Annotated in this window: 106 protein-coding genes, 2 tRNA genes and 6 pseudogenes (1 of these 114 cut by a window edge); 63 read left to right on the top strand and 51 right to left on the bottom strand. The window is 70.0% G+C overall.

Features of this window, described 5'->3' with window-relative positions; translation table 11 throughout:
• From ACIBK0_RS15360 to ACIBK0_RS15345, 4 genes and pseudogenes are all read right to left on the bottom strand, one after another.
• A protein-coding gene (locus tag ACIBK0_RS15360; RefSeq protein ID WP_399079695.1) for a glycoside hydrolase family 36 protein crosses the window boundary here: on the bottom strand, nt 1-358 show its start. 1,640 nt of this gene lie to the left of the window's left edge; 358 of the gene's 1,998 nt are visible here — the first part of the coding sequence; the start codon lies at nt 356-358; its stop codon lies off the left edge, out of view.
• Between the two features lie 68 nt (nt 359-426).
• Nucleotides 427-1,368 carry an alpha/beta fold hydrolase gene (locus tag ACIBK0_RS15355; protein WP_399079693.1) on the bottom strand — a complete coding sequence of 314 codons (942 nt, stop codon included), beginning with the start codon at nt 1,366-1,368 and terminating at the stop codon, nt 427-429.
• Between the two features lie 122 nt (nt 1,369-1,490).
• Nucleotides 1,491-2,459, bottom strand: coding sequence for an RNA polymerase sigma factor (locus tag ACIBK0_RS15350; RefSeq protein WP_399079691.1), 969 nt, complete (start codon nt 2,457-2,459; stop codon nt 1,491-1,493).
• Nucleotides 2,460-2,538: 79 nt separating this feature from the next.
• Nucleotides 2,539-3,220 (bottom strand): annotated as a pseudogene (locus ACIBK0_RS15345) (transglycosylase SLT domain-containing protein).
• A gap of 217 nt (nt 3,221-3,437) precedes the next feature.
• Here ACIBK0_RS15345 and ACIBK0_RS15340 point away from each other — a divergent pair.
• Entirely contained in the window at nt 3,438-4,073 is a 636-nt protein-coding gene (locus tag ACIBK0_RS15340; protein WP_399079689.1) for an acyl-CoA thioesterase, read from the top strand.
• A 58-nt stretch (nt 4,074-4,131) separates the two neighbouring features.
• Here the strand turns inward: ACIBK0_RS15340 and ACIBK0_RS15335 are convergent, their stop codons facing one another.
• Nucleotides 4,132-4,602 (bottom strand): SsgA family sporulation/cell division regulator, encoded by a 471-nt coding sequence (locus ACIBK0_RS15335; protein ID WP_399079687.1) that lies wholly within the window; start codon nt 4,600-4,602, stop codon nt 4,132-4,134.
• 336 nt (nt 4,603-4,938) lie between these two features.
• On the opposite strand from ACIBK0_RS15335, the gene ACIBK0_RS15330 reads away from it, so the two are divergent.
• Complete coding sequence (locus ACIBK0_RS15330; protein ID WP_399079684.1) at nt 4,939-5,745, top strand: alpha/beta hydrolase; 807 nt, start codon at nt 4,939-4,941, stop codon at nt 5,743-5,745.
• Nucleotides 5,746-5,826: 81 nt separating this feature from the next.
• Here ACIBK0_RS15330 and ACIBK0_RS15325 read toward each other — a convergent pair whose 3' ends face one another.
• Nucleotides 5,827-8,571 (bottom strand): AAA family ATPase, encoded by a 2,745-nt coding sequence (locus ACIBK0_RS15325; RefSeq protein WP_399079869.1) that lies wholly within the window; start codon nt 8,569-8,571, stop codon nt 5,827-5,829.
• Between the two features lie 657 nt (nt 8,572-9,228).
• On the opposite strand from ACIBK0_RS15325, the gene ACIBK0_RS15320 reads away from it, so the two are divergent.
• Complete coding sequence (locus ACIBK0_RS15320) at nt 9,229-9,459, top strand: hypothetical protein (RefSeq protein ID WP_399079682.1); 231 nt, start codon at nt 9,229-9,231, stop codon at nt 9,457-9,459.
• Between the two features lie 92 nt (nt 9,460-9,551).
• Here the strand turns inward: ACIBK0_RS15320 and ACIBK0_RS15315 are convergent, their stop codons facing one another.
• Nucleotides 9,552-10,040, bottom strand: a complete 489-nt coding sequence (locus ACIBK0_RS15315; RefSeq protein ID WP_399079867.1) for a TetR/AcrR family transcriptional regulator — start codon at nt 10,038-10,040, stop codon at nt 9,552-9,554.
• A 240-nt stretch (nt 10,041-10,280) separates the two neighbouring features.
• Here ACIBK0_RS15315 and ACIBK0_RS15310 point away from each other — a divergent pair, with 240 nt between their 5' ends.
• Nucleotides 10,281-11,819, top strand: coding sequence for an MDR family MFS transporter (locus ACIBK0_RS15310; protein ID WP_399079680.1), 1,539 nt, complete (start codon nt 10,281-10,283; stop codon nt 11,817-11,819).
• Nucleotides 11,820-11,913: 94 nt separating this feature from the next.
• Here ACIBK0_RS15310 and ACIBK0_RS15305 read toward each other — a convergent pair whose 3' ends face one another.
• Nucleotides 11,914-12,402, bottom strand: coding sequence for an SRPBCC family protein (locus ACIBK0_RS15305; RefSeq protein ID WP_399079678.1), 489 nt, complete (start codon nt 12,400-12,402; stop codon nt 11,914-11,916).
• Between the two features lie 159 nt (nt 12,403-12,561).
• Nucleotides 12,562-15,351, bottom strand: a complete 2,790-nt coding sequence (locus ACIBK0_RS15300) for an AAA family ATPase (protein ID WP_399079676.1) — start codon at nt 15,349-15,351, stop codon at nt 12,562-12,564.
• A 230-nt stretch (nt 15,352-15,581) separates the two neighbouring features.
• Between ACIBK0_RS15300 and ACIBK0_RS15295 the strand changes: the two genes are divergently transcribed.
• Both ACIBK0_RS15295 and ACIBK0_RS15290 read left to right on the top strand, forming a co-directional pair.
• Entirely contained in the window at nt 15,582-16,391 is an 810-nt protein-coding gene (locus tag ACIBK0_RS15295; protein ID WP_399079674.1) for an FAD-binding oxidoreductase, read from the top strand.
• Nucleotides 16,388-16,984: a BBE domain-containing protein gene (locus tag ACIBK0_RS15290; RefSeq protein ID WP_399079672.1), complete on the top strand. Its 597-nt coding sequence runs from the start codon at nt 16,388-16,390 to the stop codon at nt 16,982-16,984. Before ACIBK0_RS15295 ends, ACIBK0_RS15290 begins: the two co-directional genes overlap by 4 nt.
• Before the next feature lie 271 nt (nt 16,985-17,255).
• Here the strand turns inward: ACIBK0_RS15290 and ACIBK0_RS15285 are convergent.
• Nucleotides 17,256-17,396, bottom strand: a pseudogene (locus tag ACIBK0_RS15285) (ketol-acid reductoisomerase); the annotation flags it as partial.
• Nucleotides 17,397-17,511: 115 nt separating this feature from the next.
• Nucleotides 17,512-18,372: an alpha/beta fold hydrolase gene (locus ACIBK0_RS15280; protein WP_399079670.1), complete on the bottom strand. Its 861-nt coding sequence runs from the start codon at nt 18,370-18,372 to the stop codon at nt 17,512-17,514.
• A 195-nt stretch (nt 18,373-18,567) separates the two neighbouring features.
• Between ACIBK0_RS15280 and msrA the strand changes: the two genes are divergently transcribed.
• A complete protein-coding gene (gene msrA, locus ACIBK0_RS15275) occupies nt 18,568-19,083 on the top strand; it encodes a peptide-methionine (S)-S-oxide reductase MsrA (protein WP_399079668.1) in 516 nt (171 codons plus the stop codon).
• A 128-nt stretch (nt 19,084-19,211) separates the two neighbouring features.
• Here the strand turns inward: msrA and ACIBK0_RS15270 are convergent, their stop codons facing one another.
• The 3 genes from ACIBK0_RS15270 to ACIBK0_RS15260 all read right to left on the bottom strand — a co-directional run bounded on the left by ACIBK0_RS15270 (nt 19,212) and on the right by ACIBK0_RS15260 (nt 22,079).
• On the bottom strand, nt 19,212-19,970 hold the full coding sequence (locus tag ACIBK0_RS15270; RefSeq protein ID WP_399079666.1) for a creatininase family protein: 759 nt from the start codon (nt 19,968-19,970) through the stop codon (nt 19,212-19,214).
• A gap of 37 nt (nt 19,971-20,007) precedes the next feature.
• Entirely contained in the window at nt 20,008-21,075 is a 1,068-nt protein-coding gene (locus ACIBK0_RS15265; protein ID WP_399079664.1) for an alpha/beta fold hydrolase, read from the bottom strand.
• 485 nt (nt 21,076-21,560) lie between these two features.
• Complete coding sequence (locus ACIBK0_RS15260) at nt 21,561-22,079, bottom strand: TetR/AcrR family transcriptional regulator (protein ID WP_399079865.1); 519 nt, start codon at nt 22,077-22,079, stop codon at nt 21,561-21,563.
• A gap of 217 nt (nt 22,080-22,296) precedes the next feature.
• On the opposite strand from ACIBK0_RS15260, the gene ACIBK0_RS15255 reads away from it, so the two are divergent.
• A complete protein-coding gene (locus ACIBK0_RS15255) occupies nt 22,297-23,739 on the top strand; it encodes an aldehyde dehydrogenase (RefSeq protein WP_399079662.1) in 1,443 nt (480 codons plus the stop codon).
• Nucleotides 23,740-23,851: 112 nt separating this feature from the next.
• Here ACIBK0_RS15255 and ACIBK0_RS15250 read toward each other — a convergent pair whose 3' ends face one another.
• Both ACIBK0_RS15250 and ACIBK0_RS15245 read right to left on the bottom strand, forming a co-directional pair.
• Entirely contained in the window at nt 23,852-24,709 is an 858-nt protein-coding gene (locus tag ACIBK0_RS15250) for an SDR family NAD(P)-dependent oxidoreductase (RefSeq protein ID WP_399079659.1), read from the bottom strand.
• Between the two features lie 84 nt (nt 24,710-24,793).
• Nucleotides 24,794-25,627 (bottom strand): oxidoreductase, encoded by an 834-nt coding sequence (locus ACIBK0_RS15245; RefSeq protein WP_399079657.1) that lies wholly within the window; start codon nt 25,625-25,627, stop codon nt 24,794-24,796.
• 808 nt (nt 25,628-26,435) lie between these two features.
• On the opposite strand from ACIBK0_RS15245, the gene ACIBK0_RS15240 reads away from it, so the two are divergent.
• On the top strand, nt 26,436-26,936 hold the full coding sequence (locus ACIBK0_RS15240; protein ID WP_399079655.1) for a peptide deformylase: 501 nt from the start codon (nt 26,436-26,438) through the stop codon (nt 26,934-26,936).
• 21 nt (nt 26,937-26,957) lie between these two features.
• On the opposite strand, the gene ACIBK0_RS15235 is transcribed toward ACIBK0_RS15240, so the two are convergent.
• A complete protein-coding gene (locus tag ACIBK0_RS15235; protein WP_399079653.1) occupies nt 26,958-27,200 on the bottom strand; it encodes a helix-turn-helix transcriptional regulator in 243 nt (80 codons plus the stop codon).
• Between the two features lie 90 nt (nt 27,201-27,290).
• Here ACIBK0_RS15235 and ACIBK0_RS15230 point away from each other — a divergent pair, with 90 nt between their 5' ends.
• A complete protein-coding gene (locus ACIBK0_RS15230; protein ID WP_399079651.1) occupies nt 27,291-27,719 on the top strand; it encodes an organic hydroperoxide resistance protein in 429 nt (142 codons plus the stop codon).
• A gap of 389 nt (nt 27,720-28,108) precedes the next feature.
• Here the strand turns inward: ACIBK0_RS15230 and ACIBK0_RS15225 are convergent.
• Nucleotides 28,109-28,300, bottom strand: a pseudogene (locus ACIBK0_RS15225) (SGNH/GDSL hydrolase family protein); the annotation flags it as partial.
• A 219-nt stretch (nt 28,301-28,519) separates the two neighbouring features.
• Between ACIBK0_RS15225 and ACIBK0_RS15220 the strand changes: the two are divergent.
• The 3 genes from ACIBK0_RS15220 to ACIBK0_RS15210 all read left to right on the top strand — a co-directional run bounded on the left by ACIBK0_RS15220 (nt 28,520) and on the right by ACIBK0_RS15210 (nt 31,103).
• The gene (locus ACIBK0_RS15220) at nt 28,520-28,966 is read left to right on the top strand and encodes a VOC family protein (protein ID WP_399079649.1); all 447 of its coding nucleotides are present in this window, start codon (nt 28,520-28,522) and stop codon (nt 28,964-28,966) included.
• Nucleotides 28,967-29,070: 104 nt separating this feature from the next.
• Nucleotides 29,071-30,516, top strand: coding sequence for a dihydrolipoyl dehydrogenase family protein (locus ACIBK0_RS15215; protein WP_399079647.1), 1,446 nt, complete (start codon nt 29,071-29,073; stop codon nt 30,514-30,516).
• A complete protein-coding gene (locus ACIBK0_RS15210) occupies nt 30,513-31,103 on the top strand; it encodes a GPP34 family phosphoprotein (protein ID WP_399079644.1) in 591 nt (196 codons plus the stop codon). The genes ACIBK0_RS15215 and ACIBK0_RS15210 overlap by 4 nt, the downstream gene beginning before the upstream one ends.
• Before the next feature lie 411 nt (nt 31,104-31,514).
• Here ACIBK0_RS15210 and ACIBK0_RS15205 read toward each other — a convergent pair whose 3' ends face one another.
• From ACIBK0_RS15205 to abc-f, 5 genes and pseudogenes are all read right to left on the bottom strand, one after another.
• Nucleotides 31,515-32,069, bottom strand: coding sequence for a hypothetical protein (locus ACIBK0_RS15205; protein ID WP_399079642.1), 555 nt, complete (start codon nt 32,067-32,069; stop codon nt 31,515-31,517).
• A 296-nt stretch (nt 32,070-32,365) separates the two neighbouring features.
• Nucleotides 32,366-32,632, bottom strand: a pseudogene (locus tag ACIBK0_RS15200) (MBL fold metallo-hydrolase); the annotation flags it as partial.
• A gap of 958 nt (nt 32,633-33,590) precedes the next feature.
• On the bottom strand, nt 33,591-34,154 hold the full coding sequence (locus tag ACIBK0_RS15195) for a CGNR zinc finger domain-containing protein (protein ID WP_399079640.1): 564 nt from the start codon (nt 34,152-34,154) through the stop codon (nt 33,591-33,593).
• A 114-nt stretch (nt 34,155-34,268) separates the two neighbouring features.
• Complete coding sequence (locus ACIBK0_RS15190) at nt 34,269-35,963, bottom strand: ABC-F family ATP-binding cassette domain-containing protein (protein WP_399079637.1); 1,695 nt, start codon at nt 35,961-35,963, stop codon at nt 34,269-34,271.
• A 79-nt stretch (nt 35,964-36,042) separates the two neighbouring features.
• Nucleotides 36,043-37,677 carry a ribosomal protection-like ABC-F family protein gene (gene abc-f, locus ACIBK0_RS15185; RefSeq protein ID WP_399079635.1) on the bottom strand — a complete coding sequence of 545 codons (1,635 nt, stop codon included), beginning with the start codon at nt 37,675-37,677 and terminating at the stop codon, nt 36,043-36,045.
• A gap of 391 nt (nt 37,678-38,068) precedes the next feature.
• Here abc-f and ACIBK0_RS15180 point away from each other — a divergent pair, with 391 nt between their 5' ends.
• The 6 genes from ACIBK0_RS15180 (at nt 38,069) to ACIBK0_RS15155 (ending at nt 43,437) form a co-directional block, all read left to right on the top strand.
• Nucleotides 38,069-38,791, top strand: a complete 723-nt coding sequence (locus ACIBK0_RS15180) for a molybdopterin-dependent oxidoreductase (protein WP_399079633.1) — start codon at nt 38,069-38,071, stop codon at nt 38,789-38,791.
• Nucleotides 38,739-39,431, top strand: a complete 693-nt coding sequence (locus ACIBK0_RS15175) for a cytochrome b/b6 domain-containing protein (RefSeq protein WP_399079631.1) — start codon at nt 38,739-38,741, stop codon at nt 39,429-39,431. The genes ACIBK0_RS15180 and ACIBK0_RS15175 overlap by 53 nt, the downstream gene beginning before the upstream one ends.
• A 661-nt stretch (nt 39,432-40,092) precedes the next feature.
• A complete protein-coding gene (locus tag ACIBK0_RS15170) occupies nt 40,093-41,706 on the top strand; it encodes a tannase/feruloyl esterase family alpha/beta hydrolase (protein WP_399079629.1) in 1,614 nt (537 codons plus the stop codon).
• Nucleotides 41,707-41,749: 43 nt separating this feature from the next.
• Nucleotides 41,750-42,340: a DUF308 domain-containing protein gene (locus tag ACIBK0_RS15165; protein ID WP_399079627.1), complete on the top strand. Its 591-nt coding sequence runs from the start codon at nt 41,750-41,752 to the stop codon at nt 42,338-42,340.
• A 68-nt stretch (nt 42,341-42,408) separates the two neighbouring features.
• Nucleotides 42,409-42,897 (top strand): hypothetical protein, encoded by a 489-nt coding sequence (locus ACIBK0_RS15160; protein WP_399079625.1) that lies wholly within the window; start codon nt 42,409-42,411, stop codon nt 42,895-42,897.
• A 90-nt stretch (nt 42,898-42,987) separates the two neighbouring features.
• Nucleotides 42,988-43,437: a nuclear transport factor 2 family protein gene (locus ACIBK0_RS15155; RefSeq protein WP_399079623.1), complete on the top strand. Its 450-nt coding sequence runs from the start codon at nt 42,988-42,990 to the stop codon at nt 43,435-43,437.
• A gap of 720 nt (nt 43,438-44,157) precedes the next feature.
• Here the strand turns inward: ACIBK0_RS15155 and ACIBK0_RS15150 are convergent.
• The 3 genes from ACIBK0_RS15150 to ACIBK0_RS15140 all read right to left on the bottom strand — a co-directional run bounded on the left by ACIBK0_RS15150 (nt 44,158) and on the right by ACIBK0_RS15140 (nt 45,978).
• Nucleotides 44,158-44,304 (bottom strand): hypothetical protein, encoded by a 147-nt coding sequence (locus tag ACIBK0_RS15150; protein WP_399079621.1) that lies wholly within the window; start codon nt 44,302-44,304, stop codon nt 44,158-44,160.
• A gap of 169 nt (nt 44,305-44,473) precedes the next feature.
• Complete coding sequence (locus ACIBK0_RS15145; RefSeq protein WP_399079618.1) at nt 44,474-45,328, bottom strand: Bax inhibitor-1/YccA family protein; 855 nt, start codon at nt 45,326-45,328, stop codon at nt 44,474-44,476.
• Between the two features lie 182 nt (nt 45,329-45,510).
• Nucleotides 45,511-45,978 (bottom strand): SsgA family sporulation/cell division regulator, encoded by a 468-nt coding sequence (locus ACIBK0_RS15140; RefSeq protein ID WP_399079616.1) that lies wholly within the window; start codon nt 45,976-45,978, stop codon nt 45,511-45,513.
• Nucleotides 45,979-46,219: 241 nt separating this feature from the next.
• On the opposite strand from ACIBK0_RS15140, the pseudogene ACIBK0_RS15135 reads away from it, so the two are divergent.
• A pseudogene (locus ACIBK0_RS15135) lies at nt 46,220-46,456 on the top strand (alpha/beta hydrolase); the annotation flags it as partial.
• Nucleotides 46,457-46,587: 131 nt separating this feature from the next.
• Here ACIBK0_RS15135 and ACIBK0_RS15130 read toward each other — a convergent pair.
• A complete protein-coding gene (locus ACIBK0_RS15130) occupies nt 46,588-47,016 on the bottom strand; it encodes a hypothetical protein (RefSeq protein WP_399079613.1) in 429 nt (142 codons plus the stop codon).
• 278 nt (nt 47,017-47,294) lie between these two features.
• Here ACIBK0_RS15130 and ACIBK0_RS15125 point away from each other — a divergent pair, with 278 nt between their 5' ends.
• The 3 genes from ACIBK0_RS15125 to ACIBK0_RS15115 all read left to right on the top strand — a co-directional run bounded on the left by ACIBK0_RS15125 (nt 47,295) and on the right by ACIBK0_RS15115 (nt 48,629).
• Nucleotides 47,295-48,113, top strand: a complete 819-nt coding sequence (locus tag ACIBK0_RS15125; RefSeq protein WP_399079611.1) for a cytochrome P450 — start codon at nt 47,295-47,297, stop codon at nt 48,111-48,113.
• An 84-nt stretch (nt 48,114-48,197) separates the two neighbouring features.
• Nucleotides 48,198-48,392, top strand: coding sequence for a hypothetical protein (locus ACIBK0_RS15120; protein ID WP_399079609.1), 195 nt, complete (start codon nt 48,198-48,200; stop codon nt 48,390-48,392).
• Nucleotides 48,393-48,449: 57 nt separating this feature from the next.
• A complete protein-coding gene (locus ACIBK0_RS15115; protein ID WP_399079607.1) occupies nt 48,450-48,629 on the top strand; it encodes a hypothetical protein in 180 nt (59 codons plus the stop codon).
• 82 nt (nt 48,630-48,711) lie between these two features.
• Here the strand turns inward: ACIBK0_RS15115 and ACIBK0_RS15110 are convergent, their stop codons facing one another.
• Nucleotides 48,712-49,311 (bottom strand): glycoside hydrolase family 9 protein, encoded by a 600-nt coding sequence (locus ACIBK0_RS15110; RefSeq protein WP_399079605.1) that lies wholly within the window; start codon nt 49,309-49,311, stop codon nt 48,712-48,714.
• A 737-nt stretch (nt 49,312-50,048) separates the two neighbouring features.
• Here ACIBK0_RS15110 and poxB point away from each other — a divergent pair.
• Together poxB and ACIBK0_RS15100 are read left to right on the top strand one after the other, a co-directional pair.
• A complete protein-coding gene (gene poxB, locus ACIBK0_RS15105; protein WP_399079603.1) occupies nt 50,049-51,782 on the top strand; it encodes a ubiquinone-dependent pyruvate dehydrogenase in 1,734 nt (577 codons plus the stop codon).
• 27 nt (nt 51,783-51,809) lie between these two features.
• Entirely contained in the window at nt 51,810-51,971 is a 162-nt protein-coding gene (locus ACIBK0_RS15100) for a hypothetical protein (protein WP_399079601.1), read from the top strand.
• A 477-nt stretch (nt 51,972-52,448) separates the two neighbouring features.
• Here ACIBK0_RS15100 and ACIBK0_RS15095 read toward each other — a convergent pair whose 3' ends face one another.
• Both ACIBK0_RS15095 and ACIBK0_RS15090 read right to left on the bottom strand, forming a co-directional pair.
• On the bottom strand, nt 52,449-52,805 hold the full coding sequence (locus tag ACIBK0_RS15095) for a hypothetical protein (protein ID WP_399079599.1): 357 nt from the start codon (nt 52,803-52,805) through the stop codon (nt 52,449-52,451).
• Between the two features lie 415 nt (nt 52,806-53,220).
• Nucleotides 53,221-53,688, bottom strand: a complete 468-nt coding sequence (locus tag ACIBK0_RS15090; RefSeq protein ID WP_399079597.1) for a winged helix-turn-helix transcriptional regulator — start codon at nt 53,686-53,688, stop codon at nt 53,221-53,223.
• Nucleotides 53,689-53,786: 98 nt separating this feature from the next.
• Here ACIBK0_RS15090 and ACIBK0_RS15085 point away from each other — a divergent pair, with 98 nt between their 5' ends.
• The 5 genes from ACIBK0_RS15085 to ACIBK0_RS15065 all read left to right on the top strand — a co-directional run bounded on the left by ACIBK0_RS15085 (nt 53,787) and on the right by ACIBK0_RS15065 (nt 60,150).
• On the top strand, nt 53,787-54,281 hold the full coding sequence (locus ACIBK0_RS15085; protein WP_399079595.1) for a PaaI family thioesterase: 495 nt from the start codon (nt 53,787-53,789) through the stop codon (nt 54,279-54,281).
• Between the two features lie 40 nt (nt 54,282-54,321).
• Nucleotides 54,322-55,149 carry an enoyl-CoA hydratase-related protein gene (locus ACIBK0_RS15080; RefSeq protein ID WP_399079593.1) on the top strand — a complete coding sequence of 276 codons (828 nt, stop codon included), beginning with the start codon at nt 54,322-54,324 and terminating at the stop codon, nt 55,147-55,149.
• A gap of 190 nt (nt 55,150-55,339) precedes the next feature.
• A complete protein-coding gene (locus tag ACIBK0_RS15075) occupies nt 55,340-56,125 on the top strand; it encodes a cyclase family protein (RefSeq protein ID WP_399079590.1) in 786 nt (261 codons plus the stop codon).
• The gene (locus tag ACIBK0_RS15070; protein ID WP_399079588.1) at nt 56,122-57,768 is read left to right on the top strand and encodes a thiamine pyrophosphate-binding protein; all 1,647 of its coding nucleotides are present in this window, start codon (nt 56,122-56,124) and stop codon (nt 57,766-57,768) included. Before ACIBK0_RS15075 ends, ACIBK0_RS15070 begins: the two co-directional genes overlap by 4 nt.
• Nucleotides 57,769-58,335: 567 nt before the next feature.
• Nucleotides 58,336-60,150 (top strand): ABC transporter ATP-binding protein, encoded by a 1,815-nt coding sequence (locus ACIBK0_RS15065; RefSeq protein WP_399079586.1) that lies wholly within the window; start codon nt 58,336-58,338, stop codon nt 60,148-60,150.
• 122 nt (nt 60,151-60,272) lie between these two features.
• Here ACIBK0_RS15065 and ACIBK0_RS15060 read toward each other — a convergent pair whose 3' ends face one another.
• Entirely contained in the window at nt 60,273-61,565 is a 1,293-nt protein-coding gene (locus tag ACIBK0_RS15060) for a cytochrome P450 (protein ID WP_399079583.1), read from the bottom strand.
• Between the two features lie 20 nt (nt 61,566-61,585).
• Nucleotides 61,586-62,941, bottom strand: coding sequence for a glutamine synthetase family protein (locus ACIBK0_RS15055; protein ID WP_399079581.1), 1,356 nt, complete (start codon nt 62,939-62,941; stop codon nt 61,586-61,588).
• A 357-nt stretch (nt 62,942-63,298) separates the two neighbouring features.
• Here ACIBK0_RS15055 and ACIBK0_RS15050 point away from each other — a divergent pair, with 357 nt between their 5' ends.
• From ACIBK0_RS15050 to ACIBK0_RS15015, 8 genes are all read left to right on the top strand, one after another.
• Entirely contained in the window at nt 63,299-63,487 is a 189-nt protein-coding gene (locus tag ACIBK0_RS15050) for a ferredoxin (RefSeq protein WP_138044410.1), read from the top strand.
• Nucleotides 63,488-63,492: 5 nt separating this feature from the next.
• On the top strand, nt 63,493-64,701 hold the full coding sequence (locus ACIBK0_RS15045) for an NAD(P)/FAD-dependent oxidoreductase (RefSeq protein WP_399079578.1): 1,209 nt from the start codon (nt 63,493-63,495) through the stop codon (nt 64,699-64,701).
• Nucleotides 64,702-64,713: 12 nt separating this feature from the next.
• A complete protein-coding gene (locus tag ACIBK0_RS15040; protein WP_399079576.1) occupies nt 64,714-65,523 on the top strand; it encodes an acetoacetate decarboxylase family protein in 810 nt (269 codons plus the stop codon).
• A gap of 125 nt (nt 65,524-65,648) precedes the next feature.
• On the top strand, nt 65,649-67,118 hold the full coding sequence (locus tag ACIBK0_RS15035; RefSeq protein ID WP_399079574.1) for an aldehyde dehydrogenase: 1,470 nt from the start codon (nt 65,649-65,651) through the stop codon (nt 67,116-67,118).
• Entirely contained in the window at nt 67,111-68,046 is a 936-nt protein-coding gene (locus ACIBK0_RS15030; protein ID WP_399079572.1) for a 3,4-dihydroxyphenylacetate 2,3-dioxygenase, read from the top strand. Before ACIBK0_RS15035 ends, ACIBK0_RS15030 begins: the two co-directional genes overlap by 8 nt.
• A gap of 34 nt (nt 68,047-68,080) precedes the next feature.
• Nucleotides 68,081-68,926, top strand: a complete 846-nt coding sequence (locus ACIBK0_RS15025; RefSeq protein ID WP_399079570.1) for a fumarylacetoacetate hydrolase family protein — start codon at nt 68,081-68,083, stop codon at nt 68,924-68,926.
• 94 nt (nt 68,927-69,020) lie between these two features.
• Nucleotides 69,021-69,689 carry a TetR/AcrR family transcriptional regulator gene (locus tag ACIBK0_RS15020; protein WP_399079568.1) on the top strand — a complete coding sequence of 223 codons (669 nt, stop codon included), beginning with the start codon at nt 69,021-69,023 and terminating at the stop codon, nt 69,687-69,689.
• 193 nt (nt 69,690-69,882) lie between these two features.
• On the top strand, nt 69,883-71,340 hold the full coding sequence (locus ACIBK0_RS15015) for an APC family permease (RefSeq protein ID WP_399079566.1): 1,458 nt from the start codon (nt 69,883-69,885) through the stop codon (nt 71,338-71,340).
• A gap of 136 nt (nt 71,341-71,476) precedes the next feature.
• Here ACIBK0_RS15015 and ACIBK0_RS15010 read toward each other — a convergent pair whose 3' ends face one another.
• The gene (locus ACIBK0_RS15010) at nt 71,477-72,187 is read right to left on the bottom strand and encodes a type 1 glutamine amidotransferase (RefSeq protein ID WP_399079564.1); all 711 of its coding nucleotides are present in this window, start codon (nt 72,185-72,187) and stop codon (nt 71,477-71,479) included.
• A gap of 123 nt (nt 72,188-72,310) precedes the next feature.
• Here ACIBK0_RS15010 and ACIBK0_RS15005 point away from each other — a divergent pair, with 123 nt between their 5' ends.
• Complete coding sequence (locus tag ACIBK0_RS15005) at nt 72,311-73,801, top strand: aldehyde dehydrogenase (protein ID WP_399079562.1); 1,491 nt, start codon at nt 72,311-72,313, stop codon at nt 73,799-73,801.
• Nucleotides 73,798-74,517, top strand: coding sequence for a gamma-glutamyl-gamma-aminobutyrate hydrolase family protein (locus ACIBK0_RS15000; RefSeq protein WP_399079559.1), 720 nt, complete (start codon nt 73,798-73,800; stop codon nt 74,515-74,517). The genes ACIBK0_RS15005 and ACIBK0_RS15000 overlap by 4 nt, the downstream gene beginning before the upstream one ends.
• 291 nt (nt 74,518-74,808) lie before the next feature.
• Here the strand turns inward: ACIBK0_RS15000 and ACIBK0_RS14995 are convergent, their stop codons facing one another.
• Nucleotides 74,809-75,381 carry a MarR family winged helix-turn-helix transcriptional regulator gene (locus ACIBK0_RS14995; protein WP_399079557.1) on the bottom strand — a complete coding sequence of 191 codons (573 nt, stop codon included), beginning with the start codon at nt 75,379-75,381 and terminating at the stop codon, nt 74,809-74,811.
• 484 nt (nt 75,382-75,865) lie between these two features.
• A complete protein-coding gene (locus ACIBK0_RS14990; RefSeq protein WP_399079555.1) occupies nt 75,866-76,417 on the bottom strand; it encodes a YceI family protein in 552 nt (183 codons plus the stop codon).
• A 242-nt stretch (nt 76,418-76,659) separates the two neighbouring features.
• On the opposite strand from ACIBK0_RS14990, the gene ACIBK0_RS14985 reads away from it, so the two are divergent.
• The 9 genes from ACIBK0_RS14985 to ACIBK0_RS14945 all read left to right on the top strand — a co-directional run bounded on the left by ACIBK0_RS14985 (nt 76,660) and on the right by ACIBK0_RS14945 (nt 85,633).
• Nucleotides 76,660-77,190, top strand: coding sequence for a MarR family winged helix-turn-helix transcriptional regulator (locus ACIBK0_RS14985; protein ID WP_399079553.1), 531 nt, complete (start codon nt 76,660-76,662; stop codon nt 77,188-77,190).
• A gap of 525 nt (nt 77,191-77,715) precedes the next feature.
• On the top strand, nt 77,716-78,393 hold the full coding sequence (locus ACIBK0_RS14980; RefSeq protein ID WP_399079551.1) for a helix-turn-helix domain-containing protein: 678 nt from the start codon (nt 77,716-77,718) through the stop codon (nt 78,391-78,393).
• A 47-nt stretch (nt 78,394-78,440) separates the two neighbouring features.
• Complete coding sequence (locus tag ACIBK0_RS14975) at nt 78,441-79,778, top strand: M24 family metallopeptidase (protein ID WP_399079549.1); 1,338 nt, start codon at nt 78,441-78,443, stop codon at nt 79,776-79,778.
• Nucleotides 79,778-80,746, top strand: a complete 969-nt coding sequence (locus tag ACIBK0_RS14970) for a thiamine pyrophosphate-dependent dehydrogenase E1 component subunit alpha (RefSeq protein WP_399079547.1) — start codon at nt 79,778-79,780, stop codon at nt 80,744-80,746. Before ACIBK0_RS14975 ends, ACIBK0_RS14970 begins: the two co-directional genes overlap by 1 nt.
• A 17-nt stretch (nt 80,747-80,763) precedes the next feature.
• On the top strand, nt 80,764-81,744 hold the full coding sequence (locus ACIBK0_RS14965) for an alpha-ketoacid dehydrogenase subunit beta (RefSeq protein ID WP_399079863.1): 981 nt from the start codon (nt 80,764-80,766) through the stop codon (nt 81,742-81,744).
• A gap of 22 nt (nt 81,745-81,766) precedes the next feature.
• Complete coding sequence (locus ACIBK0_RS14960; RefSeq protein WP_399079544.1) at nt 81,767-83,119, top strand: amidohydrolase family protein; 1,353 nt, start codon at nt 81,767-81,769, stop codon at nt 83,117-83,119.
• Nucleotides 83,116-83,997, top strand: coding sequence for a cupin domain-containing protein (locus tag ACIBK0_RS14955; protein WP_399079542.1), 882 nt, complete (start codon nt 83,116-83,118; stop codon nt 83,995-83,997). The genes ACIBK0_RS14960 and ACIBK0_RS14955 overlap by 4 nt, the downstream gene beginning before the upstream one ends.
• Before the next feature lie 2 nt (nt 83,998-83,999).
• On the top strand, nt 84,000-84,731 hold the full coding sequence (locus tag ACIBK0_RS14950) for an SDR family NAD(P)-dependent oxidoreductase (RefSeq protein ID WP_399079540.1): 732 nt from the start codon (nt 84,000-84,002) through the stop codon (nt 84,729-84,731).
• Nucleotides 84,728-85,633, top strand: a complete 906-nt coding sequence (locus ACIBK0_RS14945; RefSeq protein ID WP_399079538.1) for an NAD(P)-dependent oxidoreductase — start codon at nt 84,728-84,730, stop codon at nt 85,631-85,633. Before ACIBK0_RS14950 ends, ACIBK0_RS14945 begins: the two co-directional genes overlap by 4 nt.
• Nucleotides 85,634-85,761: 128 nt before the next feature.
• Here the strand turns inward: ACIBK0_RS14945 and ACIBK0_RS14940 are convergent, their stop codons facing one another.
• The 3 genes from ACIBK0_RS14940 to ACIBK0_RS14930 form a co-directional block, all read right to left on the bottom strand.
• The gene (locus ACIBK0_RS14940) at nt 85,762-87,096 is read right to left on the bottom strand and encodes a S28 family serine protease (protein ID WP_399079536.1); all 1,335 of its coding nucleotides are present in this window, start codon (nt 87,094-87,096) and stop codon (nt 85,762-85,764) included.
• Between the two features lie 234 nt (nt 87,097-87,330).
• Nucleotides 87,331-88,146, bottom strand: coding sequence for an SAM-dependent methyltransferase (locus tag ACIBK0_RS14935; protein ID WP_399079534.1), 816 nt, complete (start codon nt 88,144-88,146; stop codon nt 87,331-87,333).
• 30 nt (nt 88,147-88,176) lie between these two features.
• Nucleotides 88,177-88,443, bottom strand: coding sequence for a WhiB family transcriptional regulator (locus tag ACIBK0_RS14930; RefSeq protein ID WP_399079532.1), 267 nt, complete (start codon nt 88,441-88,443; stop codon nt 88,177-88,179).
• 215 nt (nt 88,444-88,658) lie between these two features.
• Here ACIBK0_RS14930 and ACIBK0_RS14925 point away from each other — a divergent pair, with 215 nt between their 5' ends.
• The 4 genes and pseudogenes from ACIBK0_RS14925 to ACIBK0_RS14910 all read left to right on the top strand — a co-directional run bounded on the left by ACIBK0_RS14925 (nt 88,659) and on the right by ACIBK0_RS14910 (nt 93,134).
• A complete protein-coding gene (locus ACIBK0_RS14925; RefSeq protein ID WP_399079530.1) occupies nt 88,659-89,846 on the top strand; it encodes a thiolase family protein in 1,188 nt (395 codons plus the stop codon).
• Nucleotides 89,847-89,900: 54 nt separating this feature from the next.
• Nucleotides 89,901-90,662, top strand: coding sequence for a 3-oxoacyl-ACP reductase FabG (gene fabG, locus ACIBK0_RS14920; RefSeq protein WP_399079528.1), 762 nt, complete (start codon nt 89,901-89,903; stop codon nt 90,660-90,662).
• Between the two features lie 92 nt (nt 90,663-90,754).
• A pseudogene (locus tag ACIBK0_RS14915) lies at nt 90,755-92,263 on the top strand (long-chain fatty acid--CoA ligase).
• Between the two features lie 97 nt (nt 92,264-92,360).
• Nucleotides 92,361-93,134, top strand: coding sequence for a sulfite exporter TauE/SafE family protein (locus ACIBK0_RS14910; RefSeq protein WP_399079525.1), 774 nt, complete (start codon nt 92,361-92,363; stop codon nt 93,132-93,134).
• 45 nt (nt 93,135-93,179) lie between these two features.
• Here ACIBK0_RS14910 and ACIBK0_RS14905 read toward each other — a convergent pair whose 3' ends face one another.
• The gene (locus ACIBK0_RS14905) at nt 93,180-93,992 is read right to left on the bottom strand and encodes an HAD-IIA family hydrolase (protein WP_399079523.1); all 813 of its coding nucleotides are present in this window, start codon (nt 93,990-93,992) and stop codon (nt 93,180-93,182) included.
• Nucleotides 93,993-94,236: 244 nt separating this feature from the next.
• Here ACIBK0_RS14905 and ACIBK0_RS14900 point away from each other — a divergent pair, with 244 nt between their 5' ends.
• Nucleotides 94,237-94,983: a cobalt-precorrin-6A reductase gene (locus tag ACIBK0_RS14900; protein WP_399079521.1), complete on the top strand. Its 747-nt coding sequence runs from the start codon at nt 94,237-94,239 to the stop codon at nt 94,981-94,983.
• A 137-nt stretch (nt 94,984-95,120) separates the two neighbouring features.
• Here ACIBK0_RS14900 and cobF read toward each other — a convergent pair whose 3' ends face one another.
• The gene (gene cobF, locus ACIBK0_RS14895; RefSeq protein ID WP_399079519.1) at nt 95,121-95,891 is read right to left on the bottom strand and encodes a precorrin-6A synthase (deacetylating); all 771 of its coding nucleotides are present in this window, start codon (nt 95,889-95,891) and stop codon (nt 95,121-95,123) included.
• 79 nt (nt 95,892-95,970) lie between these two features.
• Nucleotides 95,971-96,495, bottom strand: coding sequence for a DUF309 domain-containing protein (locus tag ACIBK0_RS14890; RefSeq protein ID WP_399079517.1), 525 nt, complete (start codon nt 96,493-96,495; stop codon nt 95,971-95,973).
• A 100-nt stretch (nt 96,496-96,595) separates the two neighbouring features.
• Here ACIBK0_RS14890 and ACIBK0_RS14885 point away from each other — a divergent pair.
• The 3 genes from ACIBK0_RS14885 (at nt 96,596) to ACIBK0_RS14875 (ending at nt 97,725) form a co-directional block, all read left to right on the top strand.
• Nucleotides 96,596-96,669, top strand: a tRNA-Pro gene (locus ACIBK0_RS14885).
• A 265-nt stretch (nt 96,670-96,934) separates the two neighbouring features.
• Nucleotides 96,935-97,372 carry a DUF6325 family protein gene (locus ACIBK0_RS14880; protein WP_399079515.1) on the top strand — a complete coding sequence of 146 codons (438 nt, stop codon included), beginning with the start codon at nt 96,935-96,937 and terminating at the stop codon, nt 97,370-97,372.
• 83 nt (nt 97,373-97,455) lie between these two features.
• The gene (locus tag ACIBK0_RS14875; RefSeq protein WP_399079513.1) at nt 97,456-97,725 is read left to right on the top strand and encodes an SHOCT domain-containing protein; all 270 of its coding nucleotides are present in this window, start codon (nt 97,456-97,458) and stop codon (nt 97,723-97,725) included.
• Between the two features lie 116 nt (nt 97,726-97,841).
• On the opposite strand, the gene ACIBK0_RS14870 is transcribed toward ACIBK0_RS14875, so the two are convergent.
• The 3 genes from ACIBK0_RS14870 to ACIBK0_RS14860 form a co-directional block, all read right to left on the bottom strand.
• Complete coding sequence (locus ACIBK0_RS14870; protein ID WP_399079861.1) at nt 97,842-98,369, bottom strand: NUDIX hydrolase family protein; 528 nt, start codon at nt 98,367-98,369, stop codon at nt 97,842-97,844.
• A 24-nt stretch (nt 98,370-98,393) separates the two neighbouring features.
• Complete coding sequence (locus tag ACIBK0_RS14865) at nt 98,394-99,518, bottom strand: DUF2235 domain-containing protein (protein ID WP_399079511.1); 1,125 nt, start codon at nt 99,516-99,518, stop codon at nt 98,394-98,396.
• Nucleotides 99,519-100,018: 500 nt separating this feature from the next.
• Entirely contained in the window at nt 100,019-100,162 is a 144-nt protein-coding gene (locus ACIBK0_RS14860) for a hypothetical protein (protein ID WP_399079508.1), read from the bottom strand.
• Between the two features lie 138 nt (nt 100,163-100,300).
• Between ACIBK0_RS14860 and ACIBK0_RS14855 the strand changes: the two genes are divergently transcribed.
• The 3 genes from ACIBK0_RS14855 to ACIBK0_RS14845 all read left to right on the top strand — a co-directional run bounded on the left by ACIBK0_RS14855 (nt 100,301) and on the right by ACIBK0_RS14845 (nt 102,933).
• A complete protein-coding gene (locus ACIBK0_RS14855) occupies nt 100,301-100,933 on the top strand; it encodes a hypothetical protein (protein ID WP_399079506.1) in 633 nt (210 codons plus the stop codon).
• 66 nt (nt 100,934-100,999) lie between these two features.
• Entirely contained in the window at nt 101,000-101,863 is an 864-nt protein-coding gene (locus tag ACIBK0_RS14850; RefSeq protein WP_399079504.1) for an intradiol ring-cleavage dioxygenase, read from the top strand.
• A complete protein-coding gene (locus ACIBK0_RS14845) occupies nt 101,860-102,933 on the top strand; it encodes a maleylacetate reductase (protein ID WP_399079502.1) in 1,074 nt (357 codons plus the stop codon). Before ACIBK0_RS14850 ends, ACIBK0_RS14845 begins: the two co-directional genes overlap by 4 nt.
• Here ACIBK0_RS14845 and ACIBK0_RS14840 read toward each other — a convergent pair.
• Nucleotides 102,869-103,705, bottom strand: coding sequence for a hypothetical protein (locus tag ACIBK0_RS14840; RefSeq protein ID WP_399079500.1), 837 nt, complete (start codon nt 103,703-103,705; stop codon nt 102,869-102,871). The genes ACIBK0_RS14845 and ACIBK0_RS14840 overlap by 65 nt on opposite strands.
• Nucleotides 103,706-103,850: 145 nt before the next feature.
• Here ACIBK0_RS14840 and ACIBK0_RS14835 point away from each other — a divergent pair, with 145 nt between their 5' ends.
• From ACIBK0_RS14835 to ACIBK0_RS14825, 3 genes are all read left to right on the top strand, one after another.
• Nucleotides 103,851-105,293 carry a hypothetical protein gene (locus ACIBK0_RS14835; protein WP_399079859.1) on the top strand — a complete coding sequence of 481 codons (1,443 nt, stop codon included), beginning with the start codon at nt 103,851-103,853 and terminating at the stop codon, nt 105,291-105,293.
• 261 nt (nt 105,294-105,554) lie between these two features.
• On the top strand, nt 105,555-106,322 hold the full coding sequence (locus ACIBK0_RS14830) for an NPP1 family protein (RefSeq protein ID WP_399079498.1): 768 nt from the start codon (nt 105,555-105,557) through the stop codon (nt 106,320-106,322).
• A 221-nt stretch (nt 106,323-106,543) separates the two neighbouring features.
• Nucleotides 106,544-106,617, top strand: a tRNA-Pro gene (locus tag ACIBK0_RS14825).
• Between the two features lie 264 nt (nt 106,618-106,881).
• Here ACIBK0_RS14825 and ACIBK0_RS14820 read toward each other — a convergent pair.
• The 6 genes from ACIBK0_RS14820 to ligD all read right to left on the bottom strand — a co-directional run bounded on the left by ACIBK0_RS14820 (nt 106,882) and on the right by ligD (nt 110,958).
• Nucleotides 106,882-107,496: a dihydrofolate reductase family protein gene (locus ACIBK0_RS14820; protein ID WP_399079496.1), complete on the bottom strand. Its 615-nt coding sequence runs from the start codon at nt 107,494-107,496 to the stop codon at nt 106,882-106,884.
• 219 nt (nt 107,497-107,715) lie between these two features.
• Entirely contained in the window at nt 107,716-108,063 is a 348-nt protein-coding gene (locus tag ACIBK0_RS14815) for a substrate-binding domain-containing protein (RefSeq protein WP_399079494.1), read from the bottom strand.
• A gap of 63 nt (nt 108,064-108,126) precedes the next feature.
• Nucleotides 108,127-109,230 (bottom strand): hypothetical protein, encoded by a 1,104-nt coding sequence (locus tag ACIBK0_RS14810; RefSeq protein WP_399079492.1) that lies wholly within the window; start codon nt 109,228-109,230, stop codon nt 108,127-108,129.
• 55 nt (nt 109,231-109,285) lie between these two features.
• Complete coding sequence (locus tag ACIBK0_RS14805; RefSeq protein ID WP_399079490.1) at nt 109,286-109,540, bottom strand: DUF5133 domain-containing protein; 255 nt, start codon at nt 109,538-109,540, stop codon at nt 109,286-109,288.
• Between the two features lie 107 nt (nt 109,541-109,647).
• Nucleotides 109,648-109,875, bottom strand: a complete 228-nt coding sequence (locus ACIBK0_RS14800; protein WP_399079488.1) for an Hsp20/alpha crystallin family protein — start codon at nt 109,873-109,875, stop codon at nt 109,648-109,650.
• A 150-nt stretch (nt 109,876-110,025) separates the two neighbouring features.
• Nucleotides 110,026-110,958: a non-homologous end-joining DNA ligase gene (ligD, locus tag ACIBK0_RS14795; RefSeq protein WP_399079486.1), complete on the bottom strand. Its 933-nt coding sequence runs from the start codon at nt 110,956-110,958 to the stop codon at nt 110,026-110,028.
• Nucleotides 110,959-111,198: the final 240 nt, after the last annotated feature.

Here is a 111,198-nt window from a genome sequence, read left to right as displayed (position 1 = left end):
GCCGAGGACCAACGACGTGACGGACTCCAGATCCAGCGGTTCCCGGCCCGCGTTGCGCAGTTCGACCCGCCTCGCTGTCCCTTTCTCCGGCCAGTGCGTCCATCGCGTAGGGGTGTACGTAGCGGCCGTCGTTGAAGGGCTTGAACCAGTCGGCGAGTCCCATGGGCGCGATGTCCAGAGCCTCGCTGACTGGGCTGTCCTCAATGCCGTCATTGGCGTCGTCGTACAGCCACTCGTGGTCCATGTCCTCATATACGAGGTCGGCGAAGGAGTCGAGGGCCTGCTCGACGCCGTCGTCGAGCAGGTCGAAGGTCTCCAGGCAGACCTTGGCCTCGGTGAGCAGAAGGCGCAGTGCCAAAGCCACCAGGTTCACGTGTGTGTCGGCCCGAAGCGGGCCGACACACGTCGTGAGATGCCTCCGGTGACCTACGCGGCACCGTCCCACGGGGCGGTGGTCCGAAGGACGAAGTCACGGACCGCGCCTGCGAACAGCTCGGGTTCCTCGATGTGCCCCATGTGCCCGCTGTTCTCCAGCAGCAGCAGCTGCGAGTCGGGGATCAGTTCGTCGAGTTCGAGTGCCCAGCGAGGCCCGCAGATCACGTCGTGCCGACCCACGACGATCAGAGCCGGCGGCTCCAGGCCCTTGAGGGCGACGCGGTCGTCGATGACATCAGGCGTGAGGCCCTCGTCCAGGCCAGAGACGTACGTGGCCCGGATCGCGTCCCGGAACGGGGCCAGCCGCTCCTCGTTGCCCCAGTAGTCGGCGAAGTACGACGGCAGCACACCGCGTGCGACCGCCACGGTCTGCTCGTCGCTGGAGATGCTGGACATGGCGTCGAACGCGGCCAGCACATCGGGCAGTCCGGGATGGCCGGCGTGCTTCGCGACGAAGGCCTCCACCATGCGGCCCGCCTCCGCGCCGTGTTCGGGACCGGTGACGGGAGCGCCCTCGTACAGCACGACGCCCGCCAGCCGCTCGGGACGGTGCAGGGCGTGGTGGGCGGCCACGAACGCGCCGTGCGAATGCCCCAGCAGGTGCACCTTGGGTATGCCGAGCCGGTTGATCAATGTCTCCAGGAAGCGGCTGTACCTCTCCCGGGTGTAACCGTGCGGGTGCGACGGGAGACGGCTGTCCTCGGCGGTGCCGACGGGCTCGACGTAGACCATCGTCAGGTGCTCTTCGAGGGCGGGCATGCGCAGGTAGTCCCAGAAGATTCCGGGACCGCCCGAGTGGGCCACGCACACCGGGCCGCTGCCGTGGACGTGATAGCGCTGGACGATTCCGCCCAGCCGGTAGGAGTGGGTTCCGGGGGAGAGGGGACCGGTGCCGGACGCCGGGCCGTGGGGGTGTGCGGTGGGCGTGTTCAACGGGACCTCCGTGTGGTGTGCAGGTGTCTCTGACACCGACACGACGCTCCGGAGGTCGGGAAGTTCGATCGTCAGGATGTGATCTGGGTCACGGAGATGGGATCGCGGGGGAGGGCATGGACTCAGGCCGCAGCAGGAGTCGGCGCGGCCTGGGGGCGTGGTGCGTGATAGAGGGAGACCCGGTCGAAGCGGCCGCCGTCCAGCGTCATGATCCAGGCGACACCGGGTGGGCAGTGGTCCGGATTGTCCGGCGGATTGATCAATTCCATCTCCCAGACGATCAGGGACCGGCCCGCCACCACGTGCAGGGGGCGCTGGCGTACGCCCGCCGAGAGGTCCCAGTCCATGCCCGCCAGAAGGAGGTCGGTTCCACCGAGCCGTTCGCCTCCGCTCAGCAGCGAGACCTCGGGGGAGTAGCGGTCCTTTACCACCTGGCCGAACTCGCCGCGCTCGGCGGCCGCGAGTGTTTCGCGCGCCTCCTGCCAGCTGGCTTCCGTGCGGCGCAGCACGTCCTCGTGCGCGGTGGCCCCCGTCGCGGTGAGGGCCTGGGCCAGAGCGGTGCGTGCTTGGCTCAGCCGGCTGCGCACGGTACCGACGGGCACCGCGCAGGCTTCGGCTATCTGCTGGTACGAGGTGATCCCGGTCGAGAAGTAGCGCAGGACGATCGGCAGGCGCAGGGTCGGGGACAACGCCTCGACGGCCTCCCAGATCCAGTCCCGCAGCGCGTGACTCTGCAGGACCTGCTCAGGCGTGGCGCCGTCCGACGGCGGCAGCGGCACCGACTCCATGGGCTCGACACGTCGGGAGGCGCGCAGCAGCGTCCGGCAGTTGTTGCGTACGACCATGCGCAGCCACGGCCCCACGGCTTCCGGATCGCGGACGTCCACGATCCGGCGCAGCGCCACCAGCGCCGCTTCCTGCACGACGTCGTCCACGTCCGGGCCCGGTCCCAGCAGACTGAGCGCCACCGCACGCATCCCGGGCCGATGACGCTCCAGCAGCAGGGCCAGAGCCGACACGTCGCCCGCCTGCGCGGCCCGTGTCAGTGCCGCGTCCTCCGTCGGCCCGGCGTCTCCCGGCATTCCGTTCATACCTTGTCCTCCCGGCCACGGCACCTGTCTTCTCTCGACCCTAACCGCTCCGAGATACATGTGTCGGGGCGGACGGGGCTCAGTACCAGTGGTTGGCCTGCCAGAACGCCCAGGCGCCACAGGGGCTGTCGTAGGTGCTGTTCATGTAGTCGAGGCCCCACTGGATCTGGGCGGCCGGGTTGGTCTGCCGGTCGGCGCCGACGGAGGACGTCTTGATTTCGGACAGCGCCTGGAAGAGGCCGTAGGCACCGGAAGAGGCGTTGACCGCCGTGTAGTTCCAGCTGGACTCGTGGTCCACGATGTTGCTGAAGCACTGGAACTGGTCGCTCGGCACCTTCTGCGCGGCCATCGCCTCGGTCTGCGCGACGGTGCAGGAGCTCTGGACCGGGAAGCCGGCGGTGTCCTGGGACGCGGCGGCCTTGGCCTCGGTGCGCTCCTGGGCCTCCTGCTCCGCCTTCTCGGCGGCTTCCTTCTTCTCGATCGCGGACTTGGCGCCCGCCTTGCGGGCCGCTTCTCGGCGCCCTTCTTGGCGCTCGCATCGGCGGCGATGGCCTGGATGTCGGCCTGCTGCGTCAGGGACGCGGTCTGCACCTGGGACCGCCGCCCGCGGGTATGTCCGAGAGGAGCGTGGTGTCGGCTGCCGTCGCCTCGACGTCGTTGGTCTGTGCGGCGCTGCCCGAAGCAACGCCGACGACGCTTCCGACAGCGGTGACATCGGTGGCAGAGGCCACTGCGAATCCCCGGACCGAAATCGGACTCACGCGACTTCCTTACGGTTGGAATGTTGCAGGTATCTCGCCTGTCGCGCCCGGCAGTTGGAACACTCTGCCGCGCCGCAGCGGACGGTGCAATCGTGGAACAGGGGTGGATCCTCACACCTGCTGCCAGCCGGAGTGAACCCTCTGCCTTTCTCGACACGTGTACGTAGAGATTTCACCTCCGTCACTGACCGTGACGCGGAAAGGCTGGTCCTCTGAAATGTCCAAAGTGTTCAAGAAGTGTTTCGAAGTCCGTTGGGACGATGTGGACCTGAACGGCCACCTGCGCAACACGAGATACCTGGAGTACGCGGCCACGGCCAGGCTCGGCTTCCTGATCGAGTGGGGGTGGAGTCCGCGGGCCGTGCACAAGGCGGGGTTCGCCGCCGTGACACTCGGCGACGAGGTCCGCTATGTGCGTGAGGTCTTCCCCGCCGAAGTGGTCACCGTGGCGTACCGGCACGGCAACCAACCGCGCGCTCGCCCTCAAGCCGCGGCTCCACCGGCGCTTGCGCGGGGCGAACCTCATCGCCTCGCTGCCCGGGTCCGGCGACGGGCCGGCCGAGGTGGTCGGTGCCCATCTGGACAGCGTCAGCGGCAGCCCGGGCACGCAGCGACTTCCCGTCGGTTTCGAACGTCTTCCCCGAGGCGTCCGCCGCGGTTCGGGGAGGCGGTTACCTGGGTGACTTCACCGTCGCGCATCGGCGCTCCTCGGCCGGGGCCGCCGAGGTGTGGAAGCGGGCCGCGGCGGCGACCGCCGTCTCGTGGCCAGATTGCGGACGTGCAGGGTGAACGTCCACCAGCCCGTCTCCCGCTCTGCGAGAACCTGGTGGCCGTTGTGGAGGTCGTCGTGTGAGCCATGGCCGCGATCGTGGGCACCAGGGACAGGTGCTTGCGCAGCGTGTCCCTCGTGATCAGTCGGAGTGCGCCCTGGGACCCCGGAGCAGGTCCACGGTGGCGACGTCCCAGTCGATTTCGGCGAGCTCGTGACCGGCGGGAACGAACTCGTAGGTGTACTCCAGCCACTCCGCCAGCGGGGGCACGGGCAGCTCGAACAGGGCCGCCATGTCCCCGGAGGTCAGCTGAAGCCACGCGGTGGCCCGCTCCGCCGGGTGCGACGGCCAGATCTGGACGGCACCCAGGCCGCTCATCGAGTACAGCCCCTGCTGGAGGAGGTCCCGGCCGATCCGCCACAGGACCCGCGGGCCGCCCTCGATGAGGAGCTCCACGCACACGACCAAGGGGGCCTCCGGGTCGAACCGGAACTCCGCCCTGACGGCGATCCGGGCGGAGACGTCCAGCACGCGCTCGATGTCCAGGACCAGCTCAGGCCGGCCGGCCGGGGCCGTTCGGTCGGCCTGTACACCTGGTTGGTTGCCGCTCATGACGGGTTGTCCTTCCCTGTGGCGGAAGCTTGCCCGACCAACTGTCGCCCGCGCGGGAAGGCCGTACATAGGTAACTTGACGGTGCAACATCGCCGGCTTCCCCGGTGTCGCGGTGGTCGATGCCGCCAAACGGACAGTGGTCCGTCTTCGGGCGGCATGTTCGGGCGAGTTCTGCCGCAGGGCCTGCCCGGGCCTGCCCGGGCCCGCGCGGGCCGGGGGCCCGGGGGCGTGAAGATTAAGTCATTCGACTGTCGCCCCTGACCTGTGGCTGAACGATCCTGAAACTGTCGCCCGCTGCCGGTGCCGGGTGGTCGTCATGCTCGGAGGAAGCAGCCGTGAACCGTACTCCCGTCGTCTTCATCCATGGCGCGTGGCTACACGCGCTGTCCTGGGAGTCGTGGGCGGAGCGCTTCGCGAGCCGGGGGTTCCTCGCGTTCACCCCGGGCTGGCCGGGGGAGGCCGCCACCGCTTCACAGGTGCGCGAGTCCCCCGAGTCGCTCGGCGGCGCCGGTCTGGACGTTCTGATGGACCACTACGCCAGAATCGTGCGTGCATTCGATGTCTCGCCGGTGATCATCGGCCACTCGGTCGGCGGACTCATCGCGCAGCGTCTCATCGGTGCCAACGTCGGCCGGGCGGCGGTGGCCATCGCGTCCGCCCCGATCAACGATGTCCTGTTGCCCTCCTCGCCGACCCGGCTGTGGACCCCCGACCAGGTCGACGCCTCCGACCACCTCGTGTCGCTGTCCCCGCAGCAGTTCCACCACGTCATCGCGAACACCGTCGAGGCGGAGGAGTCCGACGGGCTCTTCGAGCGCTACGTGGTGCCGACACCGCGCCGTCTGCTCGCCGACCTCGGATGCGGCGGGGCACCGCGCAGCCCGCGTGCCGTGGCGGACATCGGCAACGCGGGCCGTGGACCGCTGCTGCTGATCTCCGGGCAGGAGGACCGGCTGGTACCCGACTCCGCCACCCGCGCGGTGTACAAGCAGTACGGCGACTCCACCGCCGTCACCGATCTGAAGCAGTTCGCGGACCGCGCCCACTCGCTGGTCATCGACGGCGGATGGCGGTTCGTCGCCGACTACGTGCTCGGCTGGCTGGACGAACGCGGCATCCGAGGCCTGCCCGGTGAGAGCTGAACACCTCGCGGCCGACGGGCGGGACCTGTGGGCCCCGGGCCGTCGGCCGGCGTGGTTACGTGGTGCTCACCCGAATGGTGCTCACACGTTCTGCTCGCCGGGGATCCTGCCCAGTGCGTCGCGCAGGGCGGCGCGGGAGGTGATGCCCAGCTTGGGGAAGACCCGGTACAGGTGTGAGCTGACCGTACGGGGTGAGAGGTGCATCCGTTCGCCGATCTCCTTGTTGGTCAGGCCGCCGGCGGCGAGATCGGCGATCCGGCGTTCCTGCCAGGTCAGCGCCGCCAGATGCGCGGAAGTGGCCGGGGCAGACGCGCCGGTCGCGCGCAGTTCGGCGCGGGCCCGTTCGGTCCACGTGGGGGCACCGAGCCGCTCGAATGTCTCGGCTGCGAGGGTCAGCGACGGCCGTGCCACCTTCCGGCCCTGGGTGTGCCGGAGGTGGATGCCGTGGGCGAGGTGGATGCGGGCGAGTTCGAAGGGGAAGTGGGCGGCGGTGGGGTGGGTTTCGGCGCGGTGGTACATGTGGTCGGCTTCGGTGGGGTCGGTGGTGGTCATGGCAAGGGCGCCGTAGGTGATGAGGGCGAGGCGGGGGGAGATGTCGGGCAGGCCGGCGTCTTGTGCGGCGAGGGCGTGTTGGCGTGCTTGCTGGGTGCGGCCGGTGTGGAGGGCTGCTTCGACGAGGTCGAGGAGGGTGCGGGGGGCTTGGTGGGCGTAGGGGGTGAAGGTGCCGGGAGGTGTGATGCCGATGGCGTGGAGGTAGGCGGCCTCGTAGTCGCCTTCGGTGAGAGCGGCGGTGGTGCCGGTGGCGTCGGCGATCTGGGTGAGGAAGCCGACGCCGCGGGGGCGGGCCCAGGCGTCGACGGTGGCCTGGAGTTCCCGTGCGCGTTCGACCTGGCCGCGCAGTGCGGCCAGCAGCCCCAGATACGCCCGGGTGTGATGAGCGAACAGCGTATTCCGATGAGACGTGGTCAGCTCCAGGCACCGCTGTCCGGTCCGTTCCGCCTCCTCCCACTCACCCACCGCGATCTGGTCGAGCATGATCTGGTGCAGCATGGTCATGCCGACCGACACGGCTCCCGTCTCCACTTCTCGGTCGACGGTGCGCTGGAGATGCGGCCGATAGTGGCTGAGGGTGTCCACGTGGTAGGCGGCGGCGCCCAGGCGTGTGACGTCCCACGGTTCGAGGTTGTGGAGGCGGGCGAAGGCGCGTTCCACCCGCTCCTGCACACCGGCACCGCGACGCACCACGTCGCCCCATGCGTCCTCGTAGACGCGCGAATGCGGGGGCACCAAGTCGCCGAGCGAGTCGAGGAGTTCATGCGTCCGTTGCCACGCGGCCGCGTCACTCGCGTACTGGCTGATGGCCAGCAGCAGGTTTACCAGCCGGATGAGCACCTCGTTCGGCTCTTTCACACCGCTGTCACGGATGCTCTCGATCGCCGTCAGGACCTGGCGATGCGAGGACCGTACGTCCCCGTCCTCGTACAGCGCGACATAGGCCGATGCCACCACCGAGGCCGGAGACTCGCTCTTGCCGGACGTGCTGTCGGAGCGGACCAGTTGCTGGGCCCTGTCCAGCAGGCCGGCGTGACCCGCGATGAACGCGGCGTCCCCCAGTCTGCGGGAGCGTTCCTCGCGGCTCTCGCTCAGCTCGGCGGCCCGCGTAAGCCAGGCCACGGCAGCCTGCGAGCCGCCACGCCGGGTAGCGGAGTCCGCCGCCGTCTCCAACGCGGCCGCGACCTCCTCGTCCGGGTCGACCGTCGAGGCCGCCAGGTGCATGGCCCGCCGTTCCACGTCGTCGCGGTGCACATGGGCGAGGGCGGCGTGGGCCGCGCGCCGCTCGTTGGGGGTCGCCTTCTGGACGACCGTCGAGCGCACCAAGGGGTGGCGGAAGACGAAGTCGCCGCTGAGCGGGTCGATGTCCAGCAGGCCGCAGGCCGCGGCCTCGTGGGCGTCCACCATGCGATAGCGCGTGCCCCGTGCGCGACCGGCCGCCGTGCCCGCTCCAGCGCCGTCCAGGGCGCCGCGCAGGAGCTCCGCGCGCACGGCGTCGCCGAGGGCCTCGATACGTGCGCCGTACACGTGCTGCAGGCGCAGAGGCAGCGGGACACCGGTGTACCCGAACAGTTCCTCGGGGTTGCGTCCCGCCCGGCCGCCGCGTACGTAGGGGGGCAGTTCCAGCAGGGCCAGCGGATTGCCCTGTGCCTCGTCCAGCACCAGACGGCGGATCTGGGGATCGAGCCCGGGGTGGTGCATGTCCAGGAGTTGTTCGGAGGCCTTCTCCGACAGCGTGGTCACAGGCAGCTCCGGCAGCGCGGCCGTGTCGAAGCCCGAGGGCACGCCGGAGCGCAGGCCGACGACGAGCTTCACCGAGCTGCCGGTGAGCCGGCGCCCCACGAACCCGCACACCTCGGTGCTGGAGGTGTCGAGCCACTGGCCGTCGTCGAGGACCAGCAGGAGGGGTTTCTGCGACGCCGCGAGGGAGAGCAGGTCGAGGACGGCGATGCCGAGGGTCATGACCGACGGGGGTGTGCCCTCGCTCCTGCCGAAGACGACGTCGAAGACGCCCCGGTGAGTGTCGTCCAGCCGGTCGATGTAGGAGAGCAGCGGATACAGGAACTGGTGGAGACCGGCGAACGGCAGCTCCGACTCGGCCTCGACCCCGGCCGCCCTGATCACCCTGTGCTTCTCGGCCGTCGCGAGTTCGGCGACGTGGTCCAGCAGTGCACTCTTGCCCACACCCGTGTCGCCCCGCAGAACGAGAGCCCGGCCCCCGGAGGCCCCCACGAACGCCGACAGCACCTCCTGCTCGCTCTCGCGGCCGACCATAGTCACGGCGATCGACTCCACCGTCCCCCACTCCCTTCACCCCTGAACCAACTCGGCCCGGACGCTCCCGCGTTCTGTGCGTACGGATCGCGCCAGGCACAATCGCGAGGGTACGTCGTGCTTTCTCCCACCGCTCGCCTTATGGACCTTGGAGCGGTGCGTTTCCGGGAGCCGCCCAGCAGGCGGCTGCACGTGTGACGGCACGGCCGTGGCCGGCCCCGTCACATGCTGGGCGCGGTCGCGCCTGTGACGTGCCCGATGTCCCGCCACCCCACCTCACGCAGAAGACTAAATGTGCCCGAGTTCTTTCGTCACCCGGCATGGCCTAAAAAGTTCTTGCTGTCGGCCACCCTCCGAACACTAGCCCCTCCGAACACGTACGCGTCCGGCGAGTTCGCGCTGGGTGTGTACCTTCTGCTGCGAAACATGTGTCGTAGGCCCGACGCCCCGCCCCTCAGGAGGACCATGATGAGCCACCCCGCCCGCGCGTTCTGGCCGCGTTCGCCGGGCCACTGCGAGATACGTGACGTAGCGCTCCCGGAACCCGAGAACGTGAGGTCCTGGTGGCCCCCTGCGGTCGGGTGTCAGCCCCGCACCAGACCCGGTACGTCGTCCCCGTGAGCGCGGTGACCCCGGTGTTGGACGGCTTGCCTGCGCATGGCGCTGCGCGTCAAACCCGAGCTGACCGACACGAAGACCCACCCGGACCGGATGCCGCAGGCGGGCACTCTCGCCCAGTACATCGACTGCGCGCGGGCTGCCGCCGAGGCAGGTGTGCACGAGCTGTTCGGGGACTTCGGGCAGACACCCGCCACCCTCGCCGAGCGCGTCGACCTGGCCGGCCGCTTCCTCGAAGGAGTCCGCCACAACCGACGTGGAATGAGGTGAGAGGCGGCGGGACACACCCCTACCGCCGCCGCACAGGCTGACCGGCCCTCGGGAACACCTGGACACAGGTGTTCCCGAGGGCCTTCGGTGTGTCAGGACGTTCCGAGGCCGTTCAGCAGGGTGTCGACGACGACGTCCGCCGCCTGTGCGGGGCTCAGTTCGGGCAGCTGCCGGGACACGAGGTGCATGAGCTGGGGCAGCAGCGCGCTTGGCCATCCCTCCGGGAGACCGGGGCGCAGGAGGCCTTCGTCGGTGGCGCGTTGGAGGAAGGCGTTGACCTCGGCGACAGAGAGGTCGCGGCGGGCGTGGACGCTGTCGTCGGTGAGCATGCGGGTGAGGTCGACGGGCCAGGTGCGGTTGACGGTGATGATGTTCTCGACGTAGCGGTGCAGGGCGACGGCGACGGGTGCTTCTTGCAGTCGTGCGTCCTGGATGGCGTGCTCGATGGCCGTGAGGCGGGATTCGTAGATGGCCGCGAGGAGTTCTTCGCGGGAGGCGAAGCGTCGGTAGACGGTGCGTCGGTCCACTCCTGCCTCGGCGGCGATGCTCGCGATGCTCGTGCCGGGGTCGGCGGCGAGCATGCGTGCTCCGGTGGTCAGGACGGCTTCCAGGTTGCGCGCTGCGTCAGCTCTCACCGCACCGAGTCTAGTGGCGGAATGTGAAGCCTGAGACACCTAATGCCTCTCGAGCGTGGAATCAACTCCAGTAAGTGCTACAGTGACGTGACGAATCTAGCTAGAAGTGTCAGGCCAATGGGTCTCATCGTCTGGTGGCGGACGGCACACCGTCCTCGTGCACCTATTCCAGAAAGGCAAGTTCCGATGTCGAAGGCATACAGGTCCCCCTCGCCCAAGGCGGGCGGTGTCGCCGCGATGAGTGCGCTGATCCTGGCGGTCCTACTCGCGGCCCTGGACCAGACGATCGTCTCGACCGCGCTGCCCCGGATAGCGGAGGACCTGAACGGGTTCGACAACATCGCGTGGGTCAGTGCCGCGTATCTGCTCGCGTCAACGGCCGTGACACCGCTGTGGGGCAAGCTCGGCGACATGTTCGGCCGCAAGCGGCTCTACCTGGCCTCGACCTCGATCTTCCTGATCGCCTCGGTGGCCTGCGGCCTGGCGCAGAACCTGCCCGAGCTGATCGGCGCCCGCGTACTGCAGGGTGTGGGCGGCGGCGGCATGATCGTGCTGACCTTCGCCCTGGTCGGTGACATCGTCGCCCCGAGCGAACGCGGCCGCTACCAGGGCATGTTCGGTTCGGTCTACGGCGTCGCCAGCATCGTCGGCCCCCTGCTGGGCGGCGTCTTCACCGACCAGCTGTCCTGGCGGTGGGCCTTCCTGATCAACCTGCCCGTCGGCCTCATCGCCCTGGCCATCGCAGCGCGGACGCTGCCCGTGGCCACCCGGGGCGCCAAGGCCCGAATCGACTACCTCGGCTCCACCATCCTGGCCGCCATCGCCACCGGCCTGGTCCTGATCGCCTCCTTCGGTGAGCGCTGGGGCTGGGGCTCGCCGGCCATCGTCGGCCTGATCGTCGCCACCGTCGTACTGGCCGTGGTGCTGGTGCCGGTCGAGCGCCGCGCCGCCGCCCCGGTCCTGCCGCCGGCCATGTTCGCCTCCCGGACCGTGGTCTTCTCCTCGCTGGTCGGGTTCTTCGCCAACGCCGCGATGTTCGCCGTGCTGGTCTACCTGCCGACCTACCTTCAGATCGTCCACGGGGTCTCGGCCACTCTCTCCGGCATCCACATGCTGCCCCTGGTCGCCGGTCTGGTCGTCAGCCAGTCCCTGGCCGGACGCTGGGCCGCACACGTCGACCGGCTGCGAGCGATCCTTCTCGTGGGCCTGTTCGCCAACCTCGCCGGGCTGCTCCTGCTGGGCACCATCGGAGCGGCCACCAACACCCTCGTCCTCAGCGTCTACTTCCTGATCACCGGTGTCGGCATCGGCATGGTGCCCATGGTCGTGCTGACCACCGTCCAGAACAGCGTGCCCGCCGCCGATCTCGGCGCCGCCAGCGCCGTGGTCACCTTCGCCCGCTCCATCGGCGCGGCCTTCGGTGTCGCCGTCTTCGGCACCCTCCTCAACACCGGCTTCGCCGACCACACCCGCGGCCTGCCGACCGCCGGAGGCTTCGACGCCGCCCGCCCCGACACCATCGGCCGACTGTCCGGCGCCCTGCGCGACACCGCACTGGACGCCTTCGCCCACGCCATGGCCACCGGCTACCTCTGGATCGCCCCCACCCTCGCCGTCGGCGTCCTCCTCGCCCTCTTCCTCAAGCCGGCGCGGAAGACCGCTGAGACGGCCGGAACCCCCGACCCCGCCACCGTCACCGCGAAGGACACTGTCCCGGCCGCCTGACCCACCGGACAACGCGCCCTCGACCGGCCGACGCCCTCACCGGGCGTCGGCCGGCGGCGCCGTCGGGCGCCGGCGGGGCTTCGCATGGTGCCGACTACGCGCCGCCGCCCGCCGGGGCGCTCTCCGAGAGCCTCTTGAGCTGGGCAAGCCACAGCGCGTCCAAGCGCTGCGCCCACAGCGGGGACAACGCGCCCAGGGCCTTGGCGGCGGGACCGCGGACCACGTTCTCGGTCACCACATGGGTGCCGCCCGCGACCGCTGTGAGCAGCCAGGCCTGGTACAGCTGCACACCGGCGCCGATGCCCGACCAGCCGAGCCGGCGGTGCGGCACGTGCTCTCCCACGAAGATCTCGAACCGGTGCCCGTGGAACCACACCTCGAAGGTCCGCACGAGCGGCCCGGCTCGAACCTCGGTGACGCCCGGAACCCATTCCGGCCACCGCGTCACATCGGTGAGCAGCGCGAAGGCCGTGGCGGGCGGAGCGTGTACGACGGCCTGTGCCTGACAGAAGCTGTGGGCCTGATCGGGCGAGAAGCCCGACGGCCAGTGGATGTCCGGATGGCTGTCCGAGGCACCGACCATCCGGTTCCCCTCTCGTGGTGCAGGGTGGCATCAGGTGGGGCCACCGGAGGAGGACGGCCCGGAAGGGCATCCCCGCGTCCACTGTGGGCGCAGGCTCGGGGCCCGGCATAGGTCGAATGACTGGGGCAACGGCGAAGTCGTCGCTCTTGACCCGCCGTGTCAATCGGTGTCGTTCGTCTCGAGCCCGGAGAGCGCGTCCCGCAGCGCGGCCCGCGAGGTGATGCCCAGCTTGGGATAGATCTGGTACAGGTGCGTGCCGATGGTCCGATGCGACAGGAACAGCCTCTCGGCGATCTGCTTGTTGGTCAGTCCGGTCGCCGCCAGCGTGGCGATCTGCAATTCCTGAGCGGTCAGTGCCACAGGTCCCGGCCTGGCGGCGGTCGGCGCGGACTGGCCGCCGGCCCGCAGCTCCATCGCGGTACGCGTCACCCAGGGCTTGGCACCCAGGCGCTGGAAGGCCTCCAGCGCCTGTGCCAGCTGCTCCCGGGCCTCCGTCGTGGCACGCAGCCGCCGCAGACGTTCGCCGTGGAAGAGACGCACCCGCGCGACGTCGAAGGGCCAGCGCTCCGGGCCGGGCAGGGACAGCGCCCGCTCGAAGAGGGTGACCGCTGCCTTCCCGGGCGTGGTCAGCGCCTCGCAGGCCAGAACCAGCAGCTCCAGCCGGGGCGACAACCCGGCCATCGAGGACTCGCGCATCGCGGCCGCGTGGGCCGCGGCCTCCTTCTCCCGGCCGGTCCGGATGGCCGCCTCGACCAGGTCCATCGTGCCCCACATGGCGATCGGGACATAGGGAGCCACGGTCCCGGGCGGGCTGAGCGTGCAGGCGTGCTGGTAGGCGGTCTCGAAGTCGCCGCTGCCGAGGGCGGCCAGCACCCTGGCATGGCAGGCGAAGGACCGTGCGCCGTGGGTCCCGCGGGGCATCGCCCACCGGACGATCTCCTCGGTCAGTGCGGAGCTGGTCTCCCCGTCGCCCTGCGCCGCGGCCACGACCGCCTGGATGTACTGGAAGTACCACGCGTAGAACCGGTAGTCGTGGTCCTCGCACAGGGTGAGCCCCTCGGCCGCCAGTTGAGCGGCGTCGTCCCACCGGCCCAGGTGGAAGTAGTCCAGGCCCAGGTGCATCAGCGCGCCCAAGTGTCGGCGGACGGGCGCGGCGCCGCCGCGGCCCTGCTCCACCAGCCGACGCGTGGCCCACCGGAAGTCCCCGAGCCGGTCCACGAAGACCGAGGCGGTGCCGACGCGGATCACCCGGGTGGGGTCGTCCCCCACCGTGGCGATCAGCTCCGTCAGGCGGGGCAGCACCGCGGTACCGGTGCGCGCCGGGTCACCGAAGGTCTGGGTGATCACCCAGAGCAGCTCGGGCGGCTCGGGGGTCAGCCGGTCCACGAACGCGAACAGCGGCTCCCACAGCTTGGGGTCGCCGCCGTACCAGCACAGCAGCACCAGGAGGTGCAGAGCCTCGATGAGGGCATCGTCCGAGGCGTCGTAGCCATGGTCTCCGGACTCGATCGCTCCGACCAGCAACCGGTACGCGGTGCCCATGTCGCCGTCCCGGTTGATCAGCAGGAATGCCGACGCGGCCGCCGTGTGCAGCGACTGCTGCCCGGTGGGATGGATGAGCCGGGCCCCCGCGAGCAGGCGTGAGGCGTCCTCCAGCTCACCGCCGGAGTCCACGCCGACGTAGGCCGCCTCGGCCAGCCGGCGGCCCTCGTCGGGCGCCGAAGTGCTGAGCCCCGCGGCCCGGGTCAGCGCCGCCACCGCGCCCAGCGCGTCCCCGCGCCGCAGTCGGAGGCGCGCAGCCTCCTCCAGCAGGGCCGCGACCGTGTCGTCCGGGCCCGTCGCCGCCTCTCCCAGGTGCCAGGCGCGGCGCTCCAGCTGGTCGCTGAGCGCGTCGGCGAGCGCCTGATGGGCTCTTCTGCGGTCCGCGGCGCTCACCCGCTCCACCACCGCAGAACCGATCAGCGGATGCCGGAAGGACATCCGTCGGTTGTCGGCCGAGATCGTCACCAGCCGGTTCCGCTCCGCGGGGGCGAGGTCGTCGACGTCGGCCCGGCCGGACGCGGCAGCCTCGATCGAGGCGAGGTCACCGGTTCCGTCGAGGGCCGCGATCAGCAGCAGTTCCCGGGTGGGGTCGGGCAGAACGGCGATGCGCGAGGCGAACATGGCCTGCAGCCGCTCGCTCAGAGGCAGCACGGAGGGCACCGCCGCCAGCGTCGCGCGCTGCTCGGCGGAGAGCGCCACCGGCAGCTCCACCAGGGCGAGGGGGTTGCCGCGCGCCTCGGCCGCGATGCGGCGCCGTACCGCGGGGGAGACGTCGGGATGTGCGAGAGCGAGCAGCTCGGCCGATGAAGCGTCGTCCAGCGGCTTCAGCCGGTGCTCGGTCAGGCCGCTGGACTCGAAGAAGCTCTCGGAGCCCTCACGGGAGGCCGCGAGAAAGCCGATACGGCTGCCGACGAGCCGCCGGGCCACGAAGCCGAGCACGGCGTTGGTCGCCCGGTCCAGCCACGGCAGGTCGTCGATGACGAGCAGGAGCGGCGTCCGGACGGATATCAGCCGGAGCAGCAGCAGAGCCGCGGTGGAGGTCAGGAGGCGGTCGGGCGCCGGGCCGCCGCCGATGCCGACCGCGACCCGCAGGGCGTCGCGGTGAACGGTGTCCAGGATGTCGAAGTCGTCGAAGAGCGGTACGAGGAGCTGGTTGAGACCGGCGTAGCTGATGTCCGCCTCGAACTGCACGCCGGCCGCGCGCAGGACCCGGACGCCGTTGCGCACGGCGCCGGTCGCCACCGCGTCGAGCACGGCGGTCTTGCCCACCCCCGCCTCGCCCGCGAGCAGCAGGGCCGCCCCCTGGACCTCGGAATTGCCGAAGAAGGAGTGGATGAACGCGAGGTCCCCGTCGCGTCCGACCAGCCGTGTCGAGGTCGGGCAGACGCTCGAGTCCAGGTCATTCATCGAGCCATGCAATCACTGCACTCCAAAGGACGTCCAGATTTCGCCCTTGTGCAGCGCTCAGGGTGTGCACCACCTTCCCGACGGGGCCGGACATACAGGCAGCACACGTATTTCGTTCGTGTACCGCTTTGATGTGAACGGCGGAGGGTGTGCGGCTCGTCTCAGTGGCGTCAGGGCTCGGCGCTCGTTGGCCGTGTGTGAGTGAGGTTGTGATCAGGATGAGTGCGGACATGTTTGGTATGGCGGGTGTGAACCTGCGGCTGGAGGACGCGATGGCTCTGCGGAATACCGTGGGGGGACCGGTTCTGGAGCCGGGATCGGAGGGGTGCGAGGCGGAGTGCGCCACGTACAACCTGACCTGTGGCCTTCGGCCGGCCGTCGTGGTCGGGGCGAGCAGTGAGCTCGATGTCCGTGCGGCGGTCCGGTTCGCCGTGCGCCATGGGCTGCCGGTCGCGGTGAAGTCCGCGGCCCATCAGATGGTCTCTTCGGCCCAGGGCGGGCTGCTGATCACGGCGCAGCGGATGGGGCGCATCTCCGTCGACGCGCAGGAGCGCACCGTGCGGGTCGAGGCGGGTGTGCGCTGGAGTGATGTGCTGCCTCGCACGGCGGAGTTCGGCCTGGCCCCGATCGTGGGCTCGGCGCCGAACGTCGGCGTTGTGGGGAACACGCTGGGAGGGGGTCAGAGCCCGCTGCTGGGACGCACGCTCGGCTATGCCGCCGACCATGTGCGGTGGCTGAGCGTGGTCACGGCGGACGGAGAACTGCGCCGTGTGACGCCGCAGAGCGAACGGGACCTGTTCTGGGCATTGCTGGGCGGCAAGGGCAACTTCGGTGTGGTGACCGAGATCGAGTTCGAGGTGTTCCCGGTCGAGCGCTTCTATGGCGGAGGCCTCTACTTCGCGGGTGAGTACCTGGCCCAGGTACTGGAAGCCTGGCGTGCCTGGCTGCCGACGGTGAGGGAAGACATGACCTCGTCCATGGACATTCAGCGCCTGCCGGACACCCGGCGCTGCCCGAGCCGCTGCGCGGCGCCTTCGTGATCCATCTGCGGATCGGTTACCTGGGACCGGCAGCCGACGGGGCCGAACTGATCGCTCCGCTGCGGGCGGCCGCTCCGGTGCTGATCGACCTGGTGGGGGAGAAGCCCTTCACCTCGATCGGCGAGATCCACATGGATCCGGTGGACCCGATGCCGTACTTCGACCGCAGGGTCTGCCTGGAGGAGTTCTCCGAGAAGACGGCGCAGGCGCTCGTGGAGCTGACCGGCCCGGAGTCGGGATGCACCCTGGTGAACGTCGAGATCCGCGCGCTCGGCGGCGCCTTCGACCGCGAACCGGAGTTCCCCAACTCGGTGCCCAGCCGTGGCCTTCCGTACGTCGTCTTCGGGTTCGCCGTGGGCGCTCCGGACCAGGCGGAGAAGCTCCGGGGCGATCTGGCGCGGGTCGTGGACGGGCTGGCGCTCTGGGCGGCGGGGCGGAACATGGTCAACTTCCTCTCGCCGGACGAGGCGACCGACACCGAGGGAGTGCGCGCGGTGTACGGGGCGGAGCGCTACGACCGGCTCGCCGCTGTGAAGAGGCAGTACGACCCCGCCAACGTCTTCCGCTTCAACCACAACATCCTGCCCGCCTGACCCCGCCGGGGACACGAGTGCCCCGCCACCGCGCCGTTCGGTACGAACCGCTCCCGGTGACGGGACGTTCACCCGGCAGACGCGTGAGCGACTACCGGACGGACCCAGGACCAGGCGGCCGGACGCCCGCCCGGGTACCCCCCGGTCGCCGCGGCCAGGGGAGCCGGCACGCGAAGCAACGCCGGCACGCCCTGGTGGGGACACACACGAACGCCTGGGACGTCCGACACGGAGAAGAGGATCTGGCGTGACACCGGTCGAGCAGCAGCGTTAGCTTCAGCTCGTACAGGCACTCGAAGTACGCGATCTCCGGCTGGTAGCCGGCCTGGGTCAGCGTCTCGAAGCCGGCCTTGACGAGGGCGGCCGTACCGCCGCAGAGGACGGCCTGCTCGCCGAACACGTCGCTCTCGGTGCGAACGGCACACCTGTGGGGGTGCTGAACGGCACACCTGTGGGGTGCCGGTGAGGTGTGTGGTGTCGCCCGAGGACGGCGGGACATTGAGCCCCGCCGTCCTTCGAAGGGGGAGTCAGCGGACGGTGGCGTGGGCGGCCTGCTCGATCACGTCGGCCACCAGGTGGGGGTGGGAGACGGCGACGGAGTGGGAGGCGGCGACCTCGGTGGTGTGCGCGTGGGCGCGCTCGGCCATGAAGCGCTGGACGGCGGCGGGGATGTTGAGGTCGCGGGTGGTGACGATGTCCCAGCTGGGCTTGGTCTTCCAGGCCGCGGTGGTGGCCTTCTCCTCCAGGGCGGCCTGGGCGATGGGACGCTGTTCGGCGGCCATGAGGGCGGCCTGCGTGGCGGGGACGTCGGCGGCGAACTGGTGGCGGAACTTGTCCTGCTGGATGTACAGGTCGGTGGCGGTGGAGCCGTCGGCCTGCTGGTAGGTGACCGGGTCGAGGGCGTCGGGGAGGGTGGAGCCCGGGTACTTGTTGGTGAGCTCCAGAGCGGTCTCGCCGGGGGCGGGCAAGAAGGCGGCGACGTAGACCAGGGCCTTGACCTCGGGGTCGTTGGTGGCGGCCTCGCTGATGACGTTGCCGCCGTAGGAGTGGCCGACGAGGATCTTGGGGCCCTTGACGTGGTCGAGGACCGTGCGCAGGGCGGCGGCGTCGGAGGCCGGGCCGCGCAGCGGGTTGGCGGCGGCGACGACCGGGTAGCCGTCGGCGCGCAGTTCGGCGATGACACCGTTCCAGCTCGAGCCGTCTGCGAAGGCGCCGTGCTCCAGGACGATGGTCGGCTTGGGGTGTCTGGCGGACCCGGTGACCTCGGCGGTCTTGGTCGCGCCGTCGGCGGTGCCGCTGAGGGCGAACGCTCCGAATGCGACACCCGCCGTGACCGTAGAGAGGACACCCGTCACCAACCGCTTACGACCACCCTTGATACTCACCACGACAAACCCCTCTCAGGCATTTTCTCGGTACATGGGGCGGGCCGACCCTGCCGGCTTTCGTCACCGCCCTGACTGGTGATGAATTTGTCATGCGATACGTCACCTGTCAAGGTGGTGACGGATGATGCGGGGTTTCCGGCCGACGTGCGAGCCTGGAGCTTGCGCACGCAGACACGAACAGGAAGGTGAGGTGCCATGAGCGACACCGAGGAGAAGGCGCTGCTGGCGGGTGGCTGCTTCTGGGGCATGGAGGACCTGATCAGGGCGCTGCCCGGTGTGGTGCGCACCCGGGTGGGCTACAGCGGCGACGACGACAAGCCCGATGCCACCTATCGCGACCACGGAAAACACGCGGAGTCGATCGAGATCACCTTCGATCCCGCGGTCACCGACTACCGCACGATCCTGGAGTACTTCTTCCAGATCCACGACCCGACCACGAGGAACCGGCAGGGCAACGACATCGGTCTCAGCTACCGCTCCGCCATCTTCTACCTCGACGACGAGCAGCGCCGTACAGCGCAGGACACCATCGCGGACGTCGAGGCGTCCGGGCTGTGGCCGGGACCGGTGGTGACCGAGGTGGTGCCGGCCGGCCCGTTCTGGGAGGCCGAGCCGGAGCACCAGGACTACCTCCAGCGCTACCCGGAGGGCTACACCTGCCATTTCCCGCGCCCGAACTGGCGCCTGCCCAGGCGCAGCGAGTCCTGAACACCGGCGCGGCCGGGAAGGCGATGTCGCCTCCCGGCCGCGCGTGGGGGCCCGGATGCACACTTGTGCCGCTGCGGGCCGCCCGGCCGCCGTTCACCGCTCTCACCCCGTCGGCCGGGACTGTCGCCCTACTTCGCCCACGGGTCCCGCATGATGATGTCCGCCAGCGCCGACGCGCAGCCGGAGAGCATCCGCTCACCCTTCTCCGGGCTCGCCTCCTGGGCGTCGCCCGCGACGCCGGACTCGGTGATCCGGTCGAAGGACACGGCCATGTACACCGGCTGGGTGGACTCCGCGGGCAGTGTGATCCGCGGTCCGTGCGCCTCGCCCAGGTGCTCGATACGGATCAGCTCGGGGAAGGCGGCCATCATCATGGACGTCTCGCCCTCACACGCGTGCATGAGGCCGTCCTGGGTCTCCAGGGTCTCCCGTACCACCTCCCGTCCGATACCGAAGTAGCTGGCGAACGCGATCGGTGTCGACAGCTCCGCGGTCAACTCGGTCGTGAGGGCGTTGAGGGCGGTCATGTTCCCGCCGTGCCCGTTGACGATCAGGATGCGTGAGAAACCCACCCGGATCACGGAGCGGCAGATGTCACGCAGCAGGGCGTGCAACGTGGGCAGGCTGAGTGTCAGGGTGCCGCCGAAGGCCATGTGGTGCTCCGACAGGCCCGTCGGCACGGAAGGCGTCACCACCACGCCGAAGTGCTCGGCGGCCAGCACCGCCGCCCGGCGGCACACCTCCGCGGCCAGGAAGTCGTCCACACCGGTGGGCAGATGAGGGCCGTGCTGCTCGGTGGCCCCCACGGGCAGCAGTACCACCGCGTCCCGCGCCGCGAGGGCACGCAGCTCGGCGGCGGTCAGACGGTTCCACTCGACTTCGATCATCCGGGACTCCTCCGGTCTTGGAGATGGTCGGCGTCGCTCAGAGGTGGTCGGCGTCGACCACGGCCTGCGCGAAGGCGGTGGGCGCCTCCTGCGGCAGGTTGTGGCCGATGTCCGCGATGGTGCGGTGCTCGTACGGGCCGGTGAAGTGGCCGCGGTAGGTGGAGCCGTCGCCGGCCGGGGTGAAGGGGTCGAGGGCCGCGTCGAGGGTGACCGTGGGCACGCCGATGGAGGGCTGGGCCGCGAGCAGCTTCTCATAGCGGTCGTAGCGGTGTTCACCCTCGATGAGGCCGATGCGCCAGCGGTAGTTGTAGAGCACGATGGCGGCGTAGTCGGGGTTCTTGAAGGCCTCGGCCGTCCGCTCGTAGGTGGCGTCGTCGAAGTTCCAGTTGGGGGAGACGAGGGTCCACACGTAGCGGCACAGCGCGATGCGCTCCTTTTCGTTCTCCATGGCCTTCTTGCCGCGCTCGGTGGCGAAGTACCACTGGTACCACCAGTTGTGCTCGACGGCCGGGAGAGCCGGCTCGAGCTGCGCCTTGACCTTGGTGATGAGGTAACCGCTGGTGGAGACAAGGGCCTTGATGCGCTCGGGCCACAGGGCGGAGATGATGTCGGCGGTGCGCGAGCCCCAGTCGAAGCCCGCGAGGACGGCCTTATGGATCTTGAGGGCGTCCATCAGAGCGATGATGTCCAGCGCGATGGCGGACTGCTCGGCGGTACGGGGGGTGTGGCGGGACAGGAAACGGGTGCTGCCGTGGCCGCGCAGGTAGGGCACGATGACGCGGTAGCCCAGGTCGGCGAGGAGCGGGGCGACGTCGACGTAGCTGTGGATGTCGTACGGCCATCCGTGCAGGCAAATGACAACCGGGCCGTGGGCGGGGCCGAGCTCGGCGTAACCGATGTTCAGGAGGCCCGCCTTGACCTGCTTGATCGTCTGAAACTCGGTGTGAGTGCCCGGGGTGACGGTGGGCACGGTGGGAACAGAAGCGCCGCCCGGCTGGTGCGCGGCGGTCGAGGCCGACGCGTTGGTCTGCAGGCCGGACAGCGAGACCGCGGCCGCGCCGGTGCCCAGACCGACGGCCTTGCTGAAAGTACGCCTGTTGATCATGTGAAACCCTCCGTCGTTCGTTTCAGGTGACCTGCCCGAGCCCGGAAAACCTCCCGCTCGCATCGGCGGTACGAGGTCGCTCCGGCTCTTGGCGCGACGACACTCGCACAGCGCGCGTCACCTGTCAAACAGGTGACGCATGATGGATTCCGATGAGGACGGGCGGCGATTGGTGTTCCTTTCCAGGAAGGGACCGGCGGCACATACTCTTGCCTGCAACGGGACCGGACACATCAGTCATATGACGGTGAGAGGCGGACAGCGACACCAGGTATGCGATGCACCCTGTGTGTCGTTGGAGTCCTGACGTCTTCGCTGCGAGGGTCAGCGACGGCCGTGCCACCTTCCGGCCCTGGGTGTGTCGGAGGTGGATGCTCCACTTCCTTCACCACCGACCAGCCACGTGTGTGCGTCTTTGACCCTCTGTGTGCGGAGCCCCGCTCTCGCGGCGGACCAAGCCGCAAGGCGCGCGTCGGCCCCGCACGTCAGGCGGTCGCCCGGCCTTGGGGCCGGGGGCGCGGGGTGCCGATGCCGTGCAGATACGTGTCGACCACCATGTCGGCAGCCTTCCCGGGGCTCAGGTGTGCCTGCCGGTGCGATGCCAGGTTCACCAGCTCGGGCAACAGTGGCCCCGTCCATCCCTGCGGCTGGTCCCGACGCAGCAGGCCCCCGCCGGAGGCCCGCCGCAGGAAAGCCTCGACCTCGGCGACAGAGACGTCCCGGCGCCGGCGGATGGCGTCGTCGGTGAGCATGCGGGTGAGGTCGACGGGCCAGGTGCGGTTGACGGTGATGATGTTCTCGACGTAGCGGTGCAGGGCGACGGCGACGGGTGCTTCTTGCAGTCGTGCGTCCTGGATGGCGTGCTCGATGGCCGTGAGGCGGGATTCGTAGATGGCCGCGAGGAGTTCTTCGCGGGAGGCGAAGCGGCGGTAGACGGTGCGTCGGTCCACTCCTGCCTCGGCGGCGATGCTCACGATGCTCGTGCCGGGGTCGGCGGCGAGCATGCGTGCTCCGGTGGTCAGGACGGCTTCCAGGTTGCGCGCTGCGTCAGCTCTCATTCATTAAAAGTACCTCTTGTGTGGAGGAACGTAGTGCTGTAGCCCCTCTCGTGTGAACCTAGTGAAGAGAAGTGCTACAGTAAAGTGGCAGTTGGGTGAGACGCCCGAACGAACTGAACCGAAATCCGCGAAAACCGCGAAAGCACCGGAAGAGAGAAAACACATGATCACCTACGACCGGCTTTTCATCGGGGGTTCCTGGCTCGAGCCGAGCAACCCGGAGCTGCTCGACATCGCCTCGCCGCACGACCAGTCGGTGGTCGGTCGCGCCGCGCAGGCGCAGCCGGCGGACATCGACGGAGCGGTTGCCGTGGCACGGGCGTCCTTCGAAGCGGGCGAGTGGCGTCTGACCCCGCCGGCGGAGCGGATCGCGGTTCTGCGGCGGTTCAACGCACTGCGCGAGGAGAACGCGGAGAAGGTCGCGCACCTGATCTCGCTGGAGAACGGTTCGGCCGGATGGTTCACCCGTGCCGGACAGCCCGGGCTGACCCGGCAGGCGAACGCCTACCTGAAGGCGGCGGAGGAGTTCGGCTGGGAGGAGACGCTCGTGCCCTCCGACCCCGCGTCCCTGGTGCGCAGCGTGGTGCGCCGCGAGGCGGTCGGTGTCGTGGCCGCGGTGATTCCATGGAACTCGCCCTTCTCCTCGGCCACCGCAAAGATCATCCCCGCCCTGCTCGCCGGTAACTCCGTGGTCCTCAAGGTGTCCCCGGAGAACTCCCTCAGCATGGGTTTCCTGGCCGAGCTGCTGGAGCAGTTGGGCCTGCCCGAGGGTGTGATCAGCGTCCTGCCCGCGGACCGGGAGACCAGTGAGTACCTGGTGTCGCACAAGGAGGTCGACAAGATCGCCTTCACCGGCTCGACGAGGGCTGGTCGCCGCATCGCCGCGATCGCCGGCGAGCAGCTCAAGCGGGTCAGCCTGGAGCTGGGCGGCAAGTCCGCCGCGATCATCCTCCCCGACGCCGACATCGAGAAGGCCGTCGCGGGAGTGAAGTTCGGCTCCCTGCTCAACAACGGCGAGTCGTGCATCGCCCAGACCCGGATCCTGGCCCCGCGCAGCCGGTACGAAGAGGTCGTGGCCGCGCTGAAGGAACTGGTGGAGTCGCTGAAGGTCGGTGACCCGGGCGACCCCGGCACCTTCATCGGCCCGATGATCCGCCCCGATCAGCAGGAGCGGGTACGCAACTACATCCAGCTCGGCATCGAGGAGGGCGCCCGCCTGGTCACCGGTGGCCCGCAGATCCCGGAGGGTCTGGAGAAGGGCAACTACGTCACGCCCACCGTGTTCGCCGACGTCGACAACTCCATGCGGATCGCGCAGGAGGAGATCTTCGGCCCGGTCCTGGTCGTCATCGCCTACGACGACGAGGACGACGCCGTCCGCATCGCCAACGACTCCGAGTACGGCCTCTCCGGCGGCGTCTGGTCCTCCGACGAGGGACACGCCCTGACGGTCGCCCGCCGTGTGCGCACCGGCACCATCACGGTCAACGGCGCCTCCCTCGCCTTCGACGGTCCGTTCGGCGGCTTCAAGGCCAGCGGCATCGGCCGCGAGTACGGCGCGGTCGGCCTCGGCACCTACACCGAGTACAAGACCATCACCGTCTGACCCCGCCGTACGGTATGGAACACAGCAGTACGACACGCGACGAACCGCCGACGGCGGCAGATGGCCCGACCACCTGCCGCCGTCGGCGGTTTCCTGTGTCTGTGCACTCCGCTCAGAGCACCGCGTTGTCGGCGGCCCCCGGGAAGTCCGTGCTGAACGCCAACTCCTCACCGGCCACGAAGTCGGCCCTCAGCTGGTCCAGCTTGACGCCGATGCGCCGCTGGGCGTCGCTGCCCAGGACGACCCAGTGGGGCAACTTCGGGCCAGTGACGGCCTGGTAGATCGCCTCGGCGGCCCGCTCCGGGTCACCAGGGAACATCTCCGGCGTGAGGTTGCTCATCATGGTGCGAAAGGCGCCGGCCGTGGCGGCGTAGTCCTCGATGGCCTCGCCGGACGCCCGGGTCCGGTTCTCGATGCCGGTGCGGAAGGAACCCGGCTGGATGATCATCGCGTGCAGGCCGATGGGCTCGATCTCCTGCCACAGGGCCTCGGTGAAGCCCTCCAGCGCGAACTTGCTGGCGGAGTAGTAGCCGTTGGCGGGCAGGCTGGCCAGGCCGTCCATGGAGGAGACGTTGACGATGGCGCCGCTGCGCTGGCCGCGCATCCCGGGCAGCACCGCGCGGGTGAGGGCGACCGCTCCGAAGAAGTTGACCTCGAACAGCCTGCGGTAGTCGCTCTCCTCCTGCTCCTCCAGGGCGCCGACGAAGTCGATGGCGGCGTTGTTGACGAGGAAGTCGATGCGGCCGAAGCGTTCCACGGCGGCACGCACCGCGGCCTCGCGGTCCGCGGGCTCGGTGACGTCGAGCTTGACCGCCAGCGCGGTCTCCGGGTAGCGCGCGGCCAGTTCGGTGGTGGCCTGCGTCGAGCTGGCCGTCGCCACCACCTGATCGCCGTGGGCCAGGACGTGTTCGGCGAGGGCCTTGCCCAGTCCACTGGAGGCGCCGGTGATGAGCCAGGTCTTGCGAGACATGGAGTGATCTCCTTCGGATCGAGCGAGAGGGGGAGTGGAAGTGTGTAAAAGGGGAGCGGAAGGGGGTGTCGCCCGGCCGCGTGCCTAAGCCGGGAAGTCCGCGGCGCCGCTGGCCTCGGCCCACTTCCTCGTCTCCGCGGCGCGCGCCTCGCCCGCCTCCAGGGCCATGGTCACGGCCTGGGCGCCGAGCAGGAGCCGACGCGGCGGGTCGGCGTGGTGGGCGACGTCGATGAGGACCTTGGCCGCGCGGGCCGGGTCACCGGGCTGCGAGCCGTTGTTCTCCGCCCGGTACGTGTTCATGGCGCCGACGGTCTCCTCGTAGTCGGCACCCACGGCGTGCAGCTCCATCGACGAGCCCTGCCAGTCCGTCCGAAAGGCACCCGGCTCGACGATGACGACCCTGATACCGAAGGGGGCGACCTCGTTGGCCAGCACCTCGGAGAAGCCCTCCACGGCGAACTTCGCACTCTGGTAGGCACCCATGCCCGGGGTGCCGCCCACTCGTCCGCCGAGCGAGGAGAACTGCAGGAACGTCCCCGAGCGCTGCCCGCGCAGCACCGGAAGGGCGGCCCGGGTGACGTTGACGACCCCGAAGAAGTTTGCTTCGAACTGGGCGCGGAAGTCGTCCTCCGCCATCTCCTCGATGGGGGCGCTGTTGGCGTACCCGGCGTTGTTCACGACCACGTCCAGACGCCCGAAGGCGGCGAGGGCCGTCTGGACCGCGTCCCGGGCCGCGGCGGTGTCGGTGACGTCCAGGGCCACCGCCCGCACCTGGTCGCCGTAGCGGGAGACCAGGTCCGTGAGCTGTTCCGGACGACGCGCGGTCGCCACGAGCTGGTCGCCGGCCTCCAGAACCGAATCCGCCAAGGCGCGCCCGAACCCCCGGGACGCGCCGGTGATCAACCATGTGCTGGTCATGTGTGTCCTCTGTCAGTTCTTGGCTTGAATGGGTGTAACAGGACATTCCTCAGTCTTGTCGCGTGCCCCGCGACAGACGACCGTCGTTTGACTGCCGTTCGTTCCGCCCCGATTGGCGTCACTATCCGCCGGTGTACGTCATCGGAGGCATGCACCATCGACCGACAGCGATCAGGGACCTGCGTCGCCCAATACGCCCTGGGCGCCTGGCCGGAGCTGCAGGACATCGCCGAGACCGTGCTCGTGTCCGCGTCCCCGGTGAGTTCCTCCGTCACCGGCCAGACGCTGAGCCTCGACGGAGGCCGGATGGCGACGCTGGTGCCCTGATCAGAAGGCGGCCCCGCCCTCGACGGTCTCGCCCTCGACGTCCGCCTCCTTCGCCCGCCAACGCCTGCCCCGAAAAGGCGATCGCTCCGAGGAACGTCGGCAGGAAGGAGTTCATGGACACCGGCCACGCGCCGATCCCCGCGTAGACGACCACGCCGAGGTTGGACCAGACGCACACGAAGAGGAACCTGCCCGGCCGTACCCGCGTCGTGCCCGTCGGTACGGCGCTCGCCTCCGCCAACACAGGCGCCGACACAGGGCGAGGGCGATCGGGCCGTGGCGCTGCGCCCCCGCCATGGCGCCGACGATGCTCTCCGTGTCCTCAGCATCCGCTGGACGCATGAGTGTCGCTTGGGAAGCGATCAACTCTCCGACGAGATGGCGCAACTCCTCGAGACGCCGGGGCCGTTGAGCATCGTCCAGGCCGGCGAAACCGTACTCCGGCAGAAGACCGCTTCCTACGACCGGCAACGACGACGACATGCCGCAGCGTCTGATCGTCAGGATGCGAGAGACCATGGAGCAGATCAGCGATGCTGCGGGGCTGGCCGCACCTCAGGTTGGCATTCCGCTCCGGCTCGCGGTACTGGCGACGCCCGCGGAGTTGTCCGCTCTGTTGATCGAGCGCGGGCAGCAACCCGTGCCGCTCACCGTGTTGGTCAACGCTTCCTACAGGGCTGTGGGCCGACAGCGGACGCCGGGCTTCGAAGGTTGCCTGAGCGTGGCCGGCCGGCAGGCCGTGGTGACGCGTTCCGACCGAATCAGGCTGACACGAGAGAACGGGACGGAACAGCTCCTCGTGGAAGAACATGGCCGGTTCGGGACGCGGCTCGTGCAGTACGAGGTCGACCACCCCCACGGGACGCTCTACCTCGACGGCGCCAAGCTGCGGTCCCTGTCCACGACGGAGCAGGCGAAGGAGAGGTGGGGCGCCGCCGGACTGGCGGCGACCGCCGAGCAATGGGGCTTCCAGCTGCCGTAACGGGCTGTCGCTGTAAGGCGGTTACCCGTGGTCGTCGCACAGCCGGCCGCGCCGGGCGGTCTGCCGGGCGAGCTGCATGTATGTCCCGGCCCCGGGACGTTCCATCAGAGTCTGGATGCGGCGCCGGACGGTCCTGCGGCCGAGGCCCGTCTGTGAGGCGATCGCCTTGCCAGTGACTCCCGCGACCAGCAGGCCCGTCGACTCTTCGGCCCAGGGGTCCGGTTGCGAATCACCGCCTTGACTGGTGACAGGATTGGCTGCCATGATTGCGTCACCGCCTCAACCGGTGACACGGAAACTGTCCTGGTCGGCAGGCGACTGAAGACCTTTCGATCCAGATGGGGAGCACCAGTCATGGCAGTCACCTACACCGCCGTCGTCGACGTCAACGGAGAAGGCCGGAACGGCGGTCACGTCCGCTCCTCCGACGGTCTGCTGGAGACCAGCCTCGCCCTCCCCAAGGAGCTGGGCGGCGCCGGTACCGCGACCAACCCCGAGCAGCTCCTGGCCGCTGGCTGGGCCGCCTGCTTCCTCGGCGCCCTCCGCCGCGCGGCTACCTCTCGCAAGATCCGGCTCACCAGCACCGCCATCACCACCGAGATCACCCTCACCCACGGCGACGACGGCGAGTTCTCCCTCTCCGCGGTTCTCAACCCCGTACTCGGCGGTGTCGACCAGGCCACCGCCGAGGAGCTCGCGCACGCCGCCCACCAGATCTGCCCGTACTCCAAGGCCACGCGCGACAACGTCCCGGTCACCATCAACGCCAGCGCCGCCGCCTGATCCGTCCCTCCCCTCGACCGCGGGTCCCGTGCTCCCCCTGCACGGGACCCGCCACCCCCAGCCGTACCCACACCGCCGACCGAAGAGCGAGGGCAGGACATGGCTTTCCTGACGCACACACACGTATGGACCGCCCAGCATTGCCGTTCGGAACCCGACCGTGTCTCCCGCGAGCAGCTGTCGCAAGGCGCGGCAAGCTCCGAGGACCGTGACTGGCCGACGGACACGCAGGTCTGGAACTGGGCGGAGAGTGCCGTGCTGTCCGGGTATGGACCGGCGGCTTCGGGCGTCCTCTGACGGGCGGGCTGGCGGGACGGCGCGGGCGGAGACAAGGTGACCGGCCCGGCACTGGACCGTGCCGGACCGGTCACCTCGTCACGAAAGGAACGTCAGTGGTGACGTGAGAGAACAACCTCGACGGCGGTGGCCATCGCGCTCTCACCCGTGGCGTTGGGGTGCACCGGCGCAGCCGGCGTCTCGGGGGCGAAGGTCTCGATCCACCACTCACCGGTCGGCTGGCACAGGTCGTGCCCCACGGTCGGCATGTACGTGTTCACATACGACGCCCCGCCGTGCCGCGCACACCTGATTGTGGGCGGAGCGCCCACCATGCACACGTATCTGGACCACGTCAGGTGCTGTGCCTTGGGCAACGAATCGGTCAATGCCGTCGAAGAGCCGGATGGCTTAAGGGCCCGTGGCCGGCGCCCGGCCGGAACACACCGTCAGGTGACTGAGGCGACACGTATCGATCGCGGCCGACACTCCATACCCGAACCATCGAAAGCGAGAACACAACCATGGACATGAAGCTCGAAGTCGTCATCCTGCCCGTCTCCGACGTGGACCGCGCCAAAGGCTTCTACGTGGAGCAGCTCGGCTGGCGCCTCGACGCCGACTTCCCGATCAACGACGGCTACCGGATCGTGCAGGTGACCCCGCCCGGCTCCGAGTGCTCGATCATCTTCGGGACGGGCCTCACCCAGCAGGAGCCCGGCACGCTCCACGGCCTCCAGCTGACCGTCACCGACATCGTCAAGGCCCAGGAGGAGCTGACCTCCCGCGGTGTGGAGGTCTCCGGCCCGTTCCGCGACGAGACCGGCGCTTTCCACCGCGCCGGCGGCTCCCACCGGGTGCCCGGCCTGCACCCCGAGCGGGCCAGTTACGGCACCTTCGCCGCCTTCACGGACCTCGACGGCAACGAGTGGTTCCTCCAAGAGGTCACCGAGCGCGCCCCCGGTCGCTGAGAGCCGGTCCCGGCGCGGCTGACCTCCCCCACGTCACGCCGGGACCGCCACCCCACCACGGACCACGACACCCATCCGACCGACAGCCATCCACCGGAGGACACATGACGACCGAGAACATCCGCACGTACGACGTCATAGTGATCGGCGCAGGTCCGGTCGGCGAGAACGTCGCGGACCGCACCACCGCCGCGGGCCTGAGCACCGTCATCGTCGAGAGCGAACTGGCCGGCGGAGAGTGCTCCTACTGGGCCTGCGAACCCAGCAAGGCCCTGCTGCGCCCCGTCCTGCTCCGCGCCGACGCCCTGCACGTCCCGGGTTTCGACCCTGCCGTCAAGGGCCCGCTGGACGTCGAGGCCGTCCTGGCACACCGCAATCGCATGTCCGCCGACTGGCAGGACGACGGCCAGGTCGAGTGGATCAAGTCGGTCGGCATCGACCTGCTGCGCGGGCACGGACGCCTGACGGGGGAGCGCGAGGTGTCCGTGGAGACCCGCGACGGCGACACCGTTCGCCTGCGGGCTCGGCATGCCGTCGCCGTGTGCACCGGTAGCCGTGCGGCCCTGCCCCCGCTGCCCGGGATCGAGAACCTGCGGCCCTGGACCAGCCGGGAGGCGACCAGCGCTCAGCAGCCGCCGCAGCGCCTCGTGATCGTCGGCGCCGGTGTGGTGGGCGTCGAGATGGCCACCGCCTGGCAGGCTCTGGGCAGCCGGGTGACCCTGCTCGCCCGGGAGGACGGGCTGCTGCCGCGGATGGAGCCCTTCGCGGGTGAGCTGGTCACCGAGCGCCTGCGCGAGGCCGGTGCGGACGTGCGCTTCAACATCTCCGTCGTCGGCGCGGAGCGGGTGGGCAACGGCGAGGGCGAGGTCCGCGTCATCCTGTCGGACGGCGGTGAGACCACCGCCGACGAGATCCTCTTCGCCACCGGCAGGGCCCCGCGCTCGGAGGACATCGGGCTCGTCACCGTGGGACTGAAGCCGGGGGACTGGCTCGCCACCGACGGCAGCCTGACCGTCACCGCCGTCCCCGGGAACTGGCTGTACGCGGTCGGCGATGTCAACCGCCGGGCCCTCTTCACCCACCAGGGCAAGTACCAGGCCCGCATCGCCGGTGCCGTGATCGCCCGCCGGGCCCGGGGCGAGGAACTCGACACCGGCCGTTGGGCTCCCCACAGCAGCACGGCCGATGTCGAGGCCGTCCCTGGCGTCGTCTTCACCGACCCCGAGGTCGCCTCCGTGGGCCTGACCGTCCGTGAGGCCGAGCGCACCGGCCGGGCCGTCGAGGTCGTGGACTACGACATCGGTCACCTCGCGGGGGCCGTCCAGTACCGCCCCGACTACCAGGGCCGGGCGCGGATCCTCATCGACCGGGACCGTCAGGTCGTCGTCGGCGCCACCTTCGTCGGACCTGGCGTCGCCGAGCTGCTGTACTCGGCCACCGTCGCCATCACCGGGGAGGTGCCGGTCGAGCGTCTCTGGCACGCCGTACCCGCCTTCCCCACCATCAGCGAGGTGTGGCTGCGCCTGCTGGAGACGAGGAGGGACTCATGACCACCGCACGCGATCTGGTGCTCGTCGCCCTGGGCATGCCGGCCGACCGGCCCGTGGCGCAGGGCGACCTGTCTCTCGCGCTCGCGGGGGCCGAGGCGATCGATCTTCTGGAGAGTGGGGCGCTGAGCCTGGACGGCGATCGCATGGTGCCCGGCACGCGGGTGGCGACGGGTGACGCGCTGCTGGAGCAGGCGGAGGCCTCGCTCATCCGGCGGGAGCCGTACGAGACGGTCGACGGCTGGCTGTGGCGCCGTGGCAGCGACCTCGCCGCGGTCTACGTCGATGGCGTGGAGCGGGCCGGGCTCGTCGCCCACCCACGGGGCCAGGGGTTCAGGCTGCGGTTCGGACGGACCGTGCCGGCCGACTCGCAGGCACGCCGCAGTGCGGAGGAACGCGAGCCCGTCCTCGCCGCCCTGCTGGCAGCTGTGGGGGTCGGGGAGGTCCCGTCGGAGGCCCGCGAGAATCTCATCGGGGACGCGGTCACGACGGTGCTGGCCGCCGTCCGCGACGCGGTGACGCGGCTGGAGGCCCTACGACTGCGGAGGGACATCGAGAACGCCGCGTTCGACAACGTGTGGCGAGGATAGGGCCGGTACCTTCAGCGGGCGCGCCAACGGGTGTGAGCCCGCCGAGGACACGGGGTCGGCTTTTGGCTCTCTCGTCGGCACATGGAGGACTCCGTCCAGAACGCAGACGATCCCGCAGATCGGTCGGCCGGACATGGCGACAATCGCGGGTGAACCTTTCCCCCCGGACGTTCGTGAAGGTAGGGGGAACAGAGGAGGCCCCGTCGGCCCTGTCGTGAGGAGAAGGCGCGTTCGTGAAGATCGGTATCGGGTTTCCCCACCAGACGACGGTTCGCGGATGCGGTTCTGTGAGGAGAAATCCTTGGGACACCGTCCTCGGATTCCCCACCCGTCCCGCGTGGCGGCTGTGTCGCAATGCGGTGTATGCCGGTGTACGGCTGCGGACCGGCGTCCGCGGGACGAGCGTAGGTGTCAGTCGGAGCCGGGCTTCACCAAGGTGTACATGACGGAACGCTGCTGCTTGTGACGCCTGATATGGCCCTTGGCGACCAGAGATTCGAGGGTGTTCCGCACTACCTGCGGTGTGGGGTTGCGGTCCGGGTGCTTCTCCAGCAGTTCGTCCCGCAGCTCCTTTGCCAGGCGCGGCTCGTCGTACTTGCCGAGCAGGTCCGCCAGGAGCTCACCGAGCAGAGGCCGGCGCGACTTCCCCTTCGCGCCGGCCTTCGCCGTCTTGTCGGCCGCAGGGGTCCTGACCGCCGCCGGACGCCGTGAAGCGGCTTTGGCGGGGGCCTTTTTCGCCTTTGCGACGACGGGCTCGTCCTGCAACTGCTCGGGCAGACGGGACGCGTCCGCGAAGCCCTCGTACCGCTCGGCGAGGGTGAGGATGTCCGCCAGGAGGGCCTCCTCCTGCTTCAACACCGTGATCCTCTCCGCCAGCTCCTGCTGTCGCCGGCGGTTTTCCTCCAAGTCCGATGCGGCTTGTGCTACGTACCGCGATCGGAGCGTGGCGGCTGATCGGCTGGTCACAACCGTTCACTCCCTCGATATGAATGACGTTTGCGCATGGTACCCACGCCGGGGGTCCCGTGCGGATAAGTGTCAACGCCAGATGGCTCGTCAGGCATGCCCACTCTTCACGATAGGCGCTGATGTGCCTGCGCATGTAGGAAGTGTGGCTCCTCTGCGGCCTCCCGAGTCCGACGACGTCACTCGCGCGAGGTTCCCTCCGGGCATACTGCCCGGTAGGTGTGTCGCCGAGCCGGACCATGTTGCGCCGTCCGGGGGACGAGCGCGAGTGTCGTCCGCCCCGCGGATCCGGGCCGTCAACTGGCTGCGTGCTCGCGGGCCGTCAGGGCTGCCTCCTTGACCGACCCGTGGTGCACGGGCCCGTGGCCGGGCAGGAGGAGACCAGCGTCCAGGGTCTCGATCACGGCCAGGGAGTCGAGAGCCCGGTCACGGTCGGTGTGGAACATGTCGAGCAGCAGCTGGGGTCCGCTGATCCGCGACGTGGGATGTGCGGTCACCAGTGCGTCGCCCGTGACCAGGATGCCGCTCCCGGGCAGATGGCAGGCGCAGTGGCCGTTGGCGTGTCTTCTGATCCTCTCGTTGCGGTCGGACCTCGGAGGATCCGGCACACAAACCTACCCGAGCAAAGGTCATACGTGTGATGCGAGGCGGCGTGTGTGCAGGGAAACCGGGGGCATGCCGTCACACCGAGGGTCGACCGGAGCCGCTCACCGCATCGCCCGCACGGTACCGAGAATTGAGTAGCGCACTGTCGCGTCCATCTCGCGGCCGGGCCTCGCCCTTCTCATGTGGTGCTGTTGGTCGCCCGTCGGGTCTGTCGTCACCGCGCCAGTGGGGACCGTAGCCGTCGCCTCCCCCGAGGGGCTTGCTGCCAAGACCGCGAAGTGTAGCCACGTCACGTGACATGTTTCCGCAGCCGAGGAGGGGGTCCGGGGCGGCTGCCATGCACGTTCGGCATGTGCGAGGAGGGGTCAAACATGTCGAGGACCTCACTGGACGAAGTGGGAGGCGACCGCAGCCACCGAGCCATGTATCTCTGAGGCACCTTGGTGTGCTGAACCTTTTGGCCCGTCGGTCCGTTCTCAAGATGGAAGGCTCTGCTGCCGGACGCACGGGCGGCGGAGCCGTGACGGGACGTTTCGAGTTTAGCCACGTCCTCGTGGTCCGTTCCCGTCCCCGCACTGGCGGCCGGAGTCCCCCATCGGGCCGCCAGTGCGCACACATCGTGAACCCCTGTCGTCGCCCCGTCCGTTCATACAGTGAGCGGCCCTTGGAGACGGATCCTCCAGGACAGCGGCGGTTTCAGGCCTTCATGCCAAGGGCCTGTTCCGGTACGGCCCGCTCCCGCATGCCTGCGGCGGGAGCGAGCCGTACATGTGTCGTCAGGAGGGCGCGCGCAGCACCCCCCGCCCGTGCGCTGGGCCCGGGGGGTGCTGATGAACAAGTTCTGCAAGACGCTCAAGGACCTGGCCGCCGACGGAGCCCCGTGTTCGCCGGGGCAGTGTCGCCCAGGTCGGTGGGTCAGCGCGCGGTCACGGCGGGCGCGGTCTTCTTGCGTGCGCGGTAGGCGGCGGCCTTGATCTTGTTGCCGCAGGACTCCATGCCGCACCACTGGCGCCGCATGCCCCGGGAACGGTCGATGTAGACCCGAGTGCACTCGGGGTTGCCGCACTCCTTCATCAGGGGAACGTCCGGCCCGCTGAGTAGTTCGACGGCCTGCCGGGCGACGGTCGCCAGGGCCTGCTCGGGGGTCGCGTCGGTGTGCCGGCCCGTCAGGGTGAGCTGTGGTGTCACGGGGGTCTTGCGTGCGGCGGCGTTGACCACGCCGAGCGCTTCCCGGTCGAACTCCTCGCCGAGGCGGCGGTTCGTGACGAGCCGGTAAATGGCCTCGCGCACGGTGATCGCCGTCCGGACGTCGGCGTCCTCGCCGGGAGTGATCGTGTCCACCAGCCCGGACTCCAGGTACCAGGCATTCAGTCGCTCCGGCGTCACGAACATCTCGAACCGGGTCGAGCGTCGGGCCCGGAGCGTGGCCGCGAAGTCGAGGGTCGGGTGCCCGCAAACGAATACATGGTCAAGGTTCACATCACCATTCTGACAGGTGACTCCTGTCGGACGCAAGAACCGTCACCGCTCCAGGCGGTACTTCCTCGCGGCAGGGCGATCGAGACCGTACGGCATCGCGCTCGGTCCGCACGGTCAGGACCGTGTACGAGGGCGTGTCAGGCCCCGGGCCGGGTCGGCGCCGCCTCCTCCCGACGGGTCGTGTCCCGGTCCCGGTTCCAGACGAAGCTCGCGGCCCTGCCACCGTCGGCGCAGCCAGCGGTCGTGGCTGGCGACCACGATCGCGCCCGGGCCGGTGCCCAGTGCGGCCTCCAGTTCGTCGCACAGACGCGGGGAGAGGTGGTTGGTGGGCTCGTCGAGCAACAGCAGCTGCGGCGGACGGGCCACCAGCAGTGCCAGCGCCAGCCGTCGGCGCTGGCCCACGGACAGTTGTCCGACCGGTTTGTCCAGGTCCGTTTCGTGCATCAGGCCGAGGGAGCCAAGCGGCACCTTCTCGGCCCTCTCCGGGCCCAGTGACAACTCGTAGGTGTCGCGGACCGTACGGTCGGGCCGCTCGAACTCGGTGTCCTGGGTGAGCAGTCCCACCGTCAGTTTGCGCCGCCTGTGTACCTCGCCCTCGGCCGGGAGGTGTCCGGCGAGCACGGCGAGCAGCGTGGACTTGCCCGCCCCGTTGCCACCCGTGATCAGCAGCCGGTCGGTCGCCGACACCTCCAGGCCGTCAAGCGCGAGTCGGCCGGGCACCCGCACGTCGTGCAGGGACACCAGGGGCCGCGGCCCCTCCTCGGTACGCGCGGCCAGTTCCCCGGCCGCGAACCGCAGCGGGCGCGGTGGCTCGGCGACCTTGGTGCGTTCCAGTTCCTCCAGCCGCCGGGTGGCGTTGCGGACCCGGCGGGAGATCTGGTTCTGCACCCGGCCCGCCCGGTGGCCGTACCCCATCTTCTCGTTGTCGGTGCGGCCCCGGTCCGGGGCCACCCGGTGCGCGGTCACACCCGCCGACTGGCGCAGCTCCTCCAGTTCCTTCCGTTCCTCGGCATACCGCCGCTCCCAGCGCTCCCGCTCGGCGCGCTTCTGGGACAGGTAGGTGCTGTAGTTGCCGCCGTAGCGGACCGGGCCGTCCACGGCCGGGTCGAGGTCGATCAGGTCGGTGCAGACGGCGTCGAGGAACGCCCGGTCGTGGCTGGCGACCAGCACCGTCCCGGGCAAGCCGCGGATATGTTCCTCCAGGAAGGCGGCGGCGCTGTCGTCGAGGTGGTTGGTCGGCTCGTCCAGCAGCAGCGCCGGCGGCCGCCGGACGAGCAGCGCGGTCACGGCCAGCCGGCCGCGCTGCCCGCCGGAGAGCGAACCGAGCGTGCGGTCTTGCCCGAACCCGCCGAGGCCCAGGCCGTCCAGCACCAGGGCGGCGCGGCGGTCGGCGTCCCAGGACTCCCGGTCCTGGGCCTGCTCGAGCCGCTTGCCATAGGCATCGAGGAGTTCCTGGTGGCCGGGGTCGTCCTCCGGGACACGGGCGAGTTCCGCGCCGAGCCGGTCCAGCTCGGCGAGGTCCTCGCGGGCCTCGCGCAGCGCCTCGTCCAGCACCGCGGCGATGGTGGAGCCGGCGTCGTACGGCATCTCCTGGTGGAGATAGCCGAGGTCGGCGGGGCGGGTGACGCTTCCCGAGTCGGGTGCGTCGACGCCGGCGAGCACCCGCAGCAGGGTGGACTTGCCGACGCCGTTCTCCCCGATCAGGCCGATGCGGTGACCGGGGGAGGCGGCCAGGGAGACGCCGTCGAGGACGCGGCGGCCGCCCAGGGAGCGGACGAGGTCGTGGGCGAGCAGAGCGGGCTGGGGCACAGGAAACCGTCCAACGTGATCGGTGGTCGGCCCGCCGGGCGCGGGGCCTCGGACGCGGGCCACTTCACACGTCGGCGGCTCACACCGCGGGGGCTCCTGTTTCCTTGAGCGTGCCGTCGGCCAGCCGCAGCCAGCGGTTCACCCCGATCTCGGCGAGGAACCGCTCGTCGTGGCTGACCACCATGAAGGCGCCCTGGTAGGAGTTGAGCGCGCTCTCCAGCTGGCCCGCGCTGACCAGGTCGAGATTGTTGGTGGGCTCGTCGAGCAGAAGCAGATGGGGGGCCGGCTCCGCGCACAGTACGCAGGCCAGGGTGGCGCGCAGCCGTTCGCCGCCGGAGAGCACCCCGACCGGCAGGTGCGCCCGCGTGCCCCGGAAGAGGAAGCGGGCGAGCAAATTCATCCGCTCCGCCTCGTGCCGCTCCGGGGCGGACGCGGCGAAGTTCTCCGCCACGGTGCGGTCCAGGTCCAGTAGGTCCAGGCGCTGAGAGAGGTAGGCGATACGGCCGTCGTTGCGCTTGATCTCCCCACTGTCCGGGGCGAGTTCGCCGGTGATCAGACGCATCAGGGTGGTCTTTCCGGCGCCGTTGGGCCCGGTCAGCGCGATGCGCTCGGGGCCGCGGACGGTCAGGTCCACGCCGCCCGCGGCGAACACGGCCTTGTCTCCGAGGTGGACCTGCATCCCCTCGCCGAGGAAGAGGTTGCGCCCGGCGGGCACCTGGGTGTCGGGCAGCTCCAGGGTGAGGCGCTGCTCGTCACGCAGGGCGCGTCCGGCCTCGTCGAGGCGGGCCTTGGCCTCGGTGATGCGGGACGCGTGCATCTGCCCGGCCCGGCCGGCGGACTCCTGGGCGCCCCGCTTCATGTTGCCGGCGAAGATCTTGGGCAGCCCGGCGTTCTTGAGGTTGCGGGCGGCGTTGCTCTGGCGGCGCTCGGCGCGTTCGCGGGCCTGCTGCATCTCCCGCTTCTCCCGCTTCAGCTCCTGCTCGGCGTTGCGGACGTTCTTCTCGGCGACCTCCTGCTCGGCGCGTACGGCCTCTTCGTACTCGGTGAAGTTGCCGCCGTAGAAGCGCAGTTCGTCGCTGCCGAGTTCGGCGACGCGTTCCATGCGGTCGAGCAGCGCGCGGTCGTGGCTGACCAGGAGCAGACAGCCGTTGAAGTCCGTCAGCACGTCGTAGAGCTTGTGCCGGGCCTCCAGGTCGAGGTTATTGGTGGGTTCGTCGAGCAGGAGTACGTCGGGGCGCTTGAGCAGTTGGGCGGCGAGGCCGAGCGAGACGACCTGGCCGCCGCTGAGCGTGCTGAGGCAGCGGTCCAGGGCGAGGTCGGCGAGGCCCAGGCGGTCGAGCTGGGCGCGGGTGCGCTCCTCGATGTCCCAGTCGTCGCCGATGGTGGTGAAGTGCTCCTCGCTGACGTCGCCGGACTCGACGGCGTCCAGGGCCCGGATCACCGAGGCGACGCCGAGCACCTCGGCAACGGTGAGGTTGCCGGTCAGGGGGAGGCTCTGCGGGAGGTAGCCCCATGTTCCGTTGACCGACATCGAGCCGGTGGCGGGCTTGAGTTCTCCGGCGATCAGCTTGAGCAGCGTGCTCTTGCCGGAGCCGTTGGGGGCGACCAGGCCCGTGCGGCCGGGGTTCACGGTGAAGGACAGGTCGTGGAAGACCGGGGTGTCGTCGGGCCAGGCGAAGGACAGGCTCGAGCAGACGATGGACGCGTCGGACATGGAAGTGACCTCGAACAGCTTGAGGGCAGAGATCAGAGCTCTGCCCTGGGCAGACGTGGGAAAGGGGTACGACGAGACGGACCACGTCGGCGGCGCTCCTGAGCACCGGCCGGTGGTCGTCAGATCCGGATCTCATCCGGAGATGTCGTCTTCACCCACCACGTCTGCGACTCCTCGATACACGGCTTACGTCACCCAGAGGCTAGCAGGTGTCTTCCTCCGCTCCGGCGGTGGTTGGTCGGCTCGGACTCATACGTGTGTGCGGCGTTCTGTCGCCGACCGCTTGTCGTTGACAGTGCCACGGCGCCCATGGCAGCATCGTCACCAGTTAAACCGGTGATGATGCCGTGCAAGGCTCGGCGGAGTTCACACCTGTCCGAAGGAGCACACCATGGCAGAAAAGCCGAAGCGGAGGGCCGAGGGCGCACCCGTGGGGCGGCGCGCGATGCTGGGCATGCTCGGCGCGGGCGCCGCGGGGCTCGCCGCCGCGCCCTATCTCCAGCGTGGCTGGGAGGGGTTCCTGGCCGCTGCCTCTCAGGTCGACGCCACGGGCCTGACCGGTCTGCTGCCCAATCCGGGCGGCTTCCGGTATTACAGCGTCGTCGGCTCGGTGCCGCACAAGGACGAGACGAACTACGCGCTCCGGGTCCGCGGACTGGTGGAGCGACCGAAGGCCTACACGCTCGACGAGCTGCGCGCTATGCCGCAGACCCGGGTCGTCCACGACGTCGTCTGCACGGACGGGTGGCGCGTGGACAAGACGCCTTTCGAGGGCGTGAAGCTGGCGGACATCCTCGACGACGCCGGGGTGCGTTCCCCGGGCGCGGCGATCCGGTTCACCTGCTTCGACGGCGCCTACAGCGAGAGCCTCACCCTGGAACAGGCGCGCCGTTCGGACGTCCTGGTGGCGCTGAACATGCAGGACAAGCCCATTACCCACGCACACGGCGGACCGGTCCGCCTGTACGTGGCCCCCATGTACTTCTACAAGTCGGCCAAGTGGCTGTCCGGTATCTCGGTCACCGGCAAGGTCGTTCCCGGCTACTGGGAGGAGCGCGGTTATGCGATCGACGGCTGGCTCGACGGCGCAGACCGGCACAGCGACGCGGTCTGAACACGACGGCCGCGTCCGCCGCTTCAGCACCGCCGAACGCATGGTCCACCGGGCCACCGGCTACCTGATGCTGGTGTGCCTGGTCTCCGCCGCCTGTCTGTACCTCGGGCCGCTGGCCCAGCTCGTCGGACGGCGGTACCTGATGATCACGGTCCACGAGTGGTCCGGCATCTCGCTGCCCCTGCCCTTCCTGCTGGGGCTCTTCTCTCCCGCCTTCCGCGCGGACCTGCGCCGGCTGAACCGCTTCGCGGTGTACGACCGGCAGTGGCTGCGCGCCGTTCGCAGACGTCGGACCTCGCCCGAGGCGCGCCCGGCCGGCAAGTTCAACGCGGGCCAGAAGCTCTACGCCGGCTGGATCGCCGGCGCCGTCCTGGTGATGATGTTCACCGGCCTGCTGATGTGGTTCATGGGTCTGCTGCCCGCCATCTCCCGTACCAGTGCGATCTTCGTCCACGACCTCCTGGCCTGGGCGATCACCATCGTCGTGCTCGGACACATGCGCAAGGCGTTCGAGGATCCGGAGGCGAGGCTGGGGATGCGTACCGGGTATGTCAGCCGGTCCTGGGCGCAGCGATACCACTCCCGGTGGCTGCGTGAGGAGCGCGACGGCAGCGTCGGCGAGAGAGCTGACGAGGTGTGAGGTGTCGCCGTTTCATCCACGCGGGCAGCGATGTGGGCCTTCGGCTGCGGGCGCTGGGCGACCGCGTCCGGCTGGAGGTGCGGGACTCGGACAGCGATCCGTCCGGCCGTGCTCCGCCCGTGCGCTGACCTCGTCGGTGAGCGCCTGTACCTGGTGGCCCGCGGCCTGTACTTGGTCGACGTCCTGGCGGACACCTGGAACACCGCTCCGAACGGCCAGGCAAGGCCGTCTGGCTGGAGATGGACATTCCCCGGCGGGCCGGGCCGACCGTCGAATGACCTAACACGTGCTTTACGGAGCCCGGCCGCGGCGCGCGGACGCGGACCGTCAACTGACTGTCGCCGGGGTGCGTCGCGCGCGGTCAGAGTGGGGACCGGGCCGAGGGCATGCGGTCCGCTCGGCGTGCGAATGCACCTGAACGCGATCCACCCCCTGTCCACACCCGATCCATGTCTTCCGTCACCGGCTTAACAGGTGATAAAGTCTGACTCGGTCTTCGGCGAACCCGGGGCTGCCTCGGGGGCGCATGCCGGGGTCAGGGAGATATGCCCGCGGACGGCTTCCGCGGCGAACCCGTCGGCCCGCCCACTGTCTTGCTCATGTGATGTGCACATGTGTCGCCGCAGTCAGGCGCACACCTACTTTCTTGGATGGAAAAGCAATGAGACGACTTCTGACTGTCCTCGCGGCCGGTGTGCCGCTGGCCGCGGCGGTGTACCTGCCGACCGCGTCGGCGGAATCCCAGACCTCCGCCTCCACACCGCTCAACTGCAACACAGTGTCGGTGAAGGCCCCGACCGGCACCAAGGTGGAGTCCGTGACGGCGGTCCGCCAGACGGGGGGCACCATTCACGGCTCCGGCATCCTGGGCGGCACGGTCACCGACGTCCCGGCCTACTGCGAGGTGACGGTCACCCTCGCCCACCCGGGCGACGGCGACCACGCCAAGGTGCAGACCTGGCTGCCCATCAGCGGCTGGAACGGCCGCTTCCAGGCGCTCGGCGGCGCCGCCTACGGCGCCGGGGACAACGGTGTCGGTCTGGGCACCGCGGTCAAGAACGGCTACGCGGTGACCACCACGGACGCCGGCGTCGGTGACGTCCTCGACACGAGCTGGGCGCTGGACAGCAAGGGCCAGGTCAACACCGCGTTGCTGAAGAACTTCGCCTCCCGCTCCCAGCACGAGGCGGCCGTTGTCGGCAAGGAGGTCGTCGCCGCGGCCTACGCCAAGCGCGCTTCGTACTCCTACTTCACCGGCTGCTCCACCGGCGGACGCCAGGGCTATATGGAGGCCCAGCGCTACCCCGACGACTACGACGGCATCCTCGCCGACGCGCCCGCGATCAACTGGGCAGAGTACGAGCCCGCCACCCTGTGGCCGCAGGTGGTCATGAACAACGAGAAGACTTACCCGACCGGCTGCGAGCTGGACGCCTTCACCCACGCCGCCGTCAAGGCCTGCGACTCGCTCGACGGCGTCAAGGACGGCCTGGTCAACGACGCCTCCCGCTGCGACTTCGACCCGCGCCGGCTGATCGGCACCAAGGTGGTGTGCGACGGCAAGGAGCTGACCATCACCGCGGCCGACGCCGCCGTGGTGCGCAAGATCTGGGACGGTCCGCGCACCGCCTCCGGCAAGAAGCTATGGTCCGGAGTCCCGGTCGGGGCCGACCTCAAGGGCCTGGCGGAGACCGAGGTGGCACCCGACGGCACCGTCAAGGGCAAGCCCTTCCCGGTACCCGCCCTCTGGGTCCAGCTCTGGCTGAAGAAGGACCCGTCCTTCGATGTCTCGACCATCACCTACAGCCAGTTCACGCAGCTGTTCAAGCAGTCCCGGGCTGAGTACGACAAGGTCATCGGCACGGACGACCCGGACCTGTCCGCCTTCCGCAAGTCCGGCGGCAAGCTCCTGACCTGGCACGGCGAGGCCGACCAGTTCATCCCCACCCAGGGCACGGTGGAGTACCACGAGCAGGTCGAGCGGGAGCTGGGCAGCGCCAAGAAGGTCGACGACTTCTACCGCCTCTTCCTCGCCCCGGGCACCAACCACTGCGGTCTCAACGGCACTGACGGTTCGGCCGACGGCCTCGCCGCCCTGACCGACTGGGTCGAGCAGGGCAAGGCGCCCAAGATGCTGCCCACCACGCTGATCAACGCCGACGGTCTGCAGGTCACCCGCAACCTGTGCAGCTACCCGCAGGTGTCCCGCTACAAGGGCCACGGCGACCCGGCCGTCGCCTCCAGCTTCCGCTGCGCCTTTCCGCCCCGGCACTGACCTGTCCGCATACCACCCGACGACCGAGAAAGGCCGAACCATCATGAGCACGCAGACGGCGACATCCACCGCTCCGGCGGCGACGGGCGAACGCTCCTCCCTGCTGAGGCTGTACCTGGGCCGCGGCGTCCTGGCTGTGGCGTGGGCCCTGGCGTTCGCCGGTGCCCATGAGGACCTCAATGCCCCGGCGATCACGTTGCTGGTCGTCTACCCGCTGATCGACGCGGTGTCCTCACTGATCGACTACCGGGCCCTCCCCGACGGCTCGGAGCGCCGGGTCACGGCGTTCAACGGGGTGCTGAGCACGCTCGCCGCCATCGCCGTCGGCATCGCCGGCGCCGGCGGCGTGGCTCCGGTACTCCATGTGTTCGGTGCCTGGGCCGTCGTCTCCGGGGCGGCCCAGGTGGTCGTCGGGTTCCGCCGGCGCGGCCCCGAACTGGGCAAGCAATGGCCGGTGCTGATCGCAGGCGGACTGTCCTTCCTCGTCGGCATCTCCTACAACATCCAGGCGGCGGGCGACGATCCCTCGCTCGACGTACTGTCCGTCTACGCCACGGGCGGCGGGGTCTTCTTCATTGCGCAGGCAGGCCTGCTGGCCTGGAAGACCCGCCAGCTGCGCACCCGCACCGCCTGACCTGCTCGCACACCGCATTTCGACCCGCGCCCCTTGGGGCCGCGGGTCGAAACATTTCCGGACTTCCGATGCCTCACCCTTCAGCCCTTGCCGAAGCCGGCAAGGCGAACTCCTCCGCCACGAGCGCGTACGAACGCCCACGCGCCCCGAAGTCGTGGAACAGCGTGGTGAACATCAACTCGTCCGCGTTGGTGCGCTTCTGCAGATCAGTCAGGCCCGTCCGGACCGCGTCGCGCGTTCCGTGGACGACGGCGCCCAGCCATCCGTCGACGAATTCCTGCTTCTCCGGCGTGTACGGGTTGTGCCTTGCCGGCGACCGACTGCTGTCGGAAGTACTCGCGGACGCGGGGTTCGGGAGCATCTCCGGCCTGCTCGCCCAGCTGTCGGACCTGATGGAGGCGGCCAAGGCCACCGGCATGGTCCACGCCGACGCCATGATGCTCGATCTGCGCGTGGTGCTCCGCGGCATGGCCGTCCAGCTGATCAGGACCGCCGAGCGGGACCCCGCTCTGTGGCGCCGGTACGACGAACTGGCGCTGCAGGCGTTGCGCCCCTGAGGGCTTCGCCCCTAATGCATGTGCCCCCGCACTGCGCAAAGGTGCAGGCACATGTGTGTCAGCCGGTCACTGACATGTATGGTCGAACGCGTGGGCGCAATCACGGACACAATCGCCATTGCCCACCTGATCGCCAAGTACGCCGAGCTGGTCGACACCGGAGACCTGGCCGGTGTCGGCGAACTGTTCGCCGACGCCGTGTTCATCGGCAGCGGCGAACCCGTCCCCGGCCGGGCCGGAGGGGTGGAGAGGATGCTCCGGGACAGCGTGATCCTCTACGAGGACGGCACGCCGCGCACCCACCACGTCACGATCAACATCGCCGTCGATGTCGACGAGGAGGCGGGAACCGCCGCCGCGCGTTCCTACGTCACGGTGTTCCAGGCCCTGCCCGACTTTCCGCTGCAGCCGGTGGCCGCAGGGCGCTGCAGCGACCGCTTCGAGCGCCGGGACGGGCACTGGCGATGCACGGAGCGCCAGGTCAGGATCCACCTGGTGGGCGATGTCAGCCGCCACCTGCGCGGTCAGCCGACGCGATAGTGGACCGGGAGGGACAGCACGCCTCGGACGATGCCGGAGCAGCTCGGGCCGCTCGCGTAACAGCTGTGGCTGCTCGGGGTGTTGCAGCAGGGCCGGCACGGCGTTGCCCAGCAGGTTCACGGTGCTCTCGTGGCCGGCCACGACCAGCATCATGGCCGTGCCCACCAATTCGTCCTCGGAGAGCCGGCCGTCGTCCTCGTCGCGTATCGCGACCAGGACCGACAGCAGATCGTCCCGCGGACTGCTCCGCTTGTCCGCGACCAGTTCGGCCAGCAGCCCCAGACCGGCCGGCAGCCCGTGCAGACCGGCCGACGCGGGGCGGTGTTCGGGCGAGGCCACCCGGTGCCTGTCCCGACCAGCGGCGGAAGTCGAGATGGTGCTCCTTGGGGATCCCCAGGAGTTCGGCGATGACCGTGGCGTTGAAGGCTTCGAGGAGGTCCACGTCGCCCGACGGCGGCAGCGCGTCGATCAGGTCGTGGGCGATCTGCTCGATGCGCGGCGCCAGTTCGGCCGTACGACGAGGGGCGAAGGCGGCCGAGCACAGCCGGCGCAGACGGGTGTGCTCGGGCGGGTGGGCCTCCATCATCTGCGCGCCGAGTCCGACCTTGGGCTGGTGCAGTACGTAGCCGGCGGCGGCCAGTGCCTCGGCGGCGGGGGCGGCGTCCTTGAGCAGGGCCGGGTGGCTCAGCGCCTCGGGGGCCAGGTCGTAGCCGACACCACTCAGCCCTTCAGGCCGAGATGGAACTCGGCCGGGTGGATGGGGCCGAGTTCCCGCAGCGGGGCATAGCGCGCGGGGGAGTCCGCCATGTAGGCGGGGTCGATGACCACCCTGCCGTCCTGGTACGGGCACCGCTCGTGCGGGCTCATGGTGCGTTTTTCTCCCCTTCCGGCGGTAGCGCGACGGCCTGATGTGCGGGCGGGGCGGCTGGGCCGTCGTGATGAGAACGAGTACGGCCCGGTGGAGGTTCAGGCCGGCCGCGCGCGAACACGCCTGAGGGGCACGCGCGGTGCGCGTGCCCCTCAGGCGCCGGAGAACTCAGTTGTCACTGTTGAAGATGGTCAGCACACGCAGCACCTCCAGGTAGATCCACACCAGCGTCGTGGTGAGACCGAAGGCGGCCAGCCACGCCTCCTCGCGAGGGGCGCCGTAGGCAACGGCGTCCTCGACCTGCTTGAAGTCCAGGGCGAGAAAGGCCGCGCCGAGCAGGATGCCGACGACACCGAAGAGTATGCCGAGGCCGCCGCTGTGGAAGCCGAGGCCGTCGCCCGCGCCGAAGGCCGAGAAGAGGAGGTCGGCGACCAGCAGCAGGAGGAAGCCGGTCGCGGCGGCGGCGACGAACCCGGTGAACCTCCGGGTCACGCGGATCCAGCGCATCCGGTATGCGACGAGTACACCCGCGAACACCGCGAAGGTGCCGAGCACCGCCTGTACGACCACACCCGGCGCGATGTAGGTCGAGATCGTGCTGGAGAGCACGCCGAGAAACATGCCCTCGAACGCCGCGTACCCGAGGATCAGCGCCGGGGACGGCGTCCGCTTGAAGGCCTGGAGCAACGACAGGACGAAGGCGACGAGAGCCGCGCCCATGGCGAGGCCGTAGGACCGGCCGATGTTCGCCTCGTCGACGGGCAGCAGGAGCCAGGCCAGCACTGCCGTCAGGGCCACGGTGCCGAGCGTCGTCCCGGTGCGGACGATGACGTCGTCCATCGTCACCGCGGTCCCGTCGGTCCGCGGTGACGTGTCGGCATCGCGGGCGTAGGGGTTGTTCAGGTAGTCGACCGCCGGTCGGCCTCCGACCGCGGCACCCATCGGCCGGCGCGTGTAGGCGTCGGCCGGACCGGCGTCACGGCCGACACCCCAGCGGGAAAGGATCGGGTTGCTGGTCCTCACGTCATTCCTCCTCGTCCGCCGCACACTCGCGGCCTGCGGCAAAGCGTTGTCGTCGGTGTTCCGGGACGGCATACGTGTGGCACTGGCCACGCACCGGGCCGACGACGGCAACCCCTGCGCGTCACCACTCTGACAGGTGACGAGACGAGAAGCAAGTCATCCGTGCGTGGGCCCGGTGGCGGTCAATGGGACGACGCTCCCGGGCCGTCGAGCAGCTCCATGAGGAAGTCGTCCCAGTTCAGGCCGTCCATCTCCGCCTCGGCCGAGGTGATCCGGTAGGTCGTGTCGAGCCACTCCGCGAGCGGCGCGGTGGGCACTTCGAACAGGGCCTCCACCTCCTGCGATTCGAGAAGCAGCCAGGACGAGGGCCGCTCCCCGGGCAGCGTCGGCCACATGCGTACGTCGCTGGAGCCGCTCATCGACGTCAAGCCGCGGTGAAGGAGCTCGCGGCCGATGCGCCAGATGAGACTCGGTCCTCGTTCCGCCAGGAACTCGATTGTGATCACCGCGGCCATTTCCGGGTCGAAGCGGAACTCGGCACGTATCGGCAGCGGGGTGAATTCATCGAGCATCTGGTTGAGGTCCAGGAACAGCGAAGGCACGAGCTCGGGCGCCGAACGTGCCTGCAAGGGTGACTGATCACGGTGCATGACAGGAGTTCCCCTCCGTGGGACGAAGTCTGCGTCCACAACTGTTCGTCAGGGGACGGAACCCGCACATCGGTCAGTTGACGGTCAGAGGGCAGAGGGGGCGCCGGGATGTGCCCTCGGGCTGCTGGAGACGTGACGTAAGTCAATCGTCTGCCGGTGCCGCACGGCCCTGACTGCTGTGCGTGCATCTTCAATGAGGCACGTACCTCATTCGGCGGTGTGCCACGTGTGTCTGGACGGATCATGGAACGCCTTCTTCGCCGTTCCCCTCATCGGGACCCGCCCCATCCTCCAGATCATCGGCGAGCGCGCCGTCACCGCCTGGATGGCCATCGAGGCCCACCGGCGCGCCACCGGCCCCAAGGAACTCCACTGGATCAAGGGCGCCAGCCGCGTCGATCTGTATGGCAGGAGGGAGTGCATCGATCCCGCCGTCGACAAGCTCACCGACTTCTTCATCGTCAACCTGGGCAAGTGACCGCCACCGCGCCCCGTATGCGCCCGCGTGCACGGCGACATGGCGAAGGGGCCGACAGCTCACGCTGCCGGCCCCTCATGGTGTGCGCCGTGCCGTACCAACGGCCCTGCGGATCACGGGCCGGAAGGGGGTCACTTCGCCTGCAGAGGCCCCGTGAAGGACTTGCGCAGGGACGAGGGAGCGGCCAGGGGGAGCAGTGCGGCGAGCATCTTGCCCTTGACCGTGCTCGGCTGCCGCGTCAGCTCGACATCGACCCGGGTGCCTTCGCCCTCCGGGGTCATCCGGAAGACCCAGCCGCCGCCGGCTCCGAAGAGCTTGGAGTCGAGCGTGGTGATGGTGACCGTGTCACCGGCCGGCTCCCACTCGTAGCGAGCACGCTCCCAGGCTGCGGCGGTCCCCTCGGTGACCTCGGCCCAGGTGTCGCCGAGTTCGTGGACCGTGAAGTGTTCGGCGTCGATCGTGGGCCAGGCCTCGGCGCGTGAGGGGCCGAAGTCGGTCAGCACCGCCAGCACGTCTCGCGGGCTGAGCTTGGAGACAACATCGAACCGTACGACTGTCATGGGATTCCCTCACCGAGAAGTAACTGTCCTGACCGGTGACGAGAGGTTCTCAAGGATGCTCGTCACCTGTCAAGGCGGTTACTTGGGAGGGTGTAGGGACGGGGACGGTCCCCTCGTACAGGACCGTCCCCGCGTTGCTCAGCCGCGGTTCTCGGCCTGGAACATCCAGCTCTGCTTCTCCAGGTCGGCGGTCAGGCCGATCAGCAGATCCTGCGTGACGGCGTCCGCCGGGCCGGTCTCCTCGATGCGTGCCCGCACCCGTTCGATGACGGCGGAGAATGTCTGGACCAGGGCCTGTCGCGGTGATCGCCGAACTGCTCGGCATCCCCGAGGGTGACCGCCAGGACTTCCGCCGCTGGACGTCACTCGCCTTCCAGGTGGGCCACCCCGAGTACGCCATGGCGGTGGCGAGCCTGCACGGCTTCCTGCGCCGGTTGGTCGAGGACAAGCGGCGCGCTCCCGGCGACGACCTGCTGTCTGCCCTCGTCGCGGCTCGGGACGAGGGCGACGGCCGCCTCTCCCGGGACGAACTGGCCGGCACCGCGGCCCTGCTCGTCATCGCCGGCCACGAGACCACCGTCAACCTCCTGGGCAACGCCGTGCCGGCGCTGCTCCAGCACCCCGACCAGTTTCAGATGCTGCGGGGTGGCCCCGGGCTCCTGTCCAACGCCATCGAGGAGTTCCTGCGCTACGACACCTCCGTCGAATGCACCACCAACCGGTACGCGGCCGAGGACCTGGAGTTGGGCGGGGTGGGAATCCCCCGCCGCGGCATCGTCGCGGTGGCCCTGGCCTCCGCCAGTCGCGACGCCCCCTGCCCGACGGTGGCGATCCGGACGCGCTCGACATCACCCGTTCCGCCGCCCGGCACCTCTCCCTCGGCCACGGCATCCACCACTGCCTGGGCGCCCCGCTGGCCCGCCTGGAGGCCCGCGTCGCCCTGCACGCCCTGCTCACCCGAGTCCCGCACCTGGAACTCGCGGTCCCCGCCGATTCCCTCGACTGGTTCCCGGCCGGGATGGTGCGCGGGGTGCTGTCGTTGCCGGTTCGGCACCGCCTCGGGTGAGCTCACACATAGCAAATCGTCACCGCCTTGACAGGTGATGAACAGGAAGTGCAAGCTGACAGTGGTCCCGCCGTCCGACGGGACCCGTCCACGATCGACGAAGCGGAGGCTGGTCATGAACCAGGAAGCCACGATGGACGCCGCCGCGGCGGCACGGCATGCGCGTTTCGGCAAGCTGCCCGAGCGCATCCGGTACGAGGACATGACCGAGGTGGTGGAGTCCGAGCCGAACGGCGCGGCGAACGCCTCGCCCGAGGACACGGGCGCGTGGCGCACCTTCTCGTGTCTGGCCCTCGACCTGGGGATCTAGCACTCAGGCGCAAAACGCGTCGCACGAGCGAGCACGCACTGTCGACAGGGGCAGATCATGAACGCATACGAGTACCCATTTTTCCCGGGCCGCCTGGGAAAGGAGCAGGAGGCCCTGGAGGAGCTTCTCCGCCGGGTGAACTGCAACGACCGGCGGGAGCCGGACCGGGAGCCGGAGGAGTACACGAGAAAGGCTCGCCGGCTGGCGGCCGTCACCTTCCTCAGTGCCCTGCTGTGACCGCCCCGTCAGCGGTGAGGGAAAGGGCGGGCAAGGCGGTCGCCGTGAAGTCTCCTGAGTCAACTGCCGCCTGAGGTCCCCTTCAAGTACGGTCCTGGTGTCGTCGTCCAGGCCGGGCGAGGACAGCAGATCCGCGTGGGCGAGGGCGCCGACGTCCGAGACGTCCGGAGTGCCGTGCTCCGCGGACAAGATGTGCAAGCGCGCCCCGCCGACCGCCTCCCGTGCCACCGCGAGCTCTGCTCGTCGCCCAACTTTTGCGCCGCCCACGCCAGTTCCACGCCGCCCACTCCATGTCGTCGCTCCACGAAACCTCCCGGTAGTGGCTCGTCGGGACCGTGGTGACCAGGAGCCCGCGTCGGCCGGTGTCGGCGCGCGCGTACACGTCCGCCGCCTTGTCGAGCCACCGTCGCGCCGCCTGCGGATCCTGCTCGGCGTGCGTTTGCGCGGCCGGCGCGAAGGCGGCGGCCACTCGACCCGTCAGGTTGGGACGTACGGGCTCGCCGGGGGCGGTGGCGCGGAACATGGGGCGGTACTTCACCAGGTAGTCGGGGTCGCCCGGTCGTACGGAGAGGTCGTCGTCCTCCTCCGACAGGCGCCATGCGTCGTGGTCGCCGCGCAGACGCGCGTTGCCGCTGCCGAGGCCCACCTGGGCATACAGCACACCGTCCGTGCCGTCCCACATCCTGTCCAGCCAGGCCGGCCCGTGGTCCGCCTCCGCGGGAAGCCCGGGTGCCGGAGATGTGGTCGCGCACGGCGGTCAGCATGTGTCCGACCCTGTACGGCGCGGCGTGCGTGAAGTTGAGGAAGTCACCGGGGTCGAACCAGCCCCCGGAGACGCCGACCGGCCCCCCCCGCGACCTCGGTCAGGCCCGTTGCGGCCGTCCGTTCGCCGCCGCCGTCGTAGCGCGAGGGCGCGTAGACGACGGTTCGCTCGTCTGCCAGGTGGGAAGCGACGCGGCCGGTGCATTCGGGGAGCACTTCAGCGCCGGTCCGCTGGGTGCGGAAGAAGCGCACGCTGTCCGCGCGCAGCGCGTCCGTCAGTGTCTGGCCGAGGGCACTCGGATGCGGGGCGACTGTCCGCCGAGCCCGTCAGCCGCAGCCGATACGTGTCGGTCACATATCCGGCCTGGTCGACACGTATCTCCACGGGCTCGGTGGCGTCCCCGCCGCGCAGGAGACGAGGCCGCCGGCGGTCACGATCGAGGCGACCGTGACCGTGACCGCCGGAACGAACCGGGCCAAGGGTTTCACGGCGCACAGTGTGACTCATGGGGTACGAGGGGCCGGAATCCGACCGTCGTCCGACCGCGAAGCCGAAGACACCTCCGAACCTGCGACGCAGTCATTCGACGGATGTGTGCGCAACGTCGGTTCCAGGAGACTGAACACACGCCCTCACGACCGACGAAAGGCACCCGTATGCCCACCTTCGCCGACCACGTCATCGCCTCGCTCAGGGCCTCCGGCGTGCGCCGCCTGTACGGCCTGCCCGGTGACTCGCTCAACGGTCTGACGGACGCCATACGCCGCGACGACGGCGTCGACTGGGTGCATGTGAGGCACGAGGAGAGCGCCGCCTTCGCGGCGGCGGCCGAGGCCGGGCTGACGGGAGAGCTCAACGTCTGCGTCGGCAGCTGCGGTCCGGGCAACCTGCACCTCATCAACGGGCTCTTCGACGCCCAGCGCAGCCGTGTCCCGGTCCTCGCCATCGCCGCCCAGATCCCAGGCAGCGAGATCGGCTCCGGCTACTTCCAGGAGACCCGCCCGCAGGAGCTGTTCGCCGAGTGCAGCGTCTACGCGCAGGTGGTGAACAGCCCGGAGTCCGGGCCGCGCATCCTGGAGATGGCGATGCGGGCGGCGGTCGAACGCAGGGGAGTGGCGGTCGTGGTCGTACCCGGCGAGATCTTCCTCGCCAGGACCGGCCGTGACCTGGTCCCCACCGTGGTACGCCCGGCCAGGACCGTTGTCCGCCCGGACGACGACGCTCTGCGCGAGGCCGTCGCGCTGCTGAACGAGGCACAGCGGGTGACGATCCTGGCGGGCGCGGGCGCGGCCGGTGCCCACGACGACCTGGTCCGGCTCGCCGAGACCCTCAAGGCCCCGATCGTGCACGCCCTGCGCGGCAAGGAGTTCGTGGAGTACGACAACCCGTACGACGTCGGGCTCACCGGCCTGCTCGGCTTCGCCTCCGGCTACAAGGCGATCGAGGAGGCCGACACCCTGCTCATGCTGGGCACCGACTTCCCCTACCGGCAGTTCTATCCGCGCGACGCGAAGGTCATCCAGCTCGACCTCCGCGGCGAGCAGATCGGCCGGCGCACCCATGTCGACCTGCCGCTGGTCGGCAGTGTGCGGGACACCCTGCCGGCGCTGCTGCCGCTGCTGACCGCCAAGACCCGCCGCGACCACCTCGACCGGGCTCTCGCCCACTACGCCCGCACCCGCAGGTCGCTGGACGCGCTCGCCGTCAACGACCATGAACGCACCCCGATCCACCCGCAGTTCGTGGCGCGCACCATCGACCGCCTCGCGGACCGGGACGCGGTCTTCACCGTCGACGTCGGCTCCCCGGTGGTGTGGGCGGCCCGCTATCTGACGTTCAACGGGCGCCGCCGGCTGCTGGGTTCGTTCAACCACGGCACGATGGCCTGTGCCCTGCCGCACGCCGTGGGCGCGCAGGCGGCGTATCCGCGCCGTCAGGTGGTCTCGCTGTCGGGCGACGGCGGGCTCACCATGCTCCTCGGCGAGCTGTTCACCCTCCGGCAGAACGGCCTGCCCGCCAAGATCGTCGTCTTCAACAACGGCTCGCTGAACTTCGTCGAGCTGGAGATGAAGGCGGCAGGCATCGTCAACTATGCGACCGAGCTGGACAATCCGCAGCTGGCCGAGGTCGCCGCCGCGATCGGGCTGTGGGCACGGCGGGTCGAGCGGCCCGGCGACCTGGAGGACGCGCTGAAGGGTGCCTTCGCCCATGAAGGTCCGGCGCTGGTCGAGGTCATGACGGCACGTCAGGAGCTGTCAGTGCCCCCCGCGGTCACAGTGGAGCAGGCCAAGGGCTTCACGCTCTACGCGATCCGCACCATCCTGTCCGGCCGGGGCGAGGAGCTGCTCGACCTGGTGACCACCAATGTCGCCCGCAGGATCCTGCACTGATGCTTCCCGGACCGGAATACGTATCACATGAACCGCGCACCGGGCGCGGGCACAGGTCGCGGCGCGCCGACCGCGCGGGGTCGCTTCTCCGGCCGAGACTCCGTCGGCTATGTGGGGTCGACCGCCGGGACGAGCGCCGGAAGCGGCGTCTGGGACGTCTTCATGCGGGAGACCGTCCTGTGCCGCTGAGTCCGGGCGGCCGGGCGTCATCACCCCGCAGCCCGGCGGCGACTACCAGCCCGGCCGGTTCGGACAACGAGGAGTAACCGGCCGCTGTCGTCCGACACCCCCAGCAGCACACGCCCCGGGCACCGCTCGCCGGAGCCCGGGGCGTTGTGCTGGTCCGGCGGTCGGACTGATCCCAAGGCGTCCACTGGGGCCGTCTCGTTCGTCCATCCGGCCCCGTCCGACCGGTTCATACATCCGGGCCGCCCGACCGGTTCGTACATCCGGCCCGCCCGACCGGACCCCGAAATCCTTGATGACCGCCAGGGCAATCGTGGTTCACCGGCGTGAGTCGTCCGGCCGGCGGGAGTCATGCGCTGCTCTGGCCGTGGGAGAAGCAGATCTCCGCCGCGCGTCCGGGGGCAACGGTTATCGGAACCCGGCCGAATCCCCGGTCCGGATACGGTTACTTGTCCGACCGGGACCGAGATCCGAATGCGGTCATGCGCGACTGAGCCGCGCAGAGATCCCGTGGCCGACCAGCAGATAAATCAGAGCCGGCAGACCGTAATTGAGGAGAACGCGAAGACTTTCGGTGTCCATGGTGAAAACATCCTGTGACCACCAGGCCAGCCAGTCGGCCGTTCCGTGCACGAACTCGACGAAGACATTGGCTTCGTTGGCTCCGAGCAGGTAAAGCAGGATCCACAGGCCCAGAAATACGGCGGCGATGTCGGCGATCGTGTGGACGGCCAGGGCCGTCCGCCGGGCTGTGGACCGGCTCCGTTCGTAGCGGTGTGGGCCACCCGGGGGCGGGTCGTAGGTATGGGGTCCTGGCATCGGGTCGGTATTGCTCACGGGAATCCAATCTGACGCATCACTTTGCGAGCCGAGGCAGAGACAAAACACGCTCCGGGCTGTCTCTCGGGAGAATCTCCTGCCGCGTCACGCACACAGGTCGTCGCGCGGGCCCGTGTAGGTCTGCGTCACGTAACCGCCGTCGCGTTACACGTCGATCGCGATATCCCAAATATGAGCACGTATTCGGCAACTTGCCCAAATGTGGGAGCGGGGTTTCATTTGCCGACGGATAACCGTCCGCCTGTGTGTGTATTCCGTGTTTTCCTGATGGCGCATCGAGGAGAACGCATCACGGCGCGTTCACCTTCCACTGGACGGCCGTGACACCACTCCCTGGGCGTCGAGGCCGCGGATCCGGCGGCTGACGCCTGGCTTCCAAGGTGTCGAGGCGCCCGCGGGCGCCTCGACGGCGTCAGGTCCGGGGTCGGGCCGCGGGACCCGGCAGGACCGTGACCTCGGTGGGGGAGAGGGCGGCGTGTTCTTCGGAGCACTCGACTACGACGCGTACCGGGGCGCCACAGTCGCTGTGCTGGATGTCCAGGATCGGGCCCTCGGGGTCCCCGACGTATGTCTCGCCCCACTGCCGGAGCGCCACGAGGACGGGCCACAGATCCCGGCCCTTGCGGGTCAGGCGGTACTCGTGCCGGGTCCGGCTGCCCTGCTCCTGGTACGGCACGGTCCTCAGGATCCCGGCCTCGACCAGCTTGCGGAGCCGCCCGGCGAGGACCGCCTCCGAGAGCCCCACGTGGCGGCGGAAGTCGTCGAAGCGGCGGACCCCGTTGAAGGCCTCACGCAGGATCAGCAGCGTCCACTTCTCGCCGATCAGGTCGAGGGTGCGCTGGACTGTGCAGTTCTCCGTGCTGATCTCCAGCCACTTCATGCCGTCATCGTAGGCAAGCCGCCTGGCTTTGTCATTGACAGTCAGCGCCGTCCGGAGCTAGCTTCACTGAACATAGTCAGAGGAGGTAGTACAGCCGCATGGAACGGTCTCGTACATACGACTGGGAAGATCCCACGATCTCGGCGGCCACCGTCGGGCAGGGTTCCGGGCTGGAGTTCCTCCGGGAGATCCTCGCCGGACGTGTGCCCTCGCCGCCGGTCGGCGCGACTCTGGGCTTCGCCCTCGAAGAGGTCGACCACGGACACGCGGTGTTCTCCCTGGTGCCCGGAGAGGAGCACTACAACCCCATCGGCAGCGTGCACGGCGGGATCTACGCGACGATGCTCGACTCGGCGGCCGGCTGCGCGGTCCAGTCCACCCTGCCGCAGGGCATGGCCTACACGTCGCTCGACCTCACGGTGAAGTTTCTCCGCCCGATCACGGTCGACACGGGCAAGGTCCGCGCCGTCGGCAGCGTCCTCAGCAGCGGCCGACGTACCGCACTCGCAGAGGCCCGGTTGCTGGACGGATCGGAACGCCTTCTCGCGCACGCCACCAGTACGTGCATGGTGTTCCCGTTGCCGACCGCCTGACCCCCACTCCCCAAGCGCACAGACCGAACACGGAGGCGACGTGACCCTCGACAGCACCGTTCGGTTCGTAGGGCCGTCCGCCTCCGGCCCCGCCGGGGAGATCCGCGTCGACCACGCGGGACCGCTGGTCACCCTCACCATCAACAGGCCCGAGAGGGGCAACGCCCTGACCGTGGCCATGTACCGGGCTCTGGCGGACGCCGTCGCGAAGGCGGATGCCGACCCGGGCGTGCGGGTCATTGTGCTCACCGGTGCCGGGCAGGACTTCTGCTCCGGGAACGACCTCGACGACTTCCTCGCCCACCCCGGAACAGCCCTGGCCCTCAGCTCCCCTGTCCTCGAGTTCCACAAGGCGGTGCTGCGCACCAACACCATCCTGGTCGCGGCCGTGGACGGCGCCGCCGTCGGAAGCGGCGCCACCGCGCTGCTGCACTTCGACCTCGTCTACGCGACCCGGCGCAGCCATCTGCAGTACGCGTTCGTCGACCTGGGCGTCGTACCGGACGCCGGCGCCAGCCTTCTGCTGCCGCGGCGTCTCGGACCGCAGCGTGCTGCCCAGCTTCTGCTGCTGGGCGAACGCCTCTCCGCCGCGCAGGCCGCACAACTCGGCCTGGTCACCGAGGTGTTCGAGAGCCGGGAGCACCTCGAGACCCGCGTGGCCGCGCGGGTGGCGGCCCTGCTGGCCGCGCCCGAGGCGGCGCTGAAGGCCACGCACGCACTGCTGAGGCCCACCGGGGCCGATCCGGTGCTGCGCATGTCGGCCGAAACCGCGACGTCCGCCCGACTGCTGGGCACGGCGGACACGGCCGCGCGCATCGCCTCCCGCGCAGGCGGCCCGCTGACCGCTCGCGACGGGAGCGGGTCCTAGGGCTCAGGTGGTCGAGCGTCGACAGGTGGTCGAGCGTCGACGCTCTCCGCGAAGGGATGGTGCGACAGTCCTCCATGGTGACCGTGGCGAACCGGCGCGCGCCCTGGCATGGGCTGACACTCTTGAGAGTCAAGCCGTCGTCAGCGCATCCTGCGGTGCCGACAGTTCAGCCATGTCTCAGGAGGTCGTCATGCCCCAGCCCTCCCTCCTCGCCGCCCTGGCAGCCGGACTGCGCAGTGGTGCGATCGAAGTCGTCGACCTCACCTCTCCGTTGTCGTCGTCCACTCCGGTGATCCAACTGCCCGCCGAGTTCGGTCAGACGGCGGGGTTCGAACTGGAGGAGATCAGCCGTTACGACGACCGGGGTCCGGCCTGGTACTGGAACAACTTCCGCAGCGGTGAGCACACCGGCACGCACTTCGACGCGCCCGTGCACTGGGTCACCGGGAAGGATCGCGCCGACGTGGCGTCGGTGCCGGCGCGTCGCCTCGTCGCACCCGCGGCGGTACTGGACTTCTCCGCCGCGGCCGCCGAGGATCCGGACTTCCTCGTCGAGGTGGACCACATCAAGGCCTGGGAAGCGGACAACGGACCATTGCCCGACGGCGGTTGGCTGTTGCTCCGCACCGGTTGGGACGCCCGCTCGCACTCTCAGGAGGCGTTCGTCAACGCCGACGAGAACGGCGCCCACACCCCTGGTCTGTCGCCGGAGTGTGCGCGGTGGGTGGCGGAGGAGTCGCCGGTGATCGGCCTCGGTGTCGAGACGGTGGGCACCGACGCCGGGCGTGCGCATTCCTTCGACCCGGCCTTCCCCTGCCACTCGTATCTCATGGGCAGTGACAAGTACGGGCTGACCCAGTTGCAGAATCTGGCGGCGCTGCCCCCGACCGGCGCTGTTGTCATCGCGGGCCCGTTGCCCATCGTCACGGGCTCCGGAGCTCCCGCGCGGGTGCTGGCTCTGGTGGAGCGCCCGTGAAGGTGGCGGAAGCCGTCGGCCGGGCGGTGGCCGCGGCCGGGGTCGACCACGTGTTCGGCGTGGTCGGTTCGGGCAACTTCCACCTGACCAATGCCATGGTCGCGGCGGGCTGTCGGTTCGTCGCCGCACGCCATGAGTGCGGTGCGGCGACCATGGCCGACGCCTACGCGCGGATGAGCGGCACGGTGGCCGCGCTCAGCGTGCACCAGGGCCCCGGCCTGACCAACGCCATGACCGGCATCGCCGAGGCGGCCAAGAGCCGTACACCGCTCTTGGTGCTGGCCGCCGAGGTGACCGAACCGAGGTCCAACTTCTACGTCGACCAAGAGGCGCTGGCGCAGGCGGTGGGCGCCGTCACGGCGCGTGTGACGTCGGCTCAGGACGCGGTCGTGCACGCCGGCGACGCGGTACGACGAGCCGTGCACGAGCGGCGCACCGTGGTGCTCAACCTTCCGTTGGCGGTGCAGGCCCTCGAAGTACCCCACGGCGCACCCGCCTTGATCGCTCCGCCCCCCGGACGGACCGCGGTCGAGCCGGCGGCGGCCGACGTGGCCGCGCTGGTGCGGGCGCTCGAACAGGCGCGGCAGCCCGTCTTCGTAGCCGGCCGGGGCTCCCGCACGCCCGGCTGCCGGGACGCCCTCGCGGCGCTCGCCGAGCGCTACGGCGCACTGCTGGCGACCTCGGCCGTCGCCCGCGGACTGTTCCACGGCAACCCGTGGTCGCTCGATGTGTCCGGAGGCTTCTCGTCGCCCGTGGCGGCCGAGCTGATCCGGGCGGCGGACCTGATCGTGGGCTGGGGCTGCGCGCTGAACATGTGGACGATGCGGCACGGTCGGCTGATCGGCCCCGACGCCACCGTCGTGCAGGTCGACGACGACGCGGCCGCGCTCGGTGCGCACCGGAACGTACACCTCGGCATCGTCGGCGATGCGGAACTCACGGCGCGGCACGCGCTCGACCTCACGGCGGGCGACGCATCGCGGCAGGGCTATCGGACCGCCGACATCGAGGCGGCCGTCGCCGCACGGATCCGGTGGCGGGACGTGCCGTACGACGACGCAAGCGGCCGTGAGCGGATCGACCCACGGACCCTGAGCATCGCACTCGACGACATCCTCCCCGCCGAGCGGGTGATCGGCGTGGACTCCGGCAACTTCATGGGCTACCCGAGCATGTACCTGTCGGTGCCGGACCACAACGGCCTGTGCTTCACCCAGGCGTTCCAGTCGATCGGCCTGGGGCTGGCGACCGCGATCGGAGCCGCGCTGGCACAGCCGGAACGGCTGCCGGTGGCCGCACTCGGCGACGGTGGTGCGCTGATGAGCGCCGTGGAACTCGACACCGTACGTCGGCTCGGGCTTGCGATGGTGGTCGTCGTGTACAACGACGACGCCTACGGAGCGGAGGTGCACCACTTCGGGCCGGACGGGTACCCGCTCGACACGGTCAGGTTCCCGCCGACGGACATCGCCGCCGTGGCGCGAGGGTACGGCTTCGAGGCGGTGACCGTGCGCACTCCGGCGGACCTGAAGGCCGTCGAGGACTGGGTGGGCGGGCCACGGTCCGCGCCTTTGCTCATCGATGCCAAGGTGGTCGCTGATCGTGGGGCCTGGTGGCTGGAGGAGGCCTTCCGTGGGCACTGACCTTCTCCGGCGGCGCCCACCGGGGTGCGGTCCGGGTTCGTCCCGCAGCTGACCGAGTAGGTCGAGGCCCGCACGGGGATGGTCGGCACGCTGTGCGCACGGGGCCCGCCGACCCCGACACGCTCCCCGCGTCCCGCCCGGAACAGGGTGTGCGGGCGCTTTCCGCCACGGCTTCGTCCTCGTGTTCGCCGTCCCAGGTTGCGGCGTGCGTACCGTCGCCGCCGTAGACGTGACGGGCGGGGCCAAGGAGTGTCCGGCCAAGTGGTGTTGACAGGCCGCACGCGACTTTCGCGGCCGGGGGCGCACACCTGTACGGCGCGCCGTTGGCTGAGAAAAACGCTTGGACTCCGCGGCCGCCGTAGCGGGAAACTGCGTCTTCTTACCTGCCCCTACTCGCACGGTGGCGTCGCCGCGAGGCCCGCGGCGGCTCCGTCGTCGTACCCGCCTGTCGGAGGACGACCCGAGCAAGGGCGCTCACTCGAACCGAAGCTCCGTACGGACATTGAGGCAACGGCGTCTCCCCACAGCAGCACGTGGTGGGCTGCCGCACGACAACACGGGGTTGGGATGGAATCGCCTGAATCGCGCGAGGCCCGGCCGGGCAAGGGCTCGGTGCTCCTCGCGCTTCGTTATTACGGACGGGAGTTGGCCCGCCTCCGGCGGCTGACGGTGCCCGGGATGCTGCTGCCCGCGCTGGGCAACATCTGCATCAACTACATCGCGCCGCTGGTCGTCGCGAAGCTCATCGGCCGCATCGCCGGCGACGCGGACATCGCCCTGGGCTCGACGCTGCCCTACGTGCTCGGCTTCGCAGGCGTCCTGCTGCTCGCGGAGACGCTGTGGCGTCTCGGCCTGCACTGCATGAACCGCCTGGACGCCCTCGGCATCGAGCACCTGTACGTGATCGGCATGGACGAGCTGTTCGCCAAGGACGCCGCGTTCTTCCACGACAACTTCGCCGGGTCGCTGACCAAGCGGGTCCTGAGCTTCGCCTCCCGTTTCGAGGAGTGCGTCGACACGCTGACGTTCCAGGTCGTGGGCAGCCTCGTGCCGCTGGTGTTCGGCTCGGTGGTGCTCTGGCGCTACGAACCGCTGCTCGTCGTCGGACTCTTGGCGATGATCGCCCTGACGGCCCTGTGTGTGGTGCCCCTCATCCGTCGACGCCAGGCGCTCGTCGACCGGCGCGAGGAGGCGATCGCCCGGGTGTCCGGCCATGTCGCCGACAGCCTGATGAACATGGACACGGTCCGGGCGTTCGCCGCCGAGGAACGCGAGGCCGCCGAGCACCGCTCCCGCGTCGCCGAGTCGCGGCGGCTCTCGCTGAGGTCGTGGGACTACGGCAACCTGCGCATCGACACGCTGGTCGCACCGATGTCCGTGCTGACCAACGCGCTGGGCCTGCTGCTCGCGGTCGCGCTCGGCGGGGGCACACACGGGGTGGAGGCGGTCGTGGTCGCCTTCACGTACTACAGCAACGCGACGCGGATCATGTTCGAGTTCAACCAGATCTACCGCCGCTTGGAGAGCTCCATGACGGAGGCGGCGCAGTTCACCGAACTCCTGCTGAAGCCGCCGACCGTGCTCGACCCGGCGTCGCCGGAGCCGCTGCTGTCCCGGGCCGCCGACGTCCGCTTCGAGCGGGTGACCTTCGCCCACGCGGGGGCGGAGCCACTCTTCGAGGGCCTCGACCTGGCGGTGCCCAGCGGTACGAGGATCGGTCTCGTCGGCAGGTCCGGCGGGGGCAAGACCACGCTCACCCGGCTGCTGCTGCGGCTGACCGACATCGACGCCGGCCGGATCCTGATCGGAGGTCAGGACATCAGCAGGCTGCGCCAGGCCGACCTGCGCAGTCTGATCGCCTACGTACCGCAGGACCCGGCGATGTTCCACCGCACGCTGCGGGACAACATCGCCTTCGCCCGGCCGGACGCCACCGACGCCGAGATCCGCCGCGCGGCCGAGGCGGCGCACGTCACGGAGTTCGCCGACGCGCTGCCGGACGGCTTCGACACCATGGTGGGCGAGCGCGGCATCAAGCTGTCCGGCGGACAGCGTCAGCGGGTCGCCCTCGCCAGGGCGATCCTGCGTGACGCGCCGATCCTGCTGCTCGACGAGGCGACCAGCGCCCTGGACTCGGAGAGCGAGATCCTCGTCCAGGAGGCCCTGTGGCGGCTCATGGAGGGGCGGACGGCGCTCGTGGTGGCGCACCGGCTGAGCACGGTCGCCACCATGGACCAGCTCGTCGTCCTCGACCACGGACGGATCGTCGAGCAGGGCACGCACCAGGAGCTGCTTGCCTCGGAGGGCGCCTACGCGAAGCTGTGGCAGCACCAGTCGGGCGGCTTCCTCGACGACACCCCCGCGGCGGCCGACCTGCGCTGAACGCGAGGCGCCGGGTCGCCCTCGCGTGGAGGGCGACCCGGTCACGGTGTATTTGCTCGGTGGTGCTGCCGGGCGAGGTGATGCTGTCAGGCGAAGCGGTGCTGTCGGGCGACGTGGGGCCGTCAGGCGAGGGTGACCTCGACCGGCAGCTTCTTGATGCCGTTGACGAAGTTGGAGCGGACGCGCGGTACGTCGCCGGCGAGCCGGATGGAGGCGAGGCGCGGGATCAGCTCCTCGAACATGATCCGGATCTCGGTGCGGGCCAGCAGGTTGCCCAGGCACAGGTGGGGGCTGCCCTTGCCGAAGGTGACGTGGTCGTTGTTCTGCCGGGTGACGTCGAAGTCGTACGGATTGCCGAAGACGCTCTCGTCACGGTTGCCGGAGGCGTACCACATGACGACCTTGTCGCCCTCCTTCACCTGCTTGCCGCCAAGTTCGACGTCGCGCGTCGCGGTGCGGCGGAAGTGGTAGACGGGGGAGGCCCAGCGCAGGAACTCCTCGACGGCGGTCGGGATGAGAGAGGGGTCCTCCTGGAGCCTGGCGAGCTGCTCGGGGTGCTCGATGAGGGCGAGCATGGAGTGCGAGATGGTGTGGCGGGTGGTCTCGTTGCCTGCCACCACGAGCAGCAGGAAGTAGTTGTCGAAGTCCTGGGCCGAGAGCGGGACTCCGTCGCGCGGGGTCTCGTTGACGAGCTTGGAGACCAGGTCGGTGCCGGTGCCGCCGCGCCGCTGCCGGGCCAACTCCCGGCCGTACTCGAAGACTTCGAGCGAGGCGGGGGAGCGGAAGGGCAGGTCGCGGTACTGCTCGCTCTCCGCGCTGTGCAGCAGGACGTCGGCGTAGTCCGGGTCGGTGTTGCCGATGATGCGGTTGCCCCAGTCGATGAGCTGCTGGTTGTCCTCCGGCGGTACGTCGAGGAGGCGGGCCAGCACGTTGATGGGGAAGTCGGCGGAGACGTCGGCGACGAAGTCGAAGGTGCCCTTGGCGAGGGCGGCGTCGAGTGTCCTGGCGGTCAGGCCGCGCAGGAAGTCGGTGTACTCGTTGATGACGCCCTGGCCGAACTGGCGCTGGAGCAGACTGCGCATCGCGCGGTGACGGACGCCGTCCAGCTCCAGGATCGAGGCGCGCTTCTTGATCTGGTCGTCATCGAGCTCTTCGAGGTTGACGAACTTGGTGGAGGTGAACGTCGCGGCGTCGCGGTCGACGCGGGCGATGTCCGCGTGCCGGGTCACCGCCCAGAAGCCGGAGTTGGGGGCCTCTTCCGGCTGCCAGTGCACCGGGTCCTCGTGGCGCAGGGTGTGGAACATCCGCCAGGGGGTGACCCCGTCGGTGTAGTTGTCGAGGTCGGCGAGGTCGACGTCCTCCAGGGGGAGGGGTTCGTTCGCGGCTTCGGTCACGGCGGGGAGGTGGGTGGTCATGATGTGCTGTCTCCTAGACGTCACAGGTGGTAGGCGTACTCGGTGAACTCCCAGTCGGTGACGTGCCGTTGGAAGCGTTCGACCTCGTTCCGCTTGTAGGCGAGGAACGAAGCGGTGAAGTCCTTGCCGAGGATGTCGGCGAGCGCCGTGTCCGCCTCCAGCGCGTCGAGCGCGGCGGGCAGAGTCGTGGGCAGCAGGGCGGCCTTGGCCGTGTCGTAGCCGTAGCCCTCCAGTGGGGCAGGGGGCTCCTCCTTGGCCAGGACACCGAGGAGCGCGGCGGCGACCGTGCCGGCGATCACCAGATAGGGGTTGGCGCTGGCGTCCCCGAGGCGCAGCTCGAAGCGGGCACCGGAGCCGCGCTCGGGCGGGATGCGGACCATGGCGCTGCGGTTGTCGAGACCCCAGTCGATGAGCCAGGGCGCGAGGGTGTCGGGCCCGAAGCGCTTGTACGAGTTCACGGTCGGGTTGAGCAGCGCTGCGAGGGCGGGCGCATGGGTGAGGACGCCCGCGACGGCGTGGCGCCCGGTGTCGGAGAGGCCGTACGGCGCCGAGGGATCGTCGAAGGCGTTGCGACCGTCCTTGTCCTGGCAGGACAGATGGAGGTGGAAGCCGGAGCCGCCCGCGTCGTTGAAGGGCTTGGCCATGAAGGTGGCGAGCTTGCCCTCGGCCCGGGCCAGCTCTTTGACGGCGGCCTTGAAGCGGAAGGCACGGTCGGCGGCGTCCATGGCGTCGGAGTGGGTGAGGTTGATCTCGAACTGCGCGCCGTCGAACTCGTGGTTGCCGCTGGTGACGCCGATGCCCAGGTCGCGCAGCTGACGCAGGGTGCGCAGCAGGTGATTGTCCGGGTCCGCGCGCAGGCCCGCGGTGTAGACGACACCGGCCGCCTCCGTGTAGCGGCGCCAGCCGCTCGGCGACTCGGGGTCGGCCGTACAGAGGAAGTACTCCAGCTCGGGCCCGACCACCGGGCGCAGGCCGTGCTCGTCGCATCGGGCGAGCACGGTGCGGAGCAGGTCGCGGGGCGATTCCGCGGCGGGGGAGCCGGTCGCCGGATCCGTGACGTCGCCCAGGCAGGTCGCGACGCCCGGCTCCCAGGGGAGCGTGACCAGGGTGTCGAGGTCGGGGCGTACGCAGATGTCGGGCAGGCCCGCGTCCAGGCCGCCCTCGACCGGGACGACGTCACCCTGCGGGCTGGTGTGGTAGGCGGCGCGGCAGAAGGCGAGACCGTGCTCGCAGGCCGCCGGCAGATGGTCGAGCAGGACGTCCCGGGCGCGGTCGGTACCGATGAGGTCGGGATAGGTCACGCGGACCACATCGATGCCCTCGGCGGCGAGCCGTTCCAGGTGCTGGCGGAGTTGAGAGGTGTCTTGAGCGCTCACCGATGTCTCCTCGGGCGGACGTGAAGGTGGCGGAGTGAGGACGGCGGCCGGGGTGCCGTGCGGCTGGGAGAGCAGGGCCGCGGCCAATCGTTTGAAGTCAAACGGTAAGAACCTCGCCACCTCCCCGCAAGGGGTTGCCCTCAAAAATTTATCCATCCGGATAGCTATTGACCAGGCCCCCCCGGGTTCCTATGTTGTTTGAAGCCAAACGAGTTAGGGAGTTCGGTTCCACCGACCAGTTCGGTTCCACCGACCCCTTTGGCCGGGGCCCGGCCGCAGGACCGCAGTGTTCGCAGGTCGGGCCCCTTCTTCCACCACTCCGCGCTCCGACGCCCCTCACATCCAGGAGGACCGGCCATGAAGGTCGTCGTCGACATGAACAAGTGCCAGGACCACGGACAGTGCGTCTTCGCGGCCCCCGACGTCTTCCAGCTGGACGACAACGGGCGACTGGCCTACGTATCCGACCCCGACGACGCGCTGCGCGACGAGGTCGAGGAGGCCGCGGACGTCTGTCCGCTCCAGGCCATCCGGATCGAGGCCTGAAGGCCATGACACCCCGCATCGTCGTCGCGGGCGCCTCCATGGGTGGCCTGCGCGCCGCCGAGCAGCTGCGCGCGGCGCACTGGACGGGGGCGATCACCGTCATCGGGGACGAGCCCCACATGCCGTACAACCGGCCTCCGCTGTCGAAGGAGGTACTGGCGGGCAAGGCACCGTTCGAGTCCCTGGCCTTCACTCCGAAGGCGAGCGCCGCCGATGTGGAGTGGCGGCTCGGTGCCTCGGTCACCTCCGCCCGCCTGGCCGACCGCGTCGTCGTGCTCGACAGCGGCGAGGAGCTCGCGTTCGAGGGCCTCGTCGTGGCCACCGGTATGCGGCCCCGGCGGCTGCGCGGCGAGGGACCGCTCGCCGGGCGGCACACCGTGCGCACCCTCGCCGACGCCCAGGGGCTGCGCGAGGAGCTGACCCGGCCCGGCGCCAGGGTCGTAGTGGTCGGCGCCGGGTTCATCGGCTGCGAGGTGGCCGCCACCGCCGTCGGCCTCGGCGTCACCGAGGTGACCGTCATCGATCCGCTGCCGCTGCCCATGGTGGGGCCGCTCGGCGAGCTGCTGGGCCGCGCGCTGCTCCGGCGTCACGAGGAGCGAGGGGTGCGCTTCGCGCTCGGCACGAGCGTGGCCGGATTCGAGGGCGAGGACCGCGTCACGGGCGTCGTCCTGAGCGACCGAACGGTTCTTCCGGCCGACGTGGTCGTGGAGTCCGTCGGCTCGGTAGCCAACACCGAGTGGCTGGACGGCAACGGCCTCGACCTCACCGACGGCGTCCTCACCGATGACCAGCTCCGGGTCGGCGGACTGCCGTACGTCGTCGCGGTCGGCGACGTCGCCCGCTTCCCCAACGCCCGCTACGACGGCGTACCCCGACGCGTCGAGCACTGGTCCATTCCCACCGACACCGCCAAGCACGCGGCCAAGAGCCTCATGGCGCATCTCGTCGGCGCGGAGGCGGACTTCGAGCCGTTCGCACCGCTGCCCACCTTCTGGAGCGACCAGCACGAGTTCCGGCTGCAGTCGTTCGGCGCGCCGGTGCTCGGCAAGGACGACGTACGGGTCCTGGACGGCGACCCGGACGGTGACGTCCTCGTCGGCTACCACGCCGGCGGCCGACTCGTCGGCGTCGTCGCCCTCGGCGGTCACGCGGCCACCACCGGCGCCGCCCGCTACCGCGCCCAGCTGCTCAAGCAACCCGCCCTCATCGCGTAAGGAACCAACGTCATGGCCAGCGTCCGTGGATACCTCCACCCCAAGACGGCGACCGGCTCGTCGTCGCTGATTCCCGCACCGCCCTGGAAGTACTCCGGTGACCTGCTCACCGTCGAGTACCGCACCGACCCGGCCCGGGTACGTGAACTGCTCCCCGAGCCGCTGGAGCCGGCGGACGAGGACCCGGGCGCGGTCGCGCTGATCTGGGCCGACTGGCAATCCTGCTCCTCCGGCCAGGACGAACTGCTGGACCCGGTGCTCTCCCAGTACAAGGAGGCCTTCGCCGTCGTCCGCTGCTCGTACCAGGGGCAGACGTACTCGCGGTGCGTCTACATCTGGGTGGACAAGGACTTCGCCATCGCCCGCGGGCTGCACCAGGGCTACCCGAAGAAGCTCGGGTCCATCCACCAGACGCGTCCGCACCCGTACGGGCCCGCTCCGCGGATCGAGGCGGGTGCGCGGTTCGGTGCCACCCTGGCCGCCGCCGACCGTCGCCTGGCCCAGGCCGTGGTCACTCTGCGGGAGCCCTCGCAGACCAACGGGTTCGTCAACGGACATCCCATGGCGCATCACCGCTGGCTGCCCTCCATCGAGGGCAAGGGGCTGGCACTGGACGAGTTGATCGAGACCGGCGCGGCGTCGTTCGAGGCCGGGCAGCCGTGGGTCGGTGACGCGGAGCTGGAGCTGTTCGAGGCCCCGACGGAGGAGCTGGCTCGGCTGGAGATCCGGGAGCCGATCGCCGCGTACTACCGCCAGGTCGGGGTGGTCTGGGACGGCGGGCGGCTGCTCGAGTCCGGCACGTCGGGAGCGTCCGCCCGGTAAGGCCGGCGGGCCCGTGCGGGCCGTCCGCGGCTTGTCGCGCCCACGCCGCGAAGCCGCATGGTGTCACAGCTCCGCGCCCCTGTCGGGGCGCTCCTCCTCACCCTCGTACCTAGGGAGCCCTCCACATGACTGACCACGTCACCGTCGCCGGCGTCGTCGTCGACACCCGGCACTTCATCGGTGGTGAACGTGTCGCCTCCGCCGAGACATTCACCGACACCTCACCCATCGACGGCAGCACCCTCGGTGAGATCGCCCGGGGCGGCCCTGCGGAGGCCGAGGCCGCCGTGAGCGCCGCCAAGGCCGCGTTCCCCGCGTGGGCGGCCACCTCGCGCGCCGAACGCGCCCGTATCCTGCACGCCATCGCCGACGGCGTGGAGAAGCGGATCGAAGAGCTCGCGATCGTCGAGACCCACGACAACGGCGCGCTCCTGCGCTCGCACCGCCGTGGCGTGATGCCGCGCGTGGCGCACAACTTCCGGTTCTTCGCCGACTGGCTGCTGACGCTGGACCACGAGGACTTCCAGACGCGCGGCCACACCAACCACGTGAGCTGGGACCCGGCGGGTCCGTCCGTGCTGATCACGCCGTGGAACGCGCCGCTGATGCTGGCGACGTGGAAGGTCGCCCCCGCGCTGGCCGCCGGCAACACGGTCGTCCTCAAGCCAGCCGAGTGGTCCCCGCTGACCGCGTCCCTGCTGGCCGACATCGCCGCCGAGGCCGGGCTGCCGGCCGGCGTCCTCAACGTCGTCCAGGGCCTCGGCGCCGAGATCGGGGACGCCCTCACCTCGCACCCGGACGTTCGCCGCATCAGCTTCACCGGGTCGGTTCCCACCGCCAAGCGCATCGCCGGGTCGGCGGCGGCCCAGCTCACCCCGCTCAGCCTCGAACTCGGCGGCAAGTCACCGCTGTTGGTCTTCGCCGACGCCGACCTGGACCTCGCGGTCGACCTCGCGGTGGAGCAGTACGACAACGCCGGCCAGGTGTGCCTCGCGGCGACCCGGATCCTCGTCGAGGAATCGATCGCGGACGAGTTCACCCGCCGCTTCGTCGAGAAGGCCTCGCGGCTGAAGCAGGGTGATCCGCGTGACGAGGCCACCGACCTCGGACCCAACATCCACCCCCGCCAGCTGGAGAAGATCGACGGCTTCGTGCGGCGGGCGATCGGGCAGGGGGCCCGGGCCGTGATCGGCGGCACCCCCGACGCCGGGCTCGGCGGCCTGTTCTACCGGCCGACCCTGCTGACCGATGTGGCCCAGGACTCGGAGATCGTGCAGGAAGAGGTCTTCGGCCCGGTCCTCACGCTCCAGACCTTCGCCACCGAGGAGGAAGCCGTCCGTCTCGCCAACGACACCCGCTTCGGTCTCGCGGCCACCCTGGCGACCGGCGACCACGAGCGCGCCGAGCGCGTCACGGCCCAACTCGTCGCCGGCACGGTCTGGGTCAACTGCTTCTTCGTACGCGACCTTCAGGCGCCCTTCGGCGGCTCCCGGCACTCCGGCGTCGGCCGCGAGGGCGGGACCTGGAGCTTCGACTTCTACTGCGACCTGAAGAACACCGTCATCGCCCCGAACGGATGGAAGAACCATGGGTGAGATCGTCGGGGCCGGGCTGCTCGCGCACGTCCCCACCATCGTCCTGCCGGAAGCCGATCGGCTGGAGCTGAACGAGGGCAGGGAAATCACCCTCGTCACCGGCCTCCGGCAGCTCCGCGAGGAGGTTTTCGAGCGCGACGACTACGACACCGTCGTCGTCCTGGACTCGCACTGGGCCACCACGGTCGAGTTCGTCGTCACCGCCCAGCAGCGCCGGGCCGGGCTCTTCACCTCCGAGGAGCTGCCGCGCGGCATGTGCCGGATGCCGTACGACTTCCCGGGCGACCCCGAACTCGCCCACAACATCGCCTCGTTCGCCGACAAGCAGGGCACCTGGATCACCGCGATCGAGGACGACTACCTGCCGATCTACTACGCCACGATCAACCTGTGGAAGTTCCTGGGGGAGGGGCTGCCCGACAAACGGTGGGTGACGATCGGCGTCTGTCAGACCGGTGACATGGAGGACCATCTGCGCCTGGGCCGTGCGCTCGCCGACGGGATCGCCGCCACCCCCGGCCGCCGGGTCCTCCTCATCGCCTCCGGCGCCCTCTCGCACACCTTCTGGCCGCTGCGGGAGCTGCGTGACCACGAGTCCAGCGACCCCCGCCACATCTTCACCGCGGAGGCCCGCGAGGCCGACCACGAGCGCATCGCCTGGTTCAAGGAGGGCCGCCACGACAAGGTCCTGGGGACCATGCCGGACTTCTGGAAGTACAAGCCCGAGGCCCGCTTCTTCCACTACCTGATGATGGCGGGCGCACTCGGCGAGCAGAACTGCACGGCCCCCGCCCGGCAGTACGGCGCGTACGAGAACTCCATCGGCACCGGCCAGGTCCACCTGTGGTTCGACCGCCCCGCCGAGGGCTGGACCGGCACGGGAGTGCCCACGCCCACCGCCCCGCGTACCCCGCACAGCCGCTCCTAGAAAGCGCCCGGAAAGCTTCCAGAAAGGCCCGCCCATGCCTGAGTACCGCCGCATCCTCCTCGACGGCGCCGCCGTCCAGGTCCTCCGCGACCAAGACGAACTCGTCGCCGGAGACGGCCGTCGCGTCAAGATCGAGGACGCCCGGCATCTGCCGCCGGTCGTGCCCTCGAAGGTGGTCGCGGTCCACCTCAACCACCGCAGCCGGGTGGACGAGTTCCAGATCGAGCTGACGGCGACCCCGACCTACTTCCACAAGCCGACCTCGGCCCTCAACTCCCACCAGGGGGCCGTCGTCCGTCCCGAGGGGTGCAAGTGGCTCAACTACGAGGGCGAGGTCGCGATCGTCATCGGGAAGACCGCGCGCAACATCTCGCCCGGCGAGGCGGGGGAGTACATCGCCGGATACACCGTCGCCAACGACTACGGCCTGCACGACTTCCGTGACACCGACGCCGGTTCGATGCTTCGCGTCAAGGGCTCCGACACCCTCTGCCCGCTGGGCCCGGGCCTGGTCACCGACTGGGACTTCCACGGCAAGTACCTGAAGACGTACGTCAACGGGGAGGTGGTGCAGGACGGTTCGACCGACGAGATGGAGTGGGACATGCACTATCTCGTGGCCGACATCGCCCGCACCATCACCCTCTACCCGGGTGACGTCCTGTTGTCCGGCACCCCGGCCAACTCCCGTCCCGTACAGCCCGGCGACATCGTCGAGGTCGAGGTCGAGGGCCTGGGCAGGCTCACCAACCACATCGTCACCGGGCCGACCCCGATCCGTACCGATGTCGGCGCCCAGCCCACGGAGTCGGAGGAAGTCCTGTCCACCGCGCTCGGCGGCGACTGGGAGTTCCGCGGCATCAGGCCGCCCAGGCGCTGACATGGCTCAGCCCGGAAACGGCACCCTGCCGGGCCCGACGGGAGGTCACCGGCGCGCTGCTGCCGTGCGGGGCCCGGCGGGTAGGGTCGCGACCATGACCGAATCCGCCGAGACCCCTGAAGCCCGCAGGCCGCGCAAGCGGATGAACTACGGGCAGGGCCGGGAGGCGCTCCTCAACGCGGCCGTACGGGTCGTGGCCCGAGGCGGTCTGCGCAAGCTCACCTACCGGGCGGTCGCGGAAGAGGCCGGGGCCACCCACGGTCTGGTCGTCCACCACTTCGGCTCGCGTGACGCGCTGATCGAGGAGGCGCTCGCCCACTCCGTGCGCGACAGCCTGAACAGGAGCGCGCTCGAGACGGGGACGGGCAAGGTCGCGGACTTCTCGGTCGGCCTGTCCGAGATGGTCACGTCGGACCCGGACACCCAGGCGTTCCAGTACGAGCTGCTGCTCGAGTCGCGTCGGCGCCCCGAGCTGCTGCCGCAGATCCGTGTGCTCTACGACGAGTACTTCGACGCCACCGAGCGCGAGCTGTCGCGCATGATCCCCGGTGGCGCGAGCGGCCCCCTGACCCGGCTGGTCTTCGCCGCTCTGGATGGTCTCGTCCTGCACCAGCTTGTGTTCGGCGAGCCCGAGGTCACCGACGCCGCTCTGGAGGAGCTGCGCACCTTGCTGCGACTCCTCCACGCGAACGGCGACGGCGCGGGTGACGCGGACGCCGGAGCCGGCGACGGCGCACACGTGGTGACGGATCCTCGCGACTGAAGCGCTGACCTGCGCCTTTCGAGGCCCTGGGCCGTCGCGCCCAGGGCCTCGTTTGATTCCGTACGAGTAAGGGCTGCCTGCGTGAGGGGATTTCCCCGCGCCACCTCTTGTCAAACGGATAGTTTCAGCCCACCATGAGGCAACTCGTTTGGCCTGAAACGAAAATGTCCCCCTCTCATGGCAGGTGATCCGAGTGGACAGTCAGACGGTCGTCAGAACAGCGGCCGCACAGGACGCGCCCACCGCAGGCAAGCTCAAGCCCAACTCCCTCGGCGTCCTGGGCATCCTCTTCTTCGTCCTCTCCGCCCAGGCACCGCTCACCGGTATCGCCGGAGCCGTGCCCATCGCCGTCGCCCTGGGCAACGGCACGGGTGCGCCCGCGGCGTACGCCGTGGCCGGTGTCGTCATCCTGCTGTTCTCCGTCGGCTTCGTGGCGATGGGCCGCCATGTCGTGGACGCCGGCGCCTTCTACACGTACATCGGCAAGGGGCTCGGCCGCCCGACCGGGTCCGGCAGCGCCGGTGTCGCGCTCTTCGCCTACTGTGCCGTCCAGGCCGCCATGTACGGGCTGTACGGCGCCACCGTGAGCGGCCTGGTCGAGCACTACGCCGGTGTCAGTGTCCCGTGGTGGGTCTGGGTGCTGGGCGCCATGGTCGTGGTCCAGGTACTCGGTGCCGCGGGCATCGAGATGGGTGCCAAGATCCTGGCCGTCTTCGTGCTGGCGGAGTTCAGCATCCTGTTCGTCTTCGCGCTCGTGACCCTCTTCAAGGGTGGCGGACCGGAGGGGCTCGGTTTCACGGACAGCTTCTCGCCCAAGGCCGCGTTCCAGGGCGCTCCGGGCGTCGCGCTGATGTTCGCCGTGGCGTCGATGTTCGGCTTCGAGGCCACCGCCATCTACGGCGAGGAGGCCCGCGAGCCGCGCAGGACCGTTCCTCGGGCCACCTATCTGTCGGTCGCCGTCATCACCGGTTTCTTCGCCTTCACCTCCTGGATGCTGGTGTCCGCCTACGGCGCGTCGAAGGCTCCAGAGGCCGCCGGGACGGCCCTGGCGAGCGGTGACTCCACGACGTTCGTCTTCGCGCCGATCACCGCGCAGTTCGGCGCCTGGGTGGGAGACGTGCTGCCGTTCCTGCTGGCGACCTCGCTCTTCGCCGGCATCCTCGCCTTCCACAACTCCGCCAACCGCTATCTGTTCTCGCTCGGTCGCGACGGTCTGCTGCCGCACCGGCTGACCGCGATCAACCGGCGTCACTCGCCCTGGGTGGCCGGTGGCGTGCAGACCGCGATCGCCCTGGTGCTGGTCATGCCGTTCGCGCTGCTGGGCAAGGACCCGGTGCTGACCCTCTTCTCCTGGTTCAGCGGGGTGGCGGTGCTGGGCTGCATGCTGCTCTACTTCCTGACCTCGGTCTCGGTGATCGTCTTCTTCCGCCGGGGGCGCCAGGACACGCGACCCTGGAACACGCTGATCGCGCCGGTCCTGGGTGCGCTCGGCATCGCCGGCGCGATCTGGCTGATCATCGAGAACTTCACCACGCTCATCGGCGGCGACCCGACCACTGCCCTCTGGCTCGAACTCACCGTCCCCGCGGTTCTCGTCCTGGGTGTGGTCGCCGCCCGGCTGACCCGTGGCAGGGCGGCGGCCAGGGGCTGACGCGCACCGTACGGGGCGGCCCGGCTCCTGCCGGGCCGCCCGAGGTCGCGATGCCGACCGCCGGGCCGGTTCGAGCTCGCCGACCAAGTGGCCGCACCGGTCCTGTCCGGCGCCGTCGCGGCCTGGCGGCAGCGGGTCATCTGCTCGTGTGCGCCACCAGGTCGAGGAATCCGTCGACCAGGCGACCCGCGTCGACCCGCGCCGCAGGCTCCAGGGCACGGCTCCGCGCGAACAGCTCGTCCGGGTCCACGCCGTGCCGCACGCACTGCTCCGCACCGCCGAGGTCGAGCCAGCCGCGCACCATCGCCGTGGTGATCTCCGGGTGGAACTGCACACCGAGACTGCGCCCCGCTCGAAAGGCCTGCGGGCCCACGGCATTGCGGGCCAACTCCACCGCGCCGGGCGGCAGGACGCACCGGTCGTAGTGCCACTGGAACCACGGCCCCGGCGGCACCACCGTGGGTTGGTCGGTCTCGATGTCCGTCCAGCCGATCTCGGGGCGCGGGGGCGGCTCCACCGATCCGCCGAGGGCGGTCGCGAGGGCCTGGGCGCCGAAGCAGACGCCCAGCACGGGGACACCGAGGTCGTGCGCCTTGCGCAGCAGTGTGAGCTCGCCGCCGATCCAGCTCCCGATGACCGACTCGTCGTACACGGACCAGGGGGCGCCGAGCGACACGATCAGGTCCCAGTCGGCGGGGTCGGGGAAGTCGAACGCCACGTCCGGCGCGTCGTGATGACGCTCGGGCACGACCGTGACCGTGGTGAGGTCGTATCCACGCTCGGTGAGCCGGGCTCCCACCAGCCCCGGCTCCGTGACGTGCTCGTGCCGGACGATGAGTGCTCGCACGACGGGCGCTCCCTTCCTTCCGTGTGTCGGCCGTCCCACGTGTCGGCCGAGGCCCTTGTGAAGGCCCGCGGAACATCATACCGTTTGAGCCCAAACGTATTGGGTGTTACCTGGAGGCCACGCATGTTGGATGTCACCCACGAGGAGTGGCTGCGCCGAGCCAAGGAGCTGGATCTGTCCGGCGTCCACCACATCGACGGCGCCGACGAGCCCGGCGGCGGTACCTCGTTCGCCGCTGTCGCACCCCGCAATGGCGAGGTCCTGACCGACGTGGCCGACGCGCAGCAGGCCGAGGTCGACCTCGCCGTCGCCGCGGCCCGCCGGGCCTTCGACTCCGGGCCCTGGCCGCGCCTGGCCCCTGCCGACCGCGGCCGCGTCCTGCTGCGCATCGCCGACCTGCTGGAGGAGCGGCGCGACCGCCTCGCGCTGACCGTCAGTCTGGAGATGGGCAAGCCGATCACGGACGCGTACGACATCGAACTGCGCGCCGCCATCAATTCTTTCCGCTGGTACGGACAGCTGGCCGACAAGCTCACCGACGAGTCCCCGCACACCGCTCCGGACGCGCTCGCGCTCGTCACCCGGGAGCCCGCCGGTGTCGTCGGCGCGGTCGTGCCCTGGAACTTCCCGCTGACGCTGGCGAGTTGGAAGGTCGCACCCGCGCTCGCCGCGGGCTGCACCGTCGTACTGAAGCCGTCGGAGAACTCGCCGCTGTCCGCGCTGCTGCTGGGGCGGCTGGCGACCGAGGCCGGACTGCCGCCCGGCGTTCTGAACGTCGTCACCGGCGACGGCCCGGTGGCCGGCCGCGCGATCGGCCTGCACCCGGACGTCGACGTCCTCGCCTTCACCGGATCCACCGCCGTGGGGCGGCACTTCCTGCGCTACGCAGCCGACTCCAACCTCAAGCGGGTCTGGCTGGAGCTGGGCGGCAAGTCCCCCAACATCATCCTTCCGGACGCCCCCGACCTGGAGAAGGCCGCCGCGACCGCCGCCTGGGGCATCTTCTTCAACCAGGGCGAGATGTGCACCGCACCCTCCCGCCTGCTCGTCCACTCCTCGATCGCCGAACGCGTCACCGAGGCCATCGTGGTGCGGGCCCGGGACCTTCGCGTCGGCGATCCCCTCGACCCGGCCACCGAGATGGGCGCGCTGGTCGGCGAGAGCCACCTGGAGCGGGTACTCGACCACATCGGTACGGGACTGGACGAGGGCGCCCGGCTGCTCGTCGGCGGCGCCCGCACACTGGCCGAGTCGGGCGGAAGCTTCCTGGGGCCCACCGTCTTCGACCGAGTCGAGCCCGGGATGCGGCTGGCTCGCGAGGAGATCTTCGGCCCCGTCCTGTCCGTCCTCACCTTCGACGACGTCGACGAGGCGGTCGCGCTCGCCAACGCCACCGAGTACGGCCTCGCCGCCGGCCTGTGGACGAGCGACCTGTCCACCGCACACCGGGTCTCGCGCGCGCTGAAGGCCGGCACGGTCTGGGTGAACTGTTACGAGGAGGGCGACCTTACCGTGCCCTTCGGCGGCATGAAGCAGTCGGGCAACGGACGCGACAAGTCCGCCCACGCCCTGGAGAAGTACACCGAACTCAAGACCACCTGGATCCAGCTGTGACGACGCCCGTGCGACCGCTCATCGCCGTTCCCGCCCGGTTCGCCGCCTCTACCTCGGCCCTGCGGTACGCGGCCGAGGTCAACGCCCGCGCGCTGATCGAAGCCGTGTGGCGGGCCGGCGGCGAGCCGGCGACCATCCATCCGACCGGCTCCGCGGACACCGACGTGGCGGCACGGCTCGCCCGCTTCGACGGCGTCCTGCTCCCCGGCGGTGGCGACCTCGCCCCGTACCGCTACGGCGCGACCGACACCCACGACAGCGTCTACGACGTCGACGATGTGCAGGACCACTTCGACCTCGAAGTCGCCCGGCAGGCACTCGACCTGGGCCTGCCCCTGCTCGCCGTCTGCCGCGGTCTGCAGGCCGTCAACGTCGCCCTCGGCGGCACCCTGCTCCAGGACATGGGCGGGCCGGAGCGCGAACACCGCCATGTCGTGCACCCGGTGGCCGTGCGACGCGGCACACTGCTCGAACAGGCCGTCGGCGCCGAGAAGGTGGAGGCCTCCTGCTACCACCATCAGCGAGTGGACCGCACCGGAGCCGGACTCACGGTCACCGCGCGGGCCGCCGACGACACCGTGGAAGGCCTCGAACACCCCGATGCCCAGGGCTGGTTCACCGCCGTGCAGTGGCATCCCGAGGACACCGCGCACGAGGACTCTGCCCAGCAGGGACTGTTCGACGCCCTGGTGCGCGCGGCTCAGGACCGCCTCTGACGCGACATGGCTTTCTTCGGCCGCGGACGACCGCACGGACCCCGGCTCACGCCGGAAGGCGACGACCCGCCCCCATGCGGCCGTCCGCGGCGCGTCGGCCTCCCTGCGGCACAGCCCACCTGGCAGTGGGGCCGGCCGCATGGCCACGGGCAGGACGATGCGCGCCGCGAGGCGTCCCCCGAGGCCGGCCGAGGTGCGGGGCTCTTCACAGCCGCCGAGTTCCCTCCGCAACGACCTCGTCCGTGGCCAGGTGCGTCTCGCCTGCCGTGTCGCACCTGTCGCGTCGCGCCCTCAGGCCTTGGGGCGGCGTCCGCTGCGGCGCGGGGCGGGCTGGGCTCCGTCCAGGAGGGTGAGGCGGCGCTCCTCGCCGTGCTCCTCGACCTGGAGTACGACCCTGCGCAGCCCCTCGGCGACGCTGCGGCACTCCTCGTCGCTGAGCTGCCCGGCGACGAAGGCCTCCTCCTCGTTGAACTTCGGGAACACCCGCTGCATGAGTTCCTCGCCCTCGTCGGTGAGGCTGAGCAACACCAGCCTGCCGTCGGTGGGATGGCTCGCCCGCCGGAGCAGCCCCCGTGCCTCCAGAGTCCGCGAGACCCCGGTGAGCGTGCCCTTGGAGATGCCCGCTTCCTCCGCGATGTGCCGGGTCTCCGACTCGCCCCAGATCCAGACCACCCAGAGCACGACGAACGCCGTCCACGTCAGATCGGACCCGCGCAGCACCGAGTTCTCCAAGTGCTGCCGGACCGCCGAGGCCGCGCGATAGATGTTGGCGACCACGGCCATCTGCTCGTGACGGATCGGAAAGCCGCCGAGTTTCGCCTCCGCGAGCTTCTCGGCTTCGGTGATGGATCGCTGGCCAGGCACGGGCACACTCCTTCGATGACGCGGGGGCGCGTGGTCTCGAAGATATCGTTCGGACTCAAATTGTACGAAGTGCTGGAGGGATGGGCGCCTCCAGTTCACCGCGGGCGCCGGCACAGCGTGCTGCCCCGCTCGCTGTGCCGGGAACACCTCGCCGACGGCCGCCTCGTCCTGCTTCACGGCCCGACGGAGCCCCCCTCAACACCCTCTTCCTGGTGCAGCGGCCCGGCGTCGCGAGCAACCCGGACGTCACTCGGGTCCGCGACAGCCTCGTCCGGGCCGCCCGCGCCTGGTAGGGCTTTCCCGCGACTGAGGGCGGTCCTGTGCAATTCCGAGCCGGTGGTCAGGCAGGGCCCGCAGACTCTCGTCGCCGGGCAGCAGTTCGCCGTGGGCCGCGTGCTCGTGCTCCAGGAATCTCATGCCGTCGCCTGCTCCTTGGTCCTCAGGCGTCGTCGTCGGCGGGGTCGCCGCCCGGTCGCACCCCGGGTCAGGAGGACCGACGGGTGAAGCGCGCGGTGATCGTGACGAACGTCAGCGGCTTCAGCATGTTGGCCTGGTTCCAGGTCATGCCGAACTCCTTGCGGTCGACCGGGATTTCGGCAGTGACGGTGACCGCGTCCGCCGAGACCTCGGACACCTGAGCGGTGAAGGAGAGCGCGCGGCTCACGCCGATGACGGTCAGATCGCCAGTGACCTGGGCGGCTCCGTTGCCGGCCGGGGTGACATCGGTGGCGGTGAAGACGAGCGAGGGGTGCTTGTCGACGTCGAAGAAGTCCGCGGAGCGCAGGTGCGTGTCGCGCTTGGCGTTCTTGGTGTCCAGGGAGGCGGCGTCGATCGTCACGCTGCCGTGGGCGCCGCCCCCGGCGAGCACCTCGCCGTCGCCGCTGACCTTGGTGAAGACGCCCTTGACGTTGACCAGGCCCCAGAACGTCTTGTGCTGGATACGGACTGTGGTGCCCGCCGGGTCGAGGGTCCAACGGCCGGCGGCGACATCCGCGAGCGGGCCGGGGTGGGGGGAGTTCGAGGTGGTGTTGGACATCGTCGTTGGTGCCTTTCGTGAGCGGTCTGAGGGGGAGCCGGAAGCGATCCGGGTGTTGGAGCGGGCCGTCGGTAGCGGGCGATCGGTTGAAGACTCAATACACCGCTAGCTATTACATTGGCAGCTATTAGATAGCTCGCGAGATAATAGCTGGGCGGGGTATCCTCGGCAAGTGGCCAGGACTCGGGATCGAGTGGCATCGAGCGGGCCAAGACGTGAGAACGGACGACGGGAGCCGGCGTATGGGGGAGCCCCAGCGGACAGTGGAGCGGGTCGAGTGTCCCGGTGTGGCGGACCAGTGCCCGAGCGCGGAGGAGACCGACCTGCTGCAGCGCTGGAACGCGCTGGCGACGGGATTCCGGGAGCTCACGGACGAGCTCCTCGCCGAGGCGCAGCGCGAGGTCGGCCTGCCGCCCTCGTCGCTGGAAGTGCTCTGCTTCCTGGTCGCCTCGCCGGATCGGGCCGCTCCGATGCGGCTGCTCTCCCAGACGCTCGGCTTCTCCACCGCGGGGACGACCGGAGTGGTCGACCGGCTGGCCGACGCCGGGCTCGTTGAACGCCGCCCATCGAGTTCGGACCGCAGGGTGACGTACGCCGTACTGACGCCGCTCGGCCGGGAGACCGCCACGACCGCGGCCAAGGTGTTCGCCGACGCGGTGCGCCGCCGCGTCGTGGAACCCCTCGGCGAGGAGGGCTTCGCGTCCTTCGCCCGCGCCTTCGCCACCCTGGGCATCGCGGACGAGCCCTGTCCCGGAGCTGTGGAGTCCGGCTGACGCCGGTGCCTGTACCCGGCCGCGGAGCTCGGCAGGGGCCGGCTCCGGCCTCTCGGCCGAGGTCCGGTGACGGTCTGCGCGGGGACCCCTCGACCTGTTGATCAGCGCGAGGCCGCCTGATCGGGCGCCGCAAGCCGATGCCCGGCCCGGCTGGACCCGCACCGTGACCGCATCGCCGACGAGCGCGCCCTCGGCGTTGTGCGTTCCCGATATCCGTGCACGCGCAGCGACTTCTCTCAGCTCGCGGCACGGTCGCGGCAGTTGACCGGGCCGGCCAACGCCCCCGGCGGGCGCTACCCGCAGGTCTCGACGGCGTCTGCTCGCACAGCCGGTGAGCCACATCGTCTTCACCGTGAGCCTGTCCGGGCACGGCTCGGCGCCCCGACATCCGACAGCTGATCGAGCTGCTGCGGGAGGCGGCCACCGCAGGTGCGGCACAAGGTCCTTGCCCGGTTCCGTGCACCGGGCGGACCTCGCTCCTGTTCAATGGAGCTGCACATCACCGGCCCGTGAGAGGAGCCGCCCGTGTCGCCTGAGCCACCGCCGCCCGTCGGCGCGCGCATTCGCCGGGCGCGCCTCGACCGGGGGGTGAGCCTGCGCGGTCTCGCGCGGGAGATCGGGGTCTCCGCGAGCCTCATCTCGCAGATCGAGACCGGCAAGAGCCAGCCGTCGGTAAGCACGCTGTACGCGATCACGACGGCTCTCGCCATCTCGGTGGAGTCGCTCTTCGACGCGCAGGACACGGGTGTTCGGGCCCCGCTCGCGGTGGGGTCCTTCCCGCCGGGGGCCGCGCCGCCGGGCTCCGCACCACCCGCCTCCGTGCTGCACGCCCTCGCCGCCTTCGCCGCGGACCCGGGCCGTCGCATCGGGCCGCTGGTCGGCGCCGGACAGCGCGAGACGCTGGAGCTCGACTCGGGTGTGGTGTGGGAGCGTCTCGGCCATGTTCCGGGCACCGATGTCGACTTCCTGCTGGTGACCTACCGGCCCGGCGGCACCTCGTCCAGTTCCGGTGGTCTGATGCGGCATGCGGGCACGGAGTACGGCTACCTCACCTCCGGCGGACTCGTCCTCACCCTCGGGTTCGAGGAGTACGCGCTGGGCCCCGGTGACGCGGTGTGCTTCGAGTCGACGACCCCTCATCGCTACCGCAACGACGGTGCCGAACCCGCCGTCGGGGTGTGGTTCGTGTTCAGTAGTACTTGACACTTCTCCCGCGCGGTCGTTCACTCCGGATGACGGAGGTGGTCGCCATGGCGATCCGCACATTCGGGCCGAACGCCGTCGACTGGGAAGAGCGCGTCGATCTGGACCGGCTGCGCAAGGAGCGCCTTGCCCGGCTGAACGAGGCCCTCAACGCTTCCGAGTTGGGCGCTTTGCTCAGCTTCGACTTCGCCAACATCCGCTATATGTCGTCCACCCACATCGGTACGTGGGCCATGGACAAGCTGATTCGCTTCGCGCTTCTCGTACGGGGCGGCGAACCGATGGTCTGGGACTTCGGTTCCGCCGCTCGCCACCACCAGCTCTACAACCCCTGGCTGGACTACAGCGACGGCAAGGGCGGCCCGCCCACCGGCGCCCGCGCCGGTATCTCCACCCTGCGGGGCGCATTCCACCCTCAGGCGGGGATCGCCGAGGACGTCGCCGCGAAGATCGCCACCGAACTGCGCGAACACGGCCTGTCCGGTGAGCCGTTGGGCGTCGACCTTGTCGAGATGCCCGTCCTCATGGCGCTGCGCGCGCAGGGCATCGACGTCGTCGACGGACAACAGGTCTTCCTCCGAGCCCGCCGCACCAAGACCCCCGACGAGATCTCGCTCCTCGCCCAGGCCTGCGCGATGGTCGACGCGGCATACGAGGAGCTGTACGGATACCTGCGCCCGGGCGTGCGGGAGAACGAGTGCGTCGGGCTCGTCAGCAAGGTTCTCTACGATCTGGGCAGCGAGTACGTGGAAGGCGTCAACGCCATCTCGGGAGAGCGCTGTTCACCGCATCCGCACGTCTACAGCGACCGGCTCATCCGCCCCGGCGACCCGGCCTTCTTCGACATCCTGCACAGCCACCTCGGCTACCGCACCTGCTACTACCGCACGTTCGCCGTCGGCAGCGCGTCGAGCGCGCAGCGCGACGCGTACGTGAGGTGCCGGGAATACATGGACGAGGCGATCTCCCTGGTGCGGCCGGGCGCGACCACCGCCGACATCGTCCGAGTCTGGCCGCGCGCCGAGGAGTTCGGCTTCCCCGACGAGACCGCCGCCTTCGCCCTCCAGTACGGCCACGGGGTCGGCCTGTCCATCTGGGAGAAGCCCATCTTCAGCCGCCTCGTCTCGCTCGACCACCCCGAAGTACTCGAAGAGGGCATGGTGTTCGCCCTGGAGACCTACTGGCCCGCCAAGGACGGCTGGTCGGCGGCGCGCATCGAAGAGGAACTGGTCGTCACCGCCGACGGCTGCGAGGTGATCACCAAGTTCCCGGCCGAGGAACTGCTCGTCGCGGGCCGCAAGTACTGGACCGTGGGCGGAGAGCTGAACACACGGCGCGAGGCGCAGTCCCAACTCAACACCCGCCGCGACAACGGGGCGCGCTGATGGACGCCACCGAACTCCTTCGTCTGTACGAGCGGATGGCGCTGATCCGCCGCACCGAGAAGGCGGCCCACGACCTGTTCATGTCCGGACACGTCAAGGGCACCACCCACCTCGCCGCCGGACACGAGGCGATCGCGGTCGGCGCGAGCGCGGCGCTGCGCCCCGACGACTACGTCTTCGCCACCTACCGCGGCCACCACCATGCCCTGGCCCGCGGCGCGACCCCGGAGGAGTGCCTCGCCGAACTCATGAGCCGGGCAACGGGGTTGTGCCGTGCCAAGGGCGGTTCGATGCACCTCACCAAGGCGTCCGTCGGCATGCTCGGCTCGTACGCGATCGTGGGCGCCCATCTGCCGATGGCGGTCGGCGCCGCCTGGTCGGCCCGGCTGCGCGGGACCGAGCAGATCGCGGTGGCCTTCTTCGGTGACGGTGCGACCAACATCGGCGCCTTCCACGAGGCGCTCAACCTGGCCGCCGTATGGAAGCTGCCCGTGCTCTTCGTCTGCGAGAACAACCTCTATATGGAGTACACGCCCATTGCAGAGGTCACGGCGGTGGCCCGCCCCGCGGCAGACCGGGCGTACGCGTACGGAATCCCGGGAGAGGTCGTCGACGGCAACGACGTGGTGCTCGTCCGCGAGGCGGTGGCCGGGCTGGCCGAACGAGCCCGTGCAGGGGAGGGACCCGGTGTGCTGGAGGCGCTGACCTACCGTCACTTCGGGCACAGCCGGGCCGATCCGGCGACCTACCGCCCGGCGGAGGAGGTCGAGCGCTGGCTCAAGCACGACCCGCTCGATCTCGCCCGCGCCCGGCTCGAAGCCCTCGGCGCCGATACGGCGGAGGCCGACGCGCGCGTCGAGAAGACCGTGGAGGCGGCTGTCGAGGCCGCCAAGAACGCGCCCGCACCCGATCCGGGCGAGGCGCTCACCGACGTATGGGCGGACGGGGGTGCGGCATGGCGGACATGACGGGAGAGCGGATGACCATCGGCCGCAGCATCACCTATCGCGAGGCGGTCGCCGAGGGCATCGCCCGCGAGATGCGCCGCGATCCGACGGTCGTGTGCCTGGGTGAGGACATCGGCGCGGCCGGCGGAGTGTTCAAGACAACGGCCGGACTGCACAAGGAGTTCGGGCCCGAGCGGGTCTGGGACACGCCCATCTCCGAGCAGGCGATCGTGGGTGCGGCCATGGGCGCCGCCATGACCGGAATGCGGCCGGTGGCGGAGATCATGTTCTCCGATTTCCTGGCCTGTTGCTGGGACTATCTCGCCAACGAGATTCCGAAGGTCCGGTACATGACGGGCGGTCAGGTCACGGTTCCCTTGGTCGTCCGCACGGCGAACGGGGGCGGACTCGGCTTCGGTGCCCAGCACTCGCAGGCCACCGAGAACTGGGCGTTCGCCGTTCCCGGACTGAAGATCGCGGCACCGGCCACCCCCGCCGACGTGATCGGCATGATGGCGGCGGCCATCCGCAGCGACGATCCGGTGGTCTTCTTCGAGCACAAGGGACTGCTCGCCACCAAGGGGTCGCCCGCACCCCCGAACCACGTCGTCGAGCTGGGGCGCGCGGCCGTCGTACGCGAAGGCGGCGACATCACGCTCGTGGCGCTCGCCTCGATGGTGCCCGTGGCCCTCCAGGCCGCCGAACGGCTCGCCGTGGACGGCATTTCGGCCGAGGTGATCGACCTGCGCTGCCTGGTGCCGCTGGACACCCGGACCGTTCTCGCCTCCGTCGCGAAGACCTCGCGGCTCGTCACCGTCGAGGAGAACCCGTACCAGGGCGGCTGGGGCGGCACCCTCGTCTCGGTCGTCGTCGACGAGGGCTTCGGCCTGCTGGACGCACCGGTGTGCCGGGTGGCGGGGGAGTGCGTCCCGCTGCCGTTCGCGGACGCGCTCGAAGAGCGGGTGATCCCCACGGTCGACAAGGTCGTGGCAAGGGTCAGGGACCTCGCGGCGTACTGAACACCCCATGGGAGGAAGGGCGATGACCAAACGGATGCTTCTGCGCTCGGGCCATGTCGTCTCGATGGACCCCGGCATCGGGGACCTGCCCCGGGGAGACGTCCTCATCGAGGACGGGAAGATCGCGGCGGTGGAACGCGAGATCGCCGCCGACGCCGAAGTCCTCGACATGACGGGCCGCATCGTCGTCCCGGGCTTCGTCGACACCCACCGCCACACCTGGGAGGCGCCGATCCGCGGCTGCGCGCCCGACGCCACGCTCGACGACTACTTCGTCGACGTCCTCGACACCTTCGCACCGGTCTACACCCCCGAGGACGTGTACGCCGGCAATCTCGCGGGCTCGTTGGAATGCCTCAACGCCGGCATCACCACGCTCGTCGACTGGTCGCACATCAACAACACTCCGGAGCATCCCGACGCGGCGCTGCAGGCGCTGGCCGAGACGGGCATCCGCGCGCAGTACGCGTACGGCAGCGCCAACACCTCGCTCGCCGACTACTGGTTCGACAGCAAGATCGCGATGCCGGGTGACGACGTACGACGCGTCCGGAACCGCTACTTCGCCTCCGACGACGGGCTGTTGACGATGGCGCTGGCCACGCGCGGCCCAGGCTTCTGCATCAACGACGTCGTGACCGCCGAGTGGGGCCTCGCCCGCGAGCTGGGCATCCCGATCACCGTACATGTGGCCATGGGCCGCCTGGCCGGCCGCTTCGGCATGGTCGAACAGCTCCACGACCTCGGCCTGCTCGGTCCCGACACCACCTACGTCCACTGCTGCTACTTCAGCGAGGAGGAGTGGCGCATGGTCGCCGACAGCGGCGGTACGGTCTCGATCGCGCCGCAGGTGGAGACGCAGATGGGGCACGGCTGGCCGCCCGTGATGAAGGCGATCGAGCACGGGCTGCGGCCTTCGCTCAGCATCGACGTCGTGACAACGGTCCCCGGTGACATGTTCACCCAGATCCGCGCGGCCTTCGGGGCGGAGCGGGCCCGGGTCAACGCCGCCTGCTGGAAGGCCGATGTGGGCATCCCCGAAACCATGTTGACGGCACGTCAGATGCTGAAGATCGCCACACTCAACGGGGCGCACGTCGCGGGACTCGAGGACCGGACCGGTTCCCTGACCCCGGGCAAGCGGGCGGACGTCGTCGCGATCGACGCCACGGCGCTCAATGTGACGCCGGTGCACGACGCCGCGGCCGCCGTGACGCTCAGCGCGGACGTCTCCAACGTGGACACCGTCATCGTCGACGGCGTGATCCGCAAACGGGACGGCCGGCTGCTCGCCGATGCCGAACGGGCGCGGCGGCTGGTCGAGGAGTCGCGCGACCGCCTCGTGGCGGCGAAGGCGGTGAGGGCGAAGGCATGACGAACTTCCTGGTGCGGCGGGCCGCGGACGCCCCCGAGGTGGCGTACGATCCGCGCGGCTTCCGGCGGCGCTCGGTCGTCGGCGAGGCGGACGGCAGCGTGCACACCGGCTTCGGCATCTGCGAGTTGCGGCCCGACGGTGTGGTGGGCGCCCATGTGCACTCGTACGAGGAGACCTTCCACGTACTCTCCGGGACGGTCGTCCTCGATGTGCCGGAAGGCTCCTACCTCCTCGACGAGGGGGACTACGGGCTGCTCTCGACCGGCGTGCCGCACGCCTGGCGCGGCGCCGGGGACACCGTCGGGCGCTGGACCGACATGCTCGCGCCGGTCCCGCGGGCCCGCTACGGGTACGACACCCGGGCGGTGCCCGCGCTGCCGGAGCGCAGGCCGGTCCGGATCGACGTCCGCGACCCGCGCACCCGGTCGTTCGGGCACTTCGAGCCCGACCTGATGGATCCCGGCAAGCAGTCCCAGGACCTCCTCGCCGTCTCGGCGAGCATGCGCACGGCGCTGCTGGTCTACAGCGGCATCACCGTGAAGATGATGGTGGACGGCGACCTCGGAGCGGTGGCCTCGACCATGTTCATGGTGCAGTACGCGCCCGACGGCATGGCGGGCACGCACGACCATCCCTTCGAGGAGACGTACCTGATTCTCGAAGGCACGGTGGACGCCGTCTTCGACGGCGAATGCCACCGGCTCGGCGTCGGCGACGCCGCCTGGGCGGGCGCCGGTTGCGTCCACGGATTCACCAACGCCGGCCGAGGGCCGGTGCGTTGGCTGGAGACGCAGGCTCCGCAGCCGCCGCCCCGCCACTCGTACCGCTTCACCAGGGACTGGGACTATCTGCGCGAGGCGCTGGAGGAGAAGCAGTGAACATGGCGGGAGGAGAGGCCGGGAACGTGGCCGCGGGAGGCGCCATGACGGTGGTCGTCATCGGCGGTACGTCGGGAATCGGCCGCGAGATCGCACGTTTCCGCGCGGAGCGCGGCGACGAGGTCGTGATCACCGGCCGTGACGCGCCCCGGGCCGACACGGTGGCCAAGGAGATCGGTGCCGCCCGTGGCCTTGCCGTCGACCTCTCCAGGCCACGAGAGATCGCCGACGCCCTCGCGCGCGTCGGGAGCGTCGACCACCTGGTGCTGGCGGGCATCTCCCGTGACGACAACAGCGTCGCTCAGTACGACATCGACGCGGCGCTCCACCTGGTCACGCTCAAGCTCGTCGGCTACACGGAGGTCGTGCACACGCTGCGGCCGCGACTGCACGACGGGAGCGCGATCGTGCTCTTCGGCGGTCAGGCGAAGGAGCGGCCGTACCCCGGAGCGACCACGGTGGCGACCGTGAACGCGGGGGTGACCGGTCTGGTGCACACCTTCGCCACCGAACTGGCCCCGGTCCGGGTGAACGCCGTGCACCCTGGGGTGGTCGGCGACAGTCCGTTCTGGTCGGCCAAGCCCGACGAGGTGCTCGCGAGTCTGCGCGCGCGGACCCCGACGGGTCGACTCGCCGCCATGCGCGACGTGGTGGACGCCGTGGACTTCCTGCTCCGCAACCGCTCGGTCAACGGGGTCGATCTCGCCGTCGACGGAGGATGGCTGCTGCGATGACGACGACGATGCGGCTCGCGGTGATCGGCACCGGGCGCATGGGCGGCGCGATGGTACGGCGGCTGCGGCGCGCGGGATTCGAGGTGACGGTCCACAACCGCTCGCGCGACAAGGCCGAGGCGGTGGCCGCCGGTGCGGGAGCCACCGTCGCGGCCACTGCCCGCGAGGCCGCCGCGTCCGCGGACGTCGTGCTGGTCTCGCTCGCCGACGACGCGGCTGTCGGCGCGGCGTACGGCGGAGGGGACGGGATCGCGGCCGGACTCCGCCCGGGCAACGTGGTGCTGGAGACGAGCACCCTCGCCCCGGAGACGGTCGCGGTCCTGCACGCCCTCGTCGACAAGCAGGGTGCGACATTGCTCGACACCCCCGTGTCCGGGAGCGTGAGCTTCGTCGAACAGGGCAGGCTGACCGTGCTGGCGGGTGGCTCCGGCGAGGCGCTGGAGCGGGTGCGCCCCGTGCTCGACACGCTGGGCGAGCGGGTCTTCCACGTGGGCGACAGCGGCGCGGGAGCGGCGATGAAGCTGGCGGTCAACGCCGTTGTCCACGGGCTCAATCAGGCCCTGTCCGAGGCACTGGTGCTCGCCGAGCGGGCGGGGATTCCCCGGGAGTCCGCGTACGAGGTGTTGGCGGCGAGCGCCGTGGCCGCACCCTTCGTGCGGTACAAGCGGGACGCGTATCTGCATCCGGACGAGGCGCCCGTGACCTTCACCCTCGAACTCGTCGTAAAGGACCTGGACTTGATCCTGAATCTCGCCGAGCGTGTCGGCGCGTCGATGCAACAGGCCCGCCTCCACCGCCGATTGGTCCATGCGGCCGCCGAAGGAGGCTTCGGCGGCCGGGATCTGAGCGCGATGGCGGAGTTCCTCAGAGCGGGCGGCCCTGAAATTCCGGAGCCCTGCTAGTGCCGCACAACCGGCCGCGGAACCGGGCGATCGACGGAGGGCTGACGACGACGGTGCACCCGGCCGCTGCCGAGTCGGCCTTCGTCCTCACGGTCGCCTGATGGCCCGAAGGAAACCGCCTGGAGGCTTCATGAGCCGCCGGCCCAGTGGGTGAGGGTGGCGACGGCATCGGCGCGGTCGGCGGACGAGAGGCCGGCGATGGTGGCGTGGTGGTTGGTGCCGGGAGCCCACAGGACGCGGGAGTCCGGTGAGCCCGGGTGGAAGGATTCGGCGACCGCGGGGTCCTGGGCGCCGTTGATGAACAGCAGACGGCTGCCGCGGCGGCGGACCCAGCGGTCGATGTCGGGCATGGCAGCGGAGTCGAAGCGCATGGGGATGTCGCGGGGGACGAAGGTGCGGGGCTCGATGGCGTCCGGGTAGCGCAGGAGTCCGGCCAGGTGGTCGGTGGGGACGTCGAAGTAGCCGAGCTGCGTGCCGAGTTGGTAGAAGTACGGGATGTAGTCCCGCGCGACGGCGTCGGCGTAGACGGGCAGGGCGGCCGTGTCGTCCAGCCATGCGTACAACGCGTCGGTGGTGGCATCCGGGCCGGGAATGGCGGCGCAGTCAGCGGCGGTGCCGTTCTGCCAGAACATGAGCGGTGCGCGGAGCACGGCAATCTCGAGCGCCTTGTCGGCGCTGCCGATGATGCCGAAGGCGGTGCCGGTGGAGGCTGCCCAGGCTTCGTAGCGGGCGGCCAGGTCGGCGCGCCGGAGCAGGATCTGCCGCTGCGCCGCCCTGAGGGCGTCGCGGCAGGCAGCGGTGCCCACGGTGTCCAGGAAGCGGAGGTAGGCGGAGTCCTCCCGGTCGTCGACGTTGTTCGGGGCGGAGTACGCCACGGTGCCGTCCACGTCGTGCGGGTGGAAACGGCGGTGGTAGACGCTGGCCATGCCGCCCTTGCTGCCGCCGGTGGAGATCCACGCGGCGGGATACAGCCCGCGGAAGAGGCTGACGACGCGGTGGTGATCGTCGGCGGCCTGACGGATCGTGAGGTGTGTGTAGTCGAGCTCCGCTGGGCGCGAGGTGCCGAAGAAGCGGTGCTCGACCTGAATTTGATTGCCGCCCAGTAGCACGGTGGGTTCGGCACGCCGGGGCGTGAGCGCCGCCTCGTAGCCGGTCGTGAACAGCACGGTGGGACGGTCGGCAGAGGCGTGGAGCAGGGTCAGGCGCTGCTCGAAGGTGCCGGCCGCCCGGTTCCTGTGGTCGACCGGCTGGCGCAGCCCGAGCACGAAGAAGCGGTACCCCGGCTCGGCACCCGGCCGTTCCTCGACGACCCTCAGCCCCGGCAGACTGCGCAGGCGCTCCACGACTTCGTCACGCCCGGGCCGGGCTGGGCCGGCGGCCTTCGCGGGTACGGCCGCCGTGGCGGCGAGGCCGGCCGCCGAGGCCGCCGAAAGCAACAGACGCCGTCTCGTCCAGGTACGCATGGTGAGTCCTCCCCTGTCATGGCCGCACCGGTGATGTCGTGCCCCGTCGCGGCGGTCCCTGCCGTGGATCGCTGACCGTTTCAGTACAGCTGCCGGGCGGCACGGGAAGATCCCGCGCGCGGGGGGACCGTCTCCCCCGACGGGGGGAGACAAGAACTGGTCCGGGGGGCGTCCTCGACCCGCCCTTCGGCACTCGGCGGGCACGGGACAAGAACCGGTTGCCGACGGCCGGCACTACCAGGCCTTGACGCCGACCCCGCCGTACAGGGAGACCGGCCCGTCGCCGATCGGGGTCTCGCCCTCCGCGAGGTCCGGATGCCAGTCCTTCACGGAGACGATCCCCGGCTCGACCAGGTCAAGTCCCTTGAAGAAGCGGCTCACTTCGCCGTGCGAGCGGCCCACGAGGGTCACACCGCCCTTCGCGTACGTCTCGATGCCCCGCCGCACGTTCTCCGGCTCGAAGTCGGCGGTCATCGCGGACAGGACCAGGCAGCTGCCCGGCGCCAGCGCGTCGACCAGGGTGTCCACCACTTCGTAGGCGCCGGCCTCGTCGGCGATGAAGTGCATCAGGGCGATGAGCGACAGGGCGATGGGCCGGTCGAAGTCGAGGACTCGCCCCGCCTCTTCGAGAATCTTCCGCGGCTCGCGGGCATCGGCCTGGACGTACTCCGTCACACCTTCCGGGGTCCCGCGCAACAGGGCCTCGGCATGGGCGAGGACGATCGGATCGTTGTCGACATAGACGACCCGCGCGTCCGGGGCGGTGATCTGCGCGATCTGGTGGAGGTTCGGTTCCGTGGGAATACCGGTGCCGATGTCGAGGAACTGGCGGATTCCCACCGCACGGACGAGGTGCCGCGTGGCCCGCTGCATGAACCAGCGGTTGCCGCGCGCGGCCCGCCGGGCGCCGGGGTCGATCGACATGATGTGCTGCCCGAGCTGCTCGTCGACCGGGTAGTTGTCCTTGCCGCCCAGGTACCAGTCGTACACCCGCGCCGGATGCGGCTTACCGGTGTCGATCCGGTCTCGGGCGGACTCGGCTCCGGTCATCCGACAACTCCTCTGCTCGACAAGGCCTGTTCACCCCGTCGGCCTGCCTTCGACACGGTGTGCGAGCAGTCTGCCATTCCGGATCAGCGCGGCGCGTTCCTCCTCGCAGGTGCCGCCCCACACCCCCGACGTCTGCCGGTGGCTGAGCGCCCAGGCCAGGCACTCGCTGCTCACCGGGCAGCGGGAACAGACGCGCTTGGCCGCGGCGATGTCGTCCAGCGCCGGCCCTTTCGTGCCCACGGGGAAGAACAGATCCGGGTCCGCTTCCGCGCAGGCCGCACTCCGCAACCACTCCATGCGGGCCCGGGTGCCCAGGACGGATGGGTGGAAACCGACCCGGGGGGATCTTCCCAAGGAGCTGGTGGTCGGTCTATAGTCCAAAACTAGCAGTGCTAATTAATTGTGCGCTGATCAGCCCTTCGGTGATCAATCGTTCGGTTCCCGCGATCCGGTGATCCCGCATTCGCGTGACCCGGCGATCCTGTGATCCGGTGTCCGTCAGGAGTCCTGCCGTGCGTCCCGTCCACTTCGCGGCCGCCCGCCGCACCCCCATCGGCAAGCTGCGTGGAGCCCTGTCCTCCGTGCGGCCCGACGACCTCGCCGCGACCGTCGTGCGCGCTCTGGTCGCCGAGGTGCCCACCCTCGACCCGGCCCGCATCGACGACGTCTACTGGGGCGCCGCCAACCAGGCGGGCGAGGACAACCGCAATGTGGCCCGCATGGCCGCACTGCTCGCCGGGCTGCCCGAGTCCGTACCCGGCGCCACGGTCAACCGGCTCTGCGCCTCCGGCCTCGAAGCGGTCACCACCGCGGCCCGCGCCATCGCCTGCGGCGAGGCCGACATCGTGCTCGCCGGCGGTTCCGAGTCGATGAGCCGCGCCCCCTTCGTCCTGCCCCGCCCCGACGAGGCCCTGCCGCACCGCATCGAGACCGTCGACACGCGACTCGGCTGGCGTCTGGTCAACCCCGCGATGAAGGAGCTGCACGGGCTCCTGTCGATGGGGGAGACCGCCGAGGAGGTCGCCGAGCGGTACGGCGTCTCGCGCGAACGCCAGGACGCCTTCGCGCTGCGCAGCCACCAGCGCGCCGCGGACGCCGGCAAGAACGGGCACTTCGACGCCGAACTGCTTCCCGTGGAGCGCCCCGACGGTGTCGTCGTCGACCGTGACGAATGCGTACGGGAGGACACCTCGCTCGACAAGCTGTCTCGCCTCAAGCCGGTCTTCCGCGAGGGCGGCACGGTCACCGCCGGCAATGCCTCGCCGATGAACGACGGCGCGGCCGGAGTGCTGCTCGTCAGCGAGGAAGCCCTGAACGAACTTGGGCTGGAGTCCCTCGGGCGGTATGTCGCCGGCGCCTCGGCCGGGGTCCATCCGGACGTCATGGGCATCGGCCCCGTACCCGCCACGCAGAAGGCACTCGGGCGTGTCGGCTGGAGCATCGGCGACATCGAGGAGGCCGAGTTCAACGAGGCGTTCGCGGCGCAGGCGCTCGCCAGCGTGGACCGCCTGGGCATCGACCCGGACCTCGTCAACCCGACCGGCGGCGCCATCGCCCTCGGTCATCCGCTGGGCTGCTCGGGCGCCCGCATCCTCACCACCCTGCTGCACCGCATGCGCCGCACGGGCGCCGTGCGCGGCCTGGCCACGATGTGCGTCGGTGTCGGACAGGGGAGCGCCGTCCTGGTCGAGCGCGGCTGAAGTCCCGTACTCCGTCCACTGAAAGACCGCAGTCCCCCTCGTGAAAGGGAGCCCATGACCAGCAGGTTCACCGGCCGCGTGGCCGTTGTCACCGGAGCGGCGCAGGGCATCGGCGCCGCGACGGCCCACCGGTTCGCAGAGGAGGGCGCCGCCGTCGCCGTCGTCGACCTCACCGAGGAGCGCGCCGAGCGGACGGCTGAGGAGATCCGCGCCAAGGGCGGCCGGGCGTCGGCGTACGGCTGCGACGTCACGGACCAGGACGCGGTCGACGCGCTCTTCGCCCGGATCGACGAGGAGTCGGGCGGCGTACACATCCTGGTCAACAACGCGGGCATCACCCGCGACGGCATGTTCTTCAAGATGCCGAAGGACGACTGGGACGCGGTTCTCACCGTCAACCTCACCAGCGTCTTCAACTGCAGCCAGGCCGCACAGAAGTACATGACGCGGCAGAAGTACGGCAAGATCGTCTCGCTCAGCTCCCGCTCCGCGCTCGGCAACCGCGGACAGGCCAACTACGCGGCCGCGAAGGCCGGAATCCAGGGCTTCACGGCCACCCTCGCCATCGAGCTCGGCCCCTTCGGCATCAACGTCAACGCGGTGGCCCCCGGTTACATCGCCACCGCCATGACAGCCGCCACCGCCGAACGTGTCGGAGCGAGCGCCGAGGACCACCAGCGGCTCGCGGCCGAGCGCACTCCGCTGCGACGCGTCGGACGGCCCGAGGACATCGCCGCCGTCGTGGCCTTCCTGGCGAGCGACGACGCGTCGTACGTCAGTGGACAGACGCTCTACGTGAACGGGGGCGCTCGTTAGTTGTCCGTGAGTACGTGACCGGGCTGTCGCCACGCCTTCACAGCCCCCATCCGGTTCAGAGCCGCAACAGCAAGGAAACGGAGCATCCCTCCATGGCCGCCCTGTCCCTCGCCGCGATCCTCGCCGAGAACGCCCGCCGCCGTCCGGACCGGACGGCGTTCGTCGAGGGCGAGCTGCGGCTCACCTTCGCCGAGGTGTGGCAGCGCGCCCGGGCCCAGGCCGGGGCCCTTGTCGGCCTGGGTGTGCGGCCGTAGGACCGGGTGGCGCTGATGGCGCCCAACACGGCCGAGTTCCCGCACGCCTACTACGCGATCGCGGCGGCGGGCGGCGTGGTCGTTCCGGTCCATCTGCTGCTGTCGCAGGCCGAGGTCGGGCACGTGCTGAAGGACAGTGGTGCGACCCTGCTGCTCTGCCACCCGGCGCAGGCCGACACCGGCGCCGCCGCCGCGCGGGCCCTCGGCGTCCACGTCGTCACGCTGGGCGTCGAGTTCGACAAGCTCGCGGCCGACGCCGAACCGCTGCCCTCGTACATCGCCCGCGAGGCGGACGACCCGGCCGTCGTCTTCTACACCAGCGGCACGACGGGTGTCCCCAAGGGCGCCGTACTCAGCCACTTCAACCTGGTGATGAACGCGACCGTCAACGCCTTCGACGCCAACGACATCCGTCCCGACGACATCGCGCTGGGCGCGCTGCCGCTGTTCCATGCCTTCGGGCAGACGGTGTCCATGAACTCGACCTGGCGGGCGGGGGCGACGCTCGTGTTGCTGCCGCGCTTCGACGCCGCGCGGGCCATCGAGCTGATGGTCGAAGAGCGGGTGAACACCTTTCACTGGGTGCCGACGATGTTCGTGGCTCTCGCGGCCGCGGCCGGCACGGCGGAGGCGCTTCCCGAGCTGCGGGTGTGCATCTCCGGCGGCGCCTCGCTGCCGGTCGCCGTACTGGAACGCTTCGAGGAGGCGTTCGAGGCGAAGATCTACGAGGGATACGGACTGTCGGAGACCTCGCCGACCGCGTCCGTCAACCAGCCTCTGTTCGGCACCAGGGCGGGCACCATCGGGCACCCGCTCTGGGGCGTCGACGTGGAGATCGCGCGGGCCGAGGCCGAGGGGCGCGTCGAGCTGCTGCCGCCGGGGGAGCTGGGCGAGGTCGTCATCCGCGGCCACAATGTCTTCTCCGGCTATCTGGGCCGGCCCGAGGCGACCGCGGAGGCCCTGGTCGACGGCTGGTTCCGCACCGGCGACCTGGGCACCAAGGACGACGAGGGCTTCCTCAGGATCGTCGACCGCAAGAAGGACGTCGTCATCCGCGGTGGCTACAACGTCTACCCGCGCGAGGTCGAGGAGGTGCTGATGCGTCACCCCGGCATCGCCCAGGTCGCGGTGATCGGTCTGCCGGACGAGCTGCACGGCGAGGAGGTCTGCGCGGTCGTCGTACGCACCCCGGGGACCGCGTCGGACGCGGCGGAGATCACCGAGTGGTCCAAGGAACACCTGGGCCGCCACAAGTACCCGCGCCGAGTGGAGTTCACCGACGCGCTGCCGTTGGGCCCGAGCATGAAGGTCCTCAAGCGGGAGCTGCGGGCGCGCTATTCGAGCTGACGCGGCGGGTCACCTCGCGCGAGGGCCCGGATGAAGTAGTCACCTGGCGAGACGGTCCTTACGCGAAGAGATACGTGGGCCTAGCATCGGTCCCCGCATGAACACGATGACGCTCTGGCACATATCCATCTGGGAGTTCGCCGCTCTCGCCGCCGCGGCTCTGCTCGTCGGCTTCTCGAAGACCGCGGTGAGCGGGGCCAACACGGTCAGTCTGGCGATCTTCGCCGCCGTGCTGCCCGCCCGCGCCTCGACCGGGGTCCTCCTGCCCATCCTGATCGTCGGGGACGTGCTCGCCGTGCTCACCTATCGGCGGCACGCCCACTGGCCGACGCTGTGGCGGCTGTTCCCGGCGGTCGCCGCGGGCGTCGTCTTCGGCACGCTGTTCCTGGTGTGGGCCGACGACGGGGTCGTACGGACCTCGATCGGCGCGATCCTGCTGCTGATGGCGGCGGTCACCGTGTGGCGCCGCCGGGCCACCGCCCAGGACGACGAACCCGACTCGGTGGCGACGCGCACGGGCCGGGTCAAGGCCCGTTCGTACGGTGTGCTCGGCGGCTTCACGACGATGGTCGCCAACGCGGGCGGCCCGGTGATGTCGATGTACCTCCTGTCTGCGGGCTTCAGGAAGCTGGGATTCCTCGGCACGTCTGCCTTCTTCTTCCTGATCGTCAATGTGTCCAAGGTGCCGTTCAGCGTGGGGCTCGGCCTGATCGACGGCCACTCGCTGCTGCTGGACGCCGCGTTGGCGGTCTTCGTCGTGCCGGGGGCGTTCATCGGCAAATGGGCCGTGAACCGAATCAATCAGCTGCTCTTCGAGCGGCTGGTCATCGCCGCGACAGTGGTGGGCGGTGTGCAGCTGTTGCTGCGCTGACCGCTACCGAGGAGGGGCGGAGCGCAGTTGTTGCTCCGGTGACCGCTACCCAGGCGTGGCGGAGTGCAGCAGGGCGGGGAGATCCGCGAAGGAGTCCAGGACGTGGTCGGGCTCGCCGCTCGCCGCCCGATGGCTCTCGGGCTGGTATTTGCCGGTCCTGACGAGGACACCGGTGATTCCGGTGCGCTGCGCGGCGAGCACGTCCGACTCGATGTCGTCGCCTACCATCAGCGCCTCACCGGGACCGACCCCGAGACGCGCCAGAGCCGTCTCGAAGAACGCCGGTGCCGGCTTGCCGGTGATCTCCGCCTCGGTGCGGGCCGCCCGCTCCAGGCCGAGCAGGAACGCCCCGCTGTCGAGCTGCAGCCCTCGGTCGGTGCGCCAGTAAAGGTTGCGGTGCATGGCGATCAGCCGGGCGCCGTGCTGCAGGTGACCGAAGGCCCGGTTGAGGGCGGCATAGCCGAACTCGGGTCCTGCGCCGCCCACGACGACGACATCCGGCACGGTGTCCGTGTGGCTGTCGCGCTCGCTGTCGTCGAGCAGCGTGATGCCCACGAGGTCCTCGGCGATGTCGCCGCTGTTCAGCAGGGAGCACCGGGCGCCCGGATGGCGGTCGGCGAGATACGCGGCGGTGACGGCGGGTGCGGTGAGGATGTCCTCGGCGTCCACGGGGAAACCGGCTTCGCCCAGCGTCGCGGCGATCGACGCGCGTGTACGGGACGTCGTGTTGGTGACCAGCGCGACCCCGAGCCCGGACGCACGGATCTCCCGCAGTGCCTCGACCGTGCCGGGCAGCGGTCGCCACGAGACCGTGAGCACACCGTCGATGTCGATCAGGACCGCACGTACCGACTCCATGTCCGGACGATACCGAGTAGCGCCCGCGCCCCGCATGCGGGCAGGGCTCCTGCGCGGACGGCTCACCCTGGCGGACCCCGAGGACGCCCGACGCGTCGGACGCAGGGCGCCGACCGGATCACATGACCTGGTCGGCGAGTGGGGAGACCCGCAGTATGCGCGGGCGGCCGGCTTGCCGAACTGATGCTCCCCGAGTGGGACCCGAAGCCCCGCGCCCTTCCCCCACCCTCGTACCCTCGACCCCATGTCCTCCCACGTCCTGGTCCTCGGCGGCACCACCGAGGCGCGCGAACTCGCCGCCGAGCTGGCGGCGCGTGAGGGCGTGCGGGTGACGACATCCCTGGCGGGGCGCGTTTCCCGGCCGGGGGCGCTCGCAGGGGACGTACGGATCGGGGGATTCGGCGGAGCGGAGGGGCTGGCGGAGTGGCTGCGCGAGCACGGCGTGGACGCGGTGGTGGACGCGACGCACCCGTTCGCCTCCGGCATCACCGCGAACGCCGCGCGGGCCGCGGCGGCGACCGGAGTCCCCGCGGTGGTGCTGCGCCGCCCGGGCTGGCGCCCCGGCCCCGGCGATCGGTGGCACTCGGCAGCCTCCCTCACCGAAGCCGCCGCGCTGCTCCCGGCGTTGGGCCGCCGCGTCTTCCTCACCACGGGGCGCCTGGGCCTCGCGGCCTTCGCGGACCTCGCCGAACTCCACTTCCTCGTGCGCTCGGTGGAGGCGCCCGAGCCCCCGCTGCCCCCCGACACCGAAGTACTGCTGGCACGCGGCCCGTTCACGGTGGACGGCGAGAAGGCGCTCCTGCGCGAGCACCACATCGACGTCCTGGTGACCAAGGACAGCGGAGGAGGCGCAACAGCGGCCAAACTCACCGCCGCGCGTGACCTGAGGCTTCCCGTCGTCGTCGTACGCCGCCCCCACCTCCCCGAAGGCGTGACCGCGGTACCGGACGTGGCGGCGGCCCTGACCCGGCTGGACCTCGGCCCGTGCTAGCGCCCCGGCAGGCAACGTTTGCCCGTCAAGGAGCGGCGTCCGGTGCGTGCTCTCGGTGTGCCGGCCGGAAGTGCTCGTACTGGCGGGCGCCCGTAGCCGGGGGTCACCCGCCCGGCGTCCCGCCGCCCGGGCGGGCGTTATCCGCGCGGATGCCTGCGCAGCAGATACGTGTCCATGATCCATCCTTTGCGCTCACGGGCCTCGGCCCGCAGGCGCTCGATACGGGGAGCCGCCTCGGCGAGGGGACCGGAGGCGAGGATCTCGTCGGGCGTGCCGATGTAGGCGCCCCAGTAGATGTCGATGTCCTCGTCGGCGTACTGCCGGAACGTCTGGTGGGCGTCGAGCATGACCACCACGTCGTCGACACCGTCGGGGAAGCCCTCGGCGAGGCGGCGGCCCGTGGTGATCTGGACGGGCCGAGCGACCCGGTTCAGCCCCGTGCGGTGCCGGGCGACGAGCGCGGAGACGCTGCTGATACCAGGCACGACGTCGTAGGTGAACGCCACCGCGCCCCGGTCCAGGATCTCCTCCAGGATGCCGAGCGTGCTGTCGTACAGCGTGGGGTCGCCCCACACCAGGAACGCGCCGCTCTCGTCCTCGCCCAGCTCCTCGGCGATCAGCCGCTCGTAGATGTCCGCGCGGGCGCTGCGCCAGTCTCCGACGGCCGGCGAGTACGCCGCGCCTCCCGCGGACCGGTCGCGGTCCGGGTCGCGGGCCTCGACCAGCCGGTACGCCCCCTGCGGTATGTGCGCGTCGAGGATGTCACGGCGCAGCTGGACGAGGTCCGACTTCACCTCGCCCTTGTCCAGGATGAAGAACACGTCGGTGCTCCTCAGCGCCTTGACCGCTTGCAGCGTGAGCTGGTCGGGGTCGCCCGCCCCGATCCCGATGACCTGAATCTTTCGCACACCGAGAGTCTGCCGTACGCCACTGACAGTGGACGCACCGCACCCGGGTTCGGCCCAGGCCTGCCGTGACGGTGCCCGGTCAGTCGACCCGCCCGCGCAGCCGTGGTGCCCACCCCGTCGCGCTGATCGCCTTGCCCTCCCGCTCCACGACCCCTGCCAATTCCCGTGCCCAGGCGCTCAGTTCCGCGAGATCCATCCCGTACGGCCGCCCCCGGCCGGTCTCCGACGCCCACTCCTCGACCGCGCCGGCACCGCGCCGCAGTAGCCTCGCGCCGCCCGTCGTGTTCCCCCGAGCCGCGTGGGTGAGCCCCACCGCGAGCTGGGCCAGACCCCGCCAGAGCGCGCGCTCGTCCTCGGGCCCGGACTTCCAGGCGTCCTCGAAGACCTCGTGCGCGTGGAACGGCTTTCCCGCCTCCAGCAGCGTCTGCGCCTCGGCGACGGTCTCCTCGGGGCCGCGTACGACGCCTTCGGGCTGGCGTTCCACGCCGTCCGCGCCGTACGGCAGGGGGCGTCCCAGCCCGTCGCGCGGCCGGGCGTTCCGCGCCCGCCCCGCCGTGTCCCGATCACGCCCGCCGCCCTGCCGAGCCTCAGATGTCCCACTCATACGCCGATTGTCGCGCGCGCCGCGCCCCCTTCGGAGCAGCCCACGACGTGGGGTAAAGTTCTGTTCGCACGATCACGCGGGTCACCGCGGGTGACCGCATCGGGACGTGGCGCAGCTTGGTAGCGCACTTGACTGGGGGTCAAGGGGTCGCAGGTTCAAATCCTGTCGTCCCGACTTTTGAAGTCGCAGGTCAGAGGCCGTATCGGAACATTCCGGTACGGCCTCTGACGCGCTTCTGGGGATCACGCAGTCACGTTCGCGCCCGGTGCTGATCATGCTCGGTGGCCGGGTCGCTGTGCGGACATGCGAAGCCTTCCGCAGGGTGCTGCAATGGTCACAAGGACCGTTTCGTCGCCGTCTGTCGTGGCGAGCGCGGCCGAACGCGGGCGGCGGGCGAGGCCCCGACTCCCCGAACCCGAGCCCCTCGTGAGGAGTGGCCATGAGCGACGACTTGGAACAGATGGGCCCCGTCGACTACTTGGTCGTCGAGTTTCCTGGCAACCGCATGACGGGCGAGGGCTTCCCGCTGCTGGTCGATCTGGTCGACCGCGGCATCATCCGCATCCTCGACCTCGTCTTCATCCGGAAGGAGAGCGACGGCTCGGTCGCGGCACTGGAACTGACGGATCTCGGAGACGAGGTGGACCTGACCGTCTTCGAGGGCGCCTCGTCGGGGCTGGTGGGCCAGGACGACATCGAGGAGGCCGGGAACGCGCTGGAGCCGAACAGCTCCGCCGGAATCCTGGTGTACGAGAACGTGTGGGCGGCACCCTTCGCCCGGGCCATGCGGCGCAGTGGTGCCCAGTTGGTGGCGAGCGGGCGCATTCCCGTCCAGGCCCTGCTGGCCTCGTTGGACGCGGCCGAAGCGACCCCGTGACGGACGAGGTCGCCGACTGGAGCGGCGGCTTGCGGACCGTGTCCGCGACGGTCCGCCCCCCGCATCGTGGGAGATGAGTGAACATGCCCGGACTTCTTCGTGGTGTTGCCCGTACCGCCGTTATCTCCGGAACCGCCACCGCGGTGTCCAACCGTGTGTCGCGTCGGCAGGCGGGCCGATGGGCAGAGCAGGAAGCTCAGCAGGCCCCGCCCCCGCCACCCGCACCGCCGCCGGTTCCCGGAGACGACATGACCCTCAAGATGGATCAGCTCAAGCAGCTGGGTGACCTGAAGGCCCAAGGAGTACTGACCGAAGAGGAATTCGAGGCGCAGAAGCGCAGGATCCTCGCTTGAACAGCTCGTGAGCCGGTCGTTTGAACAGCTCTGGGCAGGTCGGAGGCCGTTTTCTCGGCGATGGGAAGACGGCCTTCTCCGTGCCTCGTTCAGGGCAGGCAGCTCCCTGCCTCCGTTCAGGACAGGCAGCCGACATGTGCCAGGGCCTGCTTGAGCAGAACCCCGTGCCCGCCCGGCATCTCGTCGAGGACCAGCGGCGACGAAGCCTCCTCGGGGCTGACCCAGACCAGGTCGAGAGCATTCTGCTGGGGACGGCAGTCGCCGGTCACCGGGACGATGTAGGCGAGGGACACGGCGTGCTGGCGGGGGTCGTGGAAGGGCGTGACCCCCAGCGTCGGGAAGTACTCGGCGACGGTGAAGGGCTGCAGGGACGCCGGGACTCGGGGGAGCGCCACCGGGCCGAGGTCCTTCTCCAGGTGGCGCAGGAGGGCATCCCGGACCCGCTCGTGGTGCAGCACCCGGCCGGAGACGAGGGTCCGGCTGACCGTCCCGTCCGGACCGATGCGCAGCAGGAGTCCGATGTGGGTGACTTCGCCGCTGTCGTCGACGCGCACCGGTACCGCCTCGACGTACAGGATCGGCATCCGTGCGCGGGCCAGTTCCAGCTCGTCGGAAGTCAGCCAGCCGGGCGTGGTTTCGGTCATGTCAGACATTGGTTGATCATACTTTCAGTGTCGGCTGCCGCGTGCGTGTCGCATCAGGTCGACCATCGCCCCCGGGGCCGTCGGCGGAGGTACCTGCGGCCATCGAGGGGTGAGCCATTCGGTGTCGGACCAGCCCACCTCGGGTGGGATCCGGTTCGCGTACTCCGGATTTTCCTCCATCCGCGCCCGGATACTCGCGTGCACCTGCGCGCCCCGCGGAAGTCTCCGGCGCCGGTAGGTGAGCAGAGCCCAGATCCAGCCCATCCCGTGCACCTTCCCCAGGGCGTCCTCGGGCCCGAGGGTCACCTCGCGCGCATACGCCCCGCTCTTCAGCAGGAGGCCCTCCTCCAGGGCGCCGTCCACGATCCACTTGAGGGTGATGGTGGGGAGCCGGGGATCGTCGTCGAAGGTCCCGCCGACGTCGGAGTGCACCCCGGCGAACCACACCTGCTCGACCGTGCCGGGGGCGGCATCCTTCTTGTCGGGCGTGACCAGGTACTCGCGATAGGGCCTGCGCCTCTCGTCGATGGACACGGCATGGCGGACACGGCGGACGTTGGGGAGCTGACGGGTGTATGGCCATCGCAGGTTCCAGCGCAGCACACCGGACGCCTTCACGGAGTCCCAGATCCCCAGGTAGGCGACGGAGATGCCGACGCGCCCCTCGACCGCGTTGCTGAAGGCGCCCGCGAAATGGTGGAGTTGGTCCCAGTCCTGCCGGGTCCAGTCCTTGTTCCTGGCGTACACGGACACGGCATACGGGACGAGGTTCTCCATGCCGGGCCGCATCAGGCCGACCGCCTTCAGCATGCCCATGAGCGCGCGGGCCGTGTACGCGCCGCGGCTGAAGCCGAACACGTAGATCCGGTCGCCCGGTTGGTAACGCTCCATCAGATATGTGTACGCCTCGGCGAGGTTGGTCTTCATTCCGGAACCGAAGGCGAGACCGAGGAGTTTCGACAGGTGCCGCGCGACGGGTGTCCAGGCGCCCGCGGCGGAGAAGGTGCCGACGCCGGGGTCGTAGTAGGCGATCTGCCGGGCGGGATCGGAGAGGTCCAGCATTTCGTAGAGCCGGACGACGTTGGTGTTCCCTTTCGCCTTCAACCGATTGCCCGTGCCGTCCAGGCAGATGACGAGATTCTTGGGCATGCCGGGCCTCACGTTCGCTGACATACCATGACATATAGGTCTCGTAGAAATATAATAAGGGAAATACTGCTCGCGGGTGGTCTCCGGTCGCGAGCAGTCTCCGGCGCAGTCGGGTTCCGGAGGATCCATGGCCGGTTCCGTCATTCACCTCGAAGAGGACACCGGCCTTCCGCGCACCCACGCGCTGGTCATCGGCGTCGGGAAGTACCCACATCTCGCGGGCGGCGAGGCGCCGGTGGCAGACTCCGACGGAAGGCGGCAGCTCAGTTCGCCCCCTGTCTCCGCCTGTGACCTCGCGACCTGGCTCCTGTCCGAGTACAACGATCCCGAGCGGCCACCCGGCAGTCTGGCCGAGCGAGGAACAGCCGGCCCCGTTCGTCGACCCCCGCACCGGGATTCCGCACGACGTCGACGTCGCCACCATCGACAACATCCTCATCGTTCCTCTTCCCCTGCGGGGCTTCGGCTCCGCTGGCGCGCTGCGAGGTGGAAGCCGGCCGCTACATCGTGTCCGCCAGGCTGCCCTCCGGCGTCCTGCTCTCCAAGGACGCCGAGGCGCGGGAAGCCGCCGACACCCCCGTGACGCTGTGCACGGCACCGTCGCCGTACGAGTCGCACTCCTGGCAGTACCTGATGGGCAACATCGAGTCCTACGGGGTCTATCACGACGGCGAGGTGACACCGGTGCCCCGTTCCCGGGGATCGAGCTCCGTGGTCCGGGAGTGGTCCTCGGTCGTCGAACCCGGCCACGCCGCCTGGGTCGGCGACCCCAAGGCGGCGAGTTGGCAGTTCGCGTCCCTGCTCAAGTTCGCCGAGGAACCCCCGCGGGGACCGGTCGTGCTGGAGAAAGCGCGGAGTGTGCCAAGAACGGCCTGCTGCCGGGCCGGGACGCCGACGAACTCCCTCCGGTGGACGGCTTCGAGCACTTCGGCGTCCCGAACGTGGAGCAGCTCGCGGCGTCGCCCTTCAAGCCGGACACGTCGAAGACGAACCTCACCAGCATCGGGCTGCTCTTCGAGTTCGAGGACAAGCGCGTGGTCCTCACCGGTGACGCCGACGACCGCAGGCTCGTGGCGTCGATACGGCCCCGGGCCGAGGAGGAAGGCGGCCGCTTCCACGTCGACGTCCTCAAGGTGGCCCACCACGGCAGCGACCACAACCTCTCGAACGAGCTGCTCGACCTGATCGACTGTGACCGCTATCTGATATCCACCAGCGGCGCCCGGCACGACCATCCGAATGAGATCGCCGTCGCCCGCATCCTCAAGCACGGGGGCGACGAGAAGGAGATCGTCTTCAACTACCGTGACCGCGCGGCGATGTGGGACGTCGCCGCCCTGAGGAACCGCTTCGGCTACACCGTCACGGCGCCGGAGCGGGACGCCGAGGACGGGTTCGTCAGCTTCGAACTATGAGTTCCGACGGCCTCGTGGCTCGAGGGGCATGCCTGGCAGGATGACCAGCGTGACCAGGGGAGCGGCATGACCACGGATTTCACGACGGACATCACCGGCGCAGTCGTCGCCGGCCTCGAGGACACGGCCGATCCGCGGCTTCGTGAGCTGTTGAGCTCGCTCACCCGTCACCTCCACGACTTCGTCCGCGAGACGGAGCCGACGAAGCGGGAGTGGGAGGGCGCCATCGGCTTCCTCACGGCGACCGGGCAGACGTGCACCGACACCCGCCAGGAGTTCATCCTGTTGTCGGACGTGCTGGGCGTCTCGATGCTCGTGGAGACCCTGGGCGGCCACCGGGCTCCCGGCGCCACCGAGTCGACCGTCCTCGGCCCCTTCCACATGACCGAGTCCCCGGTACGCGAACTCGGTGCCGACATCGACCTGGTGGGCAGCGGCGAGCCGTGCGTGGTCAGCGGCCGGGTGCTGTCCCGCGACGGCACCCCGCTGCCCGGCGCGGTCCTCGACGTGTGGCAGGCCGACGCCGAGGGCTACTACGACGTCCAGCGGCCGGACGCCCAGCCACCCGGCAACGGACGCGGGCTCTTCACAGCGAACGCCGAGGGCCGCTTCTGGTTCCGCACCTGTGTGCCCAGCCCGTACCCGATCCCGACGGACGGGCCGGTCGGTGACCTCCTCCGGGCGACCGGTCGTCACCCCTATCGCCCCGCCCACATCCACTTCATCGCCTCGGCGGAGGGCCATGCCCCCGTCACCACTCACATCTTCGTGGCCGGCAGCCCCTACCTCGACTCCGACGCGGTGTTCGCCGTGAAGGAGAGCCTGGTCCACGACTTCGCCGAGACCGACGACCCGTCCCTGGCACGGGAGTTCGGCATCCCCAACCCCTTCCGGCACGCACGCTTCGACCTCGTACTGGAGCCCCGATGAGCACCCCGCTCGACTTCTCGTACGAGACCCGGCCCGCGCGAGTCGTCTTCCGCCCCGGCGCCGCGGTGTCCGCGACGCCCGGCGAGGCCGCGCGACTCGGTCTGCGCAGGGTCCTGGTGGTCTGCGGCAGCCGGGGCGAGGCCACCGCGCGGATGGTCGCGGACGCGCTCGGGGACGCGTGCGCGGGGCTGCACGCCGAGGCCCGTATGCATGTGCCCGTGGAGGTCGCCGACCGTGCCGTCGAGGTGGCGCGCGAGGTGGGCGCCGACGGGTGCGTCGCGGTCGGCGGCGGCTCCGCGATCGGCCTCGGCAAGGCGATCGCGCTGCGCACCGGCCTGCCGCTGATCGCCGTCCCGTCCACCTACTCCGGCTCCGAGATGACCCCCGTCTGGGGCCTCACCGAGCAGGGGGCCAAGCGCACCGGGCGCGACCCCGCCGTCCAGCCCCGCAGCGTCGTCTACGACCCCGAGCTCACGCTGGCGCTTCCGGTCCCCCTCTCCGTCACCAGTGGCATCAACGCCCTCGCGCACGCCGCCGAGGCCCTCTACGCGCCCGATGCCTCGCCCCTCGTCTCCCTGATGGCCGAGGAAGGCGTACGGGCGATGACCGGAGCCCTTCCCCAGGTGGCCGCCGCCCCCGGCGACCTCGATGCCCGCAGCCGCGCCCTGTACGGCGCCTGGCTGTGCGGTGCCTGCCTGGGCGCCACCACCATGGGTCTGCACCACAAGCTCTGCCATGTACTCGGCGGCACCTTCGGCCTGCCTCACGCGCAGACCCACACGGTGGTCCTCCCGTACGTCCTCGCCTACAACGCGTCCGCCGCACCCCGGGCGATAGGCGCCCTGTCACGCGCCCTGAACACCGACGACGTCCCCCGCGCCCTCCGCGAGCTGGCGGGAAGCCTCGGCGCTCCCCGCACGCTCGCCGAACTCGGCCTGAAGGAAGCCGACTTGCCGGTCGCGGCAGCACGGACCGCCGAGGAGTCCTACCCCAACCCCCGCGCGGTCACGGCGCATGGCGTACTGGGTCTGCTGACAGCGGCGTACGAGGGCTGGGAGCCCCGAACCTGAGGGCGCCCATTTCGAGTGCTGCGGTCAGCCAGGCGATACCGAACGCCCACACCGCCAGCGTTTCGCAGATGTAGACGGACGTGAATTTCCAGTGAGTGCCCCATTTTGTCAACTGCGCGATTCCGGCGATGGCCGTGAAAGCGACGATGGCCGCTCCGGCCGTCAGATAGAGGCGATTCACGTGGCGCTTGTCCGTCGGTGCCGGATCCCAGAAGGACAAGATGCAGAACATCGCCAGCATGAGGAGAAGCAGCGCGGCGCACACGAGATGAATGACACCGACGGCCTCTTGGCGTGCGGTCGGATGTTCGCCCGGTGACGTCGGCAGGAACGCGACGGCCAGGGCGAATGCGCCGGCCGCTGAGCTGAAGTGGTCGTCGCGTTTGTTGTAGCGATAGCAGATGAGGAAGACGCCCAGTGCGCACAGGCTGCCGACGAAGACATTCCGTGTGCCGGTGTAGTACGAGCCGCTGATGGAGTCGGGCATGATCGGCGTCTTGGATCCCAGCGCCCGGAGGATTTCGTTCCCCAACGGCACCGCCGGCGGAAGCATGATGCCGATGACTCCGACCCCGAGGCGTAGGCGTCCCACGGTCCTGTTGTCCTGATCGCGCTCCGGATCACGCTGCTGCCGTGAGGAGTTGTCCGCGAGCCAGTTGTGGATTCGGCTGCCCTGCGCGCTTTCACTCATGCGGCCTCCCGATGGTGCATCAGTTGTGTTGTGCCCCAAGGGAATTGGAGAAAACGGACCCCAGGTGCGCCCTTCAGTCACGCGTCTGTCGCCCGCGTGGCGCACATCACCTTCGCAGTGTGCGGAAACGTGGAGCAGAACTTCACAGGTTCATGACACGCTCACCCCTGGTTACCCGCTGGTAATCCCTTGCCACCCCCCACCCCCCTCAGGACTGACCTTGCGTATCCGCAAGCGGCCCTTGCGTGCCGTCGTGCCCGCGCTCGCCGCATCCGCCCTTTTCCTCGCCGCCGGTTGCTCCGCGGAGCCCGGGGCGCACTCTTCCTCCTCCGCCCCACGTGCTCAGGACGCCGAAGCCACCACCGGCGCCACCGCCGACGCCGGCCGACCGCTTGCCGTCGCCGCCGCCCCCGAGGCGGCAGCCACCTCGACCGCCGTCGCACGGCCGGACGCGGCGGGCGGAAAGGCCCAAAAGGCCGCGCTGAAGGTGAAGTCGTACGACATCCACACGCGACGTGCCGTCATATCTCCTACGGGTAAGGGAACTTCCGGAGATCCGGGGACCGCGTCACCGTCCCCGACCGCCGGGAACACCACGAAGCCGCACGCCACAGCCGTCGGCGACATCATCGCCAGCGCCCCCGCACCCGGCGCCCCGGACGGACTCCTCGCCAAGGTCACCAAGGTGATCGGCAAGAGTGGAGACGGCACCGAGGTTCAGACGGCGCCGACGACCCTGGACACGCTGCTCGGCGACGACGACGCGAAGGGCTCCGTCCCCGTCGATCCCGCCTCCTTCGATGTCGAGCGACTGTTGCCCGACGTGAAGGTCTCCTGGGCGAAGACGGGAGACATCCACTCCGGCCCCGAGGGCACGAAGGTCCCGCTCGGCAGCCTGCGGGTCGATGTCGGTGCGAAGGTCGGCACGGCGACGGGAGCACCCGCCTCCGCGAAGGCGTCCGTCTCCGGCTTCGTCCAGGTCGCGCCCGAGGTCGACTTCTCCTACGGCGGCGACTCGGCCGGCTCCGGCCCCGGGGCGGCGTACCTCGGCGTCTCCGGCGACTGGACCTCGCGGTGGGCGGTCAAGGGGCGCGCCGCGGCCTCGGCCGAGCCCGTGCGGGTGCCGTTCGCGAAGCTGCACGCCGACCCCGTGCTTCAGGTCGGCCCGATTCCCGTCGTGGTGAACCTCGATCTGACCTGCTTCTTCCAGATCGGCGCCGACGGCAGCGTCACCGTCGACATCGAGCAGGACCTCAAGGGTGACTTCAAGGCCGGTGGCACCTTCGGGCCGGCCAAGGGCTGGATGCCGGTCAACGAGTCGCACATGACGAGCTCACCGGTGCGCTCCGCCGTCACCGCGGTGGGAAACGTGAAGGCGTCCCTCGGCGCGGAGGCCACCGTCGGGCTGTACGGCACCGTCGGCGTCACCGCGGACCTGGCACCGTATCTCCGAGGTGAGGCGGCGGGCTCGCTCGACGCCACGTCTGCGACCGGTGCCACGGCGAAGACCGGTGTCGGAGCGTCAGGCGCCTGGGCCGTCTACGGCGGCGTCGACCTGACCGGCACCCTGCGCATCCAGCTGTCCATTTTCGGAACACCCGTGCTCCAACACAGCATCCCGCTGGGCACGTTGCACCGCGAGTGGAAGCTCGCCGACGGCAAGGTGTAGCCGTACGAGCAGATCGGCCCCCGACGGCCGTCGCCCTTCCGGGTCCGGTGGCAACCAGGCTGCCGTACCCGGGAGTTGGGCGCCGAGCGCATCCTCGACGCCCAACGGGCCGCCCCATTCTCCCCCTTGGTTGATCCTTCATCGCTCGGACACCTCCAGGCGCTGGCATTTTCAAGAACGGCCCGGAAAGCTGAGCTGGGCATGCCAACGTGACCGCCTGGCCTGCCCTGCCCCCACGCCGCGGTCGATCAGGAGGACGCAGTGAAGAAAAGCTCGCGGATCCGCAGGGTCTCGCTCATCCTCGGCAGCGCCGTCGCGCTGGTCGTCGCCTTCCCCGGCAGTGCTCTCGCCGACCCGCCGAAGGCCTTGCCCGCGAACGCGGACGGACTGGAGCAGACGTTCCAGCCCGCCTACGACTACGACACGGACGGCTGCTACCCGACTCCCGCCATCGGCCCCGACGGCACCATCAACGGCGGCCTCAAGCCGTCCGGCGCTCTCAACGGCCAGTGCCACGACTCCTGGGACCTGGACAACACCAACGGCTACTCCCGCGAGAAGTGCAACAACGGCTGGTGCGCCATCATGTACGGCCTCTACTTCGAGAAGGACCAGGCCGTCGCCGGCAGTGGCCTGGGCGGACACCGGAACGACTGGGAACACGTCGTGGTGTGGGTGCAGGACAACGAGGCCAAGTACGTGTCCACTTCGGCGCACGGAAACTTCAACGTCTACGGCCGGGACCAGATCCGCTGGGACGGCACGCACCCCAAGGTCGTCTACCACAAGGACGGCATCAGCACGCACTGCTTCCGCCCGGCCAACTCCAACGACGAACCGCCGGAGAACCACTACCACACCTGGCAGTTCCCCAGCCTGGTCGGCTGGAACGGCTACCCGGCGGGCCTGCGCGACAAGCTGAGCGCGTACGACTTCGGCAGTGCCGTCTTCGGTCTCAAGGACGGCAACTTCAACTACCACCTGGAGAAGGCCAAGCCGGCCGGTATCGCGTTCGACCCCAACGCCTGATCGGCGAGGCCGCGGGTGGGTGGCCCCTGACTCGCCACCCACCCCGGCTACGCGGCGACAAGCCGTTCCCGGTGGCGCGGCGGCCTGTCCTCCTGCCACGGTACGACACCCCGAAGGGCACGAGTTCGCCGTGCGCCGCCGCCTGCCCGTGCACGGCCATCCACCTGCGTGCGGTAGGGTTTACCTGCACGAACACGGGGAGCACCCCGGGTGAAACGCATCGGGACGTGGCGCAGCTTGGTAGCGCACTTGACTGGGGGTCAAGGGGTCGCAGGTTCAAATCCTGTCGTCCCGACGGTGCGAAGGGTCTTCGCAGGCGAGAGCCTGTGGGGGCCCTTTTCGTTTGGGCCGTTTCCGATCTTCGAGGTCGAGCATGCCGCTCATCGGCACCGCGCAGCGGCGCGGTATGCGGATCCAGGCCGGGTAACGGCACGACGCGATGTTGCTCGCGCCGTGCCGGCGCCGCGAGGACCGGCGGCTCACACCCGTTCAGGCACGGCCCAGCGGGGTGTCGACCAGAGGCTCGGGCAGGAACCATGCCTGCCGTTTGTTGGTCGGGTCACTTCACGAAGCGGTACTTCAGGTGGGTGGCGAGGGGCGTGTCGACCACCCTGACCGACTGGAGGTTCCGCCGCGCGGCGCCCAGTCCTTCGAAGAGCCGTAGCCCCTCTCCGAGGAGTGCGGGCACGACGTGCAGCTGCAGTTCGTCGATGAGCCCCTCGCTGAGGTACTGCTGCACCGTGCTCGCCCCGCCCGCGATGTCCACGTTCCGGTCCCCGGCGGCGGCCTTGGCCTGGTCGAGGGCGCTGTGGATGCCGTTGGTGACGAAGGTGAAGGTGGTGCCGCCCTCCTTGATGAGGGTCGGCCGGGGGCGGTGGGTGAGCACGAAGACCGGGGTCCGGAACGGCGGGTTGTCGCCCCAGAACTCCTCGCCCGTGTCGTACATCATCCGCCCCATGACCACCGCTCCGGTGGCGTCGAACCACTCGCGCATCAGCTCGGAGTCGCGGTTCTCCTCCCCGCCGGTCATGCCCTGGCGCTCCCGCCAGCTCGCCAGGTTGTGGATCCACTCGAAGAGCGGCTCGGCGCCGTCGCCTCCCGGGTTGTCGATGCTGACGTCGGTGCCGGCGATGTAGCCGTCGAGGGAGATGGCCATATCCGCGGTTACGGTCACGATGGGGTGCTCCTGAAATCCTGGGAAGTGCTGCCTTCACCCTCACGTCGATCGGGAACCGGTGCCTTCGACATTCCCCGCGACACGCGACGGTCCCCGCCCGCAAGAGGCGGACGGGGACTGGGGGAGCCCCTCTGTCACGGCCTTGACCATCACATCGGGTTCATCTGTGGGTCGGCAGAAACCCCACACCGTCCCGGAGAATCGCGACCAGGTCGGTCACCGTGTGCAACCAGGTAGTGCCAGTCGGCCGGCCGCCGACCGACTCACCCTCGTACGGCAGGCACTATGACCCCATCTCACACACGTCTTGCTCGGGCGGCGGAGCGGTGGTGCGGCGCGGTACGAGCGTGGGGGAGAGCCTGACCTGGACCGACGGCTTGCCGCGGTCCGCGACCCGCTCAAACGGAGACGGGCGGCGTTCCTGCCGATCTCAGGGCCCGCCTGGTCGACGCTCGTCAGGGAGATCGGGCCGAGCGCGGCGAAGGTCGTGTTGTCGTGTCCCGCTACCGAGAGGTCCCCAGGCACCGACTGCCCGGCTCCGGCGACGGCCTCCAGTACGCCCATGGCAACGATGTCCGCGCCCGCGAAGACAGCCGTACCGCTGTCGGCATCTCGGACACGCCGTGGTCAGACGAAGGGTCCGGGTTCGGCATAGCGGAGCAGAACGCCCACGCCCCCGTGCAGTCTCAGCTGCTTCACGGGTACGAGGACGAGTTCGGCCTTGGTGCCGACCAGGGCCCGAGTGAGCACTGCGTCGGCACGCTCCTCGCGGACGTCCTGGATGCCGTAGGAGCGCAGTTCCTGTGCGGTGAGGGCGAGTTGGCCGGGTTCCGGGCCGGCCCACAGGCGGAGCGGTGATTCGGGGTGGTGGTTGAGGAAGAGGGCTTTGACCCCGCCGCGTTGCAGGGCCGACACCGCTGCGGCAACGCCTTCCGCCGAAGCTCCGTCGTGAGCGCGCTGGGCGAGGAAGGCTGCCAGCAGGGACCGGTCGTGCGCGGCCATGCGTCCGCTGAAGAGACTTTCGAGCCGGTGCTCCAGCAGCGCCCGTCGCGGCTGGGACTCACCGGCGCCCTCGACGGTGATGACCTGCCCGCGCAGGGGGGTGGGAAGCCGGCGGACGAGGATGCCACGGGCCCAGACGTCCCCGGCGACGACCACCGCTTCGGCGTGGACACGCCGCGCGTGGCCCTCCAGCTCCCGGCCTTTCAGTTCGGCGGCGTTCAGCCAGTCGGTCACCGGGATCTCCTCGTGGAGTCGGTGTCCCGGCGTGACCTTGGTCAGTGGCCACACGCCGACTTCGGCGTCGATCCGCACGGTGCCGGTGGCGTCCGTGGAGTGACGGCCGCCGTAGTGGACGTGCGCCGCCACGTAAGGGATCTCGGGGGAGTGCTGGACGATCAGCGGCAGGGTGTCCGGCAGCGTCCCGAAGTGCGCGGTGTCCCGTGTGGGCGGGTCGGGAAGCTCGTCCAGCAGGGCCAGTCGCCCGTGCGCGGTGAACACGGCCTGCCCGTGGGGACCGGGGACGTCGACGTCGCTGCCCACGGCCTCCGCCACCGCGGTGAGGGAGTCCTGATCGGCTCCCTCGGACGTCAGGGCGTCCCGGAGGTGGCGCCAGCGCAGTTCTATGGACGCCTCGGGATCGTTGACGGCGCTGTCGCGGGAGGTGTCCAGATAGACCGATGCGAACGGGCCGGTCTCCTTGTACAGGGCTTCGAGGAAGGAAAGTCTCATGCTCCCCCCTGAGGACACTCTCCACGGGAGTGCCACTGGAGGTCCGGTTTCGAGGTCAGGGAAAGACGGTCTGTGCCTGCCCGGCCCGATGCGCCGCCCGGACCGGGGACCCGGTGAGCAGGCGCTCAGCCTGTGCCGCGGCGTCGGCGGCGTTGCGTTGGCCCATGAGAACGCAGAGTGTGTAGGCGGCGTCGTCGAGCCGACGGTAGCGGAGCGGGTCCGCTGGATCACGCAGCAGACCAGCCTGTGCGTACCGGTAGGCGCGCAGCGCCGCGGTGACAGACCTGACGTGGGGCACCAGCATCTTCATGTCCATTCTCCCCGCGCCGGCCGATCGGCCGGCGCACGGCAGCCGGGAGAGGAGCCGAAAGGCTCGACTGCCGCACGATGGCATCGTGGCGCACCGGACCGGACCCGTCAGGTCCCGGTGATGTCGATGTGCCGCGGCTTGGTGGCGTGCGCCCTGGGGGCGGTCACGGTCAGGACGCCTTCGCTGAGGGTTGCGCTGACCTCGTCCGACGTGACATGGGTGGGCAGGAGGGCCCGGTCCTCGACGTGGCCGGTGCGGCGGGCGCTGCAGCACGGGACGCGTTCACGCTCCCGCTCCTTGTCATCGACCGGTTCACCCCGACCGAAGGCGGGCAACGACCTCCCTGGCACGCTGCCAGGCCGGTCTCGTACAGGCAGCGTCATCGCGGTTCACCTCCGTGAGAGTGTGGAATCCGGGTCGATTTCCATAGTGCGCGTCTGCGCGGAACCGGGCGACTCAACCACAAAGGCCCGCCCGGTCCTGCCTCAGCTGAGGTCATCGAGACGCTTTGCCGCCCTCGTGAGGGAGCGCCTGCAGCGGCTGAGCCCCTTCCACGGGTCCCCGTATGTGTCGAGGCGTTCGGGCAGGGCGCGCAGCGTCCACCGCTGCGCGCTCAGCCCCGGCTCGTCGAGTTCGTCCCAGTCCAGCGGAGTCGCGACCGGGGCGTGCGGGCGGGCGCGTACGGCGTAGGGGGCGACCGAGGTCTGGGCATACGCGTTCCGCTGCGTGTCCAGGTAGAGACGGCCCCGGCGCTTGTTCTTGCGTGGCTCGGTGGTCAGCCGGTCGCTGTGGCGTGCCGCGAGCACATCGGCGACGCGCCGGGCGAAGTTCCGTGCGGTACCGAAGTCTGTGCGCCGGTCGCGCAGCACGAGCAGATGCAGGCCGCGCGATCCGGTCGTCATCAGCGCGGGGCGAAGCCCGAGTTCGGTGAGCAGGTCGCCCAACTGATGCGCGCTCCACCGTACGGTCTCGAAGGCGTCTCCGCCGCCCTCGGAAGGATCCAGGTCGAAGACCAACCGATCCGGGCAGTCCAGGCAGTTGGCGGGGCTCAGCCACGGATGGGGCGTGATGCACGCCTGGTTGGCGAGGTAGACGAGGGTGGCCGTGTCGTCGCAGACCGCCATGGTGAGGCTGCCGCCCTCCTTGGGCACGCGAACGGTATGGATCCAGTCGGGGAAGTAGCCGGGAACGTCCTTGTGGAAGAAGGACTTTCCCCGGTAACCGTCGGGATGGCGCTCCATCACCAGCGGCCGGCCCTTGAGATGGGTGAGCATGGGGCGCGCGACGGACCGGTAGTAGTCGATCAGTTCGGCCTTGGTGATCCCGTCGTCCGGGAACAGCTCCTTGTCCGGGTTGGACAACGGCACGCGCCGACTGCCGACACGCATCTCGTCCTTCGTCCTCGCCTCGGCACTCATGAGCTGTTCCTCGCCTTCTCCCCGGGCCGCTCCCGCACCACCCTCTTCGCGGGTTTGTCTCTCCGCAGCCCGATGAACCGCGGGTGGCGCGGCTTCCCGTCGTCCGTCCACTCCGCGAACCCGATCAAACGGCTGCCCGCGCGCTGTCCAATCCGGATCGGAGAAGTAGCGCTCCGTGAACGTGGCCGGCCTCGGCCTGGGGCTTTCGGGCCGAGTCGCTCGCCGCAATGCCGTCCCCTC

The organism is Streptomyces sp. NPDC050564, from assembly GCF_044457265.1.
Classification (GTDB): domain Bacteria; phylum Actinomycetota; class Actinomycetes; order Streptomycetales; family Streptomycetaceae; genus Streptomyces.
This window is presented reverse-complemented; position numbering and strand designations above follow the sequence as displayed.

Bases quoted from the DNA above. Each gene is read 5' to 3' on its own strand.
- ACIBK0_RS15350 (WP_399079691.1), bottom strand. From the start codon at position 2,459: ATGAACGGAATGCCGGGAGACGCCGGGCCGACGGAGGACGCGGCACTG.
- ACIBK0_RS15340 (WP_399079689.1), top strand. From the start codon at position 3,438: ATGTCCAAAGTGTTCAAGAAGTGTTTCGAAGTCCGTTGGGACGATGTG.
- ACIBK0_RS15335 (WP_399079687.1), bottom strand. From the start codon at position 4,602: ATGAGCGGCAACCAACCAGGTGTACAGGCCGACCGAACGGCCCCGGCC.
- ACIBK0_RS15325 (WP_399079869.1), bottom strand. From the start codon at position 8,571: ATGGTCGGCCGCGAGAGCGAGCAGGAGGTGCTGTCGGCGTTCGTGGGG.
- ACIBK0_RS15320 (WP_399079682.1), top strand. From the start codon at position 9,229: ATGGCGCTGCGCGTCAAACCCGAGCTGACCGACACGAAGACCCACCCG.
- ACIBK0_RS15315 (WP_399079867.1), bottom strand. From the start codon at position 10,040: ATGCTCGCCGCCGACCCCGGCACGAGCATCGCGAGCATCGCCGCCGAG.
- ACIBK0_RS15310 (WP_399079680.1), top strand. From the start codon at position 10,281: ATGTCGAAGGCATACAGGTCCCCCTCGCCCAAGGCGGGCGGTGTCGCC.
- ACIBK0_RS15305 (WP_399079678.1), bottom strand. From the start codon at position 12,402: ATGGTCGGTGCCTCGGACAGCCATCCGGACATCCACTGGCCGTCGGGC.
- ACIBK0_RS15300 (WP_399079676.1), bottom strand. From the start codon at position 15,351: ATGAATGACCTGGACTCGAGCGTCTGCCCGACCTCGACACGGCTGGTC.
- ACIBK0_RS15295 (WP_399079674.1), top strand. From the start codon at position 15,582: ATGTTTGGTATGGCGGGTGTGAACCTGCGGCTGGAGGACGCGATGGCT.
- msrA (WP_399079668.1), top strand. From the start codon at position 18,568: ATGAGCGACACCGAGGAGAAGGCGCTGCTGGCGGGTGGCTGCTTCTGG.
- ACIBK0_RS15270 (WP_399079666.1), bottom strand. From the start codon at position 19,970: ATGATCGAAGTCGAGTGGAACCGTCTGACCGCCGCCGAGCTGCGTGCC.
- ACIBK0_RS15265 (WP_399079664.1), bottom strand. From the start codon at position 21,075: ATGATCAACAGGCGTACTTTCAGCAAGGCCGTCGGTCTGGGCACCGGC.
- ACIBK0_RS15260 (WP_399079865.1), bottom strand. From the start codon at position 22,079: ATGCTCGCCGCCGACCCCGGCACGAGCATCGTGAGCATCGCCGCCGAG.
- ACIBK0_RS15255 (WP_399079662.1), top strand. From the start codon at position 22,297: ATGATCACCTACGACCGGCTTTTCATCGGGGGTTCCTGGCTCGAGCCG.
- ACIBK0_RS15250 (WP_399079659.1), bottom strand. From the start codon at position 24,709: ATGTCTCGCAAGACCTGGCTCATCACCGGCGCCTCCAGTGGACTGGGC.
- ACIBK0_RS15245 (WP_399079657.1), bottom strand. From the start codon at position 25,627: ATGACCAGCACATGGTTGATCACCGGCGCGTCCCGGGGGTTCGGGCGC.
- ACIBK0_RS15240 (WP_399079655.1), top strand. From the start codon at position 26,436: ATGCCGCAGCGTCTGATCGTCAGGATGCGAGAGACCATGGAGCAGATC.
- ACIBK0_RS15235 (WP_399079653.1), bottom strand. From the start codon at position 27,200: ATGGCAGCCAATCCTGTCACCAGTCAAGGCGGTGATTCGCAACCGGAC.
- ACIBK0_RS15230 (WP_399079651.1), top strand. From the start codon at position 27,291: ATGGCAGTCACCTACACCGCCGTCGTCGACGTCAACGGAGAAGGCCGG.
- ACIBK0_RS15220 (WP_399079649.1), top strand. From the start codon at position 28,520: ATGGACATGAAGCTCGAAGTCGTCATCCTGCCCGTCTCCGACGTGGAC.
- ACIBK0_RS15215 (WP_399079647.1), top strand. From the start codon at position 29,071: ATGACGACCGAGAACATCCGCACGTACGACGTCATAGTGATCGGCGCA.
- ACIBK0_RS15210 (WP_399079644.1), top strand. From the start codon at position 30,513: ATGACCACCGCACGCGATCTGGTGCTCGTCGCCCTGGGCATGCCGGCC.
- abc-f (WP_399079635.1), bottom strand. From the start codon at position 37,677: ATGTCCGACGCGTCCATCGTCTGCTCGAGCCTGTCCTTCGCCTGGCCC.
- ACIBK0_RS15180 (WP_399079633.1), top strand. From the start codon at position 38,069: ATGGCAGAAAAGCCGAAGCGGAGGGCCGAGGGCGCACCCGTGGGGCGG.
- ACIBK0_RS15175 (WP_399079631.1), top strand. From the start codon at position 38,739: ATGCGATCGACGGCTGGCTCGACGGCGCAGACCGGCACAGCGACGCGG.
- ACIBK0_RS15170 (WP_399079629.1), top strand. From the start codon at position 40,093: ATGAGACGACTTCTGACTGTCCTCGCGGCCGGTGTGCCGCTGGCCGCG.
- ACIBK0_RS15165 (WP_399079627.1), top strand. From the start codon at position 41,750: ATGAGCACGCAGACGGCGACATCCACCGCTCCGGCGGCGACGGGCGAA.
- ACIBK0_RS15160 (WP_399079625.1), top strand. From the start codon at position 42,409: ATGCCTCACCCTTCAGCCCTTGCCGAAGCCGGCAAGGCGAACTCCTCC.
- ACIBK0_RS15150 (WP_399079621.1), bottom strand. From the start codon at position 44,304: ATGAGCCCGCACGAGCGGTGCCCGTACCAGGACGGCAGGGTGGTCATC.
- ACIBK0_RS15140 (WP_399079616.1), bottom strand. From the start codon at position 45,978: ATGCACCGTGATCAGTCACCCTTGCAGGCACGTTCGGCGCCCGAGCTC.
- ACIBK0_RS15130 (WP_399079613.1), bottom strand. From the start codon at position 47,016: ATGACAGTCGTACGGTTCGATGTTGTCTCCAAGCTCAGCCCGCGAGAC.
- ACIBK0_RS15125 (WP_399079611.1), top strand. From the start codon at position 47,295: ATGTCTGGACCAGGGCCTGTCGCGGTGATCGCCGAACTGCTCGGCATC.
- ACIBK0_RS15120 (WP_399079609.1), top strand. From the start codon at position 48,198: ATGAACCAGGAAGCCACGATGGACGCCGCCGCGGCGGCACGGCATGCG.
- ACIBK0_RS15115 (WP_399079607.1), top strand. From the start codon at position 48,450: ATGAACGCATACGAGTACCCATTTTTCCCGGGCCGCCTGGGAAAGGAG.
- ACIBK0_RS15110 (WP_399079605.1), bottom strand. From the start codon at position 49,311: ATGTGGGACGGCACGGACGGTGTGCTGTATGCCCAGGTGGGCCTCGGC.
- poxB (WP_399079603.1), top strand. From the start codon at position 50,049: ATGCCCACCTTCGCCGACCACGTCATCGCCTCGCTCAGGGCCTCCGGC.
- ACIBK0_RS15100 (WP_399079601.1), top strand. From the start codon at position 51,810: ATGAACCGCGCACCGGGCGCGGGCACAGGTCGCGGCGCGCCGACCGCG.
- ACIBK0_RS15090 (WP_399079597.1), bottom strand. From the start codon at position 53,688: ATGAAGTGGCTGGAGATCAGCACGGAGAACTGCACAGTCCAGCGCACC.
- ACIBK0_RS15085 (WP_399079595.1), top strand. From the start codon at position 53,787: ATGGAACGGTCTCGTACATACGACTGGGAAGATCCCACGATCTCGGCG.
- ACIBK0_RS15075 (WP_399079590.1), top strand. From the start codon at position 55,340: ATGCCCCAGCCCTCCCTCCTCGCCGCCCTGGCAGCCGGACTGCGCAGT.
- ACIBK0_RS15065 (WP_399079586.1), top strand. From the start codon at position 58,336: ATGGAATCGCCTGAATCGCGCGAGGCCCGGCCGGGCAAGGGCTCGGTG.
- ACIBK0_RS15060 (WP_399079583.1), bottom strand. From the start codon at position 61,565: ATGACCACCCACCTCCCCGCCGTGACCGAAGCCGCGAACGAACCCCTC.
- ACIBK0_RS15050 (WP_138044410.1), top strand. From the start codon at position 63,299: ATGAAGGTCGTCGTCGACATGAACAAGTGCCAGGACCACGGACAGTGC.
- ACIBK0_RS15045 (WP_399079578.1), top strand. From the start codon at position 63,493: ATGACACCCCGCATCGTCGTCGCGGGCGCCTCCATGGGTGGCCTGCGC.
- ACIBK0_RS15040 (WP_399079576.1), top strand. From the start codon at position 64,714: ATGGCCAGCGTCCGTGGATACCTCCACCCCAAGACGGCGACCGGCTCG.
- ACIBK0_RS15035 (WP_399079574.1), top strand. From the start codon at position 65,649: ATGACTGACCACGTCACCGTCGCCGGCGTCGTCGTCGACACCCGGCAC.
- ACIBK0_RS15030 (WP_399079572.1), top strand. From the start codon at position 67,111: ATGGGTGAGATCGTCGGGGCCGGGCTGCTCGCGCACGTCCCCACCATC.
- ACIBK0_RS15025 (WP_399079570.1), top strand. From the start codon at position 68,081: ATGCCTGAGTACCGCCGCATCCTCCTCGACGGCGCCGCCGTCCAGGTC.
- ACIBK0_RS15020 (WP_399079568.1), top strand. From the start codon at position 69,021: ATGACCGAATCCGCCGAGACCCCTGAAGCCCGCAGGCCGCGCAAGCGG.
- ACIBK0_RS15005 (WP_399079562.1), top strand. From the start codon at position 72,311: ATGTTGGATGTCACCCACGAGGAGTGGCTGCGCCGAGCCAAGGAGCTG.
- ACIBK0_RS14990 (WP_399079555.1), bottom strand. From the start codon at position 76,417: ATGTCCAACACCACCTCGAACTCCCCCCACCCCGGCCCGCTCGCGGAT.
- ACIBK0_RS14985 (WP_399079553.1), top strand. From the start codon at position 76,660: ATGGGGGAGCCCCAGCGGACAGTGGAGCGGGTCGAGTGTCCCGGTGTG.
- ACIBK0_RS14975 (WP_399079549.1), top strand. From the start codon at position 78,441: ATGGCGATCCGCACATTCGGGCCGAACGCCGTCGACTGGGAAGAGCGC.
- ACIBK0_RS14970 (WP_399079547.1), top strand. From the start codon at position 79,778: ATGGACGCCACCGAACTCCTTCGTCTGTACGAGCGGATGGCGCTGATC.
- ACIBK0_RS14960 (WP_399079544.1), top strand. From the start codon at position 81,767: ATGACCAAACGGATGCTTCTGCGCTCGGGCCATGTCGTCTCGATGGAC.
- ACIBK0_RS14955 (WP_399079542.1), top strand. From the start codon at position 83,116: ATGACGAACTTCCTGGTGCGGCGGGCCGCGGACGCCCCCGAGGTGGCG.
- ACIBK0_RS14950 (WP_399079540.1), top strand. From the start codon at position 84,000: ATGGCGGGAGGAGAGGCCGGGAACGTGGCCGCGGGAGGCGCCATGACG.
- ACIBK0_RS14945 (WP_399079538.1), top strand. From the start codon at position 84,728: ATGACGACGACGATGCGGCTCGCGGTGATCGGCACCGGGCGCATGGGC.
- ACIBK0_RS14940 (WP_399079536.1), bottom strand. From the start codon at position 87,096: ATGCGTACCTGGACGAGACGGCGTCTGTTGCTTTCGGCGGCCTCGGCG.
- ACIBK0_RS14935 (WP_399079534.1), bottom strand. From the start codon at position 88,146: ATGACCGGAGCCGAGTCCGCCCGAGACCGGATCGACACCGGTAAGCCG.
- ACIBK0_RS14930 (WP_399079532.1), bottom strand. From the start codon at position 88,443: ATGGAGTGGTTGCGGAGTGCGGCCTGCGCGGAAGCGGACCCGGATCTG.
- fabG (WP_399079528.1), top strand. From the start codon at position 89,901: ATGACCAGCAGGTTCACCGGCCGCGTGGCCGTTGTCACCGGAGCGGCG.
- ACIBK0_RS14910 (WP_399079525.1), top strand. From the start codon at position 92,361: ATGAACACGATGACGCTCTGGCACATATCCATCTGGGAGTTCGCCGCT.
- ACIBK0_RS14905 (WP_399079523.1), bottom strand. From the start codon at position 93,992: ATGGAGTCGGTACGTGCGGTCCTGATCGACATCGACGGTGTGCTCACG.
- ACIBK0_RS14900 (WP_399079521.1), top strand. From the start codon at position 94,237: ATGTCCTCCCACGTCCTGGTCCTCGGCGGCACCACCGAGGCGCGCGAA.
- ACIBK0_RS14890 (WP_399079517.1), bottom strand. From the start codon at position 96,495: ATGAGTGGGACATCTGAGGCTCGGCAGGGCGGCGGGCGTGATCGGGAC.
- ACIBK0_RS14880 (WP_399079515.1), top strand. From the start codon at position 96,935: ATGAGCGACGACTTGGAACAGATGGGCCCCGTCGACTACTTGGTCGTC.
- ACIBK0_RS14875 (WP_399079513.1), top strand. From the start codon at position 97,456: ATGCCCGGACTTCTTCGTGGTGTTGCCCGTACCGCCGTTATCTCCGGA.
- ACIBK0_RS14870 (WP_399079861.1), bottom strand. From the start codon at position 98,369: ATGACCGAAACCACGCCCGGCTGGCTGACTTCCGACGAGCTGGAACTG.
- ACIBK0_RS14865 (WP_399079511.1), bottom strand. From the start codon at position 99,518: ATGCCCAAGAATCTCGTCATCTGCCTGGACGGCACGGGCAATCGGTTG.
- ACIBK0_RS14860 (WP_399079508.1), bottom strand. From the start codon at position 100,162: ATGTTGCCCATCAGGTACTGCCAGGAGTGCGACTCGTACGGCGACGGT.
- ACIBK0_RS14850 (WP_399079504.1), top strand. From the start codon at position 101,000: ATGACCACGGATTTCACGACGGACATCACCGGCGCAGTCGTCGCCGGC.
- ACIBK0_RS14845 (WP_399079502.1), top strand. From the start codon at position 101,860: ATGAGCACCCCGCTCGACTTCTCGTACGAGACCCGGCCCGCGCGAGTC.
- ACIBK0_RS14815 (WP_399079494.1), bottom strand. From the start codon at position 108,063: ATGGGCGTACTGGAGGCCGTCGCCGGAGCCGGGCAGTCGGTGCCTGGG.
- ACIBK0_RS14810 (WP_399079492.1), bottom strand. From the start codon at position 109,230: ATGAGACTTTCCTTCCTCGAAGCCCTGTACAAGGAGACCGGCCCGTTC.
- ACIBK0_RS14805 (WP_399079490.1), bottom strand. From the start codon at position 109,540: ATGAAGATGCTGGTGCCCCACGTCAGGTCTGTCACCGCGGCGCTGCGC.
- ligD (WP_399079486.1), bottom strand. From the start codon at position 110,958: ATGAGTGCCGAGGCGAGGACGAAGGACGAGATGCGTGTCGGCAGTCGG.